Source organism: Ferranicluibacter rubi (assembly GCF_011603255.1).
GTDB lineage: Bacteria > Pseudomonadota > Alphaproteobacteria > Rhizobiales > Rhizobiaceae > Ferranicluibacter > Ferranicluibacter rubi.
Map to the genome: position 1 here is coordinate 1 of NZ_JAANCM010000006.1, position 115,343 is coordinate 115,343.

Consider the following 115,343-nt stretch of genomic DNA (forward strand, 5'->3'; position numbering starts at 1 on the left):
CTCGCACATCTGTCGGTAAAAGCGGCTCTATTCGCTCCCACTGCGCATCGGAAAACCAAAAGAAATCAGACATGAAATCGCCTCCTTGCTCAGGCGATTGAATCACGTCGAAATGTGCAAGGAAACCAATTATTGGGTCCGGACCCTAGGCTCAGGACCTATTAATCTGATTTGAGATGTGATTCACAGTCTCCATTGAGGAGGCCGTGATAAGTGATTTGTTTTTGCTGAGCGAGCGTCAGATGGCTCGGATCTCGCCGTTCTTTCCCTTGGCGCATGGTGTGCCGCGGGTCGATGACCGGCGGGTGGTGAGCGGGATCGTCTATGTGATCCGCAACGGGCTGCAGTTGAAGGATGCGCCGAAGGACTACGGCCCGCACAAGACGCTCTACAATCGCTTCATCCGTTGGAGCCGCCTCCTCTGCGCGATCGGCGGCGCCGAGCTTTCGGCGGGCAGTCTGCAGATCTTTGCGCAGAACATGACCGCCGGTCGCGGCTTCATGGCTTTTGCCGCCGTCGTCTTCGGTGCTGCTCATCCCATCGGCTCGGCCTTGGCAGCCCTGTTCTTCAGCGTCGTCGGCGCGCTCGGGATTCGCGCCCAGATCGTCTTCGGCGACGCTGTCCCCCATGACCTGCTTCTGGCGCTTCCCTATCTGGCAACCATCGTCGGCGTCTGGGTCAGCGGACGGTTGCGCGGCGGCGCGAAGACCGCAAACGGCTTTGCCGAACTTCGAGATTATTGAGGACGTACCGATGCTACCCTTTGCCCAACGCCATGCCATCACGGACGTTTGCCTGCTGGTGCGCGACGTCGAGACTTCCGTTGGTTTTTATCGGGACAAGTCCGGTTTCGCTCTCAAGCACCGCGCCGAGGGCTTTGCCGATTTCACCGGCGCGGGCGTGACCCTGGCACTCTGGGAGAGTGCCCATATCGGACGCCATGCAGGCGTCGCCGTTACACAGGATCGTCCGGCAAGCGTCCTGATCGCCATCAAGCTCGACCGCTGCGACGATGTCGAGGCAACATATCAGGAGTTGATCGCTAAAGGCGTCACCTTCACGGGACCTCCTGCCGACTATCCCTGGAACGCCCGTGGCGCATATTTTACCGGCCCCGATGGAGAGATTTGGGCGCTCTATGCATGGCTGGAAGGCGGAGCACCCGGTCGGGTTCCGGAAGCGATCTCGACCATCTAGCGTCGGCTGCCCGTCGTCATCGCCGCCGAACAACGCAAGCCTCTCCCGAGCATCCGGAGACCATGTCCATGACGGAAACACTGTTTCGAAACGCCCTGATTTTGACCATGGCCCCCGGCAGCAATGGCGCGACGCTAAGCGGTGATGTCCTCGTCAGGGATGGCAGGATCATTTCGGTCGGAACCACCGTGATACCGACCCCGGATATGGTGATCATCGAGGCTGCCGGAAAGTTGATCATGCCGGGTCTGATCAACGCCCATACCCATTCCAGCGAAACATTCTTTCGCGGCCGCTACGAACGCATGCCGCTTGAGGTCTGGCTGCTCTATGCCTATCCGCTGCTTGTCGGCACACAGATATCGCCGCGCCTGCTCTATCTGAGAACTCTCCTCCTTGCGATGGAATCCCTGAGGAGTGGCGTGACGACCCTGAGCGACGACTTTTTTGATGTGCCGGGCCATGATGTCGAGCGGCTGGCCACCGTGTTCTCCGCCTACGAAGCCAGCGGCATCAGAGCAAACATCTCCAGCGCGGTGATGAACATACCAACGCTGGACGCTCTGCCTTTCGCCCGCGAGATCGTGCCGCTCGAACTGCAACGGCTTCTCGACGGCAACCCGCAGATTCGAACCGACGAGTACATTGCCTTTTGCAAAGAGATATTCTCCACATTGCATGGCCGCGCCGGGCGCTTGCAGTTCATGATCGCGCCCTCTGCGCCGCAGCGTTGCACGCCGGATCTCATCCAGGCCTGCCATGCGCTGGCGCGAGACAAATCCGTGCCGTTCCACACGCACGTCGTGGAAACCAAGACCCAGGCCGTGACCGGTCAGCTGCTCTATGGAAAGAGCCTGATCCGTCACTTGCACGATCTCGGCGCCCTGGATCGCCATACGACGATCGCCCATTCCGTCTGGGTCAACGACGCGGACATCGAGCTGATGGGCGCTGCCCGGTGCTCGGTCGCGCATAATGCCGTCTCCAACCAGAAGCTCGGAGCCGGGATCGCGCCGATCCGAAGGCTGCTCGAGGCCGGCGTGACCGTCGGCTTGGGAACCGATGGTGTCTGTTCCAACGATACGGCTCGGATTCTCGACGTCATGCGCACGGCAGCCCTTATCCATGGCGTTAGCGGGCCCGATCCTGAGGAGTGGCTGACGGCGAACGAAATCCTGCATGCCGCGACGCTCGGTGGCGCTCGCACAGCCCTTCTCGATCATGTCACCGGTTCGCTGGAGCCGGGCAAGGCAGCCGATATCATCATGCTGGATCTCGACACCTACGCGTTTCAACCGTTCAACGATGCCGAGCGCCAGATCGTCTTCAGTGAAAATGGCTCCTCAATCAAATTGGTGATGGTTGCCGGCGAAGTCGTCGTTCGCGACCGCAAGCTGGTGACGATCGACGAGGCAGCCATTTTTCAGGAAATTCGCGAAACCGTCCCGGAACTTCTGGCCGAGCATGGAGAGGTCGAGAGAAGGAATCGGATTTTTGAGCCATGGTTTGCCGAAATCCACAGACGCGCGTCACTCGTCGATGTCGGCATGAACCGCTATGCGGGCGATATGCCTTTCTGGCGGCGCAACTGAGAAACGAGCAATCTCATCACCAGCTGATCGAAAGGATATCAGATGTCTGTGGCATCACGGCCATTCCTGCCTCAGGAAGTCATTCGCAGGAAACGCGATGGTGAAACCCTCGATCAGCGGGACCTGAAACAATTTGTCGATGGCACGGTCAGCGGCGCGGTGAGTCAGGCGCAGATCGGTGCCTTCACGATGGCGGTCTATCTCAATGGCATGTCCAGACAGGAACGGATCGACTACACACTTGCCATGCGCGATAGCGGTCGGGTGATCGATTGGGCAACGGTCGGCCTTGAGGGGCCCACGATCATCGACAAGCATTCCAGCGGCGGTGTCGGCGACGAAAAGGTCAGTCTGATCGTAGCACCTCTGGTCGCCGCCTGCGGGATCCGCATGCCGATGATTTCCGCGCGAGGTCTTGGACATACCGGCGGTGAAATCGATCTGCTGGAAGCCATTCCGGGATATGACACCGTACCGACCACCGCGGCTTTCATGAATATTGTCAAGGATATAGGCTGCGCCATCATCGCGCCGACACCGGATCTTGCTCCGGCCGATAAGCCGATCTTCTATGCTCGTGACGTCTGCGCGACGGTGTAGAGCATACCGCTCATCACGGGCTCGATCATGTCGAAGAAACTGGCGGCCGGTATCAACGGCCTGGTGATGACCGTTCCGTTCGGGTCGGGTGCCTTCATGAAGACGGAAGCCCGCGCCGTAGAATTGGCCGAGGGCCTCCTGGATGTCGCACGCGGCGCAGGGGTGCCGATGACCGCCCTCATCAGCGATCTCACCCAGGTCCTGGGAGATAGCGTCGGCAGCGGTTTGCAGATACGTGAAGTGGTACGCTTCCTAACGGGCGAATACCGGGAGCCCAGGTTGCTGGAAGCCGTTCTTGCGCTCGTTTCCGAGACGCTCGTCATGGGAGGCCTTGCCGGTAACTTGGAGACCGCTCGCGGAATCGCGTGGCAGCACCTCGAAGACGGATCGGCCAAAGACCGCTTTGCGCGCATGGTCTTGGCTTTCGGGGGCCCGGCCGATCTCGTCGATCTTCCCGAGAGGTACATAAGGGATGCCCCTGTCATCCGTCCGGTCTATCTGGAAAAGACAGGATTTGTTAGCCAAATGGATTGCTATGCGATCGGCATCGCGCTGCTTGGCATCGGTGTCGGTCGCACGCGCCCTCAGGATGATATCGATCACACGGTGGGAGCGTCTTCCTTCGCATCGGTCGGCTCCACGATGGATGCCACTCATCCTTTTTGCATCCTACACGCGCCATCCGAAGACGCATGGGAGCGGTGCTCCGAGGCACTCACTGCCGCGGTCGAGTGCAGTGTTACGCCAGCGGAGCCTCTGCCCGTCATTCGATCGCGGCTCAGCACCGACTGATTTAGATCGCTTGCCCACTTGCTCTTGAACCAATACGAAACGGCGATCCAGATCGACACTATGGTTCATGAGAATGTTGAAAGGAGCCTTCTCCCTTAAGCTGTTCGACCCCACAGATCATCTACTGGGAGGATGCGATGCGAGGTGCTGAATGCAGGGGACAGCTTTAACGCCTCTTCTAAGCCTAAAAATTCCTTATCCGCACTGTAAATAGACCGGAATGGTGACGGGTACGGGACGCTTCAGTACCGCGTCCATTATCGCGAGAGATCCATCAAGAACATTGCCAGGAGTTCGAAGCCCTGTTCGGCAGGAAGCTACGCGTTGATGCGCATCAAGCCAGCGGAAAATGGCAGGCGACGGAGCGTTCATTCGATATGGCTGTCAGCGGTGGGCGAACCTCTCGACAGACGGCCTGCGCGTGTGGGCACCGGGTTGAAAACTTGCAGCCTGCAGGCGGGTCAAGCGGGCTCGGGATTTCACCGGTGAGCAGGATCCGCCCTCGCCGGCTCCGGTTATGCGGCTGTGGAATCGCAGATAACAAGGCTTGCGTGTAGGGGTGGCTAGGGCGTGCATAGAGTGCATCGGTCTCGCCCGTTTCGACGATGGAGCCAAGATACATAACGGCCACGCGGGTAGACACCTGGCGCACAACGGCCAGATCGTGAGCGATGAAGACGTAGGTCAGGTCCAGCTTTTCCCTCAGCTCGCTGAACAGATTGACGATCTGCGCCTGCACCGAGACATCGAGCGCCGATACCGGCTCGTCGGCCACGATCAGCGTCGGCTCCACCGCAAGTGCCCGGGCGATACCGATGCGCTGGCGTTGGCCACCCGAGAACTCATGCGGGTAGCGATCGAGATATTCCTGGCGCAGGCCCACGAGGTCCATGAGTTCGCCGAGCCGCTCCTCGATGCCGGCGCCCTCGCGGATGCGGTGAACCTTCAGTACTTCGGCAAGCACATCGCGCACCCGTCGGCGCGGATTGAGCGAGGCCGAGGGGTCCTGGAAGATCATCTGGACCTTGCGGCGTACCGGCTTCAGCGCCCGCGTATCCGCCTTGGTGATATCAGAACCCTCGAAGCTGAGCGTGCCTCCGTCGATGTCGTAGAGCCGGGTGAGACAGCGGCCGAGCGTCGATTTGCCGCTGCCGGATTCGCCAACGAGGCCGAGCGTCTCCGCCGGAAAGACATCAAGGCTGATGCCGTCCACGGCGTGAAGCGTGCGCCCGGAACCAGGTCTGAACGTCCGCCCGACGGTGAAGGTCTTGACAAGCGACCGTGCCGACATCAGCGGTACCCGAGGCGAAAGGCACGTTTCGCCAGTGCCGTGTATCGAGGTGTCGGGCGCGGACAGACCTGTTGTCCGGGACGCAACGTTCGAAGGGATGGACGGCGTCATGCGAATTCCTCAGGCGACAGGACGGTGCGCCGGAGCGCGCTTCGCTCCGGCTCTTCCAGAATGCAAAGGGCAGCCTGTGTGCCGATCATGCGCAACGGCGGCCGCTCCAGGCAGGCGGGTCTGGCAAAGGCGCAACGGGGTGCAAACCCGCACCCTTCACCAATCCTGTCGGGCGTCGGCGGCATGCCGGGAATGGATTTCAGCCGGGCGAGACGCGGGCCGGTCAAAGGCGGAATCGAGCCCATCAGGCCCCAGCTGTAAGGGTGGAGCGGGCTTTTGAACATCGCCTCCGTCTCTCCGCGCTCGACGATGCGCCCGGCATACATGACGGCGACGCGGTCGGCGACTTCGGAGACAACGCCCATGTCGTGGGTGATGAGGATGATGGCCGAGCCAAAATCCTTGCGCAGGCGCAGCAGGAGATCGAGCACCTGCGCCTGCACCGTGACGTCGAGCGCCGTGGTCGGCTCGTCGGCCACTAGGAGCGCCGGATTGCAGGAGAGCGCCATGGCGATCACGGCACGCTGCCGCATGCCGCCCGAAAGCTGGTGGGGATAACGGTCGACGGCTTCCTGCGGATTGGAGAGACCAACCTCGCCCAAGAGCTCGACCGCCCGCTTCTTCGCAGCCCGGGCGGAGATCGCCTCGTGGGCGCGGATCTGTTCGGCAATCTGCCAGCCGATCGTATAGACGGGGTTAAGCGCCGTCATCGGGTCCTGCGAGATCAGGCCGATCTCCCTGCCGCGGATGCGGCGCAGTTCGCTCGGGTTGAGATCGAGAATGCCGCGCCCGCGGAAGGCGACCATGCCGTCAACGCGGGTCGTCTTGCGGTCGTGGAGGCCGAGCAGCGAGAGCAGGGTCACGGACTTGCCGGAGCCGGATTCGCCGACGATCGAGAGGATCTCCCCCTCACGCACCGAAAAGGAGACGTCGCGGACGGCCTTCACCATGCCGCGGTCGGTGGCAAAGGAAACGGTCAGGCCGTTGACGTCGAGAAGGATGGGTTTTTCCGCTGCGGTCATGGCTTCAGCTCTCCCGGACGCGCGGATCGATGAGGACATAGACGACATCGACCAGCGCATTGGCGACCACCACGAAGAACGAGGCATACATGACCGTGCCGAGCACCATGGGCAGGTCGAGATTAAGAAGCGCCTGGTAGGTCAGCCGTCCCACGCCGTTCAGCCCGAACACGACCTCCGTCAGCAGCGCCGAGCCGCCGACGAGCACGCCGAAATCGAGACCGAACATGGTGACGAAAGGGATGAGCGAGGTGCGCAGCGCATGGCGGACCATGACCCGCGTGGGGCTCAAGCCCTTGGCGCGCGCGGTGCGGATGAAGTCCTCCTGGTAGGCCTCCACCAGATTGGCACGCAGCACACGGCCGTAGATGCCGATATAGAGCGCCGCGAGCGTGAACCACGGAATGATGAGCGTCTTGAACCAGCCCCAGGGGTCGGTCAGCAGAGGCTTGTAGCCGAGCGAGGGAACCCAGGAGAAGAAAACCGTGTCATGGAAGCGGCTCTGGGTCATGAGGTTCATGACCTCGCCCAGCCAGTAGACCGGCATGGAAACACCGATCAGCGCCAGCACCATCAGCCCGCGGTCGAGCAGCGTATCGCGCGACAAGGCCGCGACGACGCCGACGAAGATGCCGCCGATGACCCAAAGCACGGCGGCACCGGCCACCAGCGACAGGGTGACGGGCGCCGCCTGCGCGACGGCCGGCACGACGCGCATGCCCCGGTTGACGAAGGACGTCAGGTCCTGCGTGACGAACAGGCGGTTCATCATGATGACGTACTGGACAGGCAGCGGCCGGTCGAAGCCGAAGTCCTTGCGGATGGCTTCAACCGTTTCGGGAGACGCATTGCGACCGGCGAGACGCGCAGCCGGATCGGACCCCGGCGTGGCGAAGAAGATGAGGAAGACGAGCGCGGAGATGCCGATCATAACGAAGAGCATCTGGCCGAGGCGCTGGAGAACGGCAAAGATCATCGGCGTTCCCTCAGACCAGTTTCGTGCGCGGATCGAGCGCATCGCGGATGCTGTCACCCAGCACGTTCAGAGACAGGACGGTGAGTGCGATGGCGATGCCGGGCGCCAGCGCCACGGCAGGACGGGTGTAGAGCAGCGTCTGTCCATCCTGGATGATCGTACCCCAGCTAGCATCCGGCGCCTGTACCCCGATCGACAGGAAGGAAAGCGAGGATTCCGTGATGATGTTCAGCGCCATCATCAACGGCACGAAGACGATCAGCATGGTGGACACGTTGGGCAGGATATCGTTGACGAGGATGCGCCAGGCGGGGATGCCGAGGCCCTTGGCCGCCAGCACGAACTCGCTCTTCTTCAGCGCCATGACGCGGCCGCGCACGGGGCGCGCGACATAGGGGACGTAGATGATGCCGATGATGACGATGGGCAGCAGGAGGCTGTCCCCGGTGATCTCGATCGGCCCGATGACGATGCCGTGCGACAGAAGAACGATGGAGAGCGATATGGCGAGGAGATAGACCGGAAAGGCCCAGAGGATATCGAGGATGCGCGAGAGGATCTGGTCGGTGATGCCGCCGAAGAAGCCGGCGGTAATGCCGATGACGGCCGCCAGCACGAGACAGATGACCGTCGCGGATGTCGCGATCAGCAGCGAATTCCGCCCGCCATAGAGAAGCCGCGCGGCTACGTCGCGTCCCTGCGTGTCCGCGCCGAGGAAGTATTGTGCGCCGTAGGTCGGGCCGATCGGGGTGACGCCAAGGCCGAGACCTTCCGTGGAGGCCTGCATGACCTTGACCCGCTTGCCGTCGACCGTGATGCGCGCTGAAAGGTTCGATCGGAACGGGTCGCTCGCGGCGACATAGCCCGCATAGAGCGGCGCCGACAGGCTGGAGACCACGATGAGGACGAGCACGATGGCGGCAAGGACCGTCGGCTTGTCGCGCCGCATCAGCAGCCAGGCCCGGCGCCACGGGCTTGCTCCCACCCGCTTGCCCGCAGTTTCGTCCGGCATATCGGGAATGAAGGCGTCGGGGGAGGCGATGTCGGACGGGATGCTCATGGCACCTCCTGCAGGCGTCTGGCGATCGGGGACCGCTGAAGTCTTGACGGGACCGTCCAGCGGCGTGGAGCCTTTAGGGCCGCACGCCGCTGGGCTTTTCTACTTCACCCAGGACTGGGCGATGTTCCAGCGGTTCTGCTTGTTGAACACGTAGTTCCCGAGGCGGGCGGAGGTGAAGTTCACGCTCTTCGGCGTGAAGAGCGGGGCCAGCGGCGCCTGCTCCATGAAGCCCTTGTCGACGTCTGCCCAGAGGACGTTGGCGGCGTCCTGGTCGGTCAGCGCCGTGGTCATCGCCTGCTTCATCTTCGCGTCCAGTTCCGTGTTGCAGTAACCGGCAATGTTGACGGATGCGTCCGAGCCCTTGTTGAACGAGCTGCAGGACAGGAGCACATTCAGGAAGTTGGAGGCAGCGGGATAATCCTGGTACCACTGGCTGACGCTGATCTGGACATTATTGTTGGTGTTCTGGATATAGGTGAACTGGATGTTTGGCGAGATCGCCTTCATCGACGCGTCGTAGCCGAGTTCGGTGAGGACGCTGGCGATATAGGTGCCGATGCCGCGGGCGACCGCGTTGTCCTCGGCAATGATCGTGACCTTCTGGCCCTTGGTGCCGCTCTCGTCCACCAGCGCCTGCGCCTTCTCCATGTCCGGCTCGGACCAGCTTTCGCCGGGCGCCTTGGTATAGAGGCAGCTATCAACGTGGCCGGGGAAGTCCGGCGGCAGGATCTGGCAGACCGGCTGGGCGAGCACGTCGCCGCCGAAGAGGCCGACGAGCGCATCGCGATCCAGCGCATAGTTGACCGCCTGGCGCACCTTCACATTGTCGAAGGGGGCAAGGTTGGTGTTCATCGGCGCATACCAGAAGGCGGCCAGCGGATCGATATGCACCTGGCTTGCATATTTTGCGCCGATCTCCGGCAGGCGGTCGGAGGGCGGCGTGTCGAACATCCAGTCGATCTGCCCGTTGATGATGGCGTTGATCGCCGCTTCCTCGGTCAGGCCGAACTTGTAGACCACCTCGTCGGCATAGCCGTCCGGCTGCGCATCGACGCTCCATTCCTTGAAGGAAGGGTTGCGCTTCAGCACCATTTCGGCGTTCGGGTCGTAGCTGGCGATCATGTAGGCGCCGGTGCCGGGGATGGGCGTGGTGCCGGCGTCGGCCAGCGGTGCGTCGGCCGGCAGGATCGAGGCGTGGGGCACAGCGAGCTTCGAGAAGATCTCGGCGTCCGGTGCAACGAGGTTGATCGTCACCGTTCCAGCCGTGTCGTCACCCGTCACACCGCCTTCCAGCGTGCAGCTTTCCGGCGTCGCGATGCAGGCATCGGCCCCGACGATGCCGTTGTAGAAGCTGCCCGTCGTCGGCCCCTTGATCTTGAAGATGCGCTGGAACGAGGCGACGACGTCGGCGGGGGTGACGTCCTTGCCGTTCGAGAACTTGATGCCTTTGCGGATCTTGAAAACATAGGTCTTGCCGTCATTGGTGGGCTCCGGCAGGGCCTCCGCGATCGATGGCACGATGTCGAAGCCATCGGTGCCGGCCGCCTGCTTGAACTTCACGAGACCGTCATAGGTCATCTGGAATATCTGCCAGAACTGGGCCGTGTAGTTGATCATCGGATCCACGGTGCCGGCGGCGGAGACGGCGGCGAGCGTGATGGTGCCGCCGCGATGCTCGCTCATAAGGGCTGCGCGATCCTGCGCCTGCGCGGCACCGCCGAGCGCCGTCTGGGCGAGAAGGCAGGTCGCGAGCATGGTGCCCGCGTGTCGTGTCAGCTGTTTCAGGCGAATGGTCATGATCGTCGTTCCCTTGTTGTTATGGTTTTGGCGTTGTCATGCGTCTTTATGCTCGTGGCTGGATCGTCAGGGTGCCGTTTCCGCGAGGAAGGCGCCCACCACGGCCATGCAGTCTTCCCGTTCCTCCACATGCGGCATGTGGCTCGACTGCTCGAAGATGGTCCAGCGGACGTCCGGGATCTCATCGGCATAGGGCTGGACGCAGGCTTCCGTCGCCTCGTCGAAGCGGCCAGAAATAAGAAGCGTCGGCACGGAAATGGTCGCGAGACGGCCGACAATCGACCAGTCCTTCATGGTGCCGATGACGTGGAACTCGTTGGGGCCGTTCATGGTGTGGTAGACGGTCGGGTCCGCAGCGATCGCATCGAATGTGCGCTGGACCTCCGGCGGCATGGGCACGACGCGGCAGACATGACGCTGGTTGAAGACATCGGTCGCTGCGGTATAATCCGCGCTGTCCGTCGTTTCCGCACGCTCGTGCTTGAGAAGGGTTTCCTGCACGTCCTCCGGCAGCTCCCGGCGCAGGCGGTTGGCCTCCGAGATCCAGGTGTGCATGGAGGCCGGCGAATTGGCGACGATCAGGGCCTTGAGGCCTTCCGGCCGGTCGACGGCAAATTCCGCACCCAGCATGCCGCCCCAGGACTGCCCGAGCAGGCAATAGGCCTGGCGGATGCCGAGATGGTCGATGAGGTTGTGGAGTTCCGCCTTGAAGAAGGGGACGGTCCAGAAGTCCCCACCCTTGTCCGGGAGATGCGTCGATTGCCCGTTGCCCACCTGATCGTAGTGAATGACGGCGCGGCCGGTGGCGGCGATGTCCTTGAAGCTGTCGACATAGTCATGCGTGCAGCCGGGGCCGCCATGCGCGACGATCAAAGGCGGCTTGGGCGACGACAGATCGCCGGTGACCCGATACCAGGTCTGGTATTCGCCATAGGGTGCAAAACCTTCGATGATCTCCATCGTATCCCTCTCTCTATCCATGTTCAGGCACCGCTGCGGGTGTGTTTGTCATTGCGGCAGATGGCCTCGGCCGCATCTTCGATGGTCATGCCCCAGTCCATGGCAACGGAGCGCAGGCGCTTCCATGCCGCGGCCTCGCCGCCGCCTTCGTTCTGGAGCAGATGCAAGATGGCCCGCACGACGATCGGGCGCTGGCGCAGTCGGTCTTCGAGCACGCGAATATTGTCTGCCTGTGCGCGAACCTGCTCGTAGGCGTGGGATGCGATGAGGAGCGCGCTGTAGGCACCGGTCGAGCCGATGGGTTTGAGCAGATGCGCGTTGGAGCCCTGGTCCAGTGCCCATTCGATCCGTCCCGGCGCTTCCGATCCGATCAAGGCAATCATCGGCATAGGCGCAAATCCCCGCGGCCATGGGAATTGACCGTCATGTCCCATGTCGGCATCGAAGAACACGACGTCGGCCACAGCCTGGGCTTCGTCGAGATGCGGCCAGCAGACCGTGACCCTGATCTGCAGGAGCTCAAGCTGGCGCCGCAGGGCATCCACCGAAGGATGATCGCGATGCAGGATGACGGCGCGCCATTGCGCGAGAGGGGGTCTGTTCCGGCGCGTCATTTGACCACCTTCAGCGTTACCGGATGGGGGGCGGCCACCCTCTTCATCAAGGAGCGGACGAGATAGGGATCGGCCGAGATGACCTCGTTGGCACTCTGGAGCAGGGTAAAACCACCGTCTTCGTCTGATAGACCCAGATGCGGCCGGAATGCCGCGTGATGGGTGCGGGGATCGATCCCGATCGGCCCTACGGGCGTGTCGAACAGCCTGGATGTCGCGATGCTTCGTACGGCCTCTGGTGCATCCGACCCGGCATCGGCAATTGACCGAGCAAGGATCGACATCGCCATATACGCCGACATGAAGGGTGTTGAGATCATCCGGCCAGCACCCTGACGCGCGGCCATACGCGCCTTGAAGGCTTTATTTTCAGGCGTTTCCAGCCGATCGAAATAGATCGAGGTCGTAACGTGGCCGCATCTCGCCTCGGGGCTTAGACCATCGAGATCGCTCTCCGACAGATTGCAGGCAACAATCGGTGGTGCATCAGGCTGGTTTTTGCGAAAGGCGCCGTAAGCCTCAATGAAGGCGGTTGCCGATTGGCCGACCAGATTGCTGAAAATGAAGTCCGGCTTCTTCTGCTGGATTTCCGTGACGAGATGATCGACCTCTGTGGAGCCGAGCGGTACGTACCGATCCGAAACGACCTGACCTCCGGAAGCCTCGGTGATTTCCCGGGCGATGCGACTGATCTCCCAGCCCCAGATGTAGTTCGAGCCGACGATAAATGGCTGGCGACCATAGCGCGGCAGAACATAGTCAAACAAAGGCAGCAGGTGCTGGTTCGGACATGGGCCGAGATAGACAACGCTGTCGCTCGCCTCATAGCCTTCATAGGGAAACGCGTACCACAGAAGCGCTCCGTTACGCTCCACGACCGGCAGCAGATCTTTGCGGCTCCACGACGTGAGCGTGCCGATGATGTGTCGACAACGGTAATCGCGGATTGCGCACTGCCCGAGACCGGCATATGCCTCTGCCCGACCGCCAGGATCGTCGATCTTGGCGGCAATCGTGAAGCCATAGGCGGGATCTGAATTGATCTCTGCGACCGCTGCCATTGCTCCGCTCACCGCTTCGCGACCGACAGCCGCATAAGGACCGGTGGTCGAATAAAGGATGGATACCGGCACGACATTCAGAGACATTCGCAGGAAGCTCCTTTCTTCATCCAAGCGTGCTACGGTTTACGTCCCAACATTCGCATCAAGACCGCTGAAAACAAAAAAAGCCCCGAACCGCGTCGAGCGGTGTTCGGGGCTTAATTGCCAGCGGCGTAAAACGCCATTTGTTGACGCAACGCTAAGGCAAGCATCGATTTTAGTCAAACATATTTTTTGCTCATTTTTTACTCAGCCCGCTGCCCTTCCTATCGCTTTATGGCATTTCGACCGGATAGTCGCGGCCGAAGCTTCGAAGTAGAGGCACGCCCCGCCTCAAGTCTCAACATGGACACTCAGCCACGAGAGATGCGTATGCAGGCCCGACGTGAGCGGCCAAAAGCCTATGGAGGGGAAGCCTGCGATCAGGAGCGGGACCTTCAGCATGGCGTCGAGCAGTTGGTCGTCGGAAAGATCCGGATTGTCGAGACCAAGTTCGGCATAGGGCGTACCCTTCTCGTGGATCGCCTCTCGCACGGTAAGGCCTGCTTCAGAGATCATCGTGGCAGGCGTCGTTTTCGACGGCGGATGCTTCACATAGTCGATGACCGTGGGTTCGATCCCGGCATTGCGGATCAGCTCCAGCGTGTTGCGCGACGTGCCGCAAGCGGGGTTGTGATAGATGAGGCATCCATGGCCTCAGACCTTTTTGATGGTAGCGGCATGGGTGCGGACGGCAGCCCCGCGCTCGTACCAGCCCTTGCTGCCGTTGACGATCCAAACCACCGACAGCATCACCGGCACCTCGACCAGCACACCGACAACGGTGGCAAGGGCCGCGCCGGAAGTGAACCCGAACAGGCTGATGGCGGCCGCCACGGCCAGCTCGAAGAAATTCGAGGCCCCGATCAGCGCCGAGGGTCCTGCCACACAATGCTCCTCGCCGCTCACGCGGTTCAGCAGATAGGCGAGACCTGAGTTGAAGTAGACTTGGATGAGGATCGGCACGGCCAGGAGTGCGATGACGGTCGGTTGCGCAATGATCTGCTCACCCTGGAAGCCGAACAACAGTACAAGGGTGGTAAGCAGCGCCACCAGCGAGACGGGTTGCAGGCGACCGGCCATGCGTTCGACATCGGTGTTGCGGCGCACGACCTGAGCCACGATCACCGGGAGCACGATGTAGAGCAGCACCGAGAGGATCAGTGTATCCCAAGGCACGGTGATAGCAGACAGGCCGAGCAGGAGGGCGACGATTGGGGCAAACGCCACCACCATGATCGCGTCGTTCAGCGCCACCTGACTCAGCGTGAAATGCGGCTCGCCCTTGGTGAGGTTCGACCAGACGAACACCATGGCCGTGCAGGGCGCCGCGGCGAGGATGATCAAGCCGGCGATATAGCTGTCGATCTGCGTTTCCGGCATGTACGGCCGGAACAGCCAGCCGATGAAGAACCAGCCAAGCAGCGCCATGGAGAATGGCTTGACCGCCCAATTGATGAACAAGGTGACGCCGATGCCACGCCAGTAGCGGCTGACTTGAGCCAAAGCAGCAAAATCGATCTTTAGTAGCATCGGGATGATCATCAGCCAGATCAGTACCGCCACCGGCAGGTTGACCTTGGCGACTTCAGCCGCACCGATGGCCTGGAATACGCCCGGCATCAGGTGCCCGAGGCCGATGCCAACGACGATGCAGAGGGCGACCCAAAGGGTCAGGTAACGCTCGAACGTTGACATCAGACGACCTGACCTTGCGGGAAGGTGCTGCCTTCCAGGTTGCCGATCTCGCGCAGGCGGGTTTCCAGCGCCACCTTGTCGACCGAGGTCAGCGGTAGGCCCAGAAACGCGGAAATACGGTTCTTGAAAAAGCGCGCGGCCTTGGAGAATGCCTGACCCTTCTCCATCTCGGTGCCTTCGACGGCGGCCGGATCCTCGACACCCCAGTGAGGGGTCATCGGATCACCGAGCAACACCGGCAGGCTCCGCCGGAAGCGTTGTTTCAGACCGTGAAGAAGAAATCCATGCCGGGCGCCGGGTGCGGCAAATTCATCCCAGGTCTTCGAGCGGAAATCCGTGGACTTGTAACCGAGGGCGCGCAATCTATCGAGGGCCGGCGGGTGTACCTGCCCTTCGGGCTGGCCCCCTCCCGAATAGGCCCTGAAGCGCCCCTTCCCTTCGCTGTTGAGGATAGACTCGGCGAGGATCGAGCGGACGGAATTGCCAGCGCACAGGAACAGCACGTTATAGACGCGGTCGGTGGTCATTGCAGGTTCTCCGGAGCGGACGGGGCGCTGCAGGGGGTGAGAGCAGTAATCAGGGGCGCGCACAGTTCGGCGCTGCCGCCGCAGCAGTCCTTGATCAGGTAGAGGGTCAGGTCGCGGAGCGTGTCAATCTCGGCGCGGTAGATGATCGAGCGGCTGTGGCGCTCGCCTTTAATCAGGCCGGCACGCGACAGGATCGCAAGGTGCGCAGATATGGTGTTCTGCGGCACGCAGAGCAAGCGGGCGAGTTCACCAGCAGGCACGCCCTCCGGTTCGTGACGGACGAGCAGCCGAAAGGTGTCTAGGCGGGTGGATTGGGCGAGGGCGGCAAGCACTTCAATAGCGTTATTTGATTCCATAAATCCAGATTACCGGATATATGGCTCATGTCAAACGTCTCCACTTCGCGCAAAAGCGTGTCGCGATCTTTTAGACTCGCCGAAGACGCTTTAGGTCCTTGTTTTTTCGCATGTCGTGGTCGCAGAACCGCTGCACACTTTTGCGCGACGTGTTTTATGTCCTGTCGAGGCTGTGGCGGTCAGCTGTCCGAATGGAGAACGCCGTCCTTTGCCATGAACCGGGCTAAAGACTCGTCCTCATGACACATCCTCCAGGTCAGGAGGCGGTCGAGACCTTCATTCAAGAGAGACCGGCACGCAGGGTCGGTGGCACGGTTGACCATCTCGCCGGGATCGTCGGACAGGTCGAAAAGAACGGGCGGCATTCCGGCGAAATGAACGTACTTCAAGGTTGTGGGTCGTACGACCTGCAGATTGCAGCGATCCGAGGGAAGCGAAAATGCAGTCTCGAAGCGCTTCGAAATGAAGTCGCGGAAGTCGTAGCTCCAATGCGCCTCGTCTCGCCAACGGGACGGAACCTCGCCGATGCAGAAAGCGAGAAAGCTGCGACCGTCCGCATTTCCGGGGACGGGAAGTCCCGCTGAGGCGACCAGCGCCGGTGTGACAGGCATCGCGGCAACTACCCTGTTTTCGCTGTATAATCTATCAGGTCCGTTCCGAATAGGAATGGAAATGGTTGCAAGCGCAATCGTCAAGACCCGCATGGATGGCGACGTTCCACACCATGCTTCCATGGTTGTTGAAACTGTCAGTCACCTGGACGTGGTCGCGATTTCCATCGGCGGCCAAACTGCGACCTCTCCATCCCCCAGGTCTCGGTGATGACCGGAGATGTCCTTTAAAACAATGCTCACATTTGCTAACTATGTTCACGATACGATGGTAACGGTTAGGCGTCAGCATGAGTGCGGCTACGGAAAATCTGGCGTATCTCAAGCAGCTTATTAGTGCCGATCAACTCAATGCTGTCCGGCGCAGCGTGCTGATTTCTATACCTATCAATATCGCCCTCGCCACGATCATCATGGTCGTGACAATATTCTACGGCCACGTCTTTCCCGGTGTTATCTGGTTTCTCGGAACCTTAATTATCAATGGTTTGCGGATTGCACTTTGCCTTTCCCCCCTACCCGGCGCACCCGCTACGGGCTTGTTGGCATGGCTCAGTAGACTTTCCGTGAAGCGCCACCTTCAGATCGCTGCGGTTCTGGCATTCATTTCCGGGCTGATTTGGGCAATGATGCCACTTCTATGCGAATGGTATACATCACCACAATCCACTTTCTACCTCGTCGTCATATGCGGAATCACAGCGGGCGCAGTCACCCATGGCAACGCCTATGCGACCATTCCCACGGCTTTCATTCTGACGCCACTACTGGTTATGGCGGGGTGCCTGGTCTATGCTGGCGGGATCGATCGTATTGGTCTGGCCCTCGCAACATTCCTGTACCTCGGTGCCTTGATCCGCTCCGCCCGTGAAAGCCATGCCCTCTTCTATGAAGGCAGCCGACGGAAAAACGAAGCGACGGCTTTGGCAGGATCGCTTACTCAGGCCAACGTGCGCACTGCAGAGCTTGCCGAAGAAATGCACCGTCGCGCCGTCCACGATACGTTGACGGGGCTCCTCAATCGCGCAGGTTTTGCTAGCGAAGTGGAGGCACTTAATTTAGGTCCGCATAAATCGATGTGCCTGATGATCCTTGATCTCGACGGTTTCAAATCCGTCAACGATGTGTTCGGCCACCTTGCCGGCGATGAAGTGCTGATAGAGGTCGCATGGCGGCTACGAGATACACTGCCCAACAGCTTCACCATCGCCAGGCTGGGAGGTGATGAGTTCGCCGTCGTGTTCGATCCGGAGGCTGACAGGGCCAGACCCGACCAAATCGCCGATCAGTTGATAGCGGCCATTGGACAGCCCTTTAAGGGCTTCGACGCCGGTCGTGTCGGCGTCAGTATCGGTATTCACCAAACTCGGGATCGCAGCGGCTTTTCCGAGATGATGATCTGTGCCGATAGTGCTCTCTACGCCGCCAAAAGCGCTGGCCGCAACCGACATTACATATTCGATGAACAGCTTGATAACCGTTTGAAAATGAAGCGCGACATTGAGCGAGACCTGCCCAGGGCTTTGGCAACTGAGCAATTGTACATGGTGTTCCAGCCCATTATGGGCCAGGGCGGTCACCGCCTCACCAATTTCGAGGCGTTGCTGCGCTGGGATCACGCCAAACACGGACCCGTCCCACCAGGAGATATCGTTGAAATCGCCGCGGTTCTCGGCTTGTCGGAAGTTCTCATCCAATTTATCCTGAGGCAGTCAGGTGTTCTGATCGAGAAACTCAGGGGGCTTGGGCAAAACGAACTTTGGGTGGCCATCAATGTGTCCCCGCGCGAAATGTCACGCCTGCCGATCGACGATTTTGTGTCTCAAGCCCTGAAACAATGGAACGTTCCAAGCTCCATGCTGGAAATCGAGATCACGGAGGAGACAGCCATGGACACACGTGCGGTCCAAGGTAAACTCGCCGTGTTGCGACAGGCTGGGGTTCGTCTTGCTATAGACGATTTCGGCGTAGGCTATTCCTCACTATCGTCCTTACGAAACCTACAGGTGGACCGCATCAAGATCGACAGGTCCTTTGTCACCGACCTGATGGCTTCTGCGGCCGATCGGGTGATGGTGCAAGCCATTATCAATCTTGGCCGCTCGCTTGAAATAGACGTCGTGGCAGAAGGTGTGGAAACTGAAGACGTAAAGGTCATGCTGCAATCATTAGGCTGCAGTACCATGCAGGGATACCACCTCGGACGGCCGGGCTCCCTTCAGCAGGCTATCGAGCATTGTCGGGTAAAATGAGAAACTGCCCGATAGCGAAGTGAAGACCTGCCGCTCGTGTCGAAACGAGGAGAGATGCCGCGTTTCAACGAACTCGGTGCGCGGGATCGTGGCAAAGTTTAACATTGCAAGTGTCACGATCGCCGAGATGCGGCGCGAACTAGGGCCTGGTATTTTTGGCCCATGCGGGCATCGCGATATGGGCGAAAAGCCGGCGCTTGCCCCGCTCACTATGACGCTACAGCAATTGCATGCCCGGTGGTGGGATGGATCATCACCTCCATCGGAAGCCCGTAGATGAACTGCAATTGTTTGGGCGTCATGATCCCTTCCGGCGCTCCACGCACAACAATCTTACCAGAATGCAGGGCGATAATTTCGTCGCAGAACCGGGCAGCCATATTGACGTCGTGCAAGACCAGCACGACGGAAAGTCCTCTGTCTTTCGAGAGCTTTTGCACAAGGGAAAGGACGTCGATCTGATGGGAGATGTCGAGCGCCGAGGTTGGCTCGTCAAGCAACAAACACTCCGCATCTTGCGCGACCAGCATCGCGAGCCAAACACGCTGACGCTCGCCGCCCGACAGCGTATCGACCAGCCTATCAGTCAACGAACCAATATCGGTCAGCGCTACTGCGTCGGCGACCTTGTCACGGTCAATCGCTCCGAAACGTCCAAGTGCACCATGCCAAGGGTATCGACCGAGGGCGACCAACTCCCTGACAAGCAGGCCCGATGTCGCCGGGATGTGCTGCGGCAGGTAGGCGATCTTGCGTGCCAATCGACGCGCGCCCCAATCGTGTAAGGGTTTTCCCTGAAACAGGACCCTGCCCGCGCTCGGTCTGACCTGATTGGCCAGGATCTTCAGCAAAGTCGATTTGCCGGAGCCATTATGGCCGATAAGCCCGATCGTTGTTCCTTTCGGCAAATCGAGCGAAAAGGTATCAAGAAGCGTCCTGTCGCCCATGCGCAGAGTAACGCCCGCCAGCTTGAAATTCATGTCACATCATCCTGTCCGGTCATCGTCGTTCGCTTCTTTGAATGAGCCACAAGAGCAGTGGCCCGCCAATGAATGCAGCCAACAAACCCGGTGACATCGGCCATGGCCATATGATATTGCGCCCCAGCCAGTCGGAAAACACCATCAGTAATGCTCCGAACAAAGCGCACCCAATGACGGAGTCAGCCATACGGCGAAATCCGGCTATTCGGACAAGATGCGGGATCATGAGGCCCACGAAACTCAATGGGCCTATGACGACCGTGGCGGCCGCCGTCCCGACAGACGCCGTTACAAGCGCCAGTGCGCGCGATGTCTTCAAGAGAACACCCAGACCGCCAGCCAATCGGTCACCGAGCGCGGACAATTCGAGCCAACGGTGACCCATGACGCCGGATACGAGCGCAAGGAATGCGACCACGCAGACCGCGATGGCCTCGTCGATGCCCACACCACCCGTCGATCCGGAAAACCAGCTCAACAGGGCGGCAGCTTTCGGCCCTCCACCCGCCAAAACCAGAACGAGCAGCGCGTTCGTCGTGCTGCCGAGACCGACGCCGATCAGCAACGTGCGCTCAGGATCGAATGCGTTGCGCCACGACAAGAGCACGACAACACCGAGCACGACGATTGCGCCAATGGACGCGACAGCGAATTTTGACCAGATGCCGGCGACCGGTAACAGGATGATGGCGAACGCCAGACCAAGGCCGGCCCCATGGCCGATACCGAGTAGGTCGGGACTGGCAAGCGGATTGCGCAGGCTACGCTGCAGGATAAACCCGGAGATCGCCAGACAGGCACCTGCACCGGCCGCTGCGACAATGCGTGGCAGACGCCAAGTGAGAGCCGACTCGACATCGGACGACATGACGATATGCCATCCGGTTTGCGACTGCCCGACAAAAAATGCGAGAATGAGCGTGACGAGAAGAAGGAACACCAATGCGCCCGTCAGCCTTGCCGTAGGCCTAGGTTTGACCAATGACGGCGTGACCGTCTCGCTATAGTGCAGCGACGGCTTGCGGTGACGCAGGGCAAGGACGACGAGGAGTGGCCCTGTCAGAAGTCCGGCTGCTGCACCGACGGGAATATCGCCAGCGTATTGTGACAGAATGCGGACAAGCTGGTCGGCAAGCAGCAAAAGAACGGCACCGGTCACAGCAGACGGCACAAGTCTGGCCCTGGTCTGCGGCCAAAGCACCCGTGCCAGAGCCGGCGCTGCAAGCCCGATAAAACCGATGATGCCGAAACTTGCGGTGACGAAGGCGGCAAGCATCGATGCACAGGCCAGCGCAAGGACCTTCATGGTTGCGGATGAGACGCCGAAGGCTTTCGCCGTTCCAACCCCGAGCGACAGGAGGGCTATGGGCCGCTGCATGAGAAAAATGGCCGCCGACACGATGGCAACCTGCGGAAAGAGCATCCTGGCACCGTGCCAGCCGCTTTGTTGCAACGATCCGGCCTGCCATCGCAGAAGATCGGTGAGAAAATCGTGGTTGAGCAAAACGAGGAGAGCGTACAAAGCTCCACAATACAAATTGACCACCACCCCTGCCAGAATGAGGGTGTGGGACGCCATGCCGCGCCCGAAGGCGACACCGAGAACCAGAACAAGTGCAAGTCCGGCGCCCGTCAGCGCAACGACCTCGGGGCCGGAACGCCACAATGCGGGTGCATACAGAAGGCTTGCCGCCAAGGCCAGACCGGCACCGGATGAGACCCCAAGGAGGCCAGGCTCGGCCAGTTGATTGCCAAGGATTTGCTGAAAAACGGCGCCACCCAGACCCAGTGCGAAACCGGCGACAAGAGCCACGACAATACGCGGCAGCAGCCCGTAAAACACCAGAGCTTCCGACGGTGCCGAGACCTTGGCCGATACGAGAAGTTGCCACCAGTGTGAGGGCGGCAGGGAATGAGCAAGCCCGTTCAGGGAGAGTGCCGTTGCAGCAATGGCGAGCAGAAGAAAGACGATGTTGCCCCTCAGCGTTAGGCTTTGGCGCGTGGTTATCGCAACGCTTCTCATCGGCCCGCTCCTTCAAGGGCCGCTGTGATGGCCTCGGCGAGGTGCAAAGCGGAGACACAGCCGCCGAATGGATAGAACTGCTCGATCCAACGCGTGCGGCCCTGCCTGACAGACGGGAGCGACTGCCAAAGGGCACTTGTTTCGAGTGCCTTGGTTGTCTGATGCCTGAGTGCGGGAATATCGATCAGGACGAAAATCGCCTCGCCTATATCGAACAGTGCGTCGAAACCGGCCTGAAAAATGCCCGCCGCATTGACCGGCCCCTCCCAGGCATTCTCAAGCCCCAGCCGTTGTAGCACGGCCCCCGGCAGGCTGCCTTTTCCATAGATCACCACGCCACGACCTGTCTGGTCAGGCAACAGGACACAGATGCGACGGGTGGACACTGGGAGCCGCGCACGCAGGGTCGAAATACGCTCCAGCCCTTGGGCAGCGACGACATCCATACGGGAGGGCTCCAGCCCCGCTGCCCCACCCGCATGCCGTAAAATGTCGATGGTCAGATCGTAACGATCGCCAGAGACGGCTTTTTCCGGCACGATCTCGACGCGAGCGATCTTCGCGATATCCGGTGTCATGATGAGACTGGAGCTGTTTATCAAGATGAGGTCGGGTGCAATGTCGGCCAGCAGTTCGCGGTTGATCTCCCAGAACGGGCCGACATCCCGCACATCGTCAGGCAGCGGCAACGGCATTCTCTGGCGGAAATATCCCGTATCCGAGACAGCCGCGGGTACAACACCCAGCGCAAGTAACGATTCCGCTGCAGACCAGTCTATCGCGACAATGCGGGCGGAGCCTGCGGACGCAAAGGCATTGCTGTGCATCCCAGCGATCGAGAAGAGCGAGAGAGCCAGAAAATGCCGACGTGAATGCAGGCGTTTTCCGGGCGGCGAACCACCCGGAAATATTGCGTCTGTCATAGCCAAGACCTTAAAAGTTCACCTTAAGACGGCCGATGACGCTGCGACGATCACCCTCATAGCAAGAAACGCTATCTTCGCAGGTCGTGTAGTAGCTCTTGTCGAACACATTGGTGGCGTTGACCGAGAAGCTTGCGTTTTCGGTCACCTTGTAGCTGGCACCCAGATCGATCAAAGCGCGGCCATCGACCTTCACGGTGTTGGCATTGTCGCCGAAGCTGTCTCCGACATAGCGCACACCGCCGCCGATCGACAGGCCTTCGAGCATCCCGTCATCAACCGTGTAATTGAGCCAAGCCGACGCCTGATGTTCCGGCACGAGATAAGGTGTCTTTCCGACGAAACCGGAATTGTCCCGCGTGATCTCCGCGTTGGTCCAGGTATAGGAACTCGTGAGATCCCAGCCACTTCCAAGGCTGAATTTTCCTTCCACTTCCACGCCGCGCGACTGCACCTCTCCGGTTGCCACAAAGAAACCTGTGGTCACACCGGCGCCGTTCCGCTCAGGTGTCAGAATGTTCGACTTTACGATATCGAACCAAGCAACCGTAAACAGCGCATCGATTCCCACCGGTTCATATTTTACGCCAACCTCCCACTGACGCCCGGTCGACGGATCGAAGCTGTTGCCGGAGGACGAGATACCCGTGTTTGGCACAAAGGATTGTGCGTAGCTGACATAGGGGGCCACGCCCCACGGCGTCTTGTAGGTAAGCCCCGCCCGACCGCTGAAATTGCCGACATCGACAGACGGATTGGTATTCGAGAGCCGGTTGGCCGTATCGATATCAACCCAATCGTAACGACCACCAAGCGTCGCGATCAGGTTATCCGTCAGATTGATACGGTCCTGCGCATAAAGCCCGATCTGCTGATACGTCTCTTCGTAGTCGGCAAACGCCGTGGTCGGCTGCGGGATACTGACACCATAAACGGGGTTGCTGGGGTCGAGCGAGGGAGCCAATCCTCTATAGCGCTTCACATCCGCCTCCGACCGCGCATAATCCAGACCGAGCAGCAATTCATGCGCAAAAATTCCGGTGTCGAAATTCGCCTGCGCCTGATTGTCGATCGTCAGCGCGTCGAGGCTCTCATCGAACCTGCGCGTGCCGCGTATCAGGTTTCCGGAAGCATCCATTCCAGTGGCCAGAAGATTGTCGAGCGTGAAATCGGCTCGACCGTAACGGAGGTTCTGACGAACGGTCCACGTATCATTGAACCGATGGGAGAACTCATAGCCGATCGTCTGCTGTTCCTGGACACTGTTGTTGAAGCTGTGATCGCCGATCAGAGTATTTGTCGGCGTGAACATGAGGACTGTGCCGCCGCTCTTGTCGCGCAGCGCTTGCCCGCTGACGGTCAGGGATGTGTCTGAATCGGGCGCCCATGTTATCGACGGCGCGATCATGAACCGATCATCGCCGATATCGGTACCATCGGGATATTGGAATTGCGTGTTGCTGTTGCGAGCGACGCCGGTCACGCGATACATGATGGACTTGTCATCATTCACCGGACCACCCAGATCAAACCCGACCTGCGCGCGCTGGTGGCTGCCATATTCAAGTTCGACTTCCCTCACGGGCGTGTCTGTCGGCTTCTTCGAGACCTTGTTGACGATGCCGCCAGCGTCACTTTGTCCGTAAAGCGACGATGACGGGCCGCGCAGCACCTCCACCGATTGAAGCTGATATGGATCGGTGCGGAAGAAACTGTACCCGCTCGAAATCTGACGCAGGCCATCCAGATACGAGCTGGTCGACTGGGCGTTGAAACCACGCATCAAAATCCAGTCATAGCCTTTGGGATCGGGACCATAGGTTTCGATCGTAACGCCAGGGACGTAACGCAGGATTTCGGAAACGGATTGCGCGTTCTGTGCCTCGATCTGCTTTCGACCGACAATTGAAATGGATTGCGGCACTTCGGCCAGCGGTGCATCCGTTTTTGTCCCCGTCGCGCTTCTGGTGACGACATAGGTGTTTTCACCGTTTCCGACCCCGTTCACCGTGATGGTCTCCAACAGGGTCGAACCATCGGCTGCGACATTGGCACCTGGAACCAACGGGCCGGAAGCGGCAATGGCCGCGGTCGTCGCGTTGGGGAAAGAGTAGGTCAGACCGGAACCCCTCAGGATGCTGGCCAGCGCCTGCTCCCGTGTTCCATTGCCCGAGAAGCCGGGCGATGATTTTCCAGCGGCAATCGATGCAAGATAGGTGACCTGAAGGCCAGTCTGGCGACCGAAGGACATCAGCGCCTGATTGAGCGGGCCGGCATTGACGGAGAAATTCGTCTGCGCCGCAGCCTGTGCAGATGCCGTCTGTTGCGTCATGCCGATGGCAATACCCAGACTGGTGCTTATCATCAGCGCGGCGATCAGCGCTCTGCGCGTATCATTTGTTTTGCGTCCGTTCCCCGACAGCTGCCCCATAGCCCATTCTCTCCTGCTCGATCGTGTTGCAGGGGTGCATGCCGCAAAATTCGAAATTGCAACCCCTGTAGCTATTACAAACGGGGCATCGTTTTTTTCTGCTCTCCCTGAATTATTTTCAGACGGGCGAAATAAGCGTCAGGTATGACGATACGCGTCTAACCCGCGCACCCGCCGGAAGCACAACGGCCTCAAGCGCACGTTGCGGATTTGCAAGATCAAAGAGACCGCTGACACGCCGCGATCCGACAAACGGGTCTGCAATGATAATTCTGCCAGGATACCATCGGCCAATTCTGGCGACGAGGGCAGCAACGGTTTCCTGCTCGGCAGCAATGATATTGTTGCGCCAGAGAGCGGTCTGCCCCGGTTCGCGCATGCCACGCTCGATGGTGTTCGACGAGGGTTCAAACGATATCCACTCCCCTGCCCTCAACCTCTGCCCGCTTTCGAGCGAAGAGATAGATGCGCGAGCCTCGACGATGCCGCGGTCGACGGAGACGGTCAGAATACCTGCATCATTGGCAACATCGAATGCCGTTCCAATTGCCGTTGCGGTTAAACCGCCGGTCTGAACTGCGAATGGTCTGCGAGCATCTCCAACGACATCGAAAAACGACATGCCAGAAAGAAGCTCGATGCCGCGCTTTTCGGGCGTGTAATCCAATGCGAGGGCACTGTCCGGTCCAAGCGTCGCAACGCTTCCATCCGGGAGTTCGAAGCGGCTGATCTCCCCCTTCCCAGTGATGTAATCCGCCTTCGCGCGAAGAATGGCAGAGGGTCCATAGACGGTTCCGGCCAACGCCGCGCCAAGACCCACTGCGCCCCCTATGACCAAATGGCGGCGCGTCGGCGCCAGGCTCTCCCTTTTCTCGGCTTTCGCGCGGTCGGTCAGAACCTTGCCGCTCATGCCGTAAGCATCGGCCACTCTGGACCATGCCGCCTCATAGTCAGGGCCACGCTTGCGCCATGTCCTGATCATGTCAAGGGTGACGGAATTGCCGGGGTCGACCTGCAAGCGAATGACGAGATCGATAGCCTCATCAAGCAATCTTTGGGGGTCTTGTGCGGCAACGTTCATGCGTATGGTTCCGGTTTCATGCGCCGACAGCAATGCCGGCATACGTTGTTGCCCTTACCATCTAGTACAATTGAACGGCCGCGATTTTCTCTTTTCCCGTCAAAATAAACTATAGCCCACTGGTTCGCATGACAATGTGCCGATAGGCATCGCGGATCAAAGCCCAGGTTCGCGAGGTGGACAGACCAATTTCCTGGCCGACTTGACTCATGGTGAGCTCTCCCAGTCGATGCAATTCGAACGCGCGACGACTGCGGTCCGGGAGCTCTGCAAGTGCCGCTTCCGTCAGTCTCAACCTTTGCCGATCGTATACAACCGCGTCTGGCAGTGGAAACGGATCGGCGACGTTCGCAACGGCTTCGTCGAAACTGTCGATCTTGTCGAACAAGCGCTCACGGCGCTGGTGGTTTATGCCCAGATTGCGCGATACCTGGTAAAGATAAGCCGCCGGATTGGAATTGGTGATATTTTCCGCAGGTGGCGCAATCAAGACGCGTAGAAACGTATCCTGGGTAATGTCCGCAGCTGTTTCTTCGCTCAGCCCCCTTCGGCGCAAAGAGCGGGTAATGCCATTTGCGTGGCGAAGGAAAAGCTTGTGCAAATCCCAAGCCACTAACGATCGCCTTTTTTGACCGAGCGCAGAAGGTTCATCACCAACCGCCGGGTCGCCTCTAGAGCCCTGAGACCGGGATGACGTGTCGTGAGCAGGTGATAAAGCGTCATTTTACCCATGTTGGCACTTTTGGTCAGCATCCCGCCGTTATGGTAGGAGGTGCTCGTGCTTTAATCCCAAACGAAAATTCGTTGCAAGCATCGTTACTTAGAGGGATTCTAAAGGTACTTCGGTACGTAATCTCCAGCGAAAATAAAATATGTGTAAAAAAGTCATGTTTCCCATGGGTTAGGTTCACATACCACCATGACGTGATCAGTTGCAAAAATTTTCAACCGCCGCCAATTCACCCAATTCTTATGAACACGTTGCAACTATGCAACTAAGCGTCAGACTCTGTCAGCGGTAAATGGACCTGTATATAGGTCCCTTGGTGCAACCTTTTTTCGTGGATTTAAGAATGCGCATGGCGGCAGCGTTGAACGGTAACATGGCGGTTCGCGCAGTAGCGGAGCGGTTTGGAGTCAACCTTGCTTTCTGCGAATATTCTAGGGTCCGGACCCAATAATTGGGTTTCCTTGCACATTTCGACGTGATTCAATCGCCTGAGCAAGGAGGCGATTTCATGTCTGATTTCTTTTGGTTTTCCGATGCGCAGTGGGAGCGAATAGAGCCGCTTTTACCGACAGATGTGCGAGGCAAGCCACGCGTTGATGACCGCCGGGTCTTGAGCGGGATTGTCCATGCGCTGCGCTGTGGTGGCCGCTGGGCGGATTGCGCAGATGTCTATGGACCGAAGAAGACACTCTACAACCGCTTTGTCCGGTGGTCCGAACGCGGCATCTGGGAGGACATCTTCAGTGCGCTGGCAGGGGCCGATGATGCACCGGACCGGCTGTTCATCGACAGCAGTTGCATCAAGGTCCACCGCTGTGCAGGTGGAGGAAAAGGGGGGCCTTGGCTCATGGTATCGGCCGCACCAAAGGTGGACGGAATACCAAGCTCCATGCAGTCTGCGACACCAAAGGCCGCCCTCACGTCCTGCTCCTGACGCCTGGAAACGTCCACGATTGCAAGGTTGCAAGGCTCTGTATCGAAGCTCTGCCACCCGCCGCCGAACTCGTCGCCGACAAAGGTTATGACAGCCAGGCTCTGCGCGAGTGGCTCAACGAGCGTGGTACCCAGGCCGTCATCCCGCCGCGCAAGAACCGCAAAATCCAGTACGAATACGACAAGGCCACCTACAAGCAGCGCAACGTCATCGAGCGTATGTTCTGTCGCCTTAAGGACTGGCGTCGCATCGCAACTCGCTTCGACCGCAACATCAGAAACTTCATGGGCGCAATCGCACTCGCAGCTACCGTCATCTGGTGGTTGTGAGTCCGGACCCTAGCTGGAGAATGTGATGTCGCTCTACATCCGTGATGAAAGCGTCGACGCATTGGCGGTAGAGGTTCAGAAACTATCCAAGGCGCCGAATAAAACCGAAGCGGTAAGGCGCGCCCTGCAGAATGAGCTTCGACGGATGCAAGAGAATGTACAACTGCGGGAGCGGATTAGAAAGATCCAAGAGAACGTAAAAGCAATCGGACCTGATGATCCCAACTTCGATATGAAGACATTCACCGATGAAATGTGAAATGACGCCTGATGTTCTTGGATGCCTCCCCTATTGTCGCTGTATCCAGCGCAACGACATTGACGCCTGACTTCGCGAGTTCGAGAGCGGTGGTCAGCCCGCTATAGCCGCCACCGACAATGCAGACATTGGCCTTGATGCGGTCCGCCAGCACTTCCGTTCTCGGGGCAGGCGTCGCAGTGGCATACCATAGGGTCGTATCAAGCGGCGAAAACAGGGGCACCCGTCGCACCTCAGTTCAAATCACTGCGAGCATCGAGCGCGTCGCGCAACCCGTCGCCGATGAAGTTGAAGCTGGTCACGGCGAGCGTAATTGCCACGCCCGGAACGATGGCCAGCCAAGGTGCCTTATCGAGATATTGTTGTGCGCCGTTCAGCATATTGCCCCAGCTCGGCAAGGGTGGCTGGATGCCGTAGCCAAGGAAGCTGATGTAAGCTTCCATCAGGATGGCGCGCGCCACCGTCAGGGTCGCCGCCACGATGATCGGTCCGATCGCGTTGGGCAGCAGTTCGCGGAACATGATCCATGCATTCGGCAGACCCAACATGCGGGCGGCCAGGACGAAATCCCGTTCCCGTAGCGAGCGCACTTCCGCTTCGACCAGACGCGCGATTTCCATCCAGCTGGTCACAGCGATGATAACGGTAATCATGAAGGGGCTTGGCTTGACGAAGGCGGCAAGTGCCAAGAGGAGGAAGATGCTCGGGAAAGCCAGGAAGGCATCGACGAAACGCATCAGAACCGTGCCGAGGCGTCCACCATAGTAGCCGGCCACGACGCCGATCACCGTTCCGATGACCGTTGACAGCACCATCGCAAAGAAGCCGACCAAGAGCGAGATGCGCCCGGCATTGAAGAGGCGGGCTGCAATATCCCGGCCGAGCGGATCGGTGCCAAAGATGTGGTAGCCGGTCAGTGGCGGCGCAAAGCGGGCGCGCAGATCGATGTACAACTCATCATAGGGTAAAAGATAAGGACCGAAGACGCAGGCAAGGATGAGAAGCGTGATCATGGCCACGCCGACCACGGCCAGCTTGTGGCGCGCAAAGCGACGAACCGTCCGGTTTTGCCAAAAACGAGGTGTCGGGGGGAAAGACGAGGATGGAAGCGTTGCAGCAGTCATGTGAAGATCCTTTCGACGTTGACACGTCTGATCGCGGAACCCTGCCTATCCGAGCCGGATACGCGGATCGACGAGCGCGACCAGAAGGTCTGCAAGCAAACTGCCGAGCAGCACGAGAATGGCCGAGAACATCAGAAGGCCCATCACCACCGGATAGTCGTGATAACCGAGGCTATCCAGAAACAGGCGCCCCATGCCCGGCCAGGTGAACACCGTCTCGGTGACCAGAGCCCCGCCCAGGATCGTTGGCAACTGCAGGCCAGCAAGCGTGATCATCGGCAAGAGCGCGTTTCCGACGACATGCTTCATCAGGACTCTGCGCGGGGTAAGCCCTTTGGCACGTGCGGTGCGAACGAAATCCTGATTGATAACGTCGAGCGTCGCCGTGCGCATGTAGCGGCTCCAGACGGCGATATTGACGAGAGCCAGCACGATGCTGGGCATGATCAGATGAATGGCGTAGTCGTAGAAGGACTGGTCGCCGATCGTGTACATGTTGCCGGCAGGCAGCCATTTGAGCTTCAGCGCAAAGACGTAGATCGCAACAAGCCCGAACCAGAAGGTCGGGATCGAAAGCGCGATCATGGCTCCGACCGTCGCCGAGTAATCGAATATCGAGTATCGCTTCGTCGCGCCCTTGATGCCGATCCAGGTGCCTATGAGGATGGAGACGACCGTGGACGAGATCATGAGGAGCAGTGTTGCGAACAGATGCCCGGAGATGATGTCGAGAACCGGCCGCTGGTCTCGATAGGACTTGCCCCAGTCACCCTGCAACAGCCTCCACGCCCATTCCAGATACTGAATGGGAAGGGGGCGATCGAGCCCCATCTGATGGGCGATGCGATCGAGGGCTTCGCGGGTCATGCCGGGCGTCAGCGCAAATTGTGACAAGGGGCCGCCGGGTGCGAGATTGAGGATGGCAAATCCGATGATGGAAACGAGCAGCAGCAGGACAAGGCTCTGCCAAAGTCGCTGAAGAAGATAGGACAGCATGGTCATACTCCACGTCCGCCGATGGACACGACAGACATCGGCAAGGAGGGATCGGGCAAGGAGGGACCGGCAGCGTACCAGCCCTGATCGGGCTGGCACTTACCGGCAATTCGGGCGAGCGCGAGCCCACCCGGGCAGGAATTACGCCCAACGCCAGGTCGCGACGTTCCATGTGTCGATACGGGTGTTGATGTTCGGCTGGACCTTCTCGATACCGTCCTTGTGACCCCGCACGGTGGCGTATTGGAACAGGGGCAGAAAGGGCAGCTCCTTGCGCATGACGTTCTGGATCTTCAGGTAGACCGCCTTGCGTTCTTCGGGCACGAAGAGGCTGCCGCCCTGTGCCAACAGGTCATCCACGTCCTTGTTGACAAACTGCCAGGTGTTCTGCCCGGCGCCGCCCTTGGCCGGGCTCGATGTCGAGCGGAAGAAGTCCGAAGTATCCGGATCTGGACCGGTCAGGAAGTCGAGACCGACGATGACCGTGTCGAACTGCGAGAGCATCCAGTAGTCGCCCCACATGACAGCCGGCGGCAGGTTGGAGATGGTCATCTCCACGCCGATGTCCTTGAAGGACTGCTGTATGTATTGCTGGACCTGTTCCCGGATATGGTTGCCCGCCGTCGTCGAGCAGGTGAAGGAGAGCTTGACGCCGTCCTTTGCACGGATACCGTCGGCGCCCTCAGCCCAGCCGGCATCGTCGAGAAGCGTCTTGGCTTTCTCGATGGAATATTCGTGTTTCGGCAGATCGGTATTGTAGTAGATGGACTGCTGCGGCACATAGCTCTCGGTTGGCGACGGCAAGCCGTAATACAATGCCTCGATGATCGATTGCTTGTCGATCGCGTGGTAGAGCGCCTCGCGAACGGCCGGCTCCTTGAACTGCGGCCGCTCCATGTTGAACGTAAAGGATTCGATCGTCGAGCCGGGCACGATGTTGATGACCTTGCCTTCGAGATCCTTGGCTTCGTCATAGTGGTCGGGCGTGATCCACTGCAGTCCCACGACGTCGATATCGCCTGTCTTGAACTGCGTATACAAGACGTTGAGGTCGGGCACGTACTTATAGATCAGCCGTTCGACATAGGGACCGTCGGCGAAATACGCGGCATTGGCTTCGAGCAGGATGTAGTCGCCGGCAATACGTTCCTTCCACTTGAAGGGACCCGTTCCGATCGGGGCATTGTTATAGGCAGCGGTGTTTCTGTCCGCTTCAGCCCCCAGGATGTGCTTGGGCGTGATGAAGGTCGATGCCAGGATGGACGGGTAAGGCGCAAACGGCTTTTCCATCTTCCAGGTAATTTCCGTCGGCGAGACGACCGTGAGGTCGCGGACGAATTCATGACCTGTCTTTCTCCACGAGCGGAAGTCGGGGTCGACCAGAAGTTCGAGGGTGAACTTGACGTCTTCGGCCGTGAACGGCTTGCCGTCGTGCCATTTGACATCGTCACGAAGTGTCACCTTCCAGGTCAGGCCGTCGGCGGAAATGCCGCCATTTTCGACGGACGGTACTTCGGCGGCGAGCGCAGCAACGAACTTGCCGTCGGCATCGACGTAGAAGAGAGGATCGAAGACGCTGAAATGAACGCCTTCATCGACTTCGATATGCGGCATGTGTGGATTGAAGACGGTCGGCTCCTGGGAGAAACCGACGGTCAGCTGACCCTTGATGGTCTTGGCCTGCTGCGCCATGGCGCTGGCGAAGCCGGGAAGGCCGGAGAAGACGACGCCGGAGGCGCTGAGCGCCATGAGCCCGAGAGCCTGGCGGCGGGTGGTCTTGATAAGCGGCTTGTTGTGGTCGGACATGTCAGTTCCCCTTGATCCGATAGTTGCACGCGATGATCGGTTCTTATCTCCGCCTCTACGGGCAGTTTTCCTCCCATCAGCAGTTTCCTGCTTCATGCATCGGAGCAGGCGGCGCTCGTTCGCCTGCCCTATCCGTCAAAAGCCGCTGACCAGCTCGATCTTGGAGCCGTCATGGAAGCGGCTGAACCGGAAGTCGTGACGATCGACGATTGGATTGCGTCCGGTAACGATGTCGGCCATCAGCTTGCCGGCGGCGGGGCCGATACCGAAGCCGTGACCGGAGAAGCCGGTTGCGACATGGAAACCCGGAATGGCATCGACGGCATCGATGACCGGCACGGCGTCCGGCGTGACGTCGATCATACCGCCCCAGCGCTGCGCGATTTCTGCCTTTTTGAAGACTGGAAACACCTCGGACAACCGCTTCAGCGCCTGGTCGGCCATGGCCTTGGAGGGAATGGGGTCGAGCACGCGGTTATGTTCGAACGGCGAAGCTTCATCGAGGGCCCAGCGGCGTGGAATACGGGCTTCATCGAAAAAGCGACCACCCAGGCGGAAACGCAACGAACGCCATTCATGGGAAAAGGCCGGCATGAATTTCATCGCGTAGCGAAACGAGGCCGGCACGATATCGACAATGTTCTGGAAACCATCGGCAATCGTATAGCCGCCGTCCTGGCGCTTGCGCAGCGCAAAGCCGCTGGCCCAGATCGCCTCTTCCGGTCCGCCTTCGAGCGGTTTGGTGCGCAGAACCGAGTTCAGGACCTTGAGCTGCGGGAGGTCGAGACCATTGTTGCCAAGGAACAGGCTGGACCATGCACCGCCGGCAAGAACAACCGACGTGCAGGCGATCTCGCCACGTTCCGTGACCACGCCCGACACGCGGCCACCGGATAGCTGCAAACCACGTACCGCGCATTCTGTGAGGATATGCGCGCCGCGGTCTCTCGCTGCTTCCGCAATGGCCGGCGCCGCCTTTTGGGGCTCTGCCCGGCAATCGCCGGCGGTGTAGAGCGCACCAGCGATCTTCATGGTGTTGTCGGGATACTTCGCCTTGAATTCCGCGGCACTCAGCATGCGGGACTCGATCTGGTACCCTTCGAGATTGCGGTTCCAGCGCTCATGATCGTCGAACTGTTTCTCGTCGGCGCAGGTAAAGACGATGCCTGCGCGCTTGAAGCCGGTTTCACGTCCTGTTCGACGATTGAGATCTGCCCAGAGGCGCAGCGATTCCGCCATCAGCGGCACTTCGCGCGGATCACGCCTGGAGATACGGACCCAGCCCCAGTTCCTGCTCGACTGCTCGTGTCCGATGCCGCCCTTTTCGCAAAGAGCGACCCTCAGACCGCTTTCGACGAGCTCGAGCGCAGTGGAGGTTCCGATAATTCCCCCACCGATCACGACGACATCGACCTCGCTGGGAAGGTCTGCATCGCCATGGACAGGAACGACATATGGACCGGGCATTTCAGAAGAACTCCTCGAGCTGGCAATTGACGGCGAATTCGGCGACGGACGCCTCGTTCGGAAGAGAGATAAGCATGGCGATGATGCGCGCGAGATCGCCGGGCTGGGTCAGTTGATCCGTCGGGCGATCGGTCAATGCTGCGGCCATATCGGTGGCGACGAACCCCGGGCAGACGGCGGTCGCGCGAATTCCTCTGTCGAAGCCCGCCTGGCGGATGGCGTGAGAAAGCGCGACGGCAGCAAATTTCGATAGCGAATAGCTGCCCGCCGCTGCCGACTTGACCCGCTTTCCGGACAGGGACGCAAGGATGATGACCCGTCCGTGGCCGCTCTCGCACAGCGCGCTCCAGGCCGCTTTGGCAAGCCGGCGCGGGGCCTTCACGTTGACCGACAGCATGGCCTCGATATCGTCTTCGTCGGCCTCGATCACCGTTTTCGGGATCATGATCCCGGCATTGGCAATGATGGCATCGATGCGACCGAAACGATGAAGGGCACTATCCACCCAACGGCTTTCCGCCTCCACGTCCTTGGCATCATAGTCTATCAGATGAACGCGCTCGTCGTGGCCGGCAGCCCATGCCGGACGTGCCGGCGTACGCATGGCCAGCGAGACAGCCCAGCCCTGCTGCAGCAATTCGGCTGCGACATAATCGCCGATGCCGCGGCTGGCACCGGAGATAAGGGCAACACGGTTTGTGGCGTTCGCGCTCATGTGGTCTCCACGATGCGACGATAGGCACGTCGGAGAATGTCCATCAGTTGCTGCTGTTCGTCGTCCGGTATGAAGCTGAAGAAGTCGCGAGACTGCTTGGGCACGAGCTCCCTTATCTTGACGGCCAGTGCTGCGCCCGCTTCGGTGATGTAGAGTTCCTGGGCGCGGCTGTCTTCCGAAGAGACCTCCCGCCGGATCAGGTCGTGCGCCACCATCTGTTCGATCAGGCGACCCATCGCGGAGCGATCACGCATCGTTAGATGGGCGATGACCGATGGACGAATTCCCGGATAGCTGTCGACCAACAGCAATGTCGTTATTTTTCCTGTCCCCTTGGCAACGTCCAGGCCCTCGAGACACGTGTCGAGATCTCGGGAGACAGCGATATTTATCGTTCGAATATAAAAGCTCAGCGTGCCTTCGAGGACGTCGAGATTGATGTCCTGCGGCGTGGTCGGCGGCTTTGACGGTTGTTTTGGCATCATATTTCCGTTGAAAGACAAGGGTTCACGGCAGCACGGCGCTTGGGGCGCTGCCGTTCGAGTCTCCCCCCATGTCCTGTTACACTTTCGTGAACTTATGAAAGTTCATTTAGTGGACTTTTGCAACTGGTTTCCTGCCAAAAATTACGAATTATCTAACAAAAACAATTACATAATTTTCGCAACACAGTGCACCCTGACCTCCACCGAGATCAGGGTGATGCAGGATGTCTCTTCCGTAGCGGCGTATCGTTTCCCGCAAGGCCAGCGCGTTGAGGACCCGTCGTCAGCCTATCGCCGCCGCTCGGGCTTCCCACTCGGCACCGGGGATCGCGGCGACAAGCGCTCGCGTGTAGTCATGTGCGGGCGCGCGGAAGATCCTTGAAGGCGGCCCATGTTCCACGACGCTGCCTTTGTGCATGACCAGAACGTCGTCGCAGATCTGACTGGCCACCCGAAGGTCATGGGTGATGAAGATGATCGCCACCTTCATCTCCTTCTGAACCCGCGCCAGCAGTTCCAGGATCTGGGCCTGAATGGACACGTCGAGTGCTGACACCGCCTCGTCGGCGACCAGGACCACCGGGTCGAACATCAAGGCCCGAGCGATGCCGATGCGTTGTCGCTGTCCGCCGGAAAACTCATGCGGAAAACGCTCGTATGCCTGCTCGTCCAAGCCGACAAGCTTCAGCAGACCCATGGCTTTTACCCTCGCTTCATGAACCGTCATGCCATGGGCGACAGGCCCGACCGTCAGGATCCTGCCGATCGTATGACGCGGGTTCAGAGAGGCGAACGGATCCTGGAAGATCATCTGGATATAGGGCCGCAGCCTCCGGAAGCTTTCTTCCGGCATCTGAGCGATGTCGCGGCCGTCGAAGCGGATAACGCCGCCGTCAGGCTCCAGAAGCTTGAGAAGAACGCGTCCGAGCGATGACTTTCCCGAACCGCTTTCCCCGACGACGCCAAGGGTTTGGCCTTTGCGTAAGATAAAGCTGACGCCGTTCACCGCCTTGACGACACGCGCTTTGCTGAAGACGGAACCGCCGCTGCGGTACTCCTTCTCCAGATTTTCGACCTGAAGAACGATCGGCGTTTCCTCGGGTGTGATCTGATCGTCGCTCCGCATGCGTGGAACGGCCGCGACCAAGCGCTGGGTGTAGGGATGACGGGGGCTGACCAGCACGTCTTCGGCCCTACCCTGCTCGACAAGATGCCCCTTTTCCATCACCACGACACGATCGGCGATCTCGGCCACGACCCCGAAATCGTGCGTGATGAACATGACGCTCATGTTCTTGCGTTGCTGGATCTTGCGGATGAGGTCGAGGATCTGCGCCTGGGTCGTGACATCGAGCGCAGTCGTCGGCTCGTCGGCAATCAGCACATCTGGATCGAGCGCAAGTGCCATGGCGATCATCACGCGCTGGCGCTGGCCGCCCGAGAGGCGGAATGGATATTGCAGGTGCATGAGGGCCGGATCGGGTAGCCCCACCTCTTCCAGCAGTTCGAGAACCTTCGCCTTCCGGCTTTTGGTTGTGCCGACATTGTGGGCCTTCATGACCTCGGCAATCTGATCGCCGACGGTCATCAGGGGATTCAAGGCAGACAGCGGATCCTGGAAAATGATGGAGACGGCCTGGCCGCGGAGTGGTCTGATTTTCGCCTCGCTGGTCGCGAGAATATCCATGCCCTTGAAATGGATCTCACCCCCGCTGACGCGGATAGATGGTGGGAGTAGCCCCATGATCGTGTTGGCGGTGACAGACTTTCCGGAACCGGACTCACCAATGATGCAGAGGATTTCGCCGGATCGAAGATCGAACGATATATTGCTGACGGCGTGGGCTCGCTCCATTCCGACGGGAAGATCCACCGTCAGATTGCGAACGGACAGCACCACGTCGGACGACGCGGGTTTTTGCGACATAAGTTCCCCTTAATTTTGTAACTTTGTCCGCTGTGGCCGGCATGTATGCATGCCTGACGACAAGATAGTGGATGATGTCCACTATCTTGTCCAGCGCCTTATGACCGCCAGTTGCGTCTTCTGGATAGGTCCCGCCCGTACAAGCAGCCTCGCTCCCACGTGGCACGAAATATGCGTCTCGATGGCATGTCCCTCCAATGAAAGCGACATGCCATGACGACACAGGCAAGTGGATCGCTCGATGTCCGGCTGATGCGGACTTTGCTGCTGCTCCTGACGGAATGCAGCGTTTCCAGGACGGCGGAGCTTTTGGGGCAGGCGCAACCGACCGTCAGCCTTACCTTGCGCAAACTGCGCGAGCTTCTCGATGACCCTCTTCTCGTGCGCTCGGGCAGCACGCTGGTGCCGACGGAGCGCGGACTTGCGATGCGGGAGACCATCCGTGATATTCTGGGGACGATCGATGCGCAGCTCGCGCCGCACCCCACCTTCGATCCCGCAACGTCGAAGCGGACCTTCCGTATCGTTGCTGCCAACTGCCTCGGCACCGTCTTTTTGCCGCCGCTCGTGGGACGCATCGCCCGCGTCGCTCCTTCGGTCAATATCGATGTCTGCCCGCTGCCGAGCTATGAGGATTTCCTTGCACAGCTGGCCGACGGCACCATCGATGCCGTGATCGGGAACTGGCCTCATCCGCCTGAACACCTGAGAATGTCGACGCTTCTGACGACCGACATCGTCTGCGTCGTGCGGTCGAGCCACCCTTTCGCCGGCCGGCGCGACCGCATCGGGATGGAGGAATTTCTTCGGGAAAACCATCTTTCGCCGACCTCCGACAAGCGCGCGCATCTCAGCCCCATCGACGGGCGGCTGATCGAGCTGGGACTGAAGCGGCGGATCGGCGTGACCGTGCCCGAATATGCCATCGCGCCCTATGTCGTCGCCCAGTCCGACCTCGTGTTCACCACGGGCCGGCATTTTGCCGAGCAGATCGCCCAGGCTTTCCCCTTTGCGGTGCTGGATGCGCCGACAGAGCTCGGGCAGATGACGTTCTACATGCTCTGGCACGATTGCAAGCACCATTCGCCGGACCACGCCTGGCTCCGCCAGATGATCAAGTCAGTGGCAGCCGACGTTCGCGCGCTGGATCGCGCGGCAACGACGGAGACATGCCTCGTCCCCCTCTGATGCCCTCTTCGCAAAGCCGCAATAGTGTCTATTGCGATCTGGTTATAGGCGTTCGTGCTCAAAAAACGCACACTTGCTGCAGTGCAAAAGAAACCGGCAAGAGGTGAGACGATGCAGCAGGGACTGACACGACGGGAAATACTGGCGGGCTTTGCTGCGGGAACGGCCGCCGGCATTCTGGGTTCGACGAGTGCTGCGCACGCCGCCGTTTCCGAACTCGTCTGGGCGACGTGGGAATCCAACGGTCATCCGGAATATGTCACCGCTTTCGAGAAGGAGACCGGCACCCGGATCAAGCTCTCCTTCCTCTCCAGCGAGGATGCGCAGTTCGCAGCCCTGAAGACGGGCTCGGCGGCGGACTGGGACATGATCAACCCGTCGCTCAACGGCAGCTGGCGCTATATCAAGGCCGGCCTCCTCAAGGAGATCGATCTTTCCAAGCTTCCCAATGCCGCCCGCATGTACGATGTCCTCAAGACGACGCCCAAGGTGCTGGACGACAGCGGCAAGCTCTTCGCCGTCCCCTATCTCTGGGGCCTCAATCCCCTCGTTTACCGCACCGACAAGTTCGACAACGAGCCGGACTACACGACACTGTTCGACCCGAAATATTCCGGCCAGCTCGCCATGCGCGACTATGCGCTGGAATCCATTGCGATCGCCGGGCTGGTGGCCGGCGTGCCGCGCGACAAGGTGTTCTTGATGGATGCAAAGGAACTGGCGGAAGCCAAGAAGCTTCTCATCGCGCAAAAGCCGCTGCTGCGGACCTACTGGCAGACGATCGGCGACCTTACCAACCTCTTTGCGACCGGCGAGGTGTCCTGCGCCTTCTCCTGGCGCGTGCCCTATGACGAGCTGAAGGGAAAGCTTCCCATGGGAATGGCCAAGCCAAAAGCGGGCATCATGGGGTGGTGCGACTGCTTCGGGATGCCCGCCTCGCTTTCGCCCGAAAAGACCGAACTGGCTTTGAAATTCGCCGACTACCTGCTCGGCGCGCAATACGCGACCGAAATCGCCCGGATCGGCAATTACGCGACGACCTCCTCGATCATCCGCGACGATCTGACGAAGGAGCAGCAGGCCGCGATCTTCGTGGATGACATGGAGGTGATGAAGTCCTTCATGTGGCCGGTCGCGCCCGATAACTACTCGGACTGGCTGAAGATCTGGAACGAGGTCAAGGCAAGCTGACCATGCCGGAGCATACGCCCGTCAAGCCCGAAGCGGGCCTGATCCTGTCGGCCCGCGGCCTTGTCAAATCCTACGGCAAGGGCCGTGCCGTCGATGGGGTCGATCTCGACATTCCGGAGCGGGCCTTCACCACGCTGCTCGGGCCGTCGGGATGCGGCAAGACGACCATCCTGCGGATGATCGCCGGATTCGAGACACCGGACGCGGGATCGCTCGTCCTCGACGGACGCCCGCTCAAGGGCGTGCCGCCGGAGCGCCGACCCGTCAACACCGTCTTCCAGAGCTATGCCCTGTTCCCGCACCTGACGGTGTTTCAGAACGTCGCATTCTCGCTCACCTTGCGGCGCGGGTCGGGCGATCCGTCCTCGCGCGTGAAGCGCGCGCTCGATGCCGTTCACATGGGAGATTTCGGCGCACGATATCCTCACCAGCTGTCCGGCGGGCAACAGCAACGCGTGGCCGTGGCCCGCGCCATCATCGGGGAGCCGCACATGCTCCTCCTCGACGAACCGTTGTCCGCCCTCGACCGGAAGATGCGCGGCCATCTTCAGATCGAGCTGAAGGATCTGCAACGCAGGCTCGGCATCGCCTTCGTCTATGTCACGCACGACCAGGACGAGGCCTTCGCCCTGTCCGATATCGTCGTGGTCATGAACAAGGGCCGCATCGTCCAGAAGGCCGATCCGCTGACGCTGTACGCACGGCCGGCGAGCGCCTTCGTCGCCGACTTCATCGGCTCGGCAAGCCTCGTCTCCGGAAAGATCCTCACAACGAGCCGGGATGAAATGCAGGCGAATGCGACGCTCGAAACGCCGCTCGGCATCGTGCAGGCGCCGGCAGTCGAGGGGCTGGAAAGCGGGGCAGACGCGATGCTCGTCATTCGCCCGGAACACCTGCAGGTGTCCACCGCCCCCTCGGCCCTGCGGGCCCGGGTGCAGCACGTGGTGTTCCGGGGCGACCGGTTCCTGATCGAAGCGGAAAGCCATGGCTGCCTGCTGCGCGTCATGAGCGACACGGCCCTTGATCCCGGCACCGACATCGGGCTCGAACACGATAGAGCCCGCGCCTTCATCACGCACGCGGAGGGATGAGCATGCCGTTTTCCCGCGTCCATCTCGCTTTCCCCGTGGCGCTTGCCCTCGTGCTCGGCTGCGTCCTGCCGCTCGGTCTGCTTCTCGTCTTCAGCGTTTTCACGGTGGACATGGACGCCTTCGAGATGGTGCCCGACCTCTCCGGCCACAGCTGGGGGCAGATCCTGTCCAATCCGGTCTTCGCCTTCCTGATCGGCAAGGCGGTCGTGTCCGGCCTCGTCACGGCTGGGCTCGCAGCCCTTGTCGGCTATCCCCTGGCGCTGGCCATGGCCCGCCTGCCGGTCGTCTGGAAAGGCGTCGCCAACATCGTCCTTCTCACGCCCCTCTACACCGGCGAGATCGTGCGCATCTACGCCTGGCGGATCGTGCTCGGCTCCGAAGGTCTCGTGAATGCCGTTCTCAAGGGTTTTGACTTGATCGACGCGCCGCTGAAGTTCCTGCTGTTCTCGCCGTTCACCACGCATCTGGTTCTGCTCTACAACAACCTGCCCTTCATGGTTCTGGCGATCTGGATCTCGGTGGAGCTGGTGGATCATAGGCTGATCGAGGCGGCACGCGATCTTGGCGCCCGTCCGGTCGAGGCCTTTACCAAGGTGATCCTTCCGCTGACGACGCCGGGGCTTGCCGTCGGGCTCTTCGCCGTCTTCGCTCTTGCCGCCGGCGACATGCTGACGCCGAGCCTGCTTGGCGGCACCTCCGGCGCAACCCCCATGGCGATGATCGACAATCTGTTCGGCACGGCCTTCGACTGGCCGCTCGCCTCGGCTCTCGCGCTCAGCCTTCTCATCGTGCTCTTCGGCTGCGCCAGCCTGATGGCGGGTCTGCTCCTGCGCATGCGGGGTGCGCGGGCCGTCTTTGCGGGGCGCCTGCCATGAGCCGAACCGTCTCCCTCGTGCTCGCGCTTGGCGTCGGCTTCTTCTACCTGCCGATCGTCGTGCTCGCGATCTTCTCGTTCAACGCGTCGAGCCTCATGGCCTTTCCCTTGAGCGGCTTCACGCTCTCCTGGTACGCAGACCTCTTCGGCAACCGGGCCTTTCTCGAAGGGTTCCTGACCAGCTTCCTCATCGCGCAGCCCGTCGGCATCCTTGGCGCGTTCATCGGGCTAATGGCAGCGCTTGCCGTGACGGCACCGGGCCTGCGGTTTCGCGCGGTCTTCGTCGTCCTCGTCATCCTTCCCTTTCTGGTGCCGAAGACGGTGCTCTCCATCGCGCAGGCGATGCTGATGAACTGGGTAGGGCTCGGGCGGGGCGCGACCGCGCTGATTGCGGCGCAGACGCTGGTTGCCGTCCCTTTCGCCACCACGATCATCGCCGCGGTCCTCATCCGGCTCGATCCGCGGCTGGAGGAGGCGGCGCGCGATCTCGGCGCCACGCCATGGCAGAGCTTCCGCCGCGTGCTCCTGCCGCAGTTGAGCGGCGCGCTCGGGGCCGCCTATTCCATCAGCGTTATCCTCTCGCTCGCCGACCTCACGATCTCGATGTTTCTGGCGGGCCGAACGCAGCCGCTGTCTCTGGTGGTCGCGTCGGAATTTCGGCGGGAACTGAAGCCCGACCTCAACGCCATGCAGGTCTCCGTCCTCGTATTGACAGCCGTCATCGTCGCCCTGACCGAACTGAACCGCCGCCGCCTGCGCCGCCGTGCCTCTCCCATGCGAGACCCCGAATGATCATCTCCCCCATCACCGCCACACCTGCAACCCTCGACGACCTGGAACAGGCCGCGCGCGCGGATCTCGCCGCCCTCGGATATCCGGCGCCCGGCTGGCTCGCGCCCCTCGACGGTCACGCGGCAGGCGCCATTGCCGATGTCATCATCGTCGGTGGCGGCCAGTCGGGGGTGACCCTGGCAGCCGGACTGAAGTGGGAGGGCCTTGCCGACGTGCGCGTCCTCGACAGCGCGCCCGCCGGCTCGGAAGGGCCGTGGCTGACCTTCGCCCGCATGGAGGAGCTGCGCACACCGAAAACGCAGGTGGGCAACGAATTCAACGTGCCCAACCTCTCGGTGCGCCGCTGGTTCGAAACGCGGTACGGCGTCGCCGCCTGGGCGGACCTGCCGCGCATTCCGCGAACCGACTGGAAGGCCTATCTCGACTGGTATGCCGGCGTCTTCGACATCACGATCACCAGCGAAACGCAGGTCCTCGACGTCGCGGCGGACGGCGACGTGATAGCGGTGACCAGCCTCTGCCGGGGAACCGTCACCCGGACGCTGGCGCGTGCCGTCGTACTGGCGACCGGTTTCGACGGTGCCGGCGCCTGGCGGGTTCCGGCCTTCGTCTCCGACAGTCTGGACAAGAGCCGCTACGATCACACCAACGGGCCGGTGGATTTTGACCGTCTAAGAGGCAAGCGCGTCGGTGTGCTCGGCCACGGCGCCTCCGCCTTCGACAATGCCATCAAGGCGCTTTCGGCCGGTGCTGCTTCCGTCGATCTGTGCTTTCGCCGTCCGCGGCTGCCGCGCACCAATCCGCACCGCGCCATCGAGACGCCGGGGATGATGACGCATTATCCCGACCTCTCCGACACGACCCGCTGGCAGATCGCCCGGTTCTTCCGAAAGAACGACCAGCCGCCACCGGTGCGCAGCTTCGAGACGGCGATGGCCCTGCCCGGCTTCCGCCTTCGTCCGGCAACGCCCTGGCTCGACGTTCGGGAAACGCAGGGTGCCATCCACGTGACCACGCCGGGTGGCGTGCTCGAATTCGATCACCTGCTGCTGGCGACCGGCATGGCGGTCGATCTGCCGGCGCGCGCCGAACTGAAGAGCCTGTCCGCCCGCATCGCACTCTGGGGCGAACGCTACACGCCACCGGACGACGAGGCGGACGAGCGCCTGGCACGCCTGCCCTATCTCGATGCCTTCTACGGCTTCCTGCCGAAGCACGAAGAGGACGCCTGGGTCGGCCGCGTCTTTGCCTTCAACAGCGCGAGCTTCGTCAGCCAGGGTCCGCATTCCACCTCGATCAGCGGGCATCGCCACGCCGTTCCCCGGCTGGTGCGCGGCGTGCTGCGTCGCCTGCTTCTCGATCAGGAACAGGCGATCCTGCCGGCGCTCGAGCGCTATGCCTCGGTCGATCTTCCGGTGGCAGACGACTTCGAGGCGCGTCTGGCGACCCTTGAAACGGAGGCGGTGCGATGACCCGTTCGTTTCTCTGGCAGGACCTGACGACGGCGGAGTTCGCCACGCGCGATTTTGCAAACACCGTGGCGATCCTGCCGATCGCGGCGATCGAGCAGCATGGGCCGCATCTTCCCGTTCATGTCGATGCCGCCATCAATGCGGCGATCCTCGACCGCTTCGCAGCCCTTCTAAATGACGACGCCGACGTGCTGATCCTCCCGGCCATGACCGTCGGCAAATCGGACGAGCACATCGCCTTTCCCGGAACGCTCGCTATTTCCGGTGAAACGCTGCGTCGGGTCTGGCTGGATCTGGCGACGAGCGTGCACCGCGCCGGCGTTCGCCGGATCCTGTTCTTCAATTCGCACGGTGGCCAGATCGCGCTGATGGATATCGCCTGCAGGGACATCCGCCGCGACCTCGGCATGCTGGCGGTCGGATGCTCCTGGTTCCGGATCACTGCCATCGACGACCTGTTCTTGTCCGCCGAAATCGCCCACGGCATCCACGGCGGCGATATCGAGACCAGCATGATGCTGGCGATTGCGCCCGAGCGGGTCGCGATGGACCTGAGCGAAGACTTCGTGCCACTGACGGTGGAAATCGAGCGCTCCGGCAGCCCGCTGACGGCCGAGGGCGCGGTCGGCTTCGGCTGGCAGGCGCAGGACCTGCATACGGCCGGCGTCTGCGGCAATGCGGCCAATGCCACGGCGGCAAAGGGCGAGACCGTGCTGCGCCGCGCGGCAGAGGCCCTTGTCGGGCTCGTATCGGCGACCGCGGCGTTCGACCTCGCGCGCCTGACACCCGACACACGTTTTTCGCAAAAGACCTGAGCGATGCCGCCGGTCTTCACCGATAGGCCCACCGAGGCACCGATACCGGAGACAGAACGATGACCCTGCAGGAAACCGCCGGGAACGAGATCGCCGCCCTGATGGCGGAGATGCCGCATTGGGGCTCGGAGTTCGACCGTACCTTCGCCAACCACGCACCCATGGTGCTGGTTGCGCTTGCCCGCATCGGCGGAAAACCGCATCAGTTGCGCCGGTTCTTCTCCTACTATCGCGACACGAAGAAGCTCCTGCCCTTTGCGCAGGCGCGATCGCATCTCACCGTGGGAACATGGACATCCCGTCTCGGCGAGCGGCAGAGCGAGCCGGAACTGCGTCTGTTCTTCTTAGGCGAAGTCTCGCGTCTCGGGATCGATGGCGCTTTGCGGCACTATCTCCCGCGGCTTGCCCCCGGCATCGCGGCAAGCGCTTTCCACGCGCTGATGCGCACGGCCTATGGCGTTTTGGAACAGGACCCCGATGCCGTCGCCATCGCGCTCGGCTACTGGGCCGCCACATACCTACCGCTTCCCGCGGCGACCGGGGAGAGACCCCGAACCGACGACCCGGCGGAGGTTCTGGCACTCACGGCGGAGATTGCGCCGCTACACGGTCTGCCGCTGCACGATCTCCTCTGGCAGAACATGCGCGACGCTGCCGCCGTGCCCGCCTTCAGGCCGGTGGTCGACTGGCTGGAGATCGGGCCGGACACGATGCGGCGCATGGCCGCCACAGCGTTGGCACTCTTTGCCGGAACCCAGCATTTCGCAGCGTTGCACGCCCTCACCGGGCTGCACTGGATCCGCCTCGTTTCCCCACATTGCGATGCGGCAACGACGGACACGATGCTGCGCGTCTTCTGGCAGGGCATCGCCGCGCTGATGGGTGAACTGGGCTTCCCCGTTCTGCCGGATGCGACGGCTGTCGACCGCTGGCGCCACCTGCCGGCCCCCGGTTGGGCCGACATCCACGCCGCTGCCGCCGAGAGCTATGACGAACACGATATCAGCCTTGCCTTTTCCGCTTTCGAAGAGATGGCTGCCTATGGCGATCCGCTCTACAGGGTGGTGGCCGCCCGGCGCCTCGGGATGATCGGAGACTATCGATGACCATTCCCGCGAGATCGCCTGTTTCCGACTGCATCATCGAGGCCGGCACCGTGCTGACCGGGCTCGATGCGGACGGCGGAATGCAGATGCGCCACGATGTCGGCATTCGCGTCGATCGCGGCGTGATTGCCCAGATTGGGCCGCTGGAGGCCGTCGGCTACGGCCAGGACCACCTGCCGCGCTACGGCTCCCGCGACATGATCGCCATGCCGGGCCTCGTCAACGCCCATCACCATTTCGGCGTGACGCCGCTGATGCAGGGCATTCCGTTCGCGCCGCTCGAACTCTGGCTGCCGCAATTTCGCGCCATGCGGCCTGTCGATACCCGGCTCGATACGCTTTATTCGGCCATCGAGATGCTGGAAAGCGGCACGACGACCGTGCAGCACATCAACAGCGGCCTTTCCGGCACGCCGGACGGCTGGATGGCAACGGCCGACGCCACGCTGTCCGCCTATGGCGAAATCGGCATGCGGGCCGGTTTCTGCTTCATGATCCGCGACCGCAATATTCTTGGCTATGACGACGATGCCGAGGTGCTGGCCGGGCTTCCCACAGATGTCCGCGACTGGATCGCCCCGAAGCTCGCTGCTGCCGCCATCCCCATTTCCGAGCTCATGGCATTCTACCAAGACCTGCGCGACCGCTGGCTGCCCGCCAACGGCGACCATGTCCGCCTCAACCTGGCACCCGCCAACCTGCACTGGTGCAGCGATCCCTGCCTGCAGGCCATCATGGACACCGCACGCGCGACCGGCGGCAGCGTGCACATGCACCTCTTGGAAACCGAACGTCAGCGGGACTTTGCGTATAAGCGATACGGCCACAGCGCGGTGGAGCACCTCAAGGCGATCGAATGCCTCGGGCCGGAACTGACGCTTGGCCATGGCAACTGGATGAGCCGTGGAGATCTCGACCTGATCGCGGACTGCGGCTGCACCCTGTGCCATAATGCCTCGTCGGGATTGCGGCTCGGCAGCGGCATCGCCCCTGTCAACGAGATGCGCCGCCGCGGCATTCCCGTTTCGCTCGGCATCGACCAGTCGAACATCGCGGATGATCGCGACATGACGCTGGAAATGAAATTGGTCTGGGCACTGCACTGCGAGACCGGTCTCTTCAACGAACGACCGGATGCCGCCGCCGTGCTGCAGATGGCGACCGAGCACGGCGCCCGGTCCGTCGGCTTCGGCGGCTTCACCGGCCGGCTCGTGCCCGGCCAGCAGGCCGATATCGTGCTGATGGATCGCCGCAAGATCGCCCGGCCCGCAATACATCCCCGCACGCCGATCGTCGAAGCGCTCCTCCATCGCGGCGGCCGCCATGCCATCCATCAGGTCTTCGTCGGCGGCCGCCTCGTCGTCGATGGCGGCAAGGTCGTCACGATCGATTGCGACGCCGTCCTTACCGAGATCGCCGCCATCCTCGAACGCCAGGACACCCCGGCGGAAGCAACCGCCCGCACCGCCGTGGAGACGATGATGCCTCATCTGGAAGCCCGGCTGCGGGCCTCCAGCCTGGGCAAGGGGCAAAAATCCTATCGCTATAATGCGATGGCGGATGGGACATGATGTGCTTTGGGAATCCGGCGCGGTTCGACAATCCGTTCCGAGATGCCGCGTTCTACGACATGCCCTGTTCCGACGGGTACACCAGGACAATCTGACGCCTGACCTCATCCAGCGTCTCCATGATGGCAATGGTTTCCTCAGGTTTCATCACCTTGGAGGCTGAACCGGACCGGACAAGCCGTTCCATCTCGAATGCCTGGAACTGCATTCCACGCCCGGTGACCGTTTCTGCGAACTCTTCCAGAATGGCACCTTCCTGGTCGATGACGCGAAAGGAGGTCGGCGAATACCAGACGGATGCAATCTCGATGCGGGCCTTCGAGCCGTAGATGACGGCGGTGTTGGGCCCGGCGCAGTCCAGAGCGGACGTTGTCACCGAGATCGCGGCGTTAGCATGTTGCATGACCGTCGCCACCTCCGCGTCGACGCCTGTGTCTTTGAACCGCGCCGTCGCTTTGACCTCCGTCGGAAGACCCAGAATGTCGAATGCAAAAGAGATCGGGTAGATTCCGAGGTCGAGCAGAGCACCACCTCCGAGGTCCAGCGCGTTCAGGCGATGGTGCGGATCGGTCGGCAGCGACTGCTTGTGCTCGGCCGTCACGGAGCGAAGCGTTCCCAGCGTCCCCGCATCGATGACCTCGTGAATCCGTCGCATGTGCGGCAGAAACCGCGTCCACATCGCCTCCAGGACGACGCGGTTTTTCGATGCGGCGCGCTCGACGATCTGCCGGGCTTCCGGAGCATTCAACGTGAACGGCTTCTCGATCAGGATGTGCTTACCGGCATCGAGTGCCAGCAGGGCTGCAGCGACGTGCTGAGGATGGGGCGTAGCGACATAGATGATATCGACGTCAGGGTCGGCAACCAGATCTTCGTAGCTCCCGTGAGCTTTGAATATACCGAAGCGTTGAGCGAAAGCGGCCGCCTTTTCCGGGCTCCGCGAACCCACTGCGGCAACCGTGAGCCCTGCATCGATCAAGTCCTGCGTGAACAGTTCAGCAATCCATCCCGTTGCCAGAATGCCCCACCCCAGTGCCTTTTCCATCTCATCCTCCATGACAACGTCCATTCCGACCTTTGGAGCACAAGTGGGCGCTCCTCGCCATGGTCGGGAAGCGTTATTCTATATTGCTCGCTTCTGAGCGCATGATGTCCTTTCCGTCTGGTTCGAAACGGCCGTCAGCCCTTCACGGCGCCCGCCATCATCGAGCCTGAGATTTGGCGGTACATGACGAGACCGAGGAGAACCGGTGGCAAGGCGCCGAGGACCATGACGGCGGAGGCTGTTCCCCACTGGACGCCGCCACCGCTGGCGGCGAAGAAGAACGAGGCGCCGACGGTTGCGGGGACGGCGCGGCTGGTGGTCAGCATCAACCCGAAGAGAAACTCGTTCCAGGCCGTGATGAAACCGAAAATGAAGGTCGTCACCAGCGCCGGGCGGACGACGGGACGAATGATCCGCGTCATGATCTGCCAGGAACTGGCACCGTCCATCCTTGCCGCCTCGTCAAGCTCGAGCGGAACGTCGGAAATCGCATCGACGAGGATCACGAGGGCCAGCGGTATGTTGACGATGGTTAGGATCAGCCCGAGGCCGAGCTGGGTGTCGAGCAGTCCGAGCCACTGATACATCATGTAGAGCGGGATCGCGAAAATGATCAGCGGCACGGCGCGCAGGTTGATGACGATCGGCAGGAGCGTCCGCCGTCCGACATCGCTCTTGGCAATGGCATAGGCGGCAGGAAACGCGAGCAGGATCGCAAGGCCCGTCCCGATTAGCGCGGCGACGGTGCTGTTCCACAGATAGGCGTAGATGTTGAAACGGTCCGTCTGCGTGAGGATCCGCAGATAGTTCTCGATCGTCGGCTGGCCGATCCAGAGACCGGGATTGACGGACAGCTCGCGCGCACTTTTGAACGACGTGACGAGTGTGACGATGATGGGGAAGTTCATCGCGAGAACGGCGATGACAAAGACGATCCAGCGCAAGGTTTTCATCATGGTCTAGCTCCTGCGCCGCCGGCCTGCCAGCCAGTTCAGCATGTAGAGGACGGCAAGCGAGGCCAGAAACAGCACCACGGATGCAGCCACGGCCTTGCCGATCGCCCCTTGCTTGAAGAAGGCCTGATAGATGTAGATCGAAAGCGACATTGTGGAGCCACCGGCGCCGCTGCCGGTCAGGGCGTAGACATTGTCGAACACGCGAAAGCCGTCGATGAACCGGATGAAGAAGGCGATGATGAGCGTCGGCAGCATCAGCGGCAGTTCGATAAGCCAGAGCACTTTCCAGCCCGAAGCGCCGTCGAGGGCGGCGGCCTCGCGGATATCGTTGGGTACGGCGACATAGGCCATGTAGAACAGCAGGAAGGCGAACGGCGTCCATTGCAGGATTTCCACGACACTCAGCGTCCAGAAGGCGTTGTTAATGTCGAGAAAGGCCGGACTGTCGCCGAACCATTCGAAGAGATAGTAGGGCACCGGCCCTGCGAACTCGTGCAGCACCAGCCGGTACATCAGGCCGACCATCGCCGGCGCCACCATCAATGGCAACATCAACGGCGCCATCAGCACGGGACGCTTCGTCAGAAGCGGGGCGAGGAACACCGCCAGGAACAGGCCAAGCAGGCATTCTGCAATGGCCGTCAGCAGGCCGAAGCGGAGAGAGAAGGACGTTGCCCGCCAGAAATCCCTGTCTGCAAGCACGGCAAGATAGTTGCCAAAGCCGCTGATCGTCGGCGCGCGCAGCGTCTCGAACGTCACGGTCGAGACGGAATAGACCAGGTTGATGATGGCGGGAAAGCCGAGGAACAGCAGGAGAAAGCCGACCAGCGGCGTCAGAAAGCCAAGTCCCTCGGAGCGTCGTACAATGGTCATGTCGATCCACGGACGGTCCGGGCGTCGCGATGAATGCGCCGCCCGGGGAATGCCGTCACTTCTTGAGGAGGGTCTGCATTCCGGACTTGGTGTTTGCCAAGGCCTCGTCGAGGCTTTGCTGACCGGCCCAGTAGCCGGTGAATTCCTTTGCCTGAAGCTCGTAGATCGAAAGCGCGTTCGCCGACGTCGCGCCGTTCATGACGTAGCCGTATTTACTGGCGAATTCGCCCAGCTTGACGAGATCGGGGCGTGCCTCGGCAACCTTGGCGACCACCTCCGGCACGAGGGCGGGAGAACCGCCACTGCGGGCATAAGCGAGCGCCGCCTCCTCCGTCGCCAGCCATTTCAGGAACCGGGTGGCGCCCTCCTTGTTCTTGGCATTCTTGTTCAGGCCGAGACCGAGGCCGTGAATATGGTCGGCGCGGCCGTTCGGGCCTGCGGGCGGCGCGACGATGCCGGTAACCCCGGCCACGGCCGGCGAGGTTTCCGGGTTCGTCAGATCGGCCGCGGCAGCGTTCCATTGCAGGGCGGTTGCCGCCTGGCCCGAACTGAAGGCCGCATTGGTTTCGGGATATTCGTAGCTGAGCGAGTCCTTCGGCGATGCGCCAGCGTCGTAGAGCGTCTTGTAAAGTTCGAGCCCGGTCCGGTAGGCATCGCTGTCCACCGTCACGTTCCCGTCCTTGTCCGTCCAGTCGCCCCCATAGGCGCGCGGGAGGGATTGGAACACCATCATGTTGAACAGCAGGTTCTTCATCTGAAGCACCGTGCCGTAGCGCACCGGACTTTCGGAATTGACCTGCTTGGAGAAATAGAGAGAGGTCGCCGCCCAGTCGTCCCAGGTCCAGCTATCGGGGTCTTTCGGTTGCAGCGCCTTGCCGAGAAATTGCTGCGAGATTTCGGCATATTTCTTCTTGCCGGCCTCGTCCTGCATCAGGGCGTCCATCAGGTCCTTGCGGTAGTACATGAAGTGCAGCGACAGATCGGTCGGCACGCCATATTGCTTGCCCTCGAACTGCATCGTCTTCAGCACGGCATCGCCGAAGGTCTTTTCGGCCTCGCTGCCGAGATCGATCGGCTCCATGTAGGGCGCATAGCGCCCAATCGAGTAGGTGGCGACGAGGTTGATGTCGAAAGCGGTCGAGCCCGCCGCCATGTCGGCCTGCAGCTTGTCGTAGAAACCCTCGCGGTTGAAGAACAGCAGCTCTACCTTGTCGGCATCCGCAACGCCGGACGTGCCGTTATAGGTTTCGACCGCAGCGCGCAGGGCTGTTTCCTCCGATCCGCCCGGCCAACCGAGCACCGTCACCGTTGCGTTCGAGGTGGCGGGCAGCGAGACGCTCGCGAGAAGCATGGCAAGCGCCGATAGGCATGTCCTGTTCGATGTCATCTACGTTCCCTTTGTTATCGTTGATGGAAGTTACGGTCAGGTCTGTCTCTGGGTCATCTCCGCGGCAAGGCTTGCGACGCCGACGACGCCCGCCCGGCTGCCAAGCAGCGCTGGCACCAGCCGGGGCGTCACGCGGGCATCCATCCCGTCGAAGGTACGGCGCATGCGCTTGATGTAGCCATCGGCAAGCCCGATGCCGCCGCCGATCACGATCACGCCGGGGTCCAGCATCATCTGGATATCGCGGCAGAGCGTCGCGGCGCGGAATGCGGATTGCGCGACGATCTCCTTCGCCCAGGGTGCCCCCTCGCCTGCCCATGTGAAAATCTCTGCCGCCGTTGCCGCATGCCCGAGCCTGGCGGCCTCTGCGGCCATCCACCGGCCCGAGGTCAGGTCTTCCAGCGGCGATCTACCGGCGGAAGGGCCGCGGATGAGCCCGAAGTGGCCGGCGAGCCCGTCAAGCGGCCGGCCGTTGATCACGATGCCGCCGCCAATGCCGGTCGAGATCGTGAGAAACACCAGGTTGCCGTGCCTATCGCCCCTGCCGCGCGACGCCGAAGCTCCGGCGCCGAACCTGAACTCCCCCCAGGCCGCCGCCTGCGCATCGTTGACGGCAAGAACCGGCACGGCGAACAGGGCCGCCGCTCGGCTCAGCAGCGGATATCGATGAGGAATATTCAGCGTTGCCGCATTCAAGGCCGACCAGTGTCCATCCTCGATGAAGCCGGTGACCGCGATACCGACGCGCGTGTAACGTCCCGTCCAGGATCGTGTGGCCTCCGCGATGCCCGCCAGCCATGCATCGGGGCCGTCTTCTCTTCGGGTGGGGACCGTGATGTCCTCGACCACCTCGTCTCCGACGACCAGGGCCGCCATCGTTTTCGTGCCGCCGATGTCGATGGCAAGCACCGCATTCTCCTGATCGGTCCTGCTCCCATAGGCCGAAGTGACAGCATCTCGGAACCAGGCCGTGACATGCTCCGTCCGAGTGATGGCGGAACCAACGACGACGGCATAAGCCCCTGCCCGTGCCGCCGCTGCCGCCTGTTCGGTCGTGCGGATGCGCCCCTCGGCGATCACGAAGGGGGTCAGCCTGCGCATGGCCGCAATCAGGTCGAGATCGGGATCGACCGGCTCCGGGCCGCCGACATAGCCCGACAGTGTGGTGCCGACGAAATCGGCGCCGGCGGCCAGCGCCCGTCTTGCATCCTCGAGGCTCGAGCAGTCCGCCATCGTCAGCTTGCCCCGCGCCTTGACGGCCTGCACGAGCGCCTCCACGGAGGCAGGACGGGGACGGTCGGTGGCGTCGAAAGCGACGATGTCGGCACCTGCCGCCATCAGCGCCTCCGCATCTGCGACAAAGGGCGTGATGCGGACGGCGCTGTCGTCGAGGTCGCGCTTGACGATTCCGATGATCGGAACGGTGACCGCAGCCCGGACGGCCGCGACATAGGCCACGGACTCGATCCGCAAGGCCCGGGCGCCGGCATCGATGGCAGCTTTCGCAAAGCCGACCACAAAGTCGGCCGTGTCCGTCGGGCCATCGGGCACCGGCTGGCAGGAGACGATGAGGCTGTTCTTCAGGTCTTCGGCGAACACACGCGACACTCCGGTTCGGCATCACGATAATCGGAAAAGACCAGATGGCAACCAGCTATAAACTGGTATTATCTCTGCAGTTCGAACACGAAGTCGTAGACCTCGCCCTTGTAGCGGGTCTCGCAAAACTCGACGATCTGACCGTCGGCTAGGAAGCACCGGCGCTCCGTCATCAGCAGCGGCGCTCCCACCTCGCAGTGAAGGTGCACGGCATCCTGCGCGGATGCGCCGCGCGAGCGCATGCGTTGAACGGCGCGTTGTGGCAGGAAGCCGCGAGCTTCCAGCGTCTCGTACAGCGACGCGCCGACCATGTCGCCCGAGGGAATGAAGCGAACGGGAACCGTCGAGGTCTCCACCGCGATGGCGACGTCGTCAGCCGTCCTGATGCGCTTCATGCGCAGGATCTGGCTGTTGCCCGCAACGCCCAGCGCCATCATCTCGGCGGGTGACGGGCGGCCTATCTCCTTGGAAAGCCATATGCAACCGGGCACCAGTCCCCGCGCAACGATATCCTCCGAGAAGCTGGTCAAGGTGGAGAGAGATTTCTCGACGCGTGACCCGATCTCCGTCCGGAAGCCGTGCCGGCGATTGAGCAACCGTTCCTCCTCCAGAAGCGCGAGCGCCTTGCGGACCGTGACGCGGGAAAGCGACAGAGCGTCTGCGAGCGTTCGCTCGCCCGGCAGGACAGCGCCGGCCCTGACCGTATTCGAGCGGATGACGGTCTCGATCGCAGTCTTCAGCCGCTTGTAGAGCGGCTGTCCCTGAGGCGCAGCCTTCAGCTCCCTCCCGATCGATGCGAGCAGATCCTCCCCCATCCTGTTCCCTCACCTGTGAACGTGACCGATACCTGGCCTCAAGAAAATTTCTCGGATCTATACTGGTATTAGAATTGCGCGACAATACCGACACGATCATCCCCTCGGCGCGCAGATCAGGCCGTTGCCCAAGGAGTATCTGAGCCAAGTCTAACGGCTACGAGACACGGCCAAGAAAATTGGCACGGCATGGAAATTCGACGGAATGGGAAGGGCGCTTCCATCTGGAATCGGGCACAAGCCATCGCCTTCAGGAACATTCCTTAAGGCATCCGATATAGAAGATGAGCACCTTAGAAAGACGGGGTCGGTGAGGCTGCTTTGAAGTGCTCTCGCAGGGTCTCCGTTTCATAAGCATGACGGTAGAGGCCGCGTTTGCGCAGGATCGGAACGAGTTCGTCGACAATGACCGGCAGCCCATCGATCAGACGATCCGGCTGCAGGTTGAAGCCGTCGATGGCGCCTGCGTGAAACCAGTCCTCGATGTGATCGGCGAGTTGTTCCGGCGTCCCGACAAACCCGGCGTGGCCTGAACCGGTATAGCGTGTCTGCTTCAGGTATTCGCGCACAGTCGGGTTGGTCTTGCGGATTTGCGTGATGATGGATTCCCTGAAACCGATACTGCCGAGGAACGTCTGGCTGTCCTTGACGGGGCCAAGAACCTCTTCCGGAAACGGCTCGTCAAGCGCGAATGTCGATGCATCATAGCCGATCGCTTGCGACAACCAGGCGATCGAGTAGGACGGCGGGCCGGCATCGTGGATGTCATCGCTGCGGCGACGCGCTTCCTCTTCGCTGCTGCCCAGGCTCAGGAGCAGGCCGGGAAGGATCTTGATGTCATCGGGGGAGCGGCCGTTGCCGCGCGCGAAATTCTTCACCAGACGGTAGTGCTCTATCGCCTGCTGTTTCGTCAGCTCTGCGGCGAACACACCCTCGGCCACGCGTCCCGCCAGCGCGCGTCCTTGAGGCGAGCCGCCGGCCTGAAAGATGATCGGTTGCCCCTGTTTCGAGGGCGGCACCCGCAAACGCCCCTTGATATCGAAGAATTCGCCATGGAAATCGATATCCCGGCCCGTTGCCGCCGAACCCCACAAGGCCCGCACGACGTCCACGAATTCCCGTGCGCGATCGTAGCGGTCGTCGCGAAAGGGAATATCGGGCATGCCGAAATTCCGCGCCGCGTTCACGCCGCGGGTCGTCACAACGTTCCATGCCGCACGTCCACCCGTCTGGTGGTCCCATGAGAGCAGCCGTTCGGCGAGTTCGAACGGATCGTTGAACGTCGACGAGGCGGTTGAGACCAGACCGACGCGGGACGTCGCGGTGGCGACCTGTCCCCAGTTTACGGTCGGTTCAAGGCGGATCGGATTGGCGTCATAGGCCGGGTCGCCGAGGAGAGGGCCATCTGCCAGGAAGAGGGCATCGAGCGTACCGCGTTCCGCCGTCCTACCGATGTTCGCCCAGTAATCCGGGTCGATGAAAGCATCCTTTGCCAGAAGCGACGTCTTCCAGGCCGCGGGTAGATAGCCCAGCACGAGGACGTTGATCCCCAGGATGACATGGCCGGATCGCTTGTTCGTCATGAGGAGAGGCTCCGTTGCCGTCTATAGGGAGACATGGGGTTTCGGTGCCGGAAAAGCGGCGCGCAACGTCGGCGCCAATGGCGGTGGCTCCGTGAGGTCGAGCGCATTGCGCAAGGTTCCTCCAGGAGGAATGGAAGCGAAGCCATCGCCAAGCCATCGCTCGGCGACATCCAGCAGTTCGCCGACCGACTGCTCCAGGCTCGGGCGCAGGAGGATGCCCGCAAACCGTCCGGCAGGAGGTTCCGCGCCGAGCGCGACCACCGGCACCGATCCGGCATTGCCGAGCATGAGGTCGATCGGGCTGTCCGCATCTGCCGGGGGCAGGTCGGCGACGGTCGCTGCATGCCAGGCAATCACGGAGGCACCCGTTGCCGGCGCGGGTGCGTTCAAAGGGCCGGCGATGGAGAAGGTGCTGTTGAGATCGACATGCACGATGCGGTTCGACTCGACCAGAATGCCGGTTTCCCGGTTGCCGATGATCGAGTCGTAGGGCCATCCCTGCTCCAGCGCCCGCACCGCGAAGGCTGCATCAGAGGCGGTTTGGGCGTTCAGCGGCGCACCGCCGCCAAGCCCCGCACCACCCCAGGCGGGTCCCGCCGCCGGGCCTTCGGGGGCATAGGCATCTCGGACGCCGATCAGAAGGCCGCTTCGACCATGGGAAAGATGGGCGAGGGAAACGACACGGCGGGCGATATTGTAGGGATGGTCGCGCTGCGGTGCCGCCGCGATGAGGAAACGACCGTTTTTCGTTGCCCCCGCCAGGGTCGCGCCGGCGGCGCTGCTTGCAAGTGTGACCGATGCCGGCAAGCTTCCGTCGATACGGTCGATGCCCAGCACGCTGAACGCGACGGGCAATGCATCCCATCGCGACAACAAAGTGCGGCTTTCGGTCAGCTCCACCAGATGCGGTCCCGCAAGACCGAGGGCCAGATACGGTTTGGTCATCCGGGCTTCTCCTCAGTTGCCTTGCCCGCCGCGGCCGAGCCGGGCGATGCTGGACAGGGGCGACGTGTCGTTGACGAGGTAATCCCCCAGAATGCGCGCCTTGTAGGCAACCGGATTATGGGAGGCCAGCGTGCGTGCGTTGCGCCAATGGCGATCGAGCGCGGTTTCCTCGGAGGTCGCAGATGCGCCGAGTGCGCCAAAGACATGCGTGGCAGCGTGCAGAACACCCTCGACGATCACGAGTTGTGCTTGGGCGACAGCCACTTCGCCAGCCGTGGCGCGTTTGTCGCGCAGGTCCAGATCGCCCGCCGCATGGGCCGCGGCAATGAGGTCCAACGAGCTGGCGGCGCGTCGCAAAGCCGATTCCGTCGAGAAGACGCGTGCCGAGACTTCGCCGATGACCTGCAGCAGCTGCGGATCGAGCGCCGGCACCGGATTGAGACCCTGCGGATAATTGCGCCCCCGCGCCTTCAATGCCACGATCCCATCGCGCAGGATCGCACGGGTAATGCCCGTCAGAACCGCCAGCAGGGCCGTCTGGTAGAAATGCCCCTGATAGACGACACGCTCGCTGGCCGGAAAGACATCGCCTTCCTGCGCGATCGCATCCTGATAGGTGGCGCTGCCGCTGGCTGTGGTGCGCTGGCCGAACCCCGGCCAATCATCGGCGAGCACGACGCCCGGCTGGTGGCGGCTGACCAGAGCGGTGATCAGCGAGCCGTCCTCGCCCTTGCCGATGACATCGAGCCAATCGGCGTAGAGACTGCCGGTCGCATAGAATTTCGCGCCGGTGACCTTGTGGTGGTCGTCCTCGCGCGTCACCGTCGTGCTGATCGTGGCGTAGGTGCCGTTATTGGCTTCCGTCCAGCCGCCACCCACGAATTCGCGGTCACGGAAACGCTGGAACCAGCGCTCGTTGGCCGTTGAAGGCCTGGCATTCAGGCGATCTTCGATAAATGCAAGGTGATTGCGCCAGACATGCGCAACATTCGCATCCGCCTCGGCCAGCAGAGCGAGAAGATAATATGTCTGTTCCAGCGAAGCCCCCCATCCGCCGAACTCTTCCGGTACGCGGACGAGCGCGAAATTCGCGTCCTTGAGCCATTGTACCTGCTCGACCGGAAAGGTGCGGTTGCGCTCGCGCTCGACATTGCCCTCGGCAATGCGGTCGAAGATCGGCTGGAAGCGCGCCACAAGACCCTCTTCGTTCGCCGTGGCTGGGCGCAGGTAGGTAAGCGAAGCTGGAGCATCCACTGCGGTCATGTTTGTTGTCTCCTTAGAAGTGGTGCTGGATCAGAAAATAGGTGGGCGGCATGGTGCATCGTGTTCAGCTTTGCCTTGCCGGGTCGCGCCATTGCACCATCAGATCGACCGTCAGGGTGCTGAGGACGAAGACGGAAGACGCAAAAATCGTGGTGCCGATCACCAACGGGAAATCGCCATCCAAGGCGGCGTTGATGGCCATCCGGCCAACCCCGTCGAGCCCGAATATCGTCTCAGTGACGATCGCGCCGCCCATGATGACGGCGAGCTCAAGGCCGCCGAGCGTGATGATCGGGTTGAGCGCCGATTTCAGGGCATGAGACAGGTAGATGCGGGTTTCCGAAAGTCCCTTGGCGCGCGCAGTGCGAATATAGTCCTGCCCGAGCACGTCCAGCATGCCGGCCCGCACGATGCGCTGGAAAATCCCGATTTCCGCAATTGCCAGCGTCGCCCAGGGCAACAGCAGATGCCGCGCCCACTCCACCGCGTTTTCCGTCAGCGGCACGTAGCCGCTGCTTGGGAACCAGGCAAAGCCATGGCTGGTCAGCTGGAAGAACAGAAAATAGGAGATCAGGATGCCGCTCAGGAATGTCGGCACGGACAGGCCGACATAGGCGAAAAACGCCAGCACATGATCCACGAGGCGCCCCTGCCAGCGTGATGCGGCAACGCCGGCGATGATGCCGATCGTCATCCAGATGACGAGAGCACCGAGCGCCAGCGAGATCGTGACGGGCGCTTTTGCAAAGATCAGATCGGTGACCGGCGCCTGCTTGCGGAACGAGAATCCGAGCGCCGGTGGCCAATGGAACAGCCCCATCGGAGCGCCCTGAATGTCGGGTCCGCGATAGAGATAATACCAGAGTTGCAGATACCAGGGCTCATCGAGACGCAAGGCCCGCGCGACACCGTCGATCACGTCCTGCGTGGCGTTGCGGGGTGCAAGCATAGCGGCAGGGTTCCGATAGGCGACGCGGGTGATGAAGAAGGACAGGATGAGGACGATGACCAGCGTCGTGGTCGAGCGAACGAGGGTGGAAAGAGAATTCTTCATCATGGATCACGCGGACCTTTGGTGAGGATCGAGCACGGTCCTGAGGCCCGAGCTCAGCGTGTTGAACCCAACGACGGTGAGAAACAGCGCGAGACCAGGGCCTGCGAGGAACCAGGGCTGGTCCTGATAGAGCGACGTTCTCTGGGCTTCCGCGATCATATTGCCCCAGCTCGGCAGCGGCGCCTGAATACCCACGCCGAGAAAGGACAGAGTGGCCTCGGCGACGATATTCGCCGGCAGCTGCACGGCCCAGTAGACGAGCACCGTCGGCAGGATGTTCGGGAGGATGTCGAGACGGATGATGCGCGTCTTCGACGCTCCGATCGTCACCGACGCCTCCACCATCGGACTTGTCCGGAGTTGTAGAACGAGGCCCCGCGTCAGACGCGCGAAATAGGTCCAGGAGAACAGGGAAATGACGAGAATGACGACGAGCAGCGGTGGAATGATGGGCTGCCCCGTTCCGCCGCGGTTGAGCGACAGAAGGCTGAGCGCCGTGACCACGAAGGGAAAGGACAGAGCGACATCTATTCCCTGGCTGACGACACGATCGATCCGGCCGGCGAAAAAACCACTGACGGTTCCGACGAGCGTGCCGATGAGCATTGCGATCGTCGTCGCGGGAATGCCGACCAGCAGAGAGACCTGCGCCCCGTAGAGGGTCCGGACAAGCACATCGCGTCCATTGCCATCGGCGCCGAGCGGAAAGGCTGCCGACGGCCCGACCGGGAGGCCCATCTCGTCCAGTGCCGTCTCCTGAAACTGGTCCGTCGGCCCATGTCCGAGGGCGAGCGCAACGAGCGGCGCCGACAGTGCCGCAAGCAGGACGAGAAAGACGATGCCTGCCCCGATCCGCACGCTGCGCTCCCGCCACAGGATCTGCAGAAGGGTCGGTGAGGACACGGTGTCTTTCCGCTGTCCCGAAATCGCTGCAATGCCCTCAGCCAGCATAGGACACCGCCTTCTGCGAACGATCCGCGGGCTGCCGTTTGCGGCCCGGCACCGCCGCCAGAAGCCGCTTCGTATAGTCATGTTCCGGATGTTCGAAGATGCGCCGCGTCGGACCGGTCTCGACGATATGGCCCTTTTCGAGCACGGCGACGCGGTCACATAATTCTCCGACGACGCCAAGATCGTGCGAGATGAAGAGAAACGAGATGCCGAGACGATCGCGAAGATCGCCAAGCAATGCGACGATCTTTGCCTGGGTGGTGATGTCGAGTGCCGATACCGCCTCGTCGGCCACGATCAGCGAAGGCCGCAACGCGATGGACCGGGCGATAGCAATACGCTGGCGCTGACCGCCTGAAAGCTGCGACGGCAGGCGTCCGAGTATGTCCTCCGGCAATTCGACATCCGACACGAGCTGCCTGACCCGGTCGGCGATCTTTGCCCTGTCGCGCTCGCCAGCGATGATGAAGGGATCGGCGAGGATCGCCTCCACGGTCCGTCGCGGGTTGAGGCTCGCATAGGGATCCTGGAAGATGACCTGAATCGCCCTGCGGATATCCGCCTTCAGGCCAGCGGTTCCCGGCTTTGCATACTCCTCTCCGCGGAGAGTGACCGTTCCTGCGTCGGGTCTGTCGAGACCGGCGATGATGCGGCCGATGGTCGACTTGCCCGAGCCGGACTCTCCGACAAGACCGAGGATTTCGCCTTTCCCCACAACAAAGGAAACATCCTTCAGCACTGGCCGCGATGTCTCGAAGGATCGCCCGAGAGAACGGACATGAAGGAGCGGGCTGCGCGGTTCGGCGCCGGCGGGTTTTGCATATGCCCTCGGCCCTGCAAGGCGCGCAGCGCCCAGCAATTGTCTGGTGTAGGCGTGCTTCGGACTGTCGTAGATGCGGCCGGCCGGCGCTTTCTCGACCACAAGGCCGTTCTGCATCACCACGACATCGTCCGCGATATCGGACACGACGGCGAGATCGTGACTGACGAAGATGAGCGCCGTTCCGTGTTTCTCCTGCAAACGCTTGAGCAGGTCGAGAATCGACGCCTGAACCGTGACATCGAGCGCGGTCGTCGGCTCGTCGGCGATGATCAGATGCGGGTCGAGCGCAATCGCCATGGCGATCATCACCCGCTGCCGCATGCCGCCCGAAAGATGGCGCGGATAATGCTTCAGCCGCGCGACGGGATCGTCGATCCCGACATCGTCGAGAAGCGCGAGCACGCGTTCGCGCCTTTCGCTGCGGTCGATCCTGCGATGCGCGGACATCGCCTCGCCGATCTGCTCCCCGATCGTCTTCAGGGGATGAAGATTGCTCAGCGGATCCTGGAAGACGAAGCCGATCTCCGCCCCACGGATTTTCCGCAGTGTCTTCGGCGACGCCCCGAGGATTTCCTGCCCCCGATGCAGGACACTGCCCTGCACCGACGCCGATGTCGGCAAAAGACCGGTTGCCGCGAGAAGCCCCGCGCTCTTTCCAGAACCGGACTCCCCGACGATGGCCAGCGTCCTGCCCGCATCGACGTCGAAGGTGATACCTCTCACGGCTTCGACGCGACCGAAACGGACCTTCAGGTCGCTGACGGAAAACACACGCATGCCAGGCTCAGTTCTTGACCGCGATATTGGTGATGTCGGCCTGAACAGCGAGCGACGACCATGCCCAGTGGGTAATCCGCTCCGAAGTCAGAGCGATCTTTCGCTTTTCGAACAGCGGGATCCAGGGCAGATCGGCGGAGACGATCTTGTCTGCCTTGGCCCAGATCGGTCCCGGATTGTCGGACGGGAAGGCTTCGGCCGCGAGCGTGTTCAGATCCGCGTTGCTGTAGCAGATGGAGCTAACATTGCCGGTGCCGCACGGCGACGCATCCGAATTCAGCCAGCCGCCCAGCAGCATGCGGGTGCTTGGCCCCTGCCAATCGGGCGCGAACTGCGAACCGAGCGAGATGTCCCAACGGCTCTTGGCATCCTGAATGAAGGCATACCACTGGGTGGGCGGGATCGGGATGAGGTTGAGGTCGATGCCGGCCGCAGCCACATCTTCCTTGACGGCGACGGCAATGGCTTCGAACTGCGCCGTGGTGCGATAGATGGCGTCGATCTTCAGGCCCTTGGGATAACCCGCCTTCGCGAGCAATTCCTTAGCCTTGGCCGGGTCGCCCTTGCTACCTTCGGTCGGATAGGGATCGAACGGTTCGTGGCCGAGGATCGTCGACGTGATGATCTGTGAGAGCGGCACGGAGGAAATCGGCCCACCCTGGATCTGGACCAGATGTGCGCGGTTGACCGCGTAGCTGAGTGCCTGACGGACCTCCAGCTTGCGCAGCGCATCCGCACCTTCGCTCTTGGCTTCGGGCCGGGCGTTGAAGGTGATGAAATTGGCCGCACCGCTGTTGGACGCATGCAGCTGCGCCTGTTTCTGGGTCTGGAAGCGGCGGATGGCGCTGCGCGGCGGAACATCGAGATAGAGCGAAAGATCGGCTTCCCCGGCTTCGATCTTCTGGACGATGCTGTCTTCGCTGTTGGCGGTGAAATCGACGACGATCTCGTCGACATAGGCCTTGCGGGCCTGATCGCTTTCCGCCTTGAAATTCTTTGCCTTCTTCAGGATCAGCTTCTGTCCGTCCTGATAGGATTCGACGAAATAGGGACCGCTGGAGGGGAAGTTCTTGCGGAACTCGGCCGAGTCCGGAAAATATTTCGAGGAGATTTCCGGCGGCAGCGGCGAGACGAAGTTCATCGAGAGGATATTGAGGAAATCATAGTTCTTGGTGTCGGATTTGATGACCAGCGTCTTTTCGTCAGGCGCGGAGACGCCAGCGATATCGTGGCTATCGATAAAGGCCTTGGATGCCGCCAAATCGCCGGTCGCGACCTTGGAGAAGTCCTTGCAATAGGCCTTGAAGCCGGAAATCGCCAGGTTGAAGTAGTTGATTGCCGCGACCTGCTTGTTCGGGTCGCAGAAACGCTTGATACCGTAGACGAAATCGGATGCGACGATCTTACGCTCGGTCGGCCCGGAGAAGAAGACGTCATCCTTCAGATGAAAGGTGTAGGTCTTGCCGTCGGCGCTGACATCCCAGGATGTCGCCAGATCGGGAACCAGTTGCGTATCGTCCTTGATGTCCGTGGAAGCGCCCGGATAGGTGACCAGCTGACGGGTGACGGCGCGCAGGATTTCCCAGGAATCGGTGCTGTAGCCGGTCAGGGGATCGAAGGCATCGAGATCGGCCTGCAGCGAGGCGATCCTCAGCGTGCCGCCGAATTTCGGCTCCTCGGCCTTGGCCGGCAGAGCGAAGGTTGACAGGATTGAAAGGGCAGAGATCGCGATCCGCTGGGAGGATCGGCGAGTGGAATGCGTCATTGGGGTCTCCCGTACACTTAATATCTATAGTTTTTATAGTCTTTTGAGAAAACCAAAACGCGCGAAACTTCTCGATGTGAGCGCTTTGAGAAAAATTAGAGCCGGAATTACCCTGATTATTGAAATAAATGTGCATCTGAGGTCATGCACCCGAGACATGCGCAAATGGAACGTCAGTCGGAAAAACACCGATGCGCGACATCCGCGAACGCAAATCTTCGAAATTCCGATATCGGCGATAGAGGATTTCCCCGGACGCTCGACATTTTAGAACGGATGCACCGCGTCTCGCCGTCCATTCTGTAGCATACCTATTAAATCCATAGAGTAAGGGGTTTATAGATGCTGTCCGGACGGATTCTGAAATCGAACATGTTGCGTTTCGCCGGCATGCTGATCGTTGCGACGCTGACGTCCGGGCCGACATTGTCCGCCGAGAAGGGCGGCACGCTCCATCTCATCGTCCAGCCGGAGCCGATATCGCTGAACCCTGGCATCAACCGCCTCGGCCCGGCCACCTTCGTCGGCAACAAGATTTACGACTCGCTTCTCGGCTATTCCGCCACTGATATCGCTCCCATTCCGCGGCTCGCGGAAAGCTGGACCATTTCCCCTGACGGCAAGACCTATACGTTCAAGCTGCGCCATGGCGTCACCTGGCACGACGGAGAGCCGTTCACGTCGAAGGACGTGGCCTTCAGCATCGGCGATTTCCTGCCGGTGCAGCATGCGCGTTCCAAGGATGTGCGCGCCGAGATCGCAAGAATCGAGACACCGGACGCGTTCACCGTCGTCTTTACCCTGAAAGCACCCTACCCGGCCTTCCTGCGCACGCTGAACGTCGCGATCGTTCCGGCCCATAAATATGTCGGCGTCACGGACTTCCGCAGCGCGCCGGCCAATGGCGAATTCATCGGTACCGGTCCGTTCAAGTTTAAGGAATGGAAGAAGGGCAGCATTATTCGCCTCGTGCGCAACGAAACATACTGGGATGCCGGCAAGCCCTATCTCGACGAGATCGACTTCCAGGTCGTTCCCGATGCCAATTCCCGCGCCATCGCTTTTGAGACCGGACAGGTCGATGTGCTGCGTTCGGGCGATGTCGAGAATTTCGACATACCGCGCCTTGCCGCTCTCGACAGCGTCAAGATCAGCGAAGCGGGATGGGAATTTCTACAGCCGATCGGCTACGTCCACATCAACAATCGCAATCCGATCCTCGCCAACCAGACGGTTCGCCAGGCGATCGTTCAGGCCATCGACCGCGATTTCATCATCAACACCCTATTCGCTGGCTATGGAAAGCCGAGCAACGGCCCGTTCTCACGGCTGTCGTCCTACAAGGACACCAGCGTCGAGACCGTCTATCCGTTCGATCCCGAAAAAGCGGCCGCTCTGCTCGACAAGGCCGGATACAAGGCCGACGCAGACGGCACGCGCTTCACCCTTAGGCTGGTGCCTCTGCCCTACGGCGAACTGTGGTCGCGTCAGGCCGAATATCTGCGCGAAGCGCTCGGTGCCATCGGCATCAAGGTGGAGATCGCCTCCGTCGATGTGGCCGGATGGTTCAAGCGGCTGACCACGTTCGATTACGATATCGCCCAGAATTTCGTCTACACGACCGCCGATCCGGGCATCGGCATTCTCTATGGCTACAGGACCGTTCAGGGCGACAATGCCGGCAGCACGGGCGGCAATGTCAACGGATACTCCAATCCTGAAATCGATGCGCTGCTCGAACAGGGCGCACATGAAGCCGACGATGCGAAACGCCGGCAAATCTACTCCAAGGTCCAACAGATCCTGTCGCGCGACGTGCCGATGGTCTGGACACATGACATCGTCTTCCCGACCCTCTATCGCGACAGGGTCCAAGACCTGATCACGACGGCGCTCGGCACCGACGACAACTTCGCCGCGGTCTGGCTGAAGAAATGACGCGAGTGGCACGCTCGCAGCGGCATCAGATACAAGGGATCGCGGCGGCCTATGGCAGGGCCTTCGGGCTGCGGCTTGCCAAGGCAGGGCTCACCCTTTTCGCGGTCATCGTGCTGAGCTTCCTGCTGGTACGGCTGGCGCCCGGCGATCCCGCCCTGATCCTTGCCGGAGACCAGGGCGGCAGCGATCCGGCCTTCGTCGATGAATTGCGCCACCATCTCGGCCTCGACGGTCCGCTTCTCTTTCAGCTCTGGCGCTATCTCCAGAACATCGCCAGCTTCGATTTCGGCATCTCCTATCGCGATCAGCGCCCTGTCCTCGACATCGTTCTGGAGAAGGTCCCCGCGACGCTGCTTCTGACCGGCAGCGCCTTCGTGTTCTCCATCGTTCTCGGGGTCACACTCGGGGCGCTTTCCGCACGCCGGCCGGGATCGGCTGTCGATGTCGTCATCACGACGATCTCGGTCGCCTTTTTCGCCATGCCGATGTTCTGGGTCGGCCTCGTCTTCATCATCGTCTTTGCGGTGAAACTCGGCTGGCTGCCATCCTACGGCATGGAAACCACCGCCGTCTCGGCACGCGGCGGCTGGGCCGCCCTTGGCGACCGGTTGTCCCATATGGTTCTGCCCGTGCTGACGCTCGGCTTCTTCTACATGTCGGTCCACGCACGCGTCAGCCGCACGGCCCTCCTGCAGATTTCCGCAATGGATTTCATTCGCACCGCCCGCGCCAAGGGCCTGTCGCCCTGGCGGATCTGGCGCGACCATCTGCTGCGCAACGCGCTTTTGCCGACGATCACGGTCGCATCCCTGCAGGCCGGGCAGTTGATCGGCGGCTCCATCCTTGTCGAAACCGTCTTTGCCTGGCCTGGCATCGGCCGACTGGCCTTCAATGCCCTTTCGGGCCGCGACTACAATGTGCTTCTCGCCGTGTTCATCCTGTCCTCCCTTGGCGTCATCATCGCCAACCTGATCGCCGACGCGGCTTACCGGCTGATCGATCCGCGTCTGGAACGGGAGGGGAAAACATGAAACGCCGCTTAAGCCGCCCCTTCCTGACACTGCCCGTCCTTTTCGGCCTGATCGTCCTCGCCCTGCTCGTCTTTTGCGTCATCTTCGCCGATCTCCTCTACCCGGGAAATCCATGGCGCATGGTGGCACGGCCCAACCTGCCGCCACTGTCTCCCGGATTTCCGGCGGGCACCGACATGCTCGGCCGCGATCTTGCTGCTGGTCTCGTCCATGGAAGCCGCGCAACGCTCGTGGTCGCCTTCAGCGTCGTTGCTTTCGCGGTCGGTTTGGGCAGCGCCATCGGGCTGGCGGCCGGGTATCTCGGCGCGGCAATCGACGAAGGGCTCATGCGCTTTACCGAATTCTTCCAGACCATTCCCGGGTTCCTCCTGACGATCATGATCGTCGCGATCTTTTCTCCCACACGCTGGACGGTCATTCTTGCGATCGCCTTGATGGCCTGGCCGCCCATCGTCCGCGTCGTGCGCGCAGAGGTGCTTTCGCTTCGCCGACTGGACTGGGTGCGGGCCGCGCGGGTGAGCGGTTTGTCCCACATTCGCATCGCGCTCCTGCATGTCCTGCCCAATGTCCTGCCGCAGATCGTGGTCCAGTCGTCGCTTCTTCTGGCCAGCGCCATCATGATCGAGTCCGGCATCAGTTTCCTCGGGCTCGGCAGTCGCGACGCCGTGTCCTGGGGCTTCCTGCTGGGGTCCGGACGCACGGCCTTCAGCGTCAACTGGTGGCTGTCGACGCTTCCGGGCCTTGCCATTTTCCTCACCGTGCTCGCCTTCAATCTGGTGGGCGACGGACTGGAACGCTGGCTCGATCCGAAGCGGAGCCGGAGAGCCGGCCCGTGACCCAGACCCAGACCCAGACCCAGCCTCGTCCCTCCCCTCTGGTTTCCATCGAAAATATCGACATCGCATTGCCAGCCGGCAGCGACCGAAAATTCGCGGTTTCCGGTGCAACGATCTCGATCGACCGAGGCGAAGTGCTCTGCATCGTCGGCGAAAGCGGGTCCGGGAAATCCGTGCTGGCCTCCGCCATTGCTGGGCTTCTGCCGGGCGATGGCTTGCAGGTGACGAAGGGCCGGCTGCTTTTCGACGGACAGGATGTCTTGTCGCTCAACGAGCCGCAGCTTCGCAGACTGCGCGGCGCAAGGATCGGCTTTATTTTCCAGGAACCGATGACGGCGCTCAATCCGCTCCTGACCGTCGGGCGTCAGCTTGCAGAGGCGCTGGAAGCGCATGGCCATCCCGCCTCGCCGGCAAGAATCGGCGAATTGTTTTCCGCCATGCAACTGCCCGAACCCGAAACGATCGGCCGGCGTTATCCCCACGAACTTTCCGGCGGGCAGAGGCAGCGCGTGGCGATCGCCATGGCCATGGCCTGCGGTCCGGACCTCCTGATCGCAGACGAACCGACGACGGCGCTCGACGTGACGACGCAGGCCGAAATCCTGAAGCTGATCCTGGCACTCCGCGTCAGCCATAAGCTGGCGGTCTTGTTCATCACCCATGATTTCGGCGTCGTGCGCGAGATCGCAGATCGGGTCGCCGTCATGCAGAACGGCGAGATCATCGAGGTGGGCAACGCAAGGTCCGTGCTCGATACCCCGCAACAGCCTTATACACGTCGCCTCCTTGCCGCCGTGCCGACCCTCGATGCCCTCAGGCGGCCGTCCCTCACGGATCGCGTCGCCCTTCTCGAACTCGACGGCATCGAAAAGACCCATGCCGCCAGACGTGGGTTCTTTGCGGCGAAAGGCCGATCGGTCATCGCACTTGACGGTGTAGACCTCGAACTGCGCGAAGGGGAGACGCTTGCGCTCGTCGGCGAAAGCGGCTCGGGGAAGTCGACGCTCGGACAGGTGATCACCGGTCTGATCGAACGGGACGCCGGACATTTCCGGCTGTTCGGCGACGACATCGCACGAGCCGGCGATCTTTTCACATCGCAGCGGCGGCCGGCGGTCCAGATGGTTTTCCAGGACCCTCAATCCTCGCTCAATCCGCGCCACGACGTCCGCCGCATTCTGACCGAACCGGTTCTGCGGGCAGGCCTGAGCAAGGCCGAGGCGCATGCGCGTATGGCAATGCTCCTTGCGCGCGTCGGCCTCGATGCGTCCGTGGCAGATCGCAAGCCGCATGCGTTTTCAGGTGGCCAGCGCCAGCGCATCGGCCTTGCGCGCGCATTGATGCACCAGCCGAGACTGCTCGTCGCCGACGAGCCGGTCTCGGCGCTCGACGTGTCGGTCCAGGCGCAGGTTCTGGACCTCCTTGCGGAGCTACAGCGCGACCTCGGGCTCGCCATGCTGTTCATCACTCACGATCTGCGGGTTGCCGCGAAGGTTGCCGATCGTATTGCCGTGATGCAGCAGGGGCGGATCGTCGAGGCGGCGGCAACCGACGACCTCCTGCACAGGCCACAATCCGCCTACGCCCGCGCGCTGCTTGCCGCCATACCGGGACGGGCGCATGAGGCCGACTTCCCTCACCTCAAACGTCTTCAACGGGATACGGCATGACCGGAAACATTCATCTTCACTGGTACCTGCCGACGAATGGCGACAGCCGGGGTCTGACAGGCTCCGGGAACGATAGCCATATCGTCGAATTTTCCGGCGGCTTCCGCCCACCGACGCTTGCCTATCTCGGCGACGTCGCCCGCGCCGCGGAGGCGCAACAGTTCCATGCCGTGCTGACGCCGACCGGCACATGGTGCGAGGATGCCTGGATCGCGACCGCCGCTCTCTCGCGTGAAACGACGCGTCTCAAGTTCCTGGTGGCCTTCCGGCCGGGTCTGATATCGCCGACGCTGGTTGCCCATCAGGCGGCGACGTTCCAGAGAATGACCGACGGTCGTCTGCTTCTGAACGTCGTCACCGGTGGCGATCGCTTCGAACAGGCGCGTTTCGGCGATCATCTGGACCACGATGCCCGCTATGAGCGGACGGCGGAATTCCTGTCCGTGGTCCGCGGCGTAACTTCGGCACACGCGGACCGTCCCTTTTCCTTCAAGGGCAAGCACTACGATATCCGCGAAGCCAGTATCGACACCGGTTCCCATGGTCTGCCGCCCGTCTTTTTCGGAGGCGCCAGCCCCGCAGCGCAGGATGTGGCGGTGGCGCATGCCGACGTCTATCTGGTCTGGGGCCGCCCGCCAGCGGTCGAGGCCGAAACGATCCGCACGCTCAAGGCGCGCGCCGCCGCCGGTGGGCGTTCGCTGCGCTTCGGTGTACGGCTGCACGTCATTTCCCGCGATACCGAAGATGAGGCCTGGGCCGTGGCGGACAAGCTGCTCGGCTGGCTCTCGCCGGACCGGGTGCGAAAGGCGCAGGAACTGCTCGCCAAATCGGAGTCCATCGGCCAGAGCCAGATGTCGGCATTGAACGCGGGGCGCGAAGGCCTGCCGACCTCGGCGCGCGCCCTGGAAATCCACCCCGGTCTCTGGGCCGGCTACGGCCTGGTGCGCGGCGGGGCAGGTACGGCTCTGGTCGGAAGCCATGCGCAGGTCGCCGACCTTATCGAAACCTATCATCATGCCGGCTTCGACCACTTCATCCTTTCCGGCCAGCCCCATCTCGAAGAGGCCTGGCACTTTGGCGAAGGCGCCGCAGCCATTCTCAGAGCGCGCGGTCTCCTCGCGCCGATATCGTCGTAACAACGCGACAAGCCCTGCCGCACGTCGTGGCCGCCTCCGCCTTCAAGACCAACAGAATGAACTCTGGAAGCTCTCGCATGGATATACGATCGATCACCGACGAAGCCGGCCGGCGGCAGGCCTTTGCGCTCTTCCGGGAAGCCATGCTGGGCATCGGCGATCTGGGACGCAGCAGCCCCGAAGCGGAAGCCCGCTTTCTCCGCGACGGCAAGCCGTTCGGCGGCTACGAGGGCGATGTTCTGCGCGGCGTCGTCAATGGCTATGATTCATCGGTGATCCTGCCGGGCGGTGAGCGCGTCAGCCATCTCTCCGTGACGCATGTCGGCGTTTCTCCCGAGGCGAGCCGTCGCGGGATCGCTCGCCGGCTTCTTGCCGACCAGCTTCATCGTGCCCGGGCCGATGGCTATGTGGTCGCGGGCCTCAGAGCATCCGATCCCCGCATCTACGGTCGCTACGGCTACGGCGTTGCGTCCTGGTCGGTCCGCCAGGACATCGATCTCACCCGCACCCGGCTGGCCGCCGGCACATCACGCGAAGGAATTCGCATCGTTGATGCCCGTGAGAGTTTCGAGCTGTTCCGAAAGATCGCCGATACCGACCCGAAACCCCGCGCTGCGACCTTGTCCCGATGGGACGGGTGGTGGTCGATGCAGGAATACCGCACCGCGCATGGCACAACGCCCCATCACGCCGTGGTGTTTGGCCAGCAGGGTCGTGAACGCGGTTTTCTGCGCTTCCATGTCGAGCCTTCGGAGAACTGGTTCACGTCATCGCGTCGCACGGTGATCGTCGATGATCTCGTTGCCCATGACGGTGAAGCCTGGCGCGCGCTGAACGGCCATCTCTTCGGCCAGGACATCCTGCATCGGGTGGTCTTTCCATCGCGGCCGGTCGATGATCCGTTGCCGTTGCTTCTGGACAATCCGCGCGCCTTGGAAATATCCGACCAACGTGATGAAAGCTGGATACGGCCCCTCGATCTCAAAGCCCTGCTTTCGGCGCGTCGTCCTGGCGGCACACGCGACGTCATCCTTGCGGTCGAGGACGACCTCTTTCCCGAGAATGCCGGCATATGGTCTGTCGGTCCTGCGGGCGCGGTCAAAAGTCCAGGAAAACCGGCGGTATCCGTCACCATCTCGGACCTCGCCACACTCCTGTTCGGGGCACAAAGTGCTGCCCATCTCGCCGCATCCGGGCGCCTCGTCGCGGATTGCGAGGGAGCCGTGGAAGACCTCGACCGCATGTTCGAGACCAGCCGCAAACCGCATTCCGGGATTTCTTTTTAGAGATCGCCGCGCTCGCCACCGATACGATCATGCTTCTTGGCAGCGGCAATCAGCCCATTCCGGCGATGGTGACTGGCCGGTGAAAGCGACGTCTGCATGACGTGTCAGCCATGCATGACCCAGTGGACGACTGCATGACGATAAAGCGCTCGCTAAAAGACAGTTCTCGCCAAGTTTAGTTCAGACTCCGGTTGTAAATTCATTCATATTTTATGAGTTCCGTCCATCGTAACTTACATTGCTCAAGTTGCCGAGGATCTCGTGGCTCATTCTGTCGTAAAACGTCCGCTTTGGATCAAAATCACTGCCTACGGTTTTGCAGCCGTGCTCTTTTCCGCTGTTGCGATCGGCGGCAGCGCGTCGTACCGGCAATCGGCCTCGACAGCGGATACGCTGGCACACGAGGCGAGTGCGGACTGTGCTCTCGTCGAGATGGATATGGCAGCGCAGCGGAAGACGGCTTCGGCGATCGCTCTTGCCCTTGCCGGCGAGCCGGAGATGGCGGGGCTGATTGCGTCCAACGCGCGGGAAGCGATCATCGCGCGCTACGCCGGTGCCATGTCTTCCATCGTCAAGGAAGGCGGAATTACGCTCCTCACGGTGACCAATGCAAACGGTGAAGCCGTTGCCCGCATTCACACGCCGGACAAATTCGGCGACGACATGAAGGGACGCCGCAAGACCATCGTCCAGGCGCTGCAGTCCGGCAATCTGGTTGCAGGTATCGAACCCGGACGGACAGCCGTCAGCATGTTCGCATCGGCTCCGATCAAGAAGGACGGCGTCGTCGTCGGTGTCGTCGATGCGGGCACGAGCCTGACGAACGACTATTTCTCGTCCGTCGCTCAGCGTATCGGTGGTGAGATCGCCGTCTACGTCCAAGCCGATGGCAAGTTGGTCAAGCAGGCGTCGACCTTCGAAGGCGACCTGTTGCCGGAGGCAAGCCTCACGTCCGTGCTGGCCGGAGAGACGATGCAAGCTAACGTCACCATCGCCGACAGGCACTATATCGTCGAGGCTCGACCGCTGACCAATTTCTCAGGCGCGACAATCGGCGTTATCCAGATCGCATCGGACGTCACCACGGTGGTGGATGAGGCCTCGGAAGCCTTATGGATGACGATCATCGGCACGGTGGTCGTTTCAATCCTGTCGCTGCTCGGTTTCCTGATCTTTGCCCGCTCGCTTGCCTCGGTCATCGGCAGGATTACGACGACCATGACGCGTCTTGCCAAGGGTGACCTGGACGCCGCCATCGACGGCGGAGAGCGGCCCGACGAGGTTGGTGCCATGGCGCGCGCCGTCCAGGTGTTCAAGGACAACGCCATCAAGACACGGGATCTCGAAGAACAGGCAGACCGCCAGCGCAGCCAGTCCGAGGACGAGCGGCGCCGCGCCACCGAGACGGAGAGCGCCCGCGCCGCAGCCATGACCCAGGCGACGAGGAGACTTGCCGACGGCCTCAAGCATCTGGCCGAGGGAGACCTGAGCTTTCACATTTCCGAAACCTTCCACCATGACTTCGAGAGCCTGCGAACCGACTTCAACCAGGCCGTCGAACAGCTCCGCACGACCCTTTCCTCCGTGTCGGAAGCAACCGCATCCATCGACAGCGGATCACGCGAAATCAGCCAGAGCGCCGACGACCTTTCGCGGCGGACGGAACAACAGGCAGCGTCGCTGGAGGAAACGGCCGCGGCGCTCGATGAAATCACGGTCAATGTCTCGAATTCCTCGAAGCGCGCCGAGGAAGCGCGTGCGGTTGCCGTCCAGGCCAATGAAAGCGCACGACGCTCCGGCACGGTGGTGGGCGATGCCGTCAATGCCATGAGCAAGATCGAACAGTCCTCCAGCCAGATCTCGAACATCATCGGCGTCATCGACGAAATCGCGTTCCAGACCAATCTTCTGGCCTTGAATGCGGGCGTCGAGGCGGCACGCGCCGGCGAGGCCGGCCGCGGGTTCGCCGTCGTGGCGCAGGAAGTGCGCGAACTGGCACAGCGTTCCGCAAAGGCCGCAAAGGAGATCAAGGATCTCATCCGGAACTCCTCCGGCGAGGTCCAGAGCGGGGTTCACCTCGTCCAGCAGACCGGAGATGCGTTGCGGACGATCGAGGCCTACATCGTCACGATCAACCAGCACATGGATTCCATCGCGACCTCTTCGCGGGAGCAATCCGTGGGCCTTGCGGAGGTCAACACCGCCGTCAATCAGATGGATCAGGTCACGCAGCAGAACGCCGCCATGGTCGAGGAAGCCAATGCCGCCGGCGCGACGCTGGCGATGGAAGCTGCAAGGCTCAAGGAGCTGGTCGGACGGTTCCAGTTCGCTTCGGCAAGCGGGGCGTCGATGCGGCCCCGACAGGCACCCGTTGAAAGAGCACCGTCCTCTCCTCCGGCATCTCCACCGCGCGCGATGATCAAGACGATCAGCAAGGCCTTTTCAGGACGGTCCTCGGCGGCCGTGGCGCTTCAACCCTCCACAGACAGCTGGGAAGAGTTCTGAGATCCGTGGACGTCGCGAATCGTTGCCGGCGTCTGTGCGCGCTCACGTGAACGCGCGCAGTTCGCTCTAAATGGCGACGAGGTGCCCCTCGGAAACGACGCGGAATTCCCGCTGCACCGGCACGTAATCTGCCGGGCGGATCTGGCTCCTCAGTTCCTCGGCAGCGGCCATCGGCGTTTCACGCCGGCGGTCGGGATCCGGGACCGGCACGGCGGACATCAGTTTTTTCGTATAGGCATGCTGAGGATTGCCGAAGACGGCGCTCCGCGGCCCGATCTCCACGATCTCTCCCAGATACATGACGGCGACACGATGGCTGACGCGCTCGACGACGGCCATGTCATGGCTGATGAACAGAAAGGCAAGGTTGAGGCTCTGCTGCAGGTCGAGCATCAGGTTGATGACCTGCGCCTTGATCGAGACATCAAGTGCCGAAACGCTCTCATCCGCCACGATGATCTTGGGAGAGAGGGCGAGCGCACGCGCGATCGAGATCCGCTGGCGCTGACCGCCGGAGAACGCGTGCGGATAACGCGACGCCATGTCCGGGGTAAGGCCGACCTTCTCCAGGAGATCGGCGACCATCGTTTTTGCCTCCTTCGAACTGCCCAACCGGTGCTCGAGATACGGTTCGGCAATCGCGGCTCCTACCGTCATGCGCGGATTGAGCGAGGCGAACGGATCTTGAAAGATCATCTGCACGGACTTGCGCATCTCGCGCAGGTCGCGCTTCGGAAGGGTCAGAACCTCGCGGCCTTCGACAAGAACCGAACCGCTGCTTGGCTCGATGAGGCGGAGAATGGCACGTCCCGTCGTAGACTTGCCGCATCCGGATTCGCCGACCAGCGACAGGGTTTCACCGGCGCGCAGGTCGAAGGAGACATTTTCGACCGCATGTACACGCCCGCTCACCTTGCCGAGAAGACCGGTATGGATGTCGAAGCGCTTGGTGAGGTTGCGGACCTGCAGGATCGGCTCGCCTGAGGCAATGACGGTATCGGCGACTTCGACCGGGACGTCGGACAGTCCGGTCGCCGGATCGACCATTGGAAAACGCAAGGGCCGGCGATAGGCCTGCATGGCACCGAGCACGGGCACGGCGGACAGAAGCGCGCGGGTGTAGGGATGCTGGCCTCGGTGAAAGATGTCGGTCGTGCGTCCCGTTTCCACCTGCTCGCCGCGATACATGACGACGGTCCGGTCGGCAATCTCGGCGACCACGCCCATGTCATGCGTGATGAACAGGACGGAGGTGACCTCCTCGTCCTGCAACATCCGGATGAGATCGAGGATCTGACCCTGGATCGTCACGTCGAGCGCCGTCGTCGGCTCGTCGGCGATCAGCAGCTTCGGCTTGGTGGCGAGCGCCATTGCGATCATCACGCGCTGCCGCATGCCGCCGGAGAAGCGGTGCGGATATTCGTCGAAGCGCGAGGCTGCCGAGGGAATACGAACCTTCTCAAGGATGCGCACGGTTTCGGCGCGCGCGTCCGCTTTGCTCATCGCCGTGTGGCAAAGGATCGCCTCCGAGATCTGGTCGCCGATCGTGAACAGCGGATTGAGGCTGGTCATCGGCTCCTGGAAAATCATCGCGACATCGTTGCCGCGCACCTTGCGCATCTCCGGCTCGGGCAAGGACAGGAGATCGCGGCCCCCCAGCATGACCCGCCCCTCGATGCGGCTCGTATCGGGCTGTAGAAGCCGCATGATCGACAGCGACGTAACGCTCTTGCCGGACCCCGACTCGCCGACGATCGCCACGGTCTCAGCGGGCGCGATGGTGAAGGAGATATCGCGGACGACAGGTTTCCACGCGCCATCGACACGGAACGACGTTCGCAGCGCCTCCACGGAGAGCACCGGTTGCGCCTCTGCCGGCGTGGTCTGACGGGTGTGGGCCTGTTGCGTCGTCATGATCATTCCCATCGTTTCTGTCTTCCACGTGTCGCGCTGATGCTCTAGTCCGGCCAACGCAGCATACCGTCGAAGCGGTGACGGCTAAGGTCTTCGATCGGGGTTGCGATCATCGCGTTGGAGGCACGCGCCTTGTCGAGTTCCTCGGCGAGACGGGTGGCGACGATATGCTCCTGACCCGGATGCAGATTGCATGGATCGAGGTAGAAATAGCGGTGCTCGACCTCGTGATCCCGGACGATGATCGGCTGGTCGCCCGATCGGAGCGCTGCCGCAAGATCCCAGGCCGTAATATGCGCCTCCTGTGGATCGATGATCACACGCATGCGGTCGAGCGGGTTGTCCGTCGGATCGGGTTCGATCAGCGCGGTGACGCCGGGGCGACCGTCGAGCGTTTCCTTCCAGAGCACGAGAGCGCCTGTTTCCCGAGCCCGGATACCCGCGTGATCGCGCGTCTCCCATGCCTCCAGCGCCGCCATTGCGCCGTAGATGCTCTCCTTACCGACCTTCATGCCGCGCCCGATGCCCATGTTCTGCAGAAAGGCGTTGCGGACCAGGTCTTTTCGACCGGCAACGATGCCGGAGGTGGGGCCCCCGAGGAATTTGTGACCCGAGTAGAGCGCGATATCGGCTCCTTGCGCGAGGAAGATTTTCAGATCGTATTCGGATGCCGCATCCACGATCACCGGCACGCCTCTCGCATGGGCGATCTCGACGAATTCCTTCAGGTTCAGCAGACCATAATCGACGACATGATGCGACACGACGTAGACGGCCGCTGCGGTCCTCTCGGTGATGGCATTTTCCATGTGATAGCGATGCGTCGATGTCGCCTGGCCGATCATGACGACCTTGCCACCCGCGATGCGGATGGCCTGATCGACCGGAGCGCCGTAGCTGACGACATGCCCCATCTGCAGGAGCACCTCGTTTTTCTCGGTGTTTGTTTCCGGCAGCCGCTCGATCGCAAGGAGATCAGGCCCCGTAATGGTTCCGGCGACGGCAAGGCTTACGCCTGCGGAGCACGACGCCGTAATGAAGCCCGCCTCCCCGCCGGTCATGCGAGCGATCACGGCGCTTGCCTGACGTTGCAGCGCGTTGATCTCCACGAAATGCGGCAGGATCGCCGCCATGGCGGCGATGGCTTCCGGCACGACGATCGACGCGCCAAGGCTCGTCATCGTTCCCGACACGTTGATCACGGGGCGAAGGCCGAGGGTCGTTCGGATATCAGCGGACATGGTCGTTCTCCAGGCTGCGCGACGTCGTGACGGCGCGGGCATCTCTTGCTCTCTCAGAGCCTATGCCATAATACTGCAATAGACAGGACGGATGTGCGGGACGATTGTTGTGAACAGGCAAGCCTCGGAACCGGTTTCCGAAACTACGGAAAAAAGCGTGCGCCGCTCGCGCGTCAGCGGGATCGACCGGGCTCTTCAGGTCATCGATCATCTCTACGAGACGGGTGCCCCGGCCGGCGCCTATGCCATTGCCAAGGCTGTCGGCGCGCCGCTCTCCACGGTCTATGTCATCATCGACGACCTTGTGGAAAAGAACATGCTTGCTCGGAATGGCGACGGCACGTTGTGGCTGGGGTCCAGGCTCTACCACTACGGCCTTGCCTATGCCCGTTCGCTGGATTTCATGAGCGTCGCCACGCAGGAAATGCACGACCTCTGCCGGGACGCCGGCGAGACGGTGCAGGTCTGCGGTCGCGATGCAGAGCACATGCTGGTGCTCGCCATGGCTGACGGGCCGAGCCATTTCCAGGTCGCGTCGCGGGTCGGCACCCGTGTGCCGCTCAACTGGACGGCCTCCGGCCGGCTGCTCGTCGGGCATATGCCGGAAGCCGAGCGCGTCGAACTCTTCCGTCGTGGCGCCCGCATGTCGCCGACCGGCCGGGCCGCGGTCGATGCCGAGACCCTGTCGGACGCTGCGCGAACGGCGTTCGAAGAGAGGCTCTCCATCCAGGCCGGCGAATCCGACTATGCAGTCGCGTGCATTGCGTCGCCCATCGTCGATCGCAACGGCAATTGCGTTGCGACCATCTCCATCGTCCTTCCCGAACAGAAGGCCTTTGCCGACAAGGCCGGCTATGCCGACCGTGTGAAGGCTTCGGCGGCGCGGATCGAGGCACTGATGGGCTGGCGGCAGCACGGAACGTCTCCCCACGGCATCAATCCTTAAGCGCCACGATGGCTTCGATTTCCACCGTGATGTTGCCGGGAAGCGAGCCGAAGCCGACGGCCGACCGGGCATGCCGACCGGCCTCCCCGAAGACAGCGTTGATGAGGTCCGAGCAGCCGTTGATAACCTTCGGGTGATCCCGGAACTCCGGTGCGGCGTTGACCATTCCGAGCAGCTTCACCACCTGCTTTACGCGAGACAGGTCGCCAAGCGCCTCGTGCATCACGGCAATGAGGTTGATGCCGACCAGACGCGCATCGTCATAGGCAGCCTCGGTGCTGATCTCGGCGCCGACCTTGCCGGTGCGCATGCGCCCGTCCGCCTCGCGGGTCCCCTGCCCCGAGAGATAGAGCATGTTTCCCTCGATCACATGGGTCAGAAAATTGGCGATGGGCGGCGGTGCGGGCGGAAGCTCGATGCCGAGGTCGGCCAGCCGCTGATAGGGCGTGGTCGTCTTCGGATCGGCGAAGGTGGAAAGATGTGTCACGAGAACTCCTGTGTCATGCAGTTTGTCGGCCTCAGCGATACGCGTAACCGTGGCTGTGGCGCACGAGCCTGCGGGCTCTCGGAATGTATCGGCTGGCAGTGATTGCCTCGGCACCGATGACGGCGAAACGCGGCTCGAACAGGCGGGTGAGGCGCGAGACGTCGCCATTGCTGTCGGTTGCCTCGAGGTCGGCATCGACGAGGTCGAAGATCGTGAAATCCGCCCGCGCGCCGACGGCAAGCCTGTCGTCCATAGAAAGCTTGATGACGTCGGCCGGCGCATGCGTAACGGCATTCACCACCTTGTCGAACGGCATGCCGACGGAGAGCAGCTTCGACATGGTGGTTGCGAGATCCCAGACGGGGAAGTTGAGCGAATGGCCGTGAAGGTCGGTCGAGATCGAATGCGGCAGCAACCCGCGCGCGATCGCCGCTTCCGCCACCTTGAAGGAGAAGGACGCCCCACCGTGGCCGATGTCGAGCCGCACGCCTTCGGAAGCGCAGCGCTCGGCGAGATCGAACAGGTCTTCGTCCTCCATGATGCTCGAGCCGGCCTTGCCGTTGAAGCAGTGCGTGACCACGTCGCCCGGGCCGAGGATTTCGAGCACCTCGTCGTAGAGAGCCGGCGGTTCGCCGACATGCACCATCATCGGGATCTTCAGGATCTTGGCGATCTTCTTACCGAGCTTGACCGGAGTTACGCCCCACGACCCGGTGATGACGTGGCTTGCGCGCACCTTGATGCCGACGATGTGCTCGCTGTTTTCGGCGTAGCACTCGATGATCCGGTCGAGGTCGATATCCCTGATATCGCGGAGTTCGGCGACGCGGTTGCAGGCAACGAGCCCGATCGAACCCAGATTGAGAAACGCCTTGATGCGTTCTTTCGAGGGCTCGATGATATATTCCCGGAAGCCATGGAAGTTCGCTTCACCGGCAGATCCTGCATCCACCAGCGTGGTCACGCCGCGCTCGGCGCCGCACTCGGACGGACGGAGCGAGATGTCGGTGCCCCCGTGCCAGATATGAACGTGAAGATCGATCCAGCCGGGGGACATCCACGCGCCTTTTCCATCGACGCGCTCAGTGCCGCCCGGCACCGCGAGCCCCTGGCCGATGGCCGCGATGCGTCCGTCTTCACCGATGAGAATGTCGGTCGTTTCATCGGCTCCAAGGTTGCCGGCAGGGCCGGATTTGGGCTGGCCGAAGGCCATCGGCCTGACATTGGAAAGGAGGAGCGGCTTTTGGGTTTCGCCGGTCATGTCACAAGTCCTTCTGAAGTCTGGGGTCGAGCATGTCCCGCAATCCGTCGCCCACCATCTGCAGCGACAGGACGGAAAGAATGATGGCAAAGCCGGGGAAGTAGGTCATCCAGCCGGCCTGCCCGATATACTGGCGCCCGGCGGCAATCATCGTGCCCCAGGTCGCGACATCGGGGCTGACGCCGAGCCCGAGGAACGACAGGCCGGCTTCGGCGAGCATGGCGCTGGCGAAGAGGAACGTTCCCTGTACCAGGATGGGCGACAGGAGATTGCGCAGCACGTGCCGCGTCATGATGTGGAAGGTGGAGATGCCGAGCGCTTGCGCCGCCTCGACATACGGCAGTTCGCGGATGACGAGCGTCGAGGCACGGACGATGCGGGCGAGCCGTGGCGCATACACAATCGACAGCGCCACGATCACCGTCGTCAACGAGGGTCCGAGCGCCGCGACCAATGCGATCGCCAGCAGGATGTCCGGAAAGGCCATCATCGCATCGATCAGGCGAGCGATCGGCGTGTCCAGGCGCTGAAAGAACCCGGCGAGCAGCCCGAGCGTGACGCCGATGACCGCCGACAGAACCACGACGGCCGCGCCGACGAGAAGCGAAAGCCGTGCCGCATAGATCGTGCGGGAGAAGACGTCGCGGCCGAACTCGTCCGTGCCGAACCAGAACATCTCGCTCGGCGGCTTCAGCCGGTTGACGATCGACAGCTTCGAGGGCGAATACGGCGCGATCCATGGTGCGAGCGCCGCCAGAAGGACGAAGAGAACGAGGATGCCAAGCCCGACGACGACCGTCTTGCGCCGCAGAAAGCGGCGGATGAACCTCGCAGCGTCGCTGGCAGGTGGCTTTGTCGTGAGAGATACATCTGTCATCAGTAGCGTACCCTCGGATCGATCAGCAGGTAAAGCATGTCGATGGCAAAGTTGATGAGGACGTAGAGTCCGGCGATCACCAGCAGCGCACCTTGGATAACCGGGTAGTCCCGCCGCAGCACGGCGGAGACGACGAGGCTTCCGACGCCGGGCAGGCCGAACACGGTTTCGGTGACGACCGCGCCGGAGATGAGAACCGCGGCGGTCAGGCCGATCACGGTGAGGATCGGGATCAGCGCGTTCTTCAACGCATGCTTCAGCACGACCTTCCGCTCGATCAGGCCCTTTGCGCGCGCCGTGCGGATATAGTCGTCGCCAAGCACGTCGAGCATCGAGGCGCGCGTGAAGCGCAGGATCAGCGCCGAGGAAACGAGCCCAAGCGCAAAGGCCGGCAGAGTCAGGTGATACATGCGGTCGAGAAAGGTCGAGCCAGGCCCGCCATAGCCGGAAACGGGAAACATGTTCAGATTGACAGCGAAGACCTGCATCAGGATGAGGCCAAGCCAGAAGCTCGGAATACTCGCCGCCAGCATCGCGATGGTCGTTGCCGCCTGATCGACGAGGGACCCTCGCCGATAGGCGGCATAGATGCCGATCGGCAGCGCGATGACGCAGGCGATCGCCAGCGAAAACAGCGTCAGGAAGAATGTGGGCTCGGCGCGGTCGAGGAGGGCCGACGTCACGGGCATGTTGAGGAAGATCGACTGGCCGAGGTCCCCTTTGATCATCTGCCCGAGATAGAAAACATATTGCACGAGAAGTGACTGGTCGAGGCCGAGCCGCGTGCGCAGATCGGCGATATCCTGTGCCGAGGCATCGGGCCCGAGCATCACCGCAGCCGGGTCTCCCGGCGTGACGCGGACGATGACGAACACGATGGTCACGACCAGGAACATGACGACGATCATGCCGGCCAGTCGCTGGAGGATGTAACGGATCATGTCTTTGGCTCTCCGGTCCCACGAGGGACACAGGGGTGACGAACGCTTGCTGAGAGAACGCCCGCCCCGCGGCGGCGTCCGGGATGCCGGTTCCGGATTACTTCTTGATCGATGCGTTCCAGAAATACGGCCACGGAGCCGGCACGACGCCTTCGACCTTCGTGCTCTTGGCGGCGAGAGCGTTGAAGTCACCGATCTTCATGTAGGGAATCTCCGCGTACATGGCCTTTTGCACATCGGCCCACAAAGCGAGCCTCTTCGTCTCGTCGGCCTCTGCGGAAAACGCCTCGACCGTCTGCTTGCGCAGCGGCGTGTCCCACCAGCCGGGCGAGCTCGGCGACAGGGATCCAATCAGCGCAGGCTCGGGAAGAAAAGGGCTGTGCGTGATGTAGATGTCCCAGAGGCCCTTGTCGGCCCGCCGCTGGGTGAGCGTCGCCCAGTCCACGACTTGCAGATCGACGGTGAACCCCGCGAGCTTCAGATACTCGGCGGCAACCTGCGCCATCTTGTAGTGGAACTCGTACTGGCGGCTCGTCAGGATGCGGATCGGCTTGCCGTCATAGCCGGCGGCCTTGGCGGCTTCTGCCGATCCTTCGGGATCGGCAAGATTGTAATGGCCCTCGACCCCGGCATCCGTGTTCCAGACGAAGCTCTTGGGATAGATATCGCCGTCGAGCGCGTAGAAATCGGTGCTGCCGAAGGCGGCGGCCAGCATGTCTTCCATGCTCAAAGCCTGGCGGATGGCCTTGCGGATGGCGACGTCCTTGGCAACACCCTCTGCCGTGTTGAAAACGAAGACCGGATAGCCGAACGGCTTCAAGACAAGCGGTTCCGATGCCGTCGAGCCCTTCAGCCTGTCGAAGGATTCGACGGGAAGGCTGTCGATATAGTCGTACTGGCCGGAGATCGCCGCCTCGACGCGCGTGTTTGCATCGGGAACCGGCACGAAGCGGATTTCATCCAGATACTGGTGACGCGCGCCGCCGTAGCCATCGGCCTCGCCGGACCGCGGCGTATAGCCGTCGAAGCGGGTGAGCTGGATGTACTGGTCGGCCTTGCGCTCCTTCAGCATATAGGGGCCCGTTCCGACGAAGTCCTTCATGGGCTCAGCCTGTTTCTCGCTCGGCAGGACGATCGCGGCGGAATTGTTGAAAGCGAGCAGCGAGACGAGCGGCGCGTAGGGTTGCTTCAACGTGATCGTTACCGTCAGCGGATCGGTGGCCGTGATCTTGTCCAGGAATGCGGCTGCCTGCTTGCCGCGCGAGGCAACCTTGACCCAGCGCTCGAGCGAAGCGACGACGTCGTCCGATGCCATGTCCGAGCCATCGTGGAACGTGATGCCGCTGCGCAACCTGATCGTATAGGTTTTGCCATCCGCGCTGATCTCGGGCAGGCTCTCGGCCAGAAGCGGCGTCGGCTTCCAAGCCTTGTCGAACGTGTAGAGGGTCTCGAACATATGCTGGGAAACGATACCCACGAGATCGGCCGTGGAGGCCATGGGGTCGAGTGTCGGCGGCTCGCCGATCGTCGCGACATTGATGACGCCGCCCTTTTCCTGGGCCGCAACAAAGGATGGAATAGCGACGAGCGCGCTTGCAAGGAAGAACGCAGTTTTCAGGCGCATCATGAAGTCCTCCAGTTTTGTTCCATTATTATGTTATTACGACTTTTATAACAGAATAGCGGAGAAGGAGGTGCTGTCAATGGGCTAGAGCTTGCGGTGCCGTCGCGACCGAACCGGCTCACATCCCTGCCCGCCGCATGCTTGACGCCCGGCGTTTCCATGGGTCACATAGCGACGGGATCTGCAGCCCAAACTGTACGAGATCGTTATGACGCAGGGACATCGAAACGACAGGCGACAGCGGATGACGATCCTCGGGGCGCCGGGCGCCGTGTCGCTCCTTTCCTGGATCCGTCGTCGTGCCGACGGTTCGGGCTATCCCAGGCGGTTTCAACAGGACGAGGTCTGACATGGGTGGCACTCTCCTCAAAAACTGCGCGGCCGTCATCACCGACGAGGGCAAGGGCCCGATCGTGCGCCGCAATGTCGATCTCTTGACCGAGGGGCCGACGATCCGTGCCATCGGCGAACATCTCGAGGGGGAGGCTTTGCCTGAGGGCACGAGCGTGATGGATGCCGCCGGCTGGTTCGTCTATCCCGGCCTCGTCAACACGCATCACCATTTCTTCCAGTGCTTCGTGCGCAACCGCGCCGATCTCGACTGGACGAAGCTCTCGGTGATCGAATGGCTCGACCGCATCTACCCTGTCTTCTCGCAGCTAAACGAAGCCTGCTTCTACCATTCCTCTGTTACCGCCATGGCGGAGCTGATCAAGCATGGCTGCACCACGGCCTTCGACCACCAGTATAATTTTCCCCGCCACGCCGGAAAGCGGCTGATCGACCGCCAGTTCGAGGCCGCGGATCTGTTGGGCATGCGGTTTCACGCCGGTCGCGGCGGCAACACCCTGCCGAAATCGGAGGGGTCGACGATCCCCGACGAAATGCTGGAAACGACGGACGAATTCATTTCCGATTGCGCCCGCCTGATCGACACCTATCACGATGCAGGGCCGTTCAGCATGCGCCAGGTCGTCGTCGCGCCCTGCCAGCCCGTCAACGCCTACCGCGAAACCTTCGTGGAATCGGTGGCGCTGGCACGCGACCGTGGCGTCATGCTGCACACGCATGTGGGCGAGGGCGAAAGCCCCGTGATGCAGGCGCGCCATGGCCTGCGCACCGTCGATTATCTGGAATCCATCGGCTTTTCCGGGCCGGATACGTTCTACGCCCATTGCTGGGAGCTGACCCATGACGAACTGCGGACGATGGCCGCAAGCGGCACCGGCGTCTCCCACTGCCCGGAACCCGTCTATCTCGTCGGCGCCGAGGTCACCGACATCCCCGCCATGGCGGCCTTCGGCCTGCGCATCGGGCTCGGCTGCGATGGTGCGGCCTCCAACGACAATTCCAACCTGATGCATTGCCTGCACTCGGCCTACATGCTGCAGTGCCTCGCATCCTCCACCCGCGCGCACCCCGTGCCGCCGCCGGTGGATTTCCTGCGCTACGGCACGAGCGGCGGCGCGAGCCTGCTCGGGCGCAGCGATATCGGCCGCCTTGCGCCCGGAATGGCCGCAGACCTCTTCGCCATCGACACCCGCCGCATGGATTATGTCGGCACGCGGCACGATCCGCTGAGCCTCATTCCCCGCGTCGGCATCGGCATGGCGACGGATATGACTATGATCAACGGCCGGGTCGTGTGGGCGAACGGCGCATTTCCCGGCCTCGACGAGGCAAAGCTTGCCGCGGACGCCGAGGCGGCCCTTGCAACCATCAATGTCTGAAGCTCGACGGCGTCGCTTCGCTCGGCGAACCGTTCGAGTGGTAGGGGCGCGAGAAGATCAGCCGGTCACGTCGAATTCGGGATCGACGGGAATGCCGAGCGCCGTGACGAGGCGGTTGGTTTCCGACGCCATGCCGATCACGGCAAGGAGATCGCCATATTGCGCGTCCGTCAGGCCCTTGGCGCGCGCCGCTGCCGTATGGGAATGGATGCAATAGCTGCAACCGCTGGCGACCGAGACGGCGATATAGATGAGCTCCTTCGTCAGCGGATCGAGCGCCGACGGTGCGACCATCACCTCCTTCAGGCTGCTCCATGTCCGCTCCAGCGTTGCCGGCTCGTTGGCCAGGCCGCGCCAGAAATTGTTGATGAAATCCGAGCCGCGCACGGCGCGGATATCCGCAAACACCGCCTGCACCCGCGGCGCTGCTTCGGCCTCGGCATCCGTCAAAAGTCGTACCGTCGCCATGCCAACCTCCTGATGTAACCGTCGGGAAACGAAGTCGCCGCCCGCCTCGAGTGAAATTGCATAAAAAAAGGGCCGCAGGGTGACCCACGGCCTCAAGTCATGAAGGTTAAACCTCCAGAGGGGAACGGCTGGCTGCGATCGATCCGGGAGGGGAATGAGAGGGCAACCAACCAAGGTCAGAATGACCTGTAATACCAGCGGATTCAAAGACGGGAGACGCTGTCGGAACGGGTGGATGTGATATTTCCATCTAACCCGCGCCCCTTCGGCGCTATTTCGTTCCAGCCGGGATGCTCAGCTCCCTTGCGCCCGAAAGCGCTGGAGATGCTCGACCACGAAATCGTGGTCTTCGACATCGGGAAGGCCGCTGATCGTCGCCGTTCCGATGAGATTGCCGTCCGTCTGAAAGATCGGGACGGCACCGCCGAAGGCCGCAAAGAGATCGGGCGACAGGCCGTAGCGGTGGTGGAAGTCGTAGCCCTCCTCCTGCGCGAGAAGCCGCATGTAGAGAGAACTGTGGTGGAACCGCTCGACCACGCGCCGCTTGCGCTCCGCCCAGTGCCGGTTGTCCTCGGTAGCGTTCGCAAGGCGCGTGAAGAACACCGGTTCGCGCGCGATCGTGATCTCGATCGCCACGGCCAGGCGGCCGGCCATGGCCGATTGCCGCATCAGGCTGCCAAGCGTCCAGGCATCGTCGGTTGTGAACCGGGTGACGACCCCCTCGCGCTCGGCTAAAAGGAGGTCTGCGCATGTCCTGTTATCCGGCTGAGACATGAAGGGCATCCTTGAAGGGTTGAGATTGCGCGGTGTCCCGAGAAACGGGCGTTGCGAGCCTACATCAGCAGAAACGCCCTGAAGTCGTTGACATTCGTGCCGGTCGGGCCGGTCTCGAACAGGTCCCCCGCAAGCGCGAAGGCGGACCATGCGTCGTGTCGCGCGAGGTGGGCGCGCGGCTCCCCGCCCGCTGCCCGGATGCTGGACGCGGTTTTGCCGTCGCAGAAGGCGCCGGCATTGTCTTCGGAACCATCGATTCCGTCGGTATCGGCCGCAAGGGCGGTGATGCCGGTGGCCCCGTCGAGATCGATGGCGACGGCCAGCAGCAGTTCCGTGTTTCGCCCGCCTTTCTTTGCACCCTCGGGACCGATTGTGACGGTGGTTTCCCCGGCCGAGAGGAGAACCATCGGGCCTTGCCTCTCTCGATGGCATCCCTGAAATTCCATCGCCAGCGCCGCATGCATGCGCCCGATATCGCGTGCTTCTCCCTCGATCCTGTCGGAGAGGATCAACGGCGTTACGCCGGTCTCACCGCTCAGACGCGCGGCCGCCTGCAGCGAGACACGGGCGGAGGCGATGACATGCGCCGCGTGGCCGGCAAAGGCCGGATCGTCGGGGCGCGGGGTCTCCACTGTCGCGATATGATCAAGAATGTTTGAGGGAATGTTCATCCGGTAGTCCCGGATCGCCCGCAGTGCATCCTCGCGGCCGGCGGCATCGGGAATGGTCGGGCCGGAGGCGACGAAGGCCGGGTTGTCGCCGGGAACGTCGGAGACGACGAGGCTGACGACACGGGCCGGAGAAGCAAGCGCGGCCAACCGCCCGCCTTTGATCATCGAGACGTGCTTGCGCACCACGTTCATCGCGGAAATCGGCGCGCCGGATGCGAGCAGCGCCTCGTTCAGGGCCATCTCGTCGGCAAGCGCAAAGCCCGGCGGCGGCGATGGCAGGAGGGCAGACCCGCCGCCCGAGATCAGCGCAATCACGAGATCGTCGGTCGTCAGCCCGCGTACCGCCTCCATCAGCGCGTTTCCGCCGACGATCCCCGCCTGGTCGGGAACCGGATGGGCGGCTTGCAGCACCCTTATGCGGGCGCAGGCGGCAACCGGTCCGTAACGCGCGACGACCACGCCCTCCAGCGGACCATCCCACAGGCTTTCAAGCGCCTGTGCCATCTGGCTTGCCGCCTTGCCGGCGCCGATGACGACCGTGCGGCCTATCGGTCGCGCCGGCAGATGGGCGCGGATCGCCTCCAGCGGATCGGCCGCGCGAACGGCGGCGTGGAAGAGCGACGCGAGGAATGCGCGCGGGTTCTCGATGGGCATTAGCGTGGCACCTTCCTGGGCGTGACGACACCTTTTTGTGGCAAAGCCGACGGCAGAATGCAAAGCCGCATCATTGGCTCAGCGAACATGCGTGCGCGCACGGGGGCGCTGGTCGTTGCGCTCGTCGGCAAAGATCGTCGCCGGCAACGGATCGAGCCCGCGAATGATGTCGGCGCCCTTCTCTCCGACCATGATGGTCGGGGCATTGGTGTTGCAGGAGGGCACGCGCGGCATGACGGAGCTATCGCAGACGCGTAAGCCCTGCAACCCTCGCACGCGCAGGTCGAGCCCCACGACCGCATCCGCCCCGGTGCCCATTCGGCAGGTGCCGACGGGATGGTGATCGGTCTTCGCGTTCGCGCAGCCATAATCGAAAAGCTCGGCCTCCGTGCGTACCTTCGGACCGGGCAAACGCTCGGCCAGAATATAGGGCTTCAATGCCGCCTGCTCGAAGATCTCGCGGGCGATCCGCAAGCCTTCCAGCGACATCTTCCGGTCATGCGGGTCCGACCAGTAGTTCGGGTCGATCAGCGGGGCTGCGGCCGGATCGGACGCGGAGAGCCGCACCGTGCCGCGCGATCGCGGATGCAGATAAGCCGAATTCAGCGTCACCCCGGCATTTTTCAGCTTTTCCACGCCCGCCTCGATGCCCGAGCCAAGACCGAGATGGAACTGTATATCCGGGGATCGCGCGTCCGGATCCGCATACCAGAAGCCGCCGGTTTCAAACAGCGACGAGGCGACGGGGCCCGTGCGGAACAGCACATATTCGAGGCCCGCCCAGAGCGTGCGGTGCAGCTTCGCAACGCCGTCATAGGTGTGGTCGCCGGTGCATTCGGCGATGACGAAGAGGTCCAGATGGTCCTGCAGATTGCCGCCGACGCCGGGCAGGTCATGCGCCACGGGAACGCCGACGGACGTCAGATGATCGGCCGGGCCGATGCCCGATTGCAGGAGCAGCTTCGGCGAACCGATGGCGCCCGACGTTACGAGCACCTCGCGCCCGCAGCGCACGATCTCGCTGCCCCGGCTGGTGGCGATCTCGACGCCGACAGCCGTCGTGCCCTCCAGCACGATGCGCGACACGCGGGCGCCCATGCGGATCGTCAGGTTCTTCCGGTCCTTGATCGGCGAGAGGTAAGCGAGCGAGGCGGAAGAGCGGCGGCGGTTGCGCTGCGTCAGCTGGTAGAAGCCGACGCCCGCCTGCTGGCGCCCGTTAAAGTCGTGATTGTAGGGAATGCCGAGCTCCTGCCCCGCCCGGATATAGGCGTCGCAGATCGGCAGCGCGGACACCGGCATGGAAACGCCGAGTGGCCCGCCATAGGCATGATAGTCGTCGGCAAAGCGCTGGTTGTCCTCGGCCCGCTTGAAATAGGGCAGCACGGAACGGTAGTCCCAGCCCTCGCAGCCGTCTTCGCTTGCCCAGAGATCGTAATCGGCGGCATTGCCCCGGGTGTAGAGCTGCGCGTTGATGGACGAGCCGCCGCCGATGACCTTGGCCTGTGTGTAGCGCAGGACACGACCGTTCATGTGCTTCTGCGGCACGGTCTCCCAGCCCCAGCTGGCCACGCCTTTCGTCATCTTGGCAAAGCCGGCCGGCATGTGAAAGAGAGGATTCCAGTCCCCGCCACCGGCTTCCAGAAGCAGCACGGTGACATCGGGGTCCTCGCTCAGCCTGTTGGCGAGAACGCATCCGGCGGGCCCTGCCCCGGTGATGATATAGTCGAAGCGCATGGTTTCCATTCCTGTCACAGACGCGGGATCGACAGGCCGCCATCGGCATCGATCACGGTCCCTGTTGCAAAGGCGAAGCTGCCCGAGGCGAGCGCTGCGCAGATGGCGCCGATATCGCCGGCTTCCCCCCAGCGCCGCATGGGCACCAGGCCCCCGGCGATCAGGGCATCGTATTTCGGGGTGACGCCGGCGGTCATGTCGGTCCGCACGATGCCAGGCCGTACCTCGAAGACCGCGACGCCATCGGCCGCAAGCCGCAGTGCCAGCCCCTGCGAGAAGGCCGCAAGCCCCGCTTTGCTGATGCAATAGTCGAGGCGCTCGGGGGAACTCGCCTGCGCCGAGACCGAGGTGATGTTGATGATCGACCGGGAATGGTCGGGCGCAGTCGCCAACATCGCCTTCACCACGGCCTGGGTGAAGAACACCGTCCCTTTCAGGTTGGTGGCCATGATCAGGTCGTAATGGTCGGGCGAAAGGCCGAGGAAATCGCCGCGCACGACAGACGCCATGCCCGCATTGTTGACGAGGCAGTCGATGCGGCCGAAACGGGCCATGACGTCGTCGACCGTCGCTGCGTGCCCGGCGACGTCGCAGATATCGGCCTTGATGTAGATGGCGTCCGCCTGCCCATCGGCGCGGAGCTCCGCCAGCGCGTCCTTTGCCGTTTCCGGACCGCCGATGCCTGTCACGACGATGTCGTAGCCGGCAGCGGCGAGGTGCGAGGCGATACTGAGGCCGATCCCCCGCCGTCCGCCCGTCACCACCGCCACCGGTCTTTGCCGCCGTTCGCTCATCATTGCAGGTCCTTCGAGACGATGTGATCTGCGACCCGCAAGGCTTGGGCCGCAACCGTTAGCGCCGGATTGACAGCGGCCGAGGTCGGCAGGCAGCTCGCATCGACGACGAACAGGTTGTCGTGGTCATAAGCGCGGCAGAAGGGATCGAGCGGCGCCGTTGCGGGATCGTTGCCGATGCGCACCGTGCCGCACTGATGGGACGGCGTGCGTTTGTCGAACGGCCTCGACAGCACGAGCGGAAAGCCGATCGAGCGGAGAACGGTCTTGAGTTTTGCCACCAGCGACAGATGCGCGTTCCAGTTGGTGCGATGCCATTTGAGGACGATCCGCTCGCCATCGACCATGACCCGGCTTTCAGGGTGCGGAATATCCTCGCTCATGGCGTAGAAATCGATCGCATGCGCCGACATTCGGTCGAGCAGCCGCTCCGGGATGCGCGGCAGGCTGCTTTTGAGGATCGCCCCGGACACGCGGCCGAGAAGCTGGACATTGCCGAGTGGTGGCCCACCCTCGCCATCCGACAGGTAGAAGTCGTTGAAGGCGAAGGTCTTCTGATAGACCGACGTGTTCCGGTAACGCGGCGACAGAGCGAGCACGGCGGACGAATTGTGGTTCATGAAGTTGCGCCCGACCTGGTCCGAGCTGTTGGCAAGGCCATCGGGAAAGCGCGCATTGGCCGAGCGCAGCAGCAGGACGGCCGACTGGACCGCGCCGGCGGCGAGCACCACGAGATTCGGCGAGACGCTGCTTGTGTCCCCGGCCACGGTATAGACGACGCGCTCGATTCGGCCGCCGGAGGCGCCCGTTTCGAGCCGCTGGACGATCGCGCCCGTTTGCAGCGTGACATTGGGATAGCCAAGCGCGACGGCGAGAGCGGCACTTTCGGCATCCATCTTGCCGTCGTCGCAATTCGGATGGGCATCCCACGGCGTGCGCCCCTTGGCGAGCCACCGGTCGATATCGACGCCGAGCGGCAGGGAGAACGGGTGGAGCCCCTTCTGCTTCAGGCGCGCGCGGACGTCGGCAATCGACGGTTCGTCCGGCACCGGGGGAAAGGCGTAAGGCGTAGAATGTTCGGGCTCGGTCGGGTCGTCCCCCAGCGCGCCGCGCACCTGATACATCCGCTCGGCCGCCCCGTACCAGGGCTCGAGCTCGGCGTAGGGAAACGGCCAGGCGGGGGAGACGCCCTCCTGATGCTGCATCTCGTCAAAATCCTCGCGCCGGTAGCGCGACAGTACCGCCCCGTAGAATTTCGAGTTGCCGCCGACATTGTAGTAATTGCCCGGGTTGAACCCCCTGTGCTCCCTCTGGCTCTGGCCCTGCCATTCGTACCAGGTCTCCTGCGGGCGGAAATGCCCCCGCTGGAAGATCGCGCGCTGGTCGCGGTTCACAGGCGTGTCGGCAATGTGCTGGCCGGCCTCCAGGATCAGGATCTCGCAGCCGGACGCGGCAAGGCCGGCGGCCAGCGTCGCCCCGCCGATACCGGAGCCGATGATGACGATGTCGGGGGTTCTGCTCATCTCGGTCCCCCCGCTCACGCGATGCGCTGCTGGCTTTGCGGATCGAAATAAACGGCCTTGTCGAGGTTGAAGGCGAGCCTTGCCGTCTGTCCCGCATGGATACGGGCATCGGCCCGCAGGCGCGCGACCACTTCCTTGCCGCCGAGCCGGGTGACGGCGAAGGTGTCGGCACCGGCCGGCTCCACGACCTCGATCAGGCAATCGCCTTCCGCGATCGTGCGCGCATTGCGGTCCGCACCTTCGATGTCGGTCAGCGCCTCGGGCCGGATGCCGAAGACGATCTGGCGGCCGAGATGGCTCTCCAGTCGCTCCTGCCCTGCTGCTACCGGCAGTTTCACCAGCGCGCCGTTCGGGCGGGCAAGCGAGACGGAGAGCCCTGCCGCATCCTTTTCCACGGTTGCCGAGAGCAGGTTCATGGCGGGCGAGCCCATGAAGTCGGCCACGAACATATTGGCCGGATTGTTGTAGATTTCCGCCGGCGAGCCGAACTGCTGCAGCACGCCGTCCTTCAACACCGCGATCTTGGTCGCCAGCGTCATCGCCTCGATCTGGTCGTGGGTGACGTAGACGATGGTCGTCTTCAGACGCTGGTGCAGCCGCTTGATCTCGGTGCGCATATCGACACGTAGCTTTGCGTCCAGATTGGACAGCGGCTCGTCGAACAGGAAGACCTGCGGATTGCGCACGAGCGCGCGGCCCATGGCGACGCGCTGGCGCTGGCCGCCGGAAAGCTGGCTCGGCTTCCGGTCGAGCAAATGGCCGATCTGGAGGATATCGGAGACCTCCTTGATCGCCTTCTCGCGCACGTCCTTCGGGACCTTACGGATCTCCATGCCGAAGGCGATGTTGCCGGCCACCGTCATGTTCGGATAGAGCGCATAGCTCTGGAACACCATGGCGATGTCGCGCTGCGACGGCGGCAGACCCGCAATCGAGCGGCCCTTGATGGCGATCTCGCCGGACGTGATCGGCTCCAGCCCGGCAATCGTGTTCAGCAGCGTGGACTTGCCGCAGCCGGACGGGCCGACCAGCACGAGAAAGCCGCCTTCCTCGATTTCGATGTTGATGTCTTTCAGGATTTCCAGCGCGCCATAGGATTTGCGCAGATGCGAGATTTTGAGAAACGACATGATGATCAGCCTTTCACGGCGCCGGACATCAGGCCGCGCACGAAGTAGCGACCCGAAACGATGTAGACGATGAGGGTGGGCAGGGCGGCGAGGATCGCGCCGGCAAAGTGGACGTTGTATTCCTTCACGCCCGTGGACGACTGCACGAGGTTGTTGAGCGCGACCGTCATCGGCGTCGAATTGGCGCCGGCAAATGAGGCGCCGAACAGAAAGTCGTTCCAGATATTGGTGAACTGCCAGATGACCGAGACGACGATGATCGGACCGGACGAGGGCAGCAGGATGCGGCGGAAGATCTGGAAGAACGTCGCGCCGTCGATCTGCGCCGCCCGCACGAGTTCGGTCGGAAAGGCCTCGTAGTAATTGCGGAAGTAGAGTGTGGTGAAGCCGAGACCGTAGACGACATGCACCAGCACGAGCCCGGGAATGGAGCCGGCAAGGCCGAGCATGCCGAGGATGCGCGCCGTAGGAATGAGCACGATCTGGAACGGGATGAAGCAGGACAGGAGCAGCATGCCGAAGACGATGTTCGACCCGCGGAAATGCCATTTCGTCAGCACATAGCCGTTGAGCGCACCGACCACGGTCGAGATGGCCACGGCGGGGATGACCATAAGGATGGAGTTGATGAAGAAGGGCTTGAGGCCTGTCGGCTGGATGCCGATCTGCGCGGTCGACCAGGCCGACAGCCACGGCTCGATGGTCCAGACCTGCGGTAGGTTGACCATGCCGCCCTGGCGGATTTCTTCCAGCGGCTTCAGCGAGTTCACCACCATGACGTAAAGCGGCATGAGGTAGAACATCGCAAAGGCGATGAGCGCGGTATAGATCAGGGCCCGGGTGAGAAGGCTGTGCGACATCGCGTTCTGCGGATTGGCGGCGCCGCTCATCAGCGTTTTCCTCCACGGATTTCGGAATAGAGATAGGGAACGATGATCGAGAAGATCATGACCAGCATGATGATGGCGGAGGACGCGCCGATGCCCATCTGGTTGCGGGTGAAGGTGTAGGAATACATGAAGGTGGCCGGCAGTTCGGTCGCCTGCCCCGGGCCCCCGCCGGTCAGGGCGACGATCAGGTCGTAGGCCTTGATGGCGAGATGGGCGAGCACGACGAAGGCCGACAGGAAGACCGGGCGCATCAGGGGAATGATGATCCGTCGGTAGATCGTCACGGTGCCCGCACCGTCGATCTGCGCGGCCTTGATCATCTCGTTGTCGACCCCGCGCAGGCCGGCGAGGAACATCGCCATGATGAAGCCCGAGGACTGCCAGACGGCGGCCAGCACGACGCAGTAGATCGCCATCTTGCTGTCCTTGATCCAGGTGAAGGCGAAGGTCTCCCAGCCCCAGAGATGCATGGTGTTCTCGATGCCGATGCCGGGATCGAGGATCCACTTCCAGGCGGTGCCCGTGACGATGAAGGAGAGCGCCATCGGATAGAGATAGATCGGGCGCAGAAAACCTTCGCCGCGGATCTTCTGGTCGAGCATGATCGCCAGGAACAGGCCGAGCACCGAGCAGATGAGGATGTAGAGCGAGGCGAAGATCGCCAGATTGGCGATGGCCCGCCACCAGTGCGGCAGGGCCCAGAGCTTGCTGTAGTTCGACAGGCCCACGATGTTGTAAGACGGCAGCATCTTGCTGTCGGTAATCGACAGGAACCCTGTATAGGCGATGAAGCCGTAGACGAAAATCACGATGACCAGGAAACTCGGCGCGAGCACGATTTTCGGCAACTGGTCCTGTAGGAAGCTGCGGCTCTGCATGGCTTCGTTCCCCTCCCCTCGCCCGGAATGCGGGTGCACGGCCTCAGGCGCCGGCCATCATGGCCGGCCTTTCGGCGCACCCGGTATCCCCGGCAGTCTTGACGTATCGGATGGTGTGATGGCGGGAGCTGCGGGCGCGAAGACCCGCAGCTCCCAGCCCTTACTTTGCGGCTTCGACCGCGCTGACCAGCTCGGTCACCGCGTCGTCGGCCGTCAGGTCGCCGTTGAACTGACGGGTCACGACGTCGTAGATCGCGTTCTTCACGGCTGCCGGATTGGCGTGGCCATGGGCCATGGAGCCGATGAGCTTGCCGCTCTTGTCGGCTTCGGCCGCATCCTTGATGGCCTTCTTGCCGCAATCGTCGAAGGCGGCGTCCGACACGTCGGTGCGCACGGGTGCCGAACCCTTGACCACGTTGAAAGCCGACTGGAATTCAGGGCTTTCGATAGCCGTGGCCATCTCCATCTGTGCCGGCACCTTGGCGTCGGCGACCTTGAACATGACGAACTGGTCGGTGTTGAAGGTGACTGCACCCTGCGTGCCGGGGAAGCGCATGCAGACATAGTCCTTGCCCGGCGTCTTGCCGGCCTTGGAGAATTCGCCCTTCGCCCAGTCGCCCATGAACTGCACGCCGGCCTTGCCGTCGATGACCATGGCGGAGGCGAGGTTCCAGTCGCGGCCCGAGAAGTTGGGATCGACATAGGAGCGCAGCGTCGTCATGCGGTTGAAGGCTTCCTTCATCTTGTCGCCGCCGAGCGCCTTCGGGTCGAGATCGATGAAGGCGGACGTGTAGAAATCGACGCCGAGCGACAGCACGACGGCGTCGAAGACGGTCGCGTCCTGCCAGGGCTGTCCGCCGGCGGCAACGGGGATGATGCCCTGCGCCTTGAAGTTGTCGAGGAGGGCGATCAGCTCTTCCCAGCTCTGCGGCTCCTTGCCGCCGGCCTTGTCGAGCGCCGCCTTGTTGATCCACATCCAGTTGGTCGAATGCAGGTTGACGGGTGCCGCGATCCAGTGGCCGTCATATTTCGAGAACTTCTGAAGCGCCTTGGGGATGACGTTGTCCCAGTTCTCCTTGGCCGCGACCGCATCGAGGTTGCCGAGCGAACCTTCCTTGGCCCAGTCGAGAATGTCGAAGCCGAGCATCTGCACCGCGGTCGGCGCGTTGCCGGCCGTGACGCGGGCGCGCAGCACCGTCATGGCTTCCGTGCCGCCGCCGCCGGCGACCGGCATGTCCGTCCAGGAGATGTTCTTGGCTTCGAGGTCCTTCTTGAGCACTTCCAGCGCCGAGGCCTCGCCGCCGGATGTCCACCAGTGAAGCACCTCCACGTTTTCGGCAGCCTGCACGGCGCCGGCCATCAAAGCGAGACCCAATGCAGTCGATGTCAGAAACTTGCGCACGATGTTTTCCTCCCATGAGCACAGTGAAGAGCGAAACCCATTTCCGCTCCCGTGCCGCCGCCCTCCTCGAGCGTCGGCGTCAGCCGGCTTGTTCAGCCGCATCCCGTCTTCCCGACCGCGTGTTGCGCGCCCGGGCGGGATGCTTCAAGCCAGCTTTTCCGTCTGCGGCATCCACCAGTTCGTGCGGCCGCCGATATGCATGTTGAGCGTCTTGGTCTCGGTATAGTCCTCCACAGCGTGGCGCCCGAGTTCGCGGCCGAGACCCGACTGCTTGTAGCCACCGAAGGGCAGTTCGGAGGCGCCGTCCATGAAGGTGTTCATCCACACGGTCCCTGCCCGCACCTGCCTGCCGATCGTCAGGCACGTGTCGAAATCCTTGCTCCACACCCCGGCAGAGAGCCCGTAATCGACAGCATTGGCGATCTCGATCGCCTGCGCCGTGGTCTCGAAGGTGAGCACGGAGAGAACCGGGCCGAACACCTCCTCGCGCGCGACCGGCATGTCCGGCGTCACATTGGCAAGAATCGTCGGCGCCATGAACTGGCCGCGGCCGAGATCGAGCGCCTTGCCGCCATGGGCCACGTCCGCGCCACCGTCTGCTGCCCCTGAAATATAGCCGGCGATCTTCTCCAGATGCTGCGGTGTGATGATTGCGCCGACCTGCGTCTGCGGATCGAGCGGATCGCCGACCCGCACCTTTTCCGAAAGGGCGGCCACCCGCTTCACCACGTCCTCGGCGATGCTCTTGTGGAGGATCAGCCGCGAGCCGGCATTGCAGCACTCGCCGGCGTTGAAATAGGCGCCGAACACGGCGGCATCGATGAAGCCGTCGAGATCGGCATCGGGAAAGACGATCTGCGGGTTCTTGCCGCCAAGCTCCAGCGACACCTTCTTCAGCGTCTGCGCGGCATTCGCCATGGTCAGCTTGCCGACGCCGGTAGAGCCCGTGAACGAGACCATGTCGACATCGGGATGCGACGTCATGACCGCCCCCACCTCGGCGCCCGTGCCCGTGACGATGTTGACGACGCCCTTGGGAAGGCCGGCTTCCTCGAGGATCTCGCCGAGCACGACGGTCGAGCCAGACGAGAGTTCCGATGGCTTGACGACCGTGGTGCAGCCGGCGGCCAGCGCGAAGGGCAGCTTCTGCCCGACGATCAGGAAGGGGAAGTTCCACGGCGTGATGATCGAAACGACGCCGATCGCCTCGCGCAGGACCACGCCCAGCGTGCCGTCGCCCAGCGTATTGTAGCTCTCGCCATGGAGATCGCGGGCAAGGGCCGCGGCATAGCGCCAGATATCGACCGAACCGGCGATTTCGCCGCGCACCTGTGAGATCGGCTTGCCGGCTTCCACCGCATCCAGAAAGGCGAGTTCCTCGGCACGCGCGGCAATGAGATCGGCGGCCTTCAGCAAGATGCCGGAGCGCTCCGACGCCGTCATCCGCGGCCAGGGTCCGGTGTCGAAGGCCTTGCGGGCTGCAGCGATGGCGCGCTCGGCATCCGCCCGCGTTCCCGCCTGGAACCGGCTGACGACGACGCCATGGCCGGGCGCGACCCGCTCGATCGGATCGGCCGTCCCCTCGCTCCACCGGCCGTCGATCAGCATCTTGAAGTCGCGCGGGGCATGATCCACGAGCGCCTTCGGGTTTACCAGAACCGTCATTACCATTCTCCCTTGAACTGTGCGGCACGCTTCTCCTTGAAAGCGGAAACGCCCTCCTTGAGGTCGGCCGTCTTGGCAGCAAGGATCGACCCCAGCGCCTCCACGGCCGTCCCGTTGTCCTCCCCGTTGGCGCTTGCGATCATCAGCTTGACGATTTCCAGCGCCGCCGGCCCGCGCGCGGCGATGCCAGTTGCCATGTCTTTTGCAGCGGCAAGCGCACGTCCGGTCGCGGTCACCCGGTCCACAAGCCCGAGTGACAGGGCCTGCTCCGCCGTGAAGATCTCGCCGCCGAGCGCCATCCGGCGCACGGGCTGAGCGCCGAAGCGCTTGACCAGCCGCTGCGTGCCCGACCAGCCCGGCACCATGCCGAGGCCCGTTTCCGGCAGCCCGATCCGGATGTGTTCCTCGGCGATGCGGATGTCGGCGATGCCGGCAAGCTCGAGACCGCCGCCGAGCGCGTGCCCGTTCAGCGCCGCGATGAGCGGCATGCGCAGCGTTGCAAGCCGCTCGAACACGCGGTGCCCGTAGCGCACCCAGCCATGGCCGAACGCGTCCGGCCGCATGCCGCCCCAGGCGGTGATATCGCCGCCGGCCGAAAACCCCGACCCCTCGCCGGTGAGGATCGCGACGCGAACGCGCGCGTCCGCTTCCACCGTATCGGCCACGGACACCAGCGCCTTCAGCATGTCGAGATCGAGCGCATTGCGCTTTTCCGGCCGGGAAACGGTGAGGATGGCGATGGGGCCTTCGATGTCGAGGCGTACCTCTCCCTTAGACATGGGCACCCTCCAGAACGCGCGGCGCCTTGGTGGGCAACGAAAGGCCGATGCGCGCCTCGCCAAACAGCGCGGCATCCATCAGCTTCAGGTCCGGCGAGACGATCAGCGGGAATTCGGACTGATCGAGCACCTGCGTCTGCAGATCGACGCCGGGCGCGATTTCGGTCAGCACCAGCCCTTGCCGCGTCAGCTTGAGCACGCAACGCTCGGTAACATAGGTGATGTCCTGCCCCTGCGCGATGGCGCGGCTGCCGGAGAAGGTGACGTGCTCGACCGCCTCGACCAGCTTCTTCAGCTTGCCTTCCCTCTCGATCACCAGCTTGCCGTTGACGATCGACAGTCTGGCGCCGGCATTGAACATGCCGGAAAAGACGATCTTGCGGGCGCGGGCGGTGATATCGACGAAGCCGCCGGCACCGGCCGTCACATGCGGACGGAACGACAGACGGGAGACATTGACCGAGCCGTCGCGGCCGATTTCGAGGAAGGAGAGCAGCGAGGCATCGAAGCCGCCGCCTTGGAAGTAGGTGAACTGGTAGGGCGAGGGCATGTAGGCATCCGCATTGGACGCGCAGCCGAAGGCAAAATCGAGAAGCGGCACGCCGCCGACGGCCCCCTGCTCGATGACCCAGGTGACCGCGCCGTGCAGGCCCTCCTCCAAGAGGATACGCGGCACGTTGGCGGAGATGCCGAAGCCGAGATTGACGCAGCTGCCGGCTTGAAGCTCTTGTGCCACCCGGCGCGCGATGACCTTCTGGATGTTGAAATCCGGCACGGAGAAGCTTTCGAGCGGCCGGAAGATCTCGCCAGAAATGGCCGGATCGTAGTCCGTCAGCGTCGTCTGCTTCTGGTCGGGATCGACGATGACGTAATCGACCAGCATGCCGGGAACCCGCACGTCGTGCGGCTTCAGCGCGCCCTGCTTGGTGATGCGCTTGACCTGCGCGATGACGATGCCGCCATTGTTGCGCGCCGCCAGCGCCTGGTCGAGCCCGCCGAGCGTTGCACCCTCGTGCTCATAGGTCAGGTTGCCGTGCTCGTCGGCGGTGGTTGCGCGGATGATGGCGACCTGCGGCACGATGGCGGGGAAATAGAGCCAGTCCTCGTTCTCGAACGACACCCGCTTGACCACCGGCGTCTCCGCCGCCAGCGCATTCATGGCGCAGCCCTGCCGCTCGGGGTCGACGAAGGTTTCGAGCCCGATCTTGGTGATGACGCCGGGACGCTTGGCCGCGGCCTCGCGGTGCATGTCGAAGAGGATGCCCGAGGGGATGTTGTAGGCGGGAATTTCGTTGGCCGTAATCATCTGCCAGATCAGCGGCGGCTCGGATGTCGAAGGCCCCGACGGATAGGAGCCGGCGAGGATCCGCTTGAGGAGGCCTTTCCTTGCGATATGATCCACACCCTTGATGCCGCTCATGTCGCCGGCGGCGATCGGGTGCAGGGTGGTGATCTCGCTTGGATGACCCGTCGCCGCGAAGCGCTCGCCGATCGCTTTCAGCATCAGATCGGGGCAGCCGAGCCCGCTCGAGGAGGAGACGGAGACGACGGCGCCGTCGGGGATCATGGCGGCCGCTTCGGCCGGAGTGATGTGCTTGCCCATGATCTGACTCAAAGCCCCGTCTCAACCGTGACGGCGCGGCCGGACCGTGCCGCCTCGACGACGGCAAGCCCTGTTGCCAGCGACCAGATGCCGTCTTCCGCCGTTGCGGCCGGAGATCCCCTGCCGGCTATTGCCGCATGGAAGGCCGCAAGGCCCGTTTCATAAAGGTTGCGCCCGTCAAGCGGCAGCGTCTGTTCGCCCTGCGCGTCGCGCAGCACCACCGTGCCAACGGGCCGCTGCGTCATGACGTTGCGGGCAATGAGCGATCCCTCGGTTCCGTGAACCTCGAAGCCGGTCTCGGCATATTTCGTGGTGAATCCGTCGTGGAACTGGGCGATCAGCCCGTCCGCAAACCGCATGACGCCCATAACGGCATCTTCGAGCCCTGCCTTGCCGAGCCCGCCGGACTGGCCAAAGGCCGTGACCTCCACCGGGTCCTGCCCCAGCACGAAGCGGAGCGTATCCGTGTCGTGCACCGTGATATCCAGGATGACGCCGCCGCCCGCCTTGGGATTGTCGAGCCGCCAGCCCTGCAGATGCGTCGGCAGATAGACCGCGTGGAAGACCCGTGCCGAAAGCGGCTTGCCGATCCGCCCGGCGGCGACCGCATCCCGCATCGCGATATGGCTGGCCGCATTGCGCAGGTGGTGGTTCGTCGCCAGCACCACGCCGGCCGACCGTGCCGCGTCCCGCATGCGGTGGGCATCCTCCAGCGTCATCGCCAGCGGCTTTTCGCAGAGGATGTGCTTGCCGGCCCTGGCGGCGGCAATCGCCTGGTCGCGGTGAAGCTCGTTGGTGGTCGAGATATAGACCGCATCGATATCGGGATCCGCGAGCAGGGCATCGAGATCCGAAACGGCCTTGCCGATCCCGTTTTCCGAGGCGTAGGTCGCGGCACGCTGCGGGCTGGAACTCATCACGGAGACGACCTCCCCGCCCGTCGCGCGGATCGCGCCGATCACCCATTCCCGTGCGATCGTGCTTGCGCCGATCAATCCCCAACGGTTCGTCATGCAGATCGCCTCCCCGGCTTCATTCTGTTCACGCCGCAGCTTTCCCGCACGACCAGCCGTACGGGCGTCACCACGGCCTCCGCCTCCGCCTTGCCGGCATTGATCTGCTTGAGCAGCAGCTGGGCGGCACGCCGGCCCATGCCCTGCGGATCCACCGCGATGGTGGTGAGCGCCGGCACGGATGTGCCCGCCTCGATCACGTCGTCGAAGCCGACGATCGCGAAATCGACGCCCGGCTCCAGCCGCCGCGCCCGCAATCCGTCATAGACGCCGAAGGCGACGGCATCGTTGAAGCAGACCCCGCCCGTCGGCCGGTCGTCCGCCGCCATCGCCCGCGCCACGGCCTTTGCCCCTTCCGCCCGCGAGGGTGCGCAGGCAAAGACGAGGCCTTCGTCATAGCCAAGCCCCGCCGCCGCGATCCCGTCGCGATAGCCGGCAAGCCGCTCCTGAAAGATCGCGGTATCCTCGAACCCGCCGAAGAAGGCGATGCGCGTGTGGCCGAGCTTGGCCAGATGCTCGACGGCTGCGAACATTCCGGTGTGGTTGTCCGACATGAGCGAGGACACCTTGGCACCCGGCACGGGGCGCACCACGGCGACGACCGGCATGCCGGCCGAGACCAGCGCCTTGAAATCGATGGCCCGCGAGCCGCGGGCGGGCGACACGACGAGGCCGGAAATGCCGTGCTCGCGCATGGAGGCGATGACCTCCGTCTGCCGGTCGAGGCTCTCGCTGGTATTGGCGAGGAACTGCACGAAGCCCGCATCCTGCACGACAAGGTCGATGCCGACGGCAAGCTCGGCAAAGAAGCTGTTGGTCAGATCGTTGACGACGACGCCGATGATCTTCGACTTGGCGCTGGACTGCCGGAGATTGGCCGCGCCGCGATTATAGACATAGCCGAGATCCCGCATGACGGCATTGACCTTGGTCCGCGTGCCCTCGTTGACGAGCGGCGAACCCTGTAGGACGAGCGAGACTGTGGATTTCGACACCCCCGCCGCCTTCGCAATATCGATGACCGTGACCCGTCCGTTCGCCATGAACTCTCATGCGCCTCCATCTTGACCCTCTCAATATTTGGATCGTTCCAAAATATCAAGGGCCATTTCCGGGGTGTTTGCAGATTCTTTGAAAGACCTGTCTCAAAGGCATATAGGCTCCATTTAATGTGCATTGCAGCATTTACAGTGCATTTCACCCGTCATTGGCTGCAATGTCGATGATCATCCATCGGAAAATAGAGCCTTGCAATTTGGATCGATCCAAATTATCCGGTTGACATTCCGAGGAGGCATCATGACTCAGGTTCTCAATCTGCCGACATCCGCAGGCGCGGTCGAAGCGTATCGCCTTGTGGGCACGCCGATCGCAAGGCCGGCAACGACCCCTGTCTTCAACCGCATCGCCTATGCCGCGGCGCATGTCGTTTCCGCGCCCGAGCGGGACGCCGATCCATGGAACCGCCCGGCCATCGACTGGGACACGACGCTTGCATTCCGCCATCATCTCTGGAGCCTCGGCTTCAAGATCGCCGAGGCGATGGACACGTCGCAGCGCGGCATGGGTCTCGACTGGGCCGGCGCGCAGGAGCTCATCGCCCGCTCGCTCGCAGAAGCGCGCACGGTGGAGGGAGCCGACCTTGCCTGCGGCGCCGGCACGGATCATCTCGACCCGACCGACGCCCGCACGCTGGACGACGTGATCGGGGCTTACGAGACGCAGATCGAGCATATCGAAAAGCATGGCGGCCGCGCGATCCTGATGGCGAGCCGGGCGCTCGCCCGCATCGCACGCTCGGCCGACGATTACGCCAAGGTCTATGGCCGCATTCTCTCGCAAACGAAGGACAAGGTGGTGCTGCACTGGTTGGGCGACATGTTCGACCCGCAGCTACGCGGCTACTGGGGAAGCACCGACTTCGAGCCGGCGCTCGATTGCGCGCTGCGGATCATCTCAGAGAATGAGCGCAAGATCGAAGGCATCAAGATCTCGCTGCTCGAACACGAAAAGGAAATCGCCCTGCGCGACCGGCTGCCGGAGACCGTGCTCTGCTTTACGGGCGACGATTTCAACTATGCCGGCCTGATCGAGGGCGACGGGCGGCGCCACAGCCATGCGCTGCTCGGCATCTTCGACGCCGTCGCACCGGCTGCCTCGAAGGCGCTGGCAGCGCTTGCCGCGGGCGATAGCGCGACGTTCCGGGCGGTAATCAACCCGACGGTTCCCCTCTCCCGCAAGATCTTCGAGGCGCCGACGCAGTATTACAAGGCCGGCGTGGTTTTCCTCGCCTGGCTCAATGGCCACCAGTCGCATTTCAGCCTTCCGGCCGGCATGCAGTCGGCGCGCGGCATCAACCACTATGCCGATATCTTCCGCCTTGCCGATCAGGCCAATATTCTCGACAGGCCGGATCTGGCAGCCGAACGCATGCGCCACTTCGCTGGCGTCTACGGCATCGCCTGATGGCCGCACGCTGCGCGCGACGGCAAAAGGCCGTGCATCCCGCAAGGACGCACGGCCATCCGCATCGCTCGCTCCCCTCCCGAAGCCGGTGCCGGCGTCAGGACGAGCGCAGGAGGCTCAGCTCCAGGCGTGGAGCGGTGGCTTTTCGCCGTTGAGGAAATACTTGCCGAGGATGGCGTATTTCCAACGCACCGGATCGTGCAGCGTGTGGGTGCGGGCGTTGCGCCAGTGGCGGTCGAGGCCGTGCTCGGCAAGCGTCGAGCGCGTTCCCGCCAGCTCGAAGAGCTTGTTGGTGGCGGCGATGGCGATCTCGGTGGAGAGGATCTTCGCCTCCGCCGTGACGATCTGCGCTTCCGCCACGCTCTCGGCATTCGGGTCGAGGATCGCCCGGTCGATGGCGTATCCGGCCTTTTCCAGAAGCGCCTGCGCCGCATGCAACCGCAGCGTCAGGTCGCCCACCGCCTGGATCGTGTAGGGATCGTCCCAGGCATTGTCGACGCCCGAATCCACCCAGGCGCGGCTCTTGGTGCGCACGAAGGACACGGTCTCGTCGATCGCAGCCTGGGCAATGCCCGAATCCACCGCCACCTGGATGATCTGGAAGATCGCGCCGTCGGCGGTTGGAACCTCGTAACCCTTGTAGCCGGGCACGAGATGGGTCTTCGGCACCTTCACATTGTCCAAGAGCACGGTGCCCGACAGGGTCGTGCGCTGACCGAAGGCGGACCAGTCGTCGATGACGGTCAGGCCCGGCGCATCGCGCTCGGCAATCGCGTACCAGGCCCGGCCCTCGTCATCGAGCGCGACGATCGGCACGAGATGGGCGAGCAGAGCGCCCGAGGCGTAAAACTTCTGCCCGTTGACGACCACATGATCGCCGGCATCCACGAAGCGGGTCTCGAAATCCACCGCGCGCTTCGATCCGAACTCGGAGAAGGCATTGCCGAAGCGGGTGCCGCGCAGCACCTCGCCAAACAGCAGCGCCTGTTGCGCTGGATCGGACACGGTGCGGATGGCGGCGACGACGCCCAGATGGTTCTGCGCGACCTGCCCGATGGAGGGGTCGGCCGCCGAGATGATCTCGATCACCCGGGCGAGCGTCGCATAAGACAGCTCCGGCCCGCCGAAGGCCTTGGGCACGTTGATCGACCAGAGGCCGCTCTGCGAGAAGGCATCCAGCTCCTTGACGGGCCAGATCCGCTCGCGGTCGCGCAGGGCCGCCTCCTTCACGAAGTCGGCGGCGAGCTGCTTGGCAATCGTGATCGCCTCGGCATCCGTCGAGATGATGTGGGCAGGCTCTGAGGGGCGCGGAACCGGTGGAACGGCTTTGGCGGCATTCTCTGTTTTGATGTTGGAAATCGTCATGTCGATATCTCCTTTGACATCTGTTAGCCGGCGAAAGCCGGGGGTGAGGACGCTACGGATGTGGACGGCCCTGGGGCCTTGTGGCCGAGGTAGAAGGCCTTGATGTCGTCGCGGGCCTTCAGGTCCGAGGCCGTACCGGAGAGAACCGTGACGCCGTTTTCGAGCACGATCGCCCGATGCGCGAAGCGCAGCGCCACGGCCGCGTTCTGCTCGGCCACCAGAATGGAAAGCCCCTCCTCGCGGTTGAGCCGGCGCAACGTCCGGCAAATGTCCTGGACGACGATCGGGGCGAGGCCCATGGAGGGTTCGTCGAGAACGAGGAGGCGCGGGCGCGACATCAGCGCCCGGCCGATGGCCGTCATCTGCTGCTCGCCGCCGGAGGTGAGGCCGCTCAAGATCCGGCGCTTCTCGGTCAACCGGGGAAAATGCGCATAGACCTTGTCGAGGTCGCTTGCGATCTCCCGCCGCGTGGCGCCGCGCCCGAGACCGCCGGAGACGAGGTTTTCCTCCACCGTCAGGCTCGGGAAGCAATGGCGGCCTTCCAGCACCTGCACGAGACCCGCGCGAACGAGATCTGCGGGCCGTGTGCGGGTGACGTCGAGGCCGGCAAAGCGGATGTGGCCACCCGTGATCTGGCCGCGCTCGGCGGGAAGCAGGTTCGACAGGGCCTTGAGCGTCGTCGTCTTGCCGGCCCCGTTGGCGCCGAGCAGCGCCAGGATCTCACCGCGTGCAAGCGTAAAGCCGACGCCGTCGAGCGCCGTGATCGCGTTCACATAGGTCGCCTTCAGGCCTTCGACGGCAAGGAGGGAGGGGTCAGACATCGTGGGCGTTCCTCTGCCGCATGGTGCGGGCCGGATGGGCGGGAATGAAGGGTCCGCGCCGTTGCCGGCGCGGAGGATGGCGATCAGTTCAGGGCCGCTTCGGCCTCTTCCGCGGTGCGCAGTTTGATGCCCTTTTCCGCCGCATAGGCCTGCGAGGATTTCTCGATGATCGGCCGCAGCAGCGCCCAGTCCGGAGCGATCCAGTCGGAGACAACCTTCCATTTCGCGCCGTCCCACTGCTGGAAGGTCACGTAGCCATTGCCCTCGTGATTGTCCCAGGTGACGTTGATCGAGTGGAACAGCCCCTTGGCGCCCAGCGCCTCGACACGCGCAGGGTCGAGCTGCAGGTGCTCGAAGCCCCAGCGGACCTCATCGCCGGTCAGCGTGCGGTTGCCGAACTTCGCCTGCGCGATGCGGATCGCCTCGACGTTCAGGATGCCGTTGACGATGCCCAGATTGTGGTAGACCGAGCCGATGCGCTTCTTGTCGTCGAGATTGCCTTTGCCGGCGTCATAGACCGTCTTCACGATCTCCTGCACGACGGGATATTCCGTGCCGGAGGCCTGGGTGGTGATCGCGGTATAGCCCTTGGCGGCGGCGCCTGCGGGAATGGCGTCTTCTTCCGAGTTCGACCAGACATTGCCGATGATATGATCGACCGGGAAGCCGGTCTTCGCCGCCGTCTTCAGCGCCACCGGGTTCATCACGCCCCAGCCGCGCAGCACGACGTAATCGGGCTTGGAACGGCGGATCGTCAGCCATTGCGACTGCTGCTCGTTGCCGGGATGGGGAACCTCGATCTGCTGCAGCTCGAAACCGTATTTCTGCGCCAGCAGCTCATAGATCGGAATGGTTTCCTTGCCATAGGGCGAGCCGTGATAGAGCACGGCAATCTTCTTGCCCTTCAGCTTCTCCAGCCCGCCTTCCTTGCCGGCGATGTAGTTCACGATGCCGGATGTCTCGCTGTAGGGGTTGAGCAGCAGCGGAAAGACATAAGGGAAAACGCGGCCGTCGGTGGAGTCCGTGCGGCCGTGATTGATGGTGATCAGCGGCACCTTGTCGGCGGTGATCCGGTCGATCATCGCATAGGCGATGCCGACGGAGAGTGGGTTCCAGGCGGCAACGTTCGGGTTGCTCTTCAGCCGCTCGTAAGCCTCGACGCCGCGCTCCACCTCATACTGGGTCTCGGCCTCCGACCATGTCAGCTTGACGCCGTTGACGCCGCCGTCGCGGGTGTTGATCAGGTTGAGATAGTCGATGAAGCCGCCGAAGAAGCCGGTGCCGCCGGCCGCATAAGGCCCGACGCGGTAGCTCTGCAGCGGGAAATACTGCTCGTCGGCATGCGCGGCCGGCATGCTGGCTGTGAAGCCCACCGTGAAGGCCAGGCCGGCGGCAAGCGTCGCGGTTCTGAATTTGCTGAAGATCGTCATGTCTGGGCACACTCCTAGTATCGGCCGGCGCGATGCCGGTCCTGTTTGCGTTTGAAGGTCTGGTGGCGGTGGAGAGGCCGTTCAGCGTCGCCTGAGCACGGTACCGATGCGGCGCCGGAGGCGATCCGCCAGCGCGGCGAGCCCGTCGGGTTCCAGCACCAGAAAGAGGATGATCAGCGCGCCGAGCACGATGCGCTGGCTCATGTCGAGCACGCCGGAATCGAACACGTCGCCGAGCACGAAGGATCCGAAACGGGAGAGCACGAGCGGAAAGGCGACGATGAGGGCCGCGCCAAAGAAGGCGCCGCGAATGGTGGCGAGCCCGCCGATGATGACGATGAAGAGGATCTGGAACGACCGGTCGAGATTGAAGCCGGCCGGCTCCACCGTGCGCAGATAGGCGAATGCCCAGAGCACGCCGGCAACCCCGATGATGAAGGAGGAGACCGCAAAGGCCAGAAGCTTGGTCTTCAGCACGGGAACGCCGATGATGCGTGCCGCCGTTTCGTTGTCGCGCACCGCGATGAAGTTGCGGCCCGTCTGCGAGATCACCAGCCGGTAGCTGAGAAAGGTCAGCACGGTGACGACGGTGAGCGCGAAGAGATAGCGCCCGACAGGCCCCTCCACGGTCAAGCCCGCCACATGCAGCGGCGGCGCATCGATGACGCCCGAGGCGCTGTCATTGGAGAACCAGCTGAATTTCGTCAGCGCCCATTGCACGAAGAACTGGGCGGCGAGCGTAGAAACGGCGAGATAGAAACCCTTCAGCCGCAGGCTCGGCAGGCCGAAGGCGAGCCCGATGGCGGCGGCCGACAGGCCCGCGAGCACGATGCTGCCGATCAGCGGAAGCCCCTCGACGCGCAAATTGAAATTATACGCCGCATAGGCGCCAACGGCCATGAAGGCGGCACTGCCGAGCGAGACCTGGCCTGCATAGCCTGTGAGAATATTGAGCCCGACGCCGGCCAGCGACAGCGCCAGAAAGGGCAGAAGGATCGCCTCGAAGAGGTAATTCGTCGCAAGCAAAGGCACCGCGAGATAGGCCACAGCAAGCGTTGTCACGGGCAAAGCCCAGCCGGGCAGGCTGCGCGAGAGGCGGGTTTCGGGCCGGCTTCCTGGAATGAGATCGGTCGCAAAGGCGGTCATGGTCACACCCTTTCCACACGCTTCTGGCCGAACAGGCCGGCGGGCCGCACGAGCAGCACGACGAGCGCCAGCACATAGGCAAACCAGCTCTCGATGCCGCCGCCGAAATAATCGCCGAGATAGACTTCCGCGAGCTTCTCGGCCGCGCCGATCAGCAGGCCGCCGACGATGGCGCCCGGAATGGAATCGAAGCCGCCGAGCACCAGCACCGGCAGGGCCTTCAGCACCACCAGCGACAGGGAGAACTGGACGCCGACGCGCGCGCCCCAGAGAAGCCCCGCCACCAGCGCGACAAGACCTGCCGCTGCCCAAACGGTCGCCCAGATCACGGGCAGCCGCAGCCCGACGGCGAGTGCCGCGAAGGGATCGTCCGCCACCGCCCGAAAGCCGAGGCCGATGCGGGTATAGCGGAAGAAGACCGAAAGCACGGCCACCAGAGTGGCGGCGACGGCGGCGGCGAACAGATCGAATTGACTGATGAAGACGCCGCTGACATCGAAGGGTACATCCTCGATGCCGAGATCGAGCCCGTGCACCTGCGTGCCCCAGATCAGCTGTGCCGCACCCTCGATGACGTAGGACAGGCCGAGCGTCGCCATGAACAGGGTGATCGGTGGCCGGTTCGTCAAGGGCCGCAGCACCGTCCGCTCGATGGTGATACCGAGCACGACCATGATCGCGAAGGTGATGGCAAAGGCGAGCGGAAACGAGATGCCCCGTTCCGTCAGGCTGACGAAGGTCAGCGCGGCAAAGAGCAGCATGGCCCCTTGCGCGAAATTCAGCACGCCGGAGGTCTTGTAGATCAGCACGAAACCGATCGCGACCAGCGAATACATCACGCCGGAAAGCAGCCCGCCGACAAGAACCTCGAGGAAGAACAGCCCGTCGAACCCCTCCATCACAGGTCCTCCCCGCGCGCAACGTCGTCGTCCCCATCATCGGCATCGGCGATGCCGAGATAGGCATCGATGACACGCGGGTCGCGCTGCACCTCGGCCGGCGTTCCCAGCGCGATGTTCCGGCCGTGGTCGAATACGGCGACGCGGTCGGACAGGCTCATGACGACGCCGATGTCATGCTCGATCAGCACGACCGTCGTGCCGAACCTGTCGCGCGCGGCCCTCACGAAGCCCGCCATCTCGTTCTTCTCGGTCGCCGTCATCCCGGCCATCGGTTCGTCGAGCAGCAGGATATCCGGCTCGGCGACGAGCGCGCGGGCGAGTTCCACGCGCTTCTGCAGGCCATAGGGCAGCGTCCCGACCGGGCGATCGACAAGGGAAGAAAGCTGCAAGAAATCAATGACATCGATGGCTCGCGCCCGTGCATCGAGCCTCTCCCGCCGCGCCCGACCGAAGCCTGCGATCTGCTCGATGAAGCTGGAGCGCACCGTGTGCGCCCGGCCCGCCACCACATTGTCGAGAACGCTGAGACCCGGAAACAGCGCGAGGTTCTGGAAGGTGCGGGCGACGCCGAGACCCGCGAGCCTCTGTGTCGGAACCTGCCCGTAGCGCTGCCCCTTGAGGAGGACATGGCCGCGATCCGCCCGGTAGACGCCGCTGATGATGTTGACGATCGAGCTCTTGCCCGCCCCGTTCGGCCCGATGATCGCCAGGATCTCGCCCCGCCGCACCGAAATATCGACCTCCGACAGCGCCGAGACGCCGCCGAAGGACAGGGAGACGCCGTCGAGCTCAAGCACGGCATCGCCCGCACTCGGAGCGACGCCGACCGGCAGCTTGGCAGCGGGATGCACCTGGGCATCCGCATCCGCATCTGCCACCAGGCTCGGCCGTGCGCGCGGCGCCGTCTCGAAGGCCACGGCAGAGGCCGCGATCCAGGCCCCGGCCGAGGCTCCTGTCAAAACCAGTGTCATCGCGTCCGCGCCCTTTGCCCGAAAACGCGCTGCCGACAATCCGAACCGGGCTCGTCGCGCGCGCAAAATCCCCTTCGCAGGGCCTTGTGACCCTGCGTCTTTCAATGTTCCGATTGTCGTATGCGCCTGTCGCGGCGACCGTCAGCCGGCCACCGTTCTCATGCGTCATTCCGCCGCGATGGCGCTCGCCGCCTCGGCATTCTCGATCTCCCGCACCAGCGGAATGACGTGTTTACCGAAATATTCGACCTCTTCCTGGAAGTGGAGGAAGCCGAGGAGGATGAGATCGGCGCCGGCGCGCTTCAGGTCCACCACGCGCTGCGCCACCTGTTCCGGTGTGCCGATGAGGTTGGAGCGGAAGCCGTCATTGTACTGCACGAGGTCGTCGAAGGAGGATTTCGCCCAGTTGCCCTCGCCCTCGGGCGATGACTTGCCGGCATTCTTCACCTCGTGGCCGAAGGCGTTGACGGCCTCCGGATTGGCCTTCTCGATGATTTCGGCAAGCACTGCCCGCGCCTCTTCCTCGGTATCGCGCACGATGGCGAAGGCGTTGACCCCGACGCGCACGCTGTGGCCGTTCTCCTTCGCCTTGCCCTGGATGTCGGCCACCTGCTTGCCGATTTCCTCCGGCGTATTGCCATTGGTGAAGTACCAGTCCGACACGCGCGAGGCCATGTCGCGGGCGGCGCGCGAGGAGCCGCCCTGGAAGATTTCCGGCTGCGGATCGATCGGCTTCGGCTTCAGCGAATAATCGTTGAAGCGATAGAAATCGCCGTGGAAGGTGAAGTTGTCTTCCGTCCAGATGCCGCGAAGCGCCCGGATGAACTCCTCGGAGCGCCGGTAGCGCTCGTCATGGTCGAGCCAGTGCTCGCCGATGGCATGGAATTCGCCGCGAAACCAGCCGCTGACGACGTTGACCGCGACGCGGCCGTTGGTCAGATGGTTGATCGTGGCAATCTGCTTGGCTGCCAACGTCGGGTTCCACGGCCCCGGCAGGATCGCCGCGATGACCTTCAGCGTCGTCGTGGATTCCAGCAGCGCATGGCTGAAGGAGACCGACTCGTGCTGGAACTCGGCGCCGTAGCCGGCGGTGAAGCGGATCTGGCTCAGCGCATATTCGAACCCGTTCGCCTCGGCGATCTGCGCCAGCTTCCTGTTGTAGTCGATCGACCAGCTCGTCCGCTGCTCGATATCGGAAATGACGAGACCGCCCGAGACATTGGGCACCCAGTAGGCAAATTTGACCGGCTCTCGGCTGGTATAGGACATGGTGTTCTCCTCTTGAAATCGATTAAGCAGACGCCGCGCTCAGCAATGGACGCGATGTGCGCTCCGCATCGGTATGGACAAAGTCGGCATGGGCCCGGGTCGCATCGGGGGGCAGCACCCGTTCCAGCTCCGAAACGGCCCGTTCGATCCGGGTCCGCATAGCGGGATTGGTGAGGGTGTGGTTGGTAAAATCGGCCTCGGTGGCATAGATCGCCGCCGGCAGCGTCAGCGCGTTGAAGAAGCCGAACAGTGGCCGCAACTGGTGCTCCGTCATCAGCCCATGCAGCGGCGTGCCGCCGGTGGCCGCGAGAATGACCGGCTTGCCGGCCAGTGCGCGGTAATCGACAAGGTCGAACAGATGCTTCAGAGCGCCAGTATAGGACGCCCGATAGACCGGAGATCCCACCACCAGCACATCCGCAGCCTCGACCGCATCGACGATTGCCCGCCCCTCGGCATCAAGCTGGTCCGCCCGCAGCGCCCGGAACAGAACCGGCGCCGCATCGACAAGCTCGATGACGCGCGATACAGCGCCCCGCGCCTGCCCTTGCACCCCCACGGCATCCACGATTGCCGTGACGAGGGCCGCAGTGCGTGACGGCTGTTTGACATTGCCCGACAGGCCCAAAATCTTCATCGCTGGAAACACCTCATTTGCCCCCTTACTCTATGGATTTTATATTTTTCGGGTAACAATCGCTTGCTAATGTTCCGGTCGATTGTGGAATAATGATCTCGCGCCGCAGAGCCGAAAGCGGATGATTAAACTCCGCCCGCTGGAAACGGCGATGTGTGGTGATGGCGGAGCCCATACCCAACGGACCTCATGGGACCAGACGGTTTTTCGTCAAATCGCCTCCCCCTGCGAAATATCCGCATAATGGCGCGCCGTCCCAGCCCCTGTTCATCCCAAGGCCTTCAACATCGGGGTGATCGAGAAGCGTCCCTGTTCGGCCTTGGCGGTGAGGTCGCGCAGATAGCCGCCGGGCGAGCGGATGACGGTGCTGCGTTTCAGGATGGCGGCGATGACGATGGCGGCGGGGATGTCGCCCATGGCGTTACGGGCTGCGGCCATGGCGCTGGGACTGATGCGGAGCATGGAGCGGACGACCTCGGCCGCATCGATCACATCCTGCCAGCGGGAAATGCCGCCACGGGCGTAATCGGCGATATCAGGGCAAAGGTTGAGAAAATCCTTCAGCGCAAGGCCTGTCGATGTCCGCTTCGGCGCTATCGGTTCTCCGGCTTCGTCCTCTGTTTTCAGTCTTTGGCCGTTTTTATCAAAAGAGAGATCTGATTCTGAATTCTGAATATGGTGCTCAGAATGACGCTCACTGGCGCTCATTTCCTCGTCGGTAAGTGCGTTGAGATAACCGGTTTCCACCTCCGCACGCAGCCGTACGAGCGCGTTGCAGCGGGCCGACAGATCCGCTTCCGTGCCGTTGCGCTGGACCCGGCCGGAGAGGTCACGCAGCCGTTCGACGAACCCCTGCCAGGGATCGGCACCGCGTTCGGTCCGACCTTCGGCAAAGGCGGCAGCGATGGTCTTGGCGATATCTCGCAGGTGCAGCGTGATTTCGGCGCGCAGGCGAGAGATGCGGCGGGCAGTGTCGCGGGACGTGGCAGCGGTGGCGAGAATGTCTTCGGCCCGCAGCGCCAGCGGTGCGAGATCGAAGCCGAACGCGGTCTCGACGTCGCCGTGATCGTCGCGACGGCAGTAACGCTTGCCGTTGGCGCTATCGCGGCGCAGGATCAGCCCGGCCTCCACGAGGCTTGCGAGATGGCGCCTGAGCGTGGCGGGCGACATGCCGCGTGCGCGAAGCGACAATTCGGCATTGGAGGGGAAGACGATGATCGGCGCGCGACCATCGAGATGGCGGTCCTGATGAAAGCTCGCCAGCGCCTCGAGCACGGCGATCGCCCGGTCGGAGAGTTTCCAGACGGTGCGGGCTTCGCTGAGCGCCCGGATGATCTGGTATTTCTCCGCCTGGCCGGTCGCATTGCCGCCCGCGCCGTCCTTCAAACGGGACTGTCGCTTCTCCAAGTCGGCCCGAAGCGCAAAATTGCGCGCAGTCAGCCGTGCGCCGCCGAAAGGCGTCGTTGCAAATTTTTCCATCTCTCCATCTCCGTTGGGAGGCAAGTCTCCCCCGGCACGGCACACGTCTTCCTTCGCTGACACCCTTGTTTTCAGGCGTTCAAGCACGAATGTCCTCGATATCAGAAGGCTTCACCGGACGACCGAAAACGTTCGGTCAAAGCTCCGCCGTTCGGCATTTCTACCGCTGACTCTTGACTTTGATGGCTGGAAGTGATTCTCTCGAACTGCTTAGATTGAAGAGGGCTTCCATGACGGTGACGTTTTGGGGGCCTTTTTTCTTGCTCTCTTGGTCGTCCTTTTCTGGTTCATGTCGTTTGAGGCCGCCCCGGTGTTCGAGGCGGCAAGGTCGTTGCGCCTCAGGTTCAGCTCTCGCCGTCCGCCTCGCGCTCGAAGGTTTCATGCGCCTCCGCCAGGAGGGCGGCTGCGGCATCGATGAAGGCAGGCGGCGTGCCCTCGGCAAATTCGATCCGCGTCGCGCCGTTCTCCACCTTCAGTCGGGCAAAGACCCGACCACGGGCATCCGTCAGCGATCTCACATCTCCGCTCTCAGCCTGCCCTGCCCTGCGCTTCGTCTTCATCGGCTTGCCCAGGGCGTCGAGATGGGAAAACAGGATCTGGAAGCGTCGATCACTGTCGGCCGCCTTGAACCGGTCGGAGTAGACGACGTCGAGGGCCTGTACCTGTCGGGCGTCTTTCGAGAGGATCTCGCCGAGCTTCATCCAGCGCTCCCGCCCGACCTTCGGCGCGGGGCCGATGAAGCGGATGAACCGGTCGGGCACGCCCTCGGCTACCTGCATCAGCCGCGAAAGCTCGCTCTTCTGCACGGCCAGCGCATCGCCGATGGTCTTGCGGTCGAAACCGCGTTCCGTGAGGTTGCGGGCAAAAAGGGCGCGCTCGATGAAGGAGAGGTTGCGGCGCTCGGCATTTTCCTTGCCTTGCGCCAGAACCAGTTCGTCGTCGGTCAGCGCGCGAATGATCGCCTTGACCGGACGGCCGAGGCGGGCGGCGGCGCGGATGCGGCGATGGCCATAGGCCGTTTGGTAGACGCCCTGCTTCTCCGGATGCGGGCGCAGAAGCACCGGCACCTGCTGGCCCGCCTCGCGCACGCTTTCCACCAGCGCCTCGAAATCCTCGTCCGCCGGCCCGTCGATCACGAGCCGATCCTCGACGAAGGAGGCCTCGATCCGTGCGGGGTCGATGCCGACGACGTGCTCGCCTTCCGACAGGGCCTGGCGCAGCGCGCGGGCTTCCTCCGCCTCGCGGGTGATCGCGTTCAGGGAGAGGCCCATGACCTTGACCGCGCCGGATGCGCTGCGCGTGTGGGGTGTGAGCGGCACACCCTCCCCCGGTGTTCCCGGGTTTGTAGGGTTCTCGGCCGATTTCTGTTCGGGCGCCGGGCCTTCGTTCGGACCAGGCTTTTGCGCTTCCGCCGCACGCACGACGTCGGCCGGGCTCAGCCCGCCCCCAAACAGCGCCTTCAATTCGCTCTTGCGGTTCCCCGCCATCATCCGATCCCTTTCCGCGTTCCCGGCCCGAAAGCCGCTCGCTCAACTCGTCTGCAACAGCGAAGCGCCCTGCGGCCGCTCGCCCATCCCTGACCCTGACCCCGTCAGCGGTTCCACACCGCATGCACCAGCGTTTCGATCTCGCTGTTGACGGCATTCATCGATTCCACCGCGCGGTCGTAGGTCGCGCGGGTAAAGTTCTCTCGGCCGACCTCGTAGAGCGTCTGCTTGGTCAGCCCCGCATCCGACACCGCGGTCGATTTCACCATAGGTGCCGTCAGCACGCGCTCGCCGAAAAGCGAGCGCATGAAGCCGACGATCTGCGCCTGCGGCCCGTCATTCGGCTCGAAGCGGGTGACGAGGTAGCGCAGGAAATCGAAATTCAGCGTGCCCCCGGCGTCCCGCACGACGGACAGCAGATCGGCCGTCATGAACAGGAACTGGTTCATCGAGGCGATGTCCAGCATCTGCGGATGCACGGTGACGATGACGGAGGTCGAGGCGCAGAGCGCCGACAGCGTGAGATAGCCGAGCTGCGGCGGGCAGTCGATCACGACCACGTCGTAATCGGTCTCCACAGTTTCCAGCACCGCCTGGATCCGGGCGAAGAACAGGGGACCGCCCCCCGTTGCCCCTTCCCGGCCGGACTGTCGGTCGGCCAGCGCCTGCGGCGTTACATGCTCGAATTCCTGCAGCTCTATATTGCCGGGCACGAGATCAAGGCCGGGGAAATAGGTCTGGCGGATGACGTCGGACAAAGGCCGCTGCTCGGCATCGTAGCGGATGGCGCCATAAAGCGTGTCGTTGCCGGTCAGGTCCAGTTCCGGCTGGTAGCCGAAGAGTGCAGACAGCGAGGCCTGCGGATCGAGGTCGATGGCGAGCACCCGGTGGCCGGTCAGCGCCAGATATTGCGCCAGATGCACGGCGGATGTCGTCTTGCCGGAGCCACCCTTGAAATTGGTGACGGAAATGACCTGCATCCGTTCGCCGGCCTCCGCATCCCGCCGCGGCAGATAGCCGCGCGCCTTGGCAGTATTGCCTTTGGCGAGCGCCTGTTCCGACAGGTACAGGCGCAGCGCGTTGATATCGGACAGCGAATAGAAGCGACGACCGCCCGCGCCGGTTTCCGGCTGCGGCCCCTCGCCGGCCAGAGACAGCTGGCGCAGATAGCCATCGGAGACGCCGATCAGCTTGGCCGCCTCGCCGGAGGAGAACGACCGCA

Annotated in this window: 96 protein-coding genes and 3 pseudogenes (1 of these 99 running past the window's edge); 26 read left to right on the forward strand and 73 right to left on the reverse strand. The window is 62.5% G+C overall.

The features are described 5' to 3' along the window. Nucleotides 1-209: 209 nt before the first annotated feature. From G8E10_RS25955 to G8E10_RS25960, 4 genes and pseudogenes are all read left to right on the forward strand, one after another. A pseudogene (locus G8E10_RS25955) lies at nt 210-413 on the forward strand (transposase); the annotation flags it as partial. 340 nt (nt 414-753) lie between these two features. After that, a complete protein-coding gene (locus G8E10_RS12965; protein ID WP_167129506.1) occupies nt 754-1,197 on the forward strand; it encodes a VOC family protein in 444 nt (147 codons plus the stop codon). A 68-nt stretch (nt 1,198-1,265) separates the two neighbouring features. Further along, nucleotides 1,266-2,789 carry an amidohydrolase family protein gene (locus G8E10_RS12970; RefSeq protein WP_167129508.1) on the forward strand — a complete coding sequence of 508 codons (1,524 nt, stop codon included), beginning with the start codon at nt 1,266-1,268 and terminating at the stop codon, nt 2,787-2,789. A 42-nt stretch (nt 2,790-2,831) separates the two neighbouring features. After that, a pseudogene (locus G8E10_RS25960) lies at nt 2,832-4,181 on the forward strand (thymidine phosphorylase). Nucleotides 4,182-4,515: 334 nt separating this feature from the next. Here the strand turns inward: G8E10_RS25960 and G8E10_RS12985 are convergent. The 13 genes and pseudogenes from G8E10_RS12985 to G8E10_RS13045 form a co-directional block, all read right to left on the reverse strand. Continuing rightward, nucleotides 4,516-5,472: an ABC transporter ATP-binding protein gene (locus G8E10_RS12985; protein WP_132664670.1), complete on the reverse strand. Its 957-nt coding sequence runs from the start codon at nt 5,470-5,472 to the stop codon at nt 4,516-4,518. A gap of 107 nt (nt 5,473-5,579) precedes the next feature. Next, nucleotides 5,580-6,605 (reverse strand): ABC transporter ATP-binding protein, encoded by a 1,026-nt coding sequence (locus tag G8E10_RS12990; RefSeq protein ID WP_167129520.1) that lies wholly within the window; start codon nt 6,603-6,605, stop codon nt 5,580-5,582. Between the two features lie 4 nt (nt 6,606-6,609). Next, nucleotides 6,610-7,581: an ABC transporter permease gene (locus tag G8E10_RS12995; RefSeq protein WP_167129524.1), complete on the reverse strand. Its 972-nt coding sequence runs from the start codon at nt 7,579-7,581 to the stop codon at nt 6,610-6,612. A gap of 10 nt (nt 7,582-7,591) precedes the next feature. Next, nucleotides 7,592-8,641: an ABC transporter permease gene (locus tag G8E10_RS13000; RefSeq protein ID WP_245507172.1), complete on the reverse strand. Its 1,050-nt coding sequence runs from the start codon at nt 8,639-8,641 to the stop codon at nt 7,592-7,594. A gap of 99 nt (nt 8,642-8,740) precedes the next feature. Next, nucleotides 8,741-10,438, reverse strand: a complete 1,698-nt coding sequence (locus tag G8E10_RS13005) for an ABC transporter substrate-binding protein (protein WP_245423288.1) — start codon at nt 10,436-10,438, stop codon at nt 8,741-8,743. Nucleotides 10,439-10,504: 66 nt separating this feature from the next. Further along, entirely contained in the window at nt 10,505-11,419 is a 915-nt protein-coding gene (locus G8E10_RS13010) for a proline iminopeptidase-family hydrolase (RefSeq protein WP_245423287.1), read from the reverse strand. A 2-nt stretch (nt 11,420-11,421) separates the two neighbouring features. Then, nucleotides 11,422-12,012, reverse strand: coding sequence for an ANTAR domain-containing response regulator (locus tag G8E10_RS13015; RefSeq protein WP_110802206.1), 591 nt, complete (start codon nt 12,010-12,012; stop codon nt 11,422-11,424). Next, nucleotides 12,009-13,187 carry a transporter substrate-binding protein gene (locus G8E10_RS13020; protein WP_167129526.1) on the reverse strand — a complete coding sequence of 393 codons (1,179 nt, stop codon included), beginning with the start codon at nt 13,185-13,187 and terminating at the stop codon, nt 12,009-12,011. The genes G8E10_RS13015 and G8E10_RS13020 overlap by 4 nt, the downstream gene beginning before the upstream one ends. Nucleotides 13,188-13,535: 348 nt before the next feature. Further along, nucleotides 13,536-13,796, reverse strand: a pseudogene (locus G8E10_RS13025) (ArsC/Spx/MgsR family protein); the annotation flags it as partial. 15 nt (nt 13,797-13,811) lie between these two features. Further along, complete coding sequence (gene arsB, locus G8E10_RS13030) at nt 13,812-14,852, reverse strand: ACR3 family arsenite efflux transporter (protein ID WP_167129528.1); 1,041 nt, start codon at nt 14,850-14,852, stop codon at nt 13,812-13,814. Beyond that, on the reverse strand, nt 14,852-15,379 hold the full coding sequence (locus G8E10_RS13035; RefSeq protein WP_167129532.1) for an arsenate reductase/protein-tyrosine-phosphatase family protein: 528 nt from the start codon (nt 15,377-15,379) through the stop codon (nt 14,852-14,854). The genes arsB and G8E10_RS13035 overlap by 1 nt, the downstream gene beginning before the upstream one ends. Continuing rightward, entirely contained in the window at nt 15,376-15,735 is a 360-nt protein-coding gene (locus G8E10_RS13040; RefSeq protein ID WP_167129536.1) for an ArsR/SmtB family transcription factor, read from the reverse strand. Before G8E10_RS13040 ends, G8E10_RS13035 begins: the two co-directional genes overlap by 4 nt. Before the next feature lie 179 nt (nt 15,736-15,914). Continuing rightward, entirely contained in the window at nt 15,915-16,439 is a 525-nt protein-coding gene (locus G8E10_RS13045; RefSeq protein WP_167129539.1) for a sulfatase/phosphatase domain-containing protein, read from the reverse strand. Nucleotides 16,440-16,636: 197 nt separating this feature from the next. Here G8E10_RS13045 and G8E10_RS13050 point away from each other — a divergent pair, with 197 nt between their 5' ends. Continuing rightward, the gene (locus G8E10_RS13050) at nt 16,637-18,598 is read left to right on the forward strand and encodes a putative bifunctional diguanylate cyclase/phosphodiesterase (protein ID WP_167129542.1); all 1,962 of its coding nucleotides are present in this window, start codon (nt 16,637-16,639) and stop codon (nt 18,596-18,598) included. A gap of 209 nt (nt 18,599-18,807) precedes the next feature. Here the strand turns inward: G8E10_RS13050 and G8E10_RS13055 are convergent, their stop codons facing one another. The 6 genes from G8E10_RS13055 to G8E10_RS13080 all read right to left on the reverse strand — a co-directional run bounded on the left by G8E10_RS13055 (nt 18,808) and on the right by G8E10_RS13080 (nt 26,652). Beyond that, on the reverse strand, nt 18,808-19,578 hold the full coding sequence (locus G8E10_RS13055; protein ID WP_167129544.1) for an ATP-binding cassette domain-containing protein: 771 nt from the start codon (nt 19,576-19,578) through the stop codon (nt 18,808-18,810). A gap of 19 nt (nt 19,579-19,597) precedes the next feature. After that, complete coding sequence (gene fhuB, locus G8E10_RS13060) at nt 19,598-21,604, reverse strand: Fe(3+)-hydroxamate ABC transporter permease FhuB (protein ID WP_281517563.1); 2,007 nt, start codon at nt 21,602-21,604, stop codon at nt 19,598-19,600. Further along, nucleotides 21,601-22,527 carry an ABC transporter substrate-binding protein gene (locus G8E10_RS13065; RefSeq protein WP_245420185.1) on the reverse strand — a complete coding sequence of 309 codons (927 nt, stop codon included), beginning with the start codon at nt 22,525-22,527 and terminating at the stop codon, nt 21,601-21,603. The genes fhuB and G8E10_RS13065 overlap by 4 nt, the downstream gene beginning before the upstream one ends. A 10-nt stretch (nt 22,528-22,537) precedes the next feature. Beyond that, complete coding sequence (locus tag G8E10_RS13070; protein ID WP_167129549.1) at nt 22,538-24,958, reverse strand: TonB-dependent siderophore receptor; 2,421 nt, start codon at nt 24,956-24,958, stop codon at nt 22,538-22,540. A 118-nt stretch (nt 24,959-25,076) separates the two neighbouring features. After that, entirely contained in the window at nt 25,077-26,081 is a 1,005-nt protein-coding gene (locus tag G8E10_RS13075; RefSeq protein WP_245423285.1) for a FecR family protein, read from the reverse strand. Nucleotides 26,082-26,148: 67 nt separating this feature from the next. Next, nucleotides 26,149-26,652, reverse strand: coding sequence for a sigma-70 family RNA polymerase sigma factor (locus tag G8E10_RS13080; protein ID WP_167129553.1), 504 nt, complete (start codon nt 26,650-26,652; stop codon nt 26,149-26,151). A gap of 625 nt (nt 26,653-27,277) precedes the next feature. Here G8E10_RS13080 and G8E10_RS13085 point away from each other — a divergent pair. Both G8E10_RS13085 and G8E10_RS13090 read left to right on the forward strand, forming a co-directional pair. After that, nucleotides 27,278-28,032 (forward strand): IS5 family transposase gene (locus G8E10_RS13085; protein WP_422038441.1). Its coding sequence is split into 2 segments (ribosomal slippage): nt 27,278-27,619 and nt 27,622-28,032, totalling 753 coding nucleotides; the frame shifts between segments, so codons are not numbered across the junction. A 25-nt stretch (nt 28,033-28,057) separates the two neighbouring features. Beyond that, nucleotides 28,058-28,291 (forward strand): type II toxin-antitoxin system VapB family antitoxin, encoded by a 234-nt coding sequence (locus G8E10_RS13090; protein ID WP_110802185.1) that lies wholly within the window; start codon nt 28,058-28,060, stop codon nt 28,289-28,291. On the opposite strand, the gene G8E10_RS13095 is transcribed toward G8E10_RS13090, so the two are convergent. The 8 genes from G8E10_RS13095 to G8E10_RS13130 all read right to left on the reverse strand — a co-directional run bounded on the left by G8E10_RS13095 (nt 28,275) and on the right by G8E10_RS13130 (nt 36,811). Next, a complete protein-coding gene (locus G8E10_RS13095; RefSeq protein WP_343289741.1) occupies nt 28,275-28,523 on the reverse strand; it encodes an FAD-dependent oxidoreductase in 249 nt (82 codons plus the stop codon). The two genes, G8E10_RS13090 and G8E10_RS13095, sit on opposite strands and share 17 nt — an antisense overlap. 1 nt (nt 28,524) lies before the next feature. Beyond that, nucleotides 28,525-29,415, reverse strand: coding sequence for an ABC transporter permease (locus tag G8E10_RS13100; RefSeq protein WP_167129560.1), 891 nt, complete (start codon nt 29,413-29,415; stop codon nt 28,525-28,527). 45 nt (nt 29,416-29,460) lie between these two features. Further along, entirely contained in the window at nt 29,461-30,411 is a 951-nt protein-coding gene (locus tag G8E10_RS13105) for an ABC transporter permease (RefSeq protein WP_167129562.1), read from the reverse strand. 141 nt (nt 30,412-30,552) lie between these two features. Next, nucleotides 30,553-32,217, reverse strand: a complete 1,665-nt coding sequence (locus G8E10_RS13110; protein WP_110802179.1) for a peptide ABC transporter substrate-binding protein — start codon at nt 32,215-32,217, stop codon at nt 30,553-30,555. Between the two features lie 135 nt (nt 32,218-32,352). Next, on the reverse strand, nt 32,353-33,684 hold the full coding sequence (locus G8E10_RS13115; protein ID WP_167129564.1) for an NAD(P)/FAD-dependent oxidoreductase: 1,332 nt from the start codon (nt 33,682-33,684) through the stop codon (nt 32,353-32,355). A 1-nt stretch (nt 33,685) separates the two neighbouring features. Further along, a complete protein-coding gene (locus G8E10_RS13120) occupies nt 33,686-34,399 on the reverse strand; it encodes an SDR family NAD(P)-dependent oxidoreductase (RefSeq protein ID WP_110802175.1) in 714 nt (237 codons plus the stop codon). Continuing rightward, a complete protein-coding gene (locus tag G8E10_RS13125) occupies nt 34,396-34,881 on the reverse strand; it encodes a MarR family winged helix-turn-helix transcriptional regulator (protein ID WP_110802173.1) in 486 nt (161 codons plus the stop codon). The genes G8E10_RS13120 and G8E10_RS13125 overlap by 4 nt, the downstream gene beginning before the upstream one ends. Nucleotides 34,882-35,167: 286 nt before the next feature. After that, on the reverse strand, nt 35,168-36,811 hold the full coding sequence (locus tag G8E10_RS13130; RefSeq protein ID WP_167129566.1) for an ABC transporter ATP-binding protein: 1,644 nt from the start codon (nt 36,809-36,811) through the stop codon (nt 35,168-35,170). Between the two features lie 213 nt (nt 36,812-37,024). On the opposite strand from G8E10_RS13130, the gene G8E10_RS13135 reads away from it, so the two are divergent. The 9 genes from G8E10_RS13135 to G8E10_RS13175 all read left to right on the forward strand — a co-directional run bounded on the left by G8E10_RS13135 (nt 37,025) and on the right by G8E10_RS13175 (nt 46,911). Further along, complete coding sequence (locus tag G8E10_RS13135; protein ID WP_110802169.1) at nt 37,025-37,999, forward strand: LysR family transcriptional regulator; 975 nt, start codon at nt 37,025-37,027, stop codon at nt 37,997-37,999. 111 nt (nt 38,000-38,110) lie between these two features. Next, nucleotides 38,111-39,190, forward strand: coding sequence for an ABC transporter substrate-binding protein (locus G8E10_RS13140; protein WP_281517564.1), 1,080 nt, complete (start codon nt 38,111-38,113; stop codon nt 39,188-39,190). A 2-nt stretch (nt 39,191-39,192) separates the two neighbouring features. Beyond that, on the forward strand, nt 39,193-40,281 hold the full coding sequence (locus G8E10_RS13145) for an ABC transporter ATP-binding protein (protein ID WP_132714272.1): 1,089 nt from the start codon (nt 39,193-39,195) through the stop codon (nt 40,279-40,281). Nucleotides 40,282-40,283: 2 nt separating this feature from the next. Continuing rightward, nucleotides 40,284-41,156 (forward strand): ABC transporter permease, encoded by an 873-nt coding sequence (locus tag G8E10_RS13150; protein ID WP_245508111.1) that lies wholly within the window; start codon nt 40,284-40,286, stop codon nt 41,154-41,156. Next, nucleotides 41,153-41,947, forward strand: a complete 795-nt coding sequence (locus G8E10_RS13155; protein WP_110729164.1) for an ABC transporter permease — start codon at nt 41,153-41,155, stop codon at nt 41,945-41,947. Before G8E10_RS13150 ends, G8E10_RS13155 begins: the two co-directional genes overlap by 4 nt. After that, nucleotides 41,944-43,419, forward strand: a complete 1,476-nt coding sequence (locus G8E10_RS13160) for an NAD(P)-binding domain-containing protein (RefSeq protein ID WP_132449578.1) — start codon at nt 41,944-41,946, stop codon at nt 43,417-43,419. The genes G8E10_RS13155 and G8E10_RS13160 overlap by 4 nt, the downstream gene beginning before the upstream one ends. After that, nucleotides 43,416-44,234 (forward strand): creatininase family protein, encoded by an 819-nt coding sequence (locus tag G8E10_RS13165; protein WP_132449577.1) that lies wholly within the window; start codon nt 43,416-43,418, stop codon nt 44,232-44,234. The genes G8E10_RS13160 and G8E10_RS13165 overlap by 4 nt, the downstream gene beginning before the upstream one ends. Nucleotides 44,235-44,293: 59 nt before the next feature. After that, on the forward strand, nt 44,294-45,340 hold the full coding sequence (locus G8E10_RS13170; RefSeq protein WP_167129568.1) for a questin oxidase family protein: 1,047 nt from the start codon (nt 44,294-44,296) through the stop codon (nt 45,338-45,340). Next, nucleotides 45,337-46,911 (forward strand): amidohydrolase family protein, encoded by a 1,575-nt coding sequence (locus G8E10_RS13175; RefSeq protein WP_167129571.1) that lies wholly within the window; start codon nt 45,337-45,339, stop codon nt 46,909-46,911. Before G8E10_RS13170 ends, G8E10_RS13175 begins: the two co-directional genes overlap by 4 nt. A gap of 52 nt (nt 46,912-46,963) precedes the next feature. Here G8E10_RS13175 and G8E10_RS13180 read toward each other — a convergent pair whose 3' ends face one another. The 13 genes from G8E10_RS13180 to G8E10_RS13240 form a co-directional block, all read right to left on the reverse strand. Further along, a complete protein-coding gene (locus G8E10_RS13180; RefSeq protein WP_167129573.1) occupies nt 46,964-47,956 on the reverse strand; it encodes a Gfo/Idh/MocA family protein in 993 nt (330 codons plus the stop codon). A 134-nt stretch (nt 47,957-48,090) separates the two neighbouring features. Further along, nucleotides 48,091-48,912: a carbohydrate ABC transporter permease gene (locus G8E10_RS13185; protein WP_110729160.1), complete on the reverse strand. Its 822-nt coding sequence runs from the start codon at nt 48,910-48,912 to the stop codon at nt 48,091-48,093. A gap of 3 nt (nt 48,913-48,915) precedes the next feature. Next, nucleotides 48,916-49,785, reverse strand: a complete 870-nt coding sequence (locus G8E10_RS13190; protein ID WP_110802153.1) for a carbohydrate ABC transporter permease — start codon at nt 49,783-49,785, stop codon at nt 48,916-48,918. Nucleotides 49,786-49,840: 55 nt separating this feature from the next. Continuing rightward, nucleotides 49,841-51,172, reverse strand: coding sequence for an extracellular solute-binding protein (locus G8E10_RS13195; protein WP_167129575.1), 1,332 nt, complete (start codon nt 51,170-51,172; stop codon nt 49,841-49,843). A gap of 36 nt (nt 51,173-51,208) precedes the next feature. Further along, nucleotides 51,209-52,771 carry a putative N-acetylmannosamine-6-phosphate 2-epimerase gene (locus G8E10_RS13200; protein WP_167129577.1) on the reverse strand — a complete coding sequence of 521 codons (1,563 nt, stop codon included), beginning with the start codon at nt 52,769-52,771 and terminating at the stop codon, nt 51,209-51,211. 68 nt (nt 52,772-52,839) lie between these two features. After that, nucleotides 52,840-53,586: a GntR family transcriptional regulator gene (locus G8E10_RS13205; RefSeq protein ID WP_110736566.1), complete on the reverse strand. Its 747-nt coding sequence runs from the start codon at nt 53,584-53,586 to the stop codon at nt 52,840-52,842. Nucleotides 53,587-53,879: 293 nt separating this feature from the next. Next, complete coding sequence (locus G8E10_RS13210; protein ID WP_167129579.1) at nt 53,880-55,169, reverse strand: NtaA/DmoA family FMN-dependent monooxygenase; 1,290 nt, start codon at nt 55,167-55,169, stop codon at nt 53,880-53,882. A gap of 21 nt (nt 55,170-55,190) precedes the next feature. Beyond that, the gene (locus tag G8E10_RS13215; protein WP_167129582.1) at nt 55,191-56,114 is read right to left on the reverse strand and encodes an LLM class flavin-dependent oxidoreductase; all 924 of its coding nucleotides are present in this window, start codon (nt 56,112-56,114) and stop codon (nt 55,191-55,193) included. 12 nt (nt 56,115-56,126) lie between these two features. Further along, a complete protein-coding gene (locus G8E10_RS13220; RefSeq protein WP_167129584.1) occupies nt 56,127-57,377 on the reverse strand; it encodes an acyl-CoA dehydrogenase family protein in 1,251 nt (416 codons plus the stop codon). Nucleotides 57,378-57,441: 64 nt separating this feature from the next. After that, a complete protein-coding gene (locus G8E10_RS13225) occupies nt 57,442-58,434 on the reverse strand; it encodes an ABC transporter permease (protein WP_167129586.1) in 993 nt (330 codons plus the stop codon). Nucleotides 58,435-58,437: 3 nt separating this feature from the next. After that, nucleotides 58,438-59,334, reverse strand: coding sequence for an ABC transporter permease (locus tag G8E10_RS13230; protein WP_343289747.1), 897 nt, complete (start codon nt 59,332-59,334; stop codon nt 58,438-58,440). Between the two features lie 37 nt (nt 59,335-59,371). Next, nucleotides 59,372-60,982, reverse strand: coding sequence for a dipeptide ABC transporter ATP-binding protein (locus tag G8E10_RS13235; RefSeq protein WP_167129590.1), 1,611 nt, complete (start codon nt 60,980-60,982; stop codon nt 59,372-59,374). A gap of 7 nt (nt 60,983-60,989) precedes the next feature. Then, nucleotides 60,990-62,747 (reverse strand): ABC transporter substrate-binding protein, encoded by a 1,758-nt coding sequence (locus G8E10_RS13240; protein WP_167129592.1) that lies wholly within the window; start codon nt 62,745-62,747, stop codon nt 60,990-60,992. Between the two features lie 372 nt (nt 62,748-63,119). On the opposite strand from G8E10_RS13240, the gene G8E10_RS13245 reads away from it, so the two are divergent. From G8E10_RS13245 to G8E10_RS13270, 7 genes are all read left to right on the forward strand, one after another. Further along, the gene (locus G8E10_RS13245) at nt 63,120-64,685 is read left to right on the forward strand and encodes an ABC transporter substrate-binding protein (RefSeq protein ID WP_245506914.1); all 1,566 of its coding nucleotides are present in this window, start codon (nt 63,120-63,122) and stop codon (nt 64,683-64,685) included. Next, nucleotides 64,682-65,716 (forward strand): ABC transporter permease, encoded by a 1,035-nt coding sequence (locus G8E10_RS13250; protein WP_165906798.1) that lies wholly within the window; start codon nt 64,682-64,684, stop codon nt 65,714-65,716. The genes G8E10_RS13245 and G8E10_RS13250 overlap by 4 nt, the downstream gene beginning before the upstream one ends. After that, the gene (locus tag G8E10_RS25970) at nt 65,713-66,552 is read left to right on the forward strand and encodes an ABC transporter permease (protein WP_110802112.1); all 840 of its coding nucleotides are present in this window, start codon (nt 65,713-65,715) and stop codon (nt 66,550-66,552) included. Before G8E10_RS13250 ends, G8E10_RS25970 begins: the two co-directional genes overlap by 4 nt. Then, nucleotides 66,549-68,222: a dipeptide ABC transporter ATP-binding protein gene (locus G8E10_RS13255; protein ID WP_343289751.1), complete on the forward strand. Its 1,674-nt coding sequence runs from the start codon at nt 66,549-66,551 to the stop codon at nt 68,220-68,222. The genes G8E10_RS25970 and G8E10_RS13255 overlap by 4 nt, the downstream gene beginning before the upstream one ends. Continuing rightward, a complete protein-coding gene (locus tag G8E10_RS13260; protein WP_167129596.1) occupies nt 68,219-69,358 on the forward strand; it encodes an LLM class flavin-dependent oxidoreductase in 1,140 nt (379 codons plus the stop codon). Before G8E10_RS13255 ends, G8E10_RS13260 begins: the two co-directional genes overlap by 4 nt. A gap of 77 nt (nt 69,359-69,435) precedes the next feature. Beyond that, complete coding sequence (locus G8E10_RS13265) at nt 69,436-70,644, forward strand: GNAT family N-acetyltransferase (protein ID WP_245420178.1); 1,209 nt, start codon at nt 69,436-69,438, stop codon at nt 70,642-70,644. Nucleotides 70,645-70,905: 261 nt separating this feature from the next. Beyond that, nucleotides 70,906-73,149, forward strand: a complete 2,244-nt coding sequence (locus G8E10_RS13270; protein ID WP_343289755.1) for a methyl-accepting chemotaxis protein — start codon at nt 70,906-70,908, stop codon at nt 73,147-73,149. 66 nt (nt 73,150-73,215) lie between these two features. Here G8E10_RS13270 and G8E10_RS13275 read toward each other — a convergent pair whose 3' ends face one another. After that, entirely contained in the window at nt 73,216-75,063 is a 1,848-nt protein-coding gene (locus G8E10_RS13275; protein ID WP_167129598.1) for an ABC transporter ATP-binding protein, read from the reverse strand. Between the two features lie 44 nt (nt 75,064-75,107). Then, complete coding sequence (locus tag G8E10_RS13280) at nt 75,108-76,304, reverse strand: aminotransferase class V-fold PLP-dependent enzyme (RefSeq protein WP_110802109.1); 1,197 nt, start codon at nt 76,302-76,304, stop codon at nt 75,108-75,110. 91 nt (nt 76,305-76,395) lie between these two features. Between G8E10_RS13280 and G8E10_RS13285 the strand changes: the two genes are divergently transcribed. After that, nucleotides 76,396-77,250 carry an IclR family transcriptional regulator gene (locus G8E10_RS13285; RefSeq protein WP_110802108.1) on the forward strand — a complete coding sequence of 285 codons (855 nt, stop codon included), beginning with the start codon at nt 76,396-76,398 and terminating at the stop codon, nt 77,248-77,250. Here G8E10_RS13285 and G8E10_RS13290 read toward each other — a convergent pair. From G8E10_RS13290 to G8E10_RS13310, 5 genes are all read right to left on the reverse strand, one after another. Further along, complete coding sequence (locus G8E10_RS13290) at nt 77,240-77,737, reverse strand: RidA family protein (protein ID WP_110736571.1); 498 nt, start codon at nt 77,735-77,737, stop codon at nt 77,240-77,242. The genes G8E10_RS13285 and G8E10_RS13290 overlap by 11 nt on opposite strands. Before the next feature lie 31 nt (nt 77,738-77,768). Beyond that, nucleotides 77,769-78,998, reverse strand: coding sequence for an amidohydrolase/deacetylase family metallohydrolase (locus G8E10_RS13295; protein WP_110802107.1), 1,230 nt, complete (start codon nt 78,996-78,998; stop codon nt 77,769-77,771). 1 nt (nt 78,999) lies between these two features. Next, nucleotides 79,000-79,875, reverse strand: a complete 876-nt coding sequence (locus G8E10_RS13300; protein WP_110802106.1) for an ABC transporter permease — start codon at nt 79,873-79,875, stop codon at nt 79,000-79,002. Next, nucleotides 79,875-80,816: an ABC transporter permease gene (locus G8E10_RS13305; protein ID WP_165906799.1), complete on the reverse strand. Its 942-nt coding sequence runs from the start codon at nt 80,814-80,816 to the stop codon at nt 79,875-79,877. Before G8E10_RS13305 ends, G8E10_RS13300 begins: the two co-directional genes overlap by 1 nt. Nucleotides 80,817-80,913: 97 nt before the next feature. Further along, nucleotides 80,914-82,440: an ABC transporter substrate-binding protein gene (locus tag G8E10_RS13310; protein ID WP_110802256.1), complete on the reverse strand. Its 1,527-nt coding sequence runs from the start codon at nt 82,438-82,440 to the stop codon at nt 80,914-80,916. A gap of 350 nt (nt 82,441-82,790) precedes the next feature. On the opposite strand from G8E10_RS13310, the gene G8E10_RS13315 reads away from it, so the two are divergent. Beyond that, nucleotides 82,791-84,170 carry an amidohydrolase gene (locus G8E10_RS13315; protein ID WP_167129600.1) on the forward strand — a complete coding sequence of 460 codons (1,380 nt, stop codon included), beginning with the start codon at nt 82,791-82,793 and terminating at the stop codon, nt 84,168-84,170. 57 nt (nt 84,171-84,227) lie between these two features. Here G8E10_RS13315 and G8E10_RS13320 read toward each other — a convergent pair whose 3' ends face one another. The 15 genes from G8E10_RS13320 to G8E10_RS13390 form a co-directional block, all read right to left on the reverse strand. Continuing rightward, complete coding sequence (locus G8E10_RS13320) at nt 84,228-84,638, reverse strand: carboxymuconolactone decarboxylase family protein (protein ID WP_110802104.1); 411 nt, start codon at nt 84,636-84,638, stop codon at nt 84,228-84,230. A 294-nt stretch (nt 84,639-84,932) separates the two neighbouring features. After that, on the reverse strand, nt 84,933-85,412 hold the full coding sequence (locus tag G8E10_RS13325) for a heme-degrading domain-containing protein (RefSeq protein WP_167129602.1): 480 nt from the start codon (nt 85,410-85,412) through the stop codon (nt 84,933-84,935). Nucleotides 85,413-85,471: 59 nt separating this feature from the next. Next, nucleotides 85,472-86,737 carry a glycerate kinase type-2 family protein gene (locus tag G8E10_RS13330; RefSeq protein ID WP_110802103.1) on the reverse strand — a complete coding sequence of 422 codons (1,266 nt, stop codon included), beginning with the start codon at nt 86,735-86,737 and terminating at the stop codon, nt 85,472-85,474. A gap of 78 nt (nt 86,738-86,815) precedes the next feature. After that, entirely contained in the window at nt 86,816-88,471 is a 1,656-nt protein-coding gene (locus G8E10_RS13335; RefSeq protein ID WP_110802252.1) for a GMC family oxidoreductase, read from the reverse strand. A 14-nt stretch (nt 88,472-88,485) separates the two neighbouring features. Further along, entirely contained in the window at nt 88,486-89,265 is a 780-nt protein-coding gene (locus G8E10_RS13340) for a 3-ketoacyl-ACP reductase (protein ID WP_110802251.1), read from the reverse strand. Beyond that, a complete protein-coding gene (locus tag G8E10_RS13345) occupies nt 89,265-90,788 on the reverse strand; it encodes a GMC oxidoreductase (protein ID WP_110802102.1) in 1,524 nt (507 codons plus the stop codon). Before G8E10_RS13345 ends, G8E10_RS13340 begins: the two co-directional genes overlap by 1 nt. A gap of 14 nt (nt 90,789-90,802) precedes the next feature. After that, a complete protein-coding gene (locus G8E10_RS13350; RefSeq protein WP_167129604.1) occupies nt 90,803-91,918 on the reverse strand; it encodes an ABC transporter ATP-binding protein in 1,116 nt (371 codons plus the stop codon). Between the two features lie 5 nt (nt 91,919-91,923). Further along, nucleotides 91,924-92,808, reverse strand: a complete 885-nt coding sequence (locus G8E10_RS13355; protein ID WP_110729149.1) for a carbohydrate ABC transporter permease — start codon at nt 92,806-92,808, stop codon at nt 91,924-91,926. Then, complete coding sequence (locus tag G8E10_RS13360) at nt 92,808-93,686, reverse strand: carbohydrate ABC transporter permease (protein WP_110729148.1); 879 nt, start codon at nt 93,684-93,686, stop codon at nt 92,808-92,810. Before G8E10_RS13360 ends, G8E10_RS13355 begins: the two co-directional genes overlap by 1 nt. Nucleotides 93,687-93,846: 160 nt before the next feature. Further along, nucleotides 93,847-95,046, reverse strand: coding sequence for an ABC transporter substrate-binding protein (locus G8E10_RS13365; RefSeq protein WP_165906812.1), 1,200 nt, complete (start codon nt 95,044-95,046; stop codon nt 93,847-93,849). A 186-nt stretch (nt 95,047-95,232) separates the two neighbouring features. Continuing rightward, nucleotides 95,233-96,753 (reverse strand): aldehyde dehydrogenase family protein, encoded by a 1,521-nt coding sequence (locus G8E10_RS13370; RefSeq protein WP_110802101.1) that lies wholly within the window; start codon nt 96,751-96,753, stop codon nt 95,233-95,235. Beyond that, nucleotides 96,753-97,532: an enoyl-CoA hydratase/isomerase family protein gene (locus G8E10_RS13375; protein ID WP_110802100.1), complete on the reverse strand. Its 780-nt coding sequence runs from the start codon at nt 97,530-97,532 to the stop codon at nt 96,753-96,755. Before G8E10_RS13375 ends, G8E10_RS13370 begins: the two co-directional genes overlap by 1 nt. Continuing rightward, nucleotides 97,525-99,135, reverse strand: a complete 1,611-nt coding sequence (locus G8E10_RS13380) for an acyl CoA:acetate/3-ketoacid CoA transferase (protein ID WP_110802099.1) — start codon at nt 99,133-99,135, stop codon at nt 97,525-97,527. Before G8E10_RS13380 ends, G8E10_RS13375 begins: the two co-directional genes overlap by 8 nt. Before the next feature lie 8 nt (nt 99,136-99,143). Then, nucleotides 99,144-100,148, reverse strand: coding sequence for a Gfo/Idh/MocA family protein (locus G8E10_RS13385; protein WP_110802098.1), 1,005 nt, complete (start codon nt 100,146-100,148; stop codon nt 99,144-99,146). After that, nucleotides 100,145-101,191 carry a LacI family DNA-binding transcriptional regulator gene (locus G8E10_RS13390; protein ID WP_110802097.1) on the reverse strand — a complete coding sequence of 349 codons (1,047 nt, stop codon included), beginning with the start codon at nt 101,189-101,191 and terminating at the stop codon, nt 100,145-100,147. Before G8E10_RS13390 ends, G8E10_RS13385 begins: the two co-directional genes overlap by 4 nt. A 256-nt stretch (nt 101,192-101,447) precedes the next feature. Here G8E10_RS13390 and G8E10_RS13395 point away from each other — a divergent pair, with 256 nt between their 5' ends. Beyond that, a complete protein-coding gene (locus G8E10_RS13395) occupies nt 101,448-102,614 on the forward strand; it encodes a dihydrodipicolinate synthase family protein (RefSeq protein WP_110802096.1) in 1,167 nt (388 codons plus the stop codon). 117 nt (nt 102,615-102,731) lie between these two features. On the opposite strand, the gene G8E10_RS13400 is transcribed toward G8E10_RS13395, so the two are convergent. From G8E10_RS13400 to repA, 11 genes are all read right to left on the reverse strand, one after another. Beyond that, a complete protein-coding gene (locus G8E10_RS13400) occupies nt 102,732-103,979 on the reverse strand; it encodes an SfnB family sulfur acquisition oxidoreductase (protein WP_110802095.1) in 1,248 nt (415 codons plus the stop codon). Nucleotides 103,980-104,002: 23 nt separating this feature from the next. Further along, on the reverse strand, nt 104,003-104,800 hold the full coding sequence (locus tag G8E10_RS13405; protein ID WP_110729140.1) for an ABC transporter ATP-binding protein: 798 nt from the start codon (nt 104,798-104,800) through the stop codon (nt 104,003-104,005). An 83-nt stretch (nt 104,801-104,883) separates the two neighbouring features. Next, complete coding sequence (locus tag G8E10_RS13410; protein ID WP_110729139.1) at nt 104,884-106,230, reverse strand: ABC transporter substrate-binding protein; 1,347 nt, start codon at nt 106,228-106,230, stop codon at nt 104,884-104,886. Nucleotides 106,231-106,311: 81 nt separating this feature from the next. Then, the gene (locus tag G8E10_RS13415) at nt 106,312-107,376 is read right to left on the reverse strand and encodes a branched-chain amino acid ABC transporter permease (RefSeq protein WP_167129606.1); all 1,065 of its coding nucleotides are present in this window, start codon (nt 107,374-107,376) and stop codon (nt 106,312-106,314) included. A 2-nt stretch (nt 107,377-107,378) separates the two neighbouring features. Beyond that, entirely contained in the window at nt 107,379-108,275 is an 897-nt protein-coding gene (locus G8E10_RS13420; protein WP_110807815.1) for a branched-chain amino acid ABC transporter permease, read from the reverse strand. Then, on the reverse strand, nt 108,275-109,249 hold the full coding sequence (locus G8E10_RS13425; protein WP_167129608.1) for an ABC transporter ATP-binding protein: 975 nt from the start codon (nt 109,247-109,249) through the stop codon (nt 108,275-108,277). Before G8E10_RS13425 ends, G8E10_RS13420 begins: the two co-directional genes overlap by 1 nt. A gap of 165 nt (nt 109,250-109,414) precedes the next feature. Then, nucleotides 109,415-110,518 carry a dimethylsulfone monooxygenase SfnG gene (gene sfnG / locus G8E10_RS13430; RefSeq protein WP_110729136.1) on the reverse strand — a complete coding sequence of 368 codons (1,104 nt, stop codon included), beginning with the start codon at nt 110,516-110,518 and terminating at the stop codon, nt 109,415-109,417. A gap of 22 nt (nt 110,519-110,540) precedes the next feature. Beyond that, nucleotides 110,541-111,155: an FMN reductase gene (gene msuE, locus G8E10_RS13435; RefSeq protein ID WP_167129610.1), complete on the reverse strand. Its 615-nt coding sequence runs from the start codon at nt 111,153-111,155 to the stop codon at nt 110,541-110,543. 267 nt (nt 111,156-111,422) lie between these two features. Further along, the gene (gene repC / locus G8E10_RS13440) at nt 111,423-112,634 is read right to left on the reverse strand and encodes a plasmid replication protein RepC (RefSeq protein ID WP_167129612.1); all 1,212 of its coding nucleotides are present in this window, start codon (nt 112,632-112,634) and stop codon (nt 111,423-111,425) included. Nucleotides 112,635-112,978: 344 nt separating this feature from the next. After that, complete coding sequence (repB, locus tag G8E10_RS13445; protein ID WP_167129614.1) at nt 112,979-114,124, reverse strand: plasmid partitioning protein RepB; 1,146 nt, start codon at nt 114,122-114,124, stop codon at nt 112,979-112,981. Nucleotides 114,125-114,225: 101 nt separating this feature from the next. Further along, nucleotides 114,226-115,343, reverse strand: the 3' portion of a protein-coding gene (gene repA, locus G8E10_RS13450) for a plasmid partitioning protein RepA (RefSeq protein ID WP_110802089.1). 154 nt of this gene lie beyond the right edge of the window; the window shows 1,118 of its 1,272 coding nt (coding positions 155-1,272); its start codon lies off the right edge, out of view — the gene reads right to left on this strand; its stop codon occupies nt 114,226-114,228.

Coding starts and splice junctions, on each gene's coding strand:
- G8E10_RS13180 (WP_167129573.1), bottom strand. CDS start 47,956: ATGGAAAAGGCACTGGGGTGGGGCATTCTGGCAACGGGATGGATTGCT.
- G8E10_RS13100 (WP_167129560.1), bottom strand. CDS start 29,415: ATGACTGCTGCAACGCTTCCATCCTCGTCTTTCCCCCCGACACCTCGT.
- G8E10_RS13050 (WP_167129542.1), top strand. CDS start 16,637: ATGAGTGCGGCTACGGAAAATCTGGCGTATCTCAAGCAGCTTATTAGT.
- G8E10_RS13420 (WP_110807815.1), bottom strand. CDS start 108,275: ATGGAGGGGTTCGACGGGCTGTTCTTCCTCGAGGTTCTTGTCGGCGGG.
- G8E10_RS13075 (WP_245423285.1), bottom strand. CDS start 26,081: ATGCCGGCATTGCTGTCGGCGCATGAAACCGGAACCATACGCATGAAC.
- arsB (WP_167129528.1), bottom strand. CDS start 14,852: ATGTCAACGTTCGAGCGTTACCTGACCCTTTGGGTCGCCCTCTGCATC.
- G8E10_RS13295 (WP_110802107.1), bottom strand. CDS start 78,998: ATGACCGGCGAAACCCAAAAGCCGCTCCTCCTTTCCAATGTCAGGCCG.
- G8E10_RS13410 (WP_110729139.1), bottom strand. CDS start 106,230: ATGACGATCTTCAGCAAATTCAGAACCGCGACGCTTGCCGCCGGCCTG.
- G8E10_RS13190 (WP_110802153.1), bottom strand. CDS start 49,785: ATGACCATTGTACGACGCTCCGAGGGACTTGGCTTTCTGACGCCGCTG.
- G8E10_RS13105 (WP_167129562.1), bottom strand. CDS start 30,411: ATGCTGTCCTATCTTCTTCAGCGACTTTGGCAGAGCCTTGTCCTGCTG.
- G8E10_RS13210 (WP_167129579.1), bottom strand. CDS start 55,169: ATGACGAACAAGCGATCCGGCCATGTCATCCTGGGGATCAACGTCCTC.
- G8E10_RS13360 (WP_110729148.1), bottom strand. CDS start 93,686: ATGCAGAGCCGCAGCTTCCTACAGGACCAGTTGCCGAAAATCGTGCTC.
- G8E10_RS13065 (WP_245420185.1), bottom strand. CDS start 22,527: ATGACAGACGCAATATTTCCGGGTGGTTCGCCGCCCGGAAAACGCCTG.
- G8E10_RS13215 (WP_167129582.1), bottom strand. CDS start 56,114: ATGACCAAACCGTATCTGGCCCTCGGTCTTGCGGGACCGCATCTGGTG.
- G8E10_RS12995 (WP_167129524.1), bottom strand. CDS start 7,581: ATGATCTTTGCCGTTCTCCAGCGCCTCGGCCAGATGCTCTTCGTTATG.
- G8E10_RS12990 (WP_167129520.1), bottom strand. CDS start 6,605: ATGACCGCAGCGGAAAAACCCATCCTTCTCGACGTCAACGGCCTGACC.
- G8E10_RS13015 (WP_110802206.1), bottom strand. CDS start 12,012: ATGACGCGCCGGAACAGACCCCCTCTCGCGCAATGGCGCGCCGTCATC.
- G8E10_RS13155 (WP_110729164.1), top strand. CDS start 41,153: ATGAGCCGAACCGTCTCCCTCGTGCTCGCGCTTGGCGTCGGCTTCTTC.
- G8E10_RS13265 (WP_245420178.1), top strand. CDS start 69,436: ATGGATATACGATCGATCACCGACGAAGCCGGCCGGCGGCAGGCCTTT.
- G8E10_RS13070 (WP_167129549.1), bottom strand. CDS start 24,958: ATGGGGCAGCTGTCGGGGAACGGACGCAAAACAAATGATACGCGCAGA.
- G8E10_RS13385 (WP_110802098.1), bottom strand. CDS start 100,148: ATGACGAACCGTTGGGGATTGATCGGCGCAAGCACGATCGCACGGGAA.
- G8E10_RS13245 (WP_245506914.1), top strand. CDS start 63,120: ATGTTGCGTTTCGCCGGCATGCTGATCGTTGCGACGCTGACGTCCGGG.
- G8E10_RS13280 (WP_110802109.1), bottom strand. CDS start 76,304: ATGTCCGCTGATATCCGAACGACCCTCGGCCTTCGCCCCGTGATCAAC.
- G8E10_RS13135 (WP_110802169.1), top strand. CDS start 37,025: ATGACGACACAGGCAAGTGGATCGCTCGATGTCCGGCTGATGCGGACT.
- G8E10_RS13000 (WP_245507172.1), bottom strand. CDS start 8,641: ATGAGCATCCCGTCCGACATCGCCTCCCCCGACGCCTTCATTCCCGAT.
- G8E10_RS13330 (WP_110802103.1), bottom strand. CDS start 86,737: ATGCCCATCGAGAACCCGCGCGCATTCCTCGCGTCGCTCTTCCACGCC.
- G8E10_RS13110 (WP_110802179.1), bottom strand. CDS start 32,217: ATGTCCGACCACAACAAGCCGCTTATCAAGACCACCCGCCGCCAGGCT.
- G8E10_RS13240 (WP_167129592.1), bottom strand. CDS start 62,747: ATGACGCATTCCACTCGCCGATCCTCCCAGCGGATCGCGATCTCTGCC.
- G8E10_RS13195 (WP_167129575.1), bottom strand. CDS start 51,172: ATGACATCGAACAGGACATGCCTATCGGCGCTTGCCATGCTTCTCGCG.
- G8E10_RS13310 (WP_110802256.1), bottom strand. CDS start 82,440: ATGCGCCTGAAAACTGCGTTCTTCCTTGCAAGCGCGCTCGTCGCTATT.
- G8E10_RS13370 (WP_110802101.1), bottom strand. CDS start 96,753: ATGACGGTTCTGGTAAACCCGAAGGCGCTCGTGGATCATGCCCCGCGC.
- G8E10_RS12985 (WP_132664670.1), bottom strand. CDS start 5,472: ATGTCGGCACGGTCGCTTGTCAAGACCTTCACCGTCGGGCGGACGTTC.
- G8E10_RS13345 (WP_110802102.1), bottom strand. CDS start 90,788: ATGAGCAGAACCCCCGACATCGTCATCATCGGCTCCGGTATCGGCGGG.
- G8E10_RS13275 (WP_167129598.1), bottom strand. CDS start 75,063: ATGACGACGCAACAGGCCCACACCCGTCAGACCACGCCGGCAGAGGCG.
- G8E10_RS13090 (WP_110802185.1), top strand. CDS start 28,058: ATGTCGCTCTACATCCGTGATGAAAGCGTCGACGCATTGGCGGTAGAG.
- msuE (WP_167129610.1), bottom strand. CDS start 111,155: ATGAAGATTTTGGGCCTGTCGGGCAATGTCAAACAGCCGTCACGCACT.
- G8E10_RS13405 (WP_110729140.1), bottom strand. CDS start 104,800: ATGTCTGACCCCTCCCTCCTTGCCGTCGAAGGCCTGAAGGCGACCTAT.
- fhuB (WP_281517563.1), bottom strand. CDS start 21,604: ATGAGAAGCGTTGCGATAACCACGCGCCAAAGCCTAACGCTGAGGGGC.
- G8E10_RS12965 (WP_167129506.1), top strand. CDS start 754: ATGCTACCCTTTGCCCAACGCCATGCCATCACGGACGTTTGCCTGCTG.
- G8E10_RS13260 (WP_167129596.1), top strand. CDS start 68,219: ATGACCGGAAACATTCATCTTCACTGGTACCTGCCGACGAATGGCGAC.
- G8E10_RS13125 (WP_110802173.1), bottom strand. CDS start 34,881: ATGCCAAAACAACCGTCAAAGCCGCCGACCACGCCGCAGGACATCAAT.
- G8E10_RS13040 (WP_167129536.1), bottom strand. CDS start 15,735: ATGGAATCAAATAACGCTATTGAAGTGCTTGCCGCCCTCGCCCAATCC.
- G8E10_RS13165 (WP_132449577.1), top strand. CDS start 43,416: ATGACCCGTTCGTTTCTCTGGCAGGACCTGACGACGGCGGAGTTCGCC.
- G8E10_RS13185 (WP_110729160.1), bottom strand. CDS start 48,912: ATGATGAAAACCTTGCGCTGGATCGTCTTTGTCATCGCCGTTCTCGCG.
- G8E10_RS13235 (WP_167129590.1), bottom strand. CDS start 60,982: ATGCGTGTGTTTTCCGTCAGCGACCTGAAGGTCCGTTTCGGTCGCGTC.
- G8E10_RS13055 (WP_167129544.1), bottom strand. CDS start 19,578: ATGAATTTCAAGCTGGCGGGCGTTACTCTGCGCATGGGCGACAGGACG.
- G8E10_RS13390 (WP_110802097.1), bottom strand. CDS start 101,191: ATGGCGAACGGACGGGTCACGGTCATCGATATTGCGAAGGCGGCGGGG.
- G8E10_RS13380 (WP_110802099.1), bottom strand. CDS start 99,135: ATGGGCAAGCACATCACTCCGGCCGAAGCGGCCGCCATGATCCCCGAC.
- sfnG (WP_110729136.1), bottom strand. CDS start 110,518: ATGTCCTATACCAGCCGAGAGCCGGTCAAATTTGCCTACTGGGTGCCC.
- G8E10_RS13170 (WP_167129568.1), top strand. CDS start 44,294: ATGACCCTGCAGGAAACCGCCGGGAACGAGATCGCCGCCCTGATGGCG.
- G8E10_RS13285 (WP_110802108.1), top strand. CDS start 76,396: ATGTGCGGGACGATTGTTGTGAACAGGCAAGCCTCGGAACCGGTTTCC.
- G8E10_RS13415 (WP_167129606.1), bottom strand. CDS start 107,376: ATGACCGCCTTTGCGACCGATCTCATTCCAGGAAGCCGGCCCGAAACC.
- G8E10_RS13010 (WP_245423287.1), bottom strand. CDS start 11,419: ATGGATAGAGAGAGGGATACGATGGAGATCATCGAAGGTTTTGCACCC.
- G8E10_RS13045 (WP_167129539.1), bottom strand. CDS start 16,439: ATGCGGGTCTTGACGATTGCGCTTGCAACCATTTCCATTCCTATTCGG.
- G8E10_RS13355 (WP_110729149.1), bottom strand. CDS start 92,808: ATGAGCGGCGCCGCCAATCCGCAGAACGCGATGTCGCACAGCCTTCTC.
- G8E10_RS13300 (WP_110802106.1), bottom strand. CDS start 79,875: ATGACAGATGTATCTCTCACGACAAAGCCACCTGCCAGCGACGCTGCG.
- G8E10_RS13325 (WP_167129602.1), bottom strand. CDS start 85,412: ATGTCTCAGCCGGATAACAGGACATGCGCAGACCTCCTTTTAGCCGAG.
- G8E10_RS13005 (WP_245423288.1), bottom strand. CDS start 10,438: ATGACCATTCGCCTGAAACAGCTGACACGACACGCGGGCACCATGCTC.
- G8E10_RS13150 (WP_245508111.1), top strand. CDS start 40,284: ATGCCGTTTTCCCGCGTCCATCTCGCTTTCCCCGTGGCGCTTGCCCTC.
- G8E10_RS13335 (WP_110802252.1), bottom strand. CDS start 88,471: ATGCGCTTCGACTATATCATCACCGGGGCAGGGCCCGCCGGATGCGTT.
- G8E10_RS13220 (WP_167129584.1), bottom strand. CDS start 57,377: ATGACCGCAGTGGATGCTCCAGCTTCGCTTACCTACCTGCGCCCAGCC.
- G8E10_RS13035 (WP_167129532.1), bottom strand. CDS start 15,379: ATGACCACCGACCGCGTCTATAACGTGCTGTTCCTGTGCGCTGGCAAT.
- G8E10_RS13400 (WP_110802095.1), bottom strand. CDS start 103,979: ATGACGATTTCCAACATCAAAACAGAGAATGCCGCCAAAGCCGTTCCA.
- repC (WP_167129612.1), bottom strand. CDS start 112,634: ATGGAAAAATTTGCAACGACGCCTTTCGGCGGCGCACGGCTGACTGCG.
- G8E10_RS13350 (WP_167129604.1), bottom strand. CDS start 91,918: ATGTCGTTTCTCAAAATCTCGCATCTGCGCAAATCCTATGGCGCGCTG.
- G8E10_RS13120 (WP_110802175.1), bottom strand. CDS start 34,399: ATGAGCGCGAACGCCACAAACCGTGTTGCCCTTATCTCCGGTGCCAGC.
- G8E10_RS13175 (WP_167129571.1), top strand. CDS start 45,337: ATGACCATTCCCGCGAGATCGCCTGTTTCCGACTGCATCATCGAGGCC.
- G8E10_RS13365 (WP_165906812.1), bottom strand. CDS start 95,046: ATGGCCGGCGCCGTGCAGGCTGCCGAAAACGTGGAGGTGCTTCACTGG.
- G8E10_RS12970 (WP_167129508.1), top strand. CDS start 1,266: ATGACGGAAACACTGTTTCGAAACGCCCTGATTTTGACCATGGCCCCC.
- G8E10_RS13375 (WP_110802100.1), bottom strand. CDS start 97,532: ATGTCTAAGGGAGAGGTACGCCTCGACATCGAAGGCCCCATCGCCATC.
- G8E10_RS13305 (WP_165906799.1), bottom strand. CDS start 80,816: ATGATCCGTTACATCCTCCAGCGACTGGCCGGCATGATCGTCGTCATG.
- G8E10_RS13425 (WP_167129608.1), bottom strand. CDS start 109,249: ATGACACTGGTTTTGACAGGAGCCTCGGCCGGGGCCTGGATCGCGGCC.
- G8E10_RS13115 (WP_167129564.1), bottom strand. CDS start 33,684: ATGCCCGGTCCATATGTCGTTCCTGTCCATGGCGATGCAGACCTTCCC.
- G8E10_RS13225 (WP_167129586.1), bottom strand. CDS start 58,434: ATGATGAAGAATTCTCTTTCCACCCTCGTTCGCTCGACCACGACGCTG.
- G8E10_RS13340 (WP_110802251.1), bottom strand. CDS start 89,265: ATGAGCGAACGGCGGCAAAGACCGGTGGCGGTGGTGACGGGCGGACGG.
- G8E10_RS13315 (WP_167129600.1), top strand. CDS start 82,791: ATGGGTGGCACTCTCCTCAAAAACTGCGCGGCCGTCATCACCGACGAG.
- G8E10_RS13145 (WP_132714272.1), top strand. CDS start 39,193: ATGCCGGAGCATACGCCCGTCAAGCCCGAAGCGGGCCTGATCCTGTCG.
- G8E10_RS13130 (WP_167129566.1), bottom strand. CDS start 36,811: ATGTCGCAAAAACCCGCGTCGTCCGACGTGGTGCTGTCCGTTCGCAAT.
- G8E10_RS13205 (WP_110736566.1), bottom strand. CDS start 53,586: ATGGGGGAGGATCTGCTCGCATCGATCGGGAGGGAGCTGAAGGCTGCG.
- G8E10_RS13160 (WP_132449578.1), top strand. CDS start 41,944: ATGATCATCTCCCCCATCACCGCCACACCTGCAACCCTCGACGACCTG.
- G8E10_RS13140 (WP_281517564.1), top strand. CDS start 38,111: ATGCAGCAGGGACTGACACGACGGGAAATACTGGCGGGCTTTGCTGCG.
- G8E10_RS13395 (WP_110802096.1), top strand. CDS start 101,448: ATGACTCAGGTTCTCAATCTGCCGACATCCGCAGGCGCGGTCGAAGCG.
- G8E10_RS13320 (WP_110802104.1), bottom strand. CDS start 84,638: ATGGCGACGGTACGACTTTTGACGGATGCCGAGGCCGAAGCAGCGCCG.
- G8E10_RS13250 (WP_165906798.1), top strand. CDS start 64,682: ATGACGCGAGTGGCACGCTCGCAGCGGCATCAGATACAAGGGATCGCG.
- G8E10_RS25970 (WP_110802112.1), top strand. CDS start 65,713: ATGAAACGCCGCTTAAGCCGCCCCTTCCTGACACTGCCCGTCCTTTTC.
- repB (WP_167129614.1), bottom strand. CDS start 114,124: ATGATGGCGGGGAACCGCAAGAGCGAATTGAAGGCGCTGTTTGGGGGC.